The sequence below is a fragment of the Stenotrophomonas sp. KH_029 genome, assembly GCF_057839765.1.
In genome coordinates this window covers 3,542,739-3,656,158 of sequence record NZ_CM174498.1, presented here as the reverse complement: position 1 = coordinate 3,656,158, position 113,420 = coordinate 3,542,739, and the positions used below count along the sequence as shown (strand labels likewise).

The following is a 113,420-nucleotide window of genomic DNA, read 5'->3' as shown; positions in this document are numbered from 1 at the left end:
TGGTCCTCGTGCAGGCGTCCCTGCTGGGGGCCGACCAGCTGCTGCAGGGCCGCGCGGTGGCGGGGCTGTTCCTCCGCCGGGCCCAGTGCGGCGATCCAGTCCAGTTCGGCGCCGCTGGCGGTACCGATCAACGCGAACGCAGGCAGGGCGTGGGTGAGATCGTCCATGACTGCTCCGGGATACCACCGTGGGGGCTCCAGCCTCGGCCGGCTGCCGTCAGCCGCGCGTGAACATCGCCGGATGTGGCCGGCGCAGGCCTTGTGCCGGGTCCGCTGCAATGCCATATCGTGGGCAATGCCGCGGCCGCGGCCCGTTGTCTGGAGATGCCTGTGACCCCCATCAACCCCCTGCTGGATTTTTCCGGCCTGCCCCGTTTCGACGCGATCCAGCCCGAGCACATCGGCCCGGCGATCGACGCCCTGCTGGCCCAGGCCGAGGCTGCCGTGCGGGCCGCCGAGACGGTCAGCCCGGTCACCTGGGCCAGCTTCGTCGAACCGCTGGATGACGCCACCGAACGGCTGTGGCGCGCCTGGGGCCAGGTGGGCCACCTGCAGGCCGTGGTCAATACCCCGGCCCTGCGCGAGGCCTACAACGCCAACCTGCCCAAGGTGACCCGCTTCGGCAGTGCGCTGGGCCAGAACCTGGCACTGTTCCAGCAGTACCGCGCGCTGGCCGCCGCGCCCGAAGCGGCCCGCTACGACGCGCCCCGGCGCAAGGTGCTGGACAACGCCCTGCGCGATTTCCGGCTGGGCGGGGCCGAACTGGACGCGGCCGGCAAGGCCCGCTTCGGTGCGATCAAGGAAGCGCTGTCAGCGCTGTCGGCGCGGTTTTCGCAGAACGTGCTCGATGCCACCGACGCCTGGTCGTTGCAGGTTGACGATGCTGCCGAACTGGCCGGGCTGCCCGACGATGTGGTCGCCGCCGCACGCGCCGCCGCGGAAAAAGACGGCCTGCCGGGCTGGAAGCTGACCCTGCAGATGCCGTGCTACCTGCCGGTGCAGACCTACGCCGCGCACCGCCCGCTGCGCGAGGCGCTGTACCGCGCCAACGCGCTGCGCGCCTCGGAGTTCGGCGATGCCGCGCTGGACAACAGCGCCAACATCGACCGCGTGCTGGCGTTGCGTGCCGAGCTGGCCGCGCTGTTGGGTTTTGCCGACTACGCCGCCTATTCGATCGCCACCAAGATGGCCGAAGACGCCGCCCAGGTGCAGGGCTTCCTGCGCGATCTGGCCGCCCGCGCCAAGCCGTACGCGCAGCGCGACCGTGCCGAACTGGAGGCGTTCGCGCGTGACCAGCTGGGCCTGGACGCACTGGAAGCCTGGGACCTGGCCTATGCCAGCGAGAAGCTCAAGCAGGCGCGCTACAGCTATTCCGAGCAGGAGGTGAAGCAGTACTTCACCGAGCCGAAGGTGCTGGAAGGCCTGTTCGGCGTGATCGACGCGCTGTACGGGCTGCAGGTGCAGCCGGACGATGCGCCGGTCTGGCATCCGGACGTGCGCTTCTTCCGCCTGGTCGATGCGCAGGGCGCGCTGGTCGGCCAGTTCTACCTGGACCTGTACGCACGCGAAGGCAAGCGTGGCGGGGCGTGGATGGACGATTGCCGCAACCGCCGCGATACCGCCGCCGGCGTGCAGACGCCGCTGGTGTACCTGGTCTGCAACTTCGGCCAGGGCGCTGCCGGCAAGCCGGCCACCTTCAGCCACGATGAGGTCACCACGCTGTTCCATGAAATGGGCCACGGCCTGCACCAGCTGTTGACCGGCATCGGCGAGCTGGGCGTGGCCGGCATCAACGGGGTGGAGTGGGATGCGGTGGAGTTGCCGAGCCAGTTCATGGAGAACTTCTGCTGGGAATGGGAGCGTGTGCAGGCGATGACCGCGCACGTGGACAGCGGCGCGCCGCTGCCGCGCGCGTTGTTCGAGCGCATGCTGGCCGCGCGCAATTTCCAGAGCGGCATGTTCACCGTGCGCCAGCTGGAGTTCGCGTTGTTCGACATGCAGCTGCACAGCGGGTTCGACCCGCAGCAGGACAACGTGCTGGCCCTGCTTGAGCGCGTCCGCGACGAAGTGGCGGTCAATCGGCCGCCGGCCTGGAACCGGTTCCCGCACCAGTTCAGCCATATCTTCGCCGGCGGTTACGCGGCGGGCTACTACAGCTACAAGTGGGCCGAAGTGCTCAGCGCCGATGCCTATGCCGCCTTCGAGGAAGCGCCGGGGCAGGTGGCGCAGACCGGCCGGCGGTTCCGCGAGGAAGTGCTGTCGCGTGGTGGCAGCCGCAGTGCCGCAGAAAACTTCGCCGCCTTCCGTGGGCGTGCACCGAAGGTGGATGCGCTGCTGCGCCATAACGGCATGGCGTAATCCCGCCCGGGTGGTGCCGACGCGTACCGACCAACGGTCGGTACCTACCGTCGTTGGCATCCCCATGTGATTGACCGGTGCGCGAATCGACCAACGGTCGATTCCTACCGCGGTAGGTACCGACCGTTGGTCGGTACGCACACCTAATCGGCGTAGATCATCTTCCGGGTCATGCCGCCATCGGCGATGTGGTCCTGGCCGGTGATGAAGCCGGACAGGTCCGAGAGCAGGAATACCGCCAGCGCGCCGATGTCTTCCGGCTGCCCGACCCGGCCAACCGGATGCTGCGCATGGTCGCGGCGCGAGAGTTTCGGGGTGCGCCGTCGCGCCGGTGCCTGCCAGGCATCGGTGGCGATCCAGCCCGGGCTGATGCTGTTGACCCGCACCTGCGGCCCTTCGCTGAGCGCCAGGGCATGGGTGAAGGCCACCAGGCCGCCCTTGGCGGCGGCATAGGCCTCGCTGTCGGGCTCGGACTGCCAGGCGCGGGTGGAGGCGATATTGACGATCGCACCGGCCTGCTCACGCAGTGCCGGCAGCGCGTGCTTGCTGCACAGGAAGGCGCCGTGCAGGCTGGATAGCCGGCGCTGCCATTCGGCCAGCGTCATCTGCGACAACGGGGTGCCGTGGGCGCTGGCGAGGCCGGCGTTGTTGACCAGCCCGTGGAGGTGGCCGAAGCGTTTCAGCGTGGCCTTGAGCAACGCCTGCACGCTGCGCTCGCTGGCCACGTCGGTGCGCTGGAACGCGGCGCGCTCGGGCAGCGCCCATTCCTGCAGGCAGGCCTTGCCGGCCACGGCGTCCAGGTCGGCGATCATCACGCTGCCGCCGGCGCCCAGCACCGCCTGGGCGATGCCGCGGCCCACGCCCTGCGCGCCACCGGTGACGATCACCACCCGGTCACGCAGCGGCTGGCCGGCCCACTCGGCGATGGCCGGGGTCAGTGGCACCGCGGGGTGTCCTTGCGCCCCAGCAGCCGCGTCCAGCCTTCCACGCCCAGCTTGTCCAGGGTCTCGATGTTGCGCTCGACGATCACGTCCGGGTCCGGGAAGGCGGCCACCGCGCGTTCGACGCTGTCTTCGCGCAGCAGGTGCAGGGTCGGGTAGGGCGCGCGGTTGGTGTAGTTGCTGACATCGTCCGGCGCGGTCCCTTCGAACTGGTACTGCGGGTGGAAGCTGGCCACCTGCAGGATGCCCTGCAGGTCCAGTGCTTCGATCGCCGCATCGGCGTTGTCGAGGAAATCGTTGTAATCCAGGAAATCGGTCAGCACCTGCGGATGCACGATCAAGGTGGTGTCGATCTGCTCGGCCGGGGTATCGCGCAGCAGCACCAGCTCCTCGGCCAGCTCTTCGACCAGGGCCTCGGCGGTGGTGGCATCGCTGAGCACGAAACGCACCTGGTCCTTGACATAGACCGCCTTGGCGAACGGGCACAGGTTCAGCCCGATCACGATCTGCTCCAGCCACTTGCGGGTTTCGGCGATCGGGTCGCTGCCGTCCGGGGCGGCGTCATTGGACAGGGAGGCATCATTCATGGCGGGCGGCATCGCGGGCTGGGCAGGCGATTGTACGGCGCAGGCCGGTTGCAGCGCGTGGTGGCCCTGGCGAGGCCGGCCAGGGGCTGCCAGGGCTTGCCAGGGCGGCGCGCGGTGCCGGCCCCTGTCGCTGCCAGCCGTGCCGGTCAATCGCGGAAATTGTCGAACTGCAGTGGAACCTCGAACGTCTCCTTCCTCAGCAGGGCCATCGCATCCTGCAGGTCATCGCGCTTCTTGCCGGTCACCCGCAGCTTGTCGCCGTTGATCTGGCTGTCGACCTTGAGCTTGGCTTCCTTGATTTTCGCGGCGATCTTCTTGGCGACCTTCTGTTCGATGCCCTGCTTGACGGTGATCTTCTGCCGCGCGCCGGCCAGGTTGGTTTCGATGTCGCCAAATTCCAGGCACGCCGCGTCGATCTTCCGCGCGGTCAGGCGCTGGCGCAGGATGTCGGTCATCTGCTGCAGCTGGAAGTCGCTGGGGGCCGACTGGCTGATCACGCTGTCTTCCAGCACGAACTTGGCGTCCACGCCCTTGAAGTCGAAGCGGGTGGACAGCTCGCGGTTGGCCTGGTCGACCGCGTTGGTCAGTTCGTGGGTATCGACTTCGGAAACGACGTCAAAAGAGGGCATGGGCGGAACTCCAACGGGTGAATGCCGACATTCTAACCAACCCTGCATGGACGGCCGGGTCAGGACGGCGATAATGGGGCATGAATCTGCAACGCTCCCCCTCCCGCGCCGTGGCCTGGATGCTGATGGCCGTGGCCTGTTTCTCGCTGATGGACGCGGGCATGAAGCAGCTCTCGGCCAGCTATCCCACCCTGCAGGTGACCTTCCTGCGCGGCGCGGCGTCGCTGCCGTTCGTGCTGGTCTGGGTGCTGGCCACCGCCGGGCCGCGCTCGCTGGTGCCCAAGCGTTGGGGCCTGCACCTGCTGCGCGGCGTGCTTGGCATGGCGATGATCGGCTGCTTCGTCTACGCGCTGCGCAGCCTGCCGCTGTCCACCGCCTACACCATCTATTTCGTGGCCCCGCTGCTGATCGCGGCGCTGTCGGTGCCGTTGCTGGGCGAGCATGTCGGCCCGCGCCGCTGGATCGCCATCGGCATCGGCCTGGTCGGGGTGATGGTGGTACTGCGCCCGGGCGTGGGCGGCTTCATCTCGGTCCCGGGGCTGATGGTGCTGCTGGCGGCCACCGCCTACGCAGTGGCCGCGATCACGGTCAGCATGCTGACCCGCACCGACACCCCGCAATCGATGGTGGTCTGGTTCCTGGTGATCATGGTGATCATGGCGGTCGGCGCCGGCCTGTTGGCCATTCCCGACTGGCAGCCGCTGCAGCCGGGCCACGCGGCGCTGATCGCCGGCATGGGCCTGGCCGGGGCCGGCGGGCAGGTGGCCCTGACCCGCGCCTTCCAGCTCGGCGAGGCCTCGCTGATCGCGCCGCTGGAGTACACCGGGCTGGTCTGGGTGATTGGCTGGGATCTGTTGTTCTGGGGGGTATTGCCCGACCAGGTGACCTGGCTGGGGGCGGCGATCATCGTCGCTTCCGGTCTGTATCTGCTGCACCGCGAGCGGGTCCGCCAGGTCCAGCCGCCGGCGCCGCTGGACCATCCCTGAGCCCGGGCGGTCCGCCGGCCGGCCCGGATCACATGTTCTTAGAACCAAACGGAATATGATTCCACGCAGCCGCACGGGCCAGGGCCGTCCCGCGCTGGTAGGCTGCACGCCCCCTCCCGTCGATGCCCCGGTTGACCGCGAAGTGATCGAGTTCCAGCGCCTGCACAAATCCTATGCCGTCGGCGGCCGCGCGATCGCCGCGCTGCAGCCGTTGGACCTGACCATCGAGGCCGGCGAGGTATTCGGCATCATCGGCCATTCCGGCGCAGGCAAATCGACCCTGATCCGCCTGATCAACCGGCTCGAAGAGCCCACCGGCGGGCGCCTGCTGATCAACGGCGAGGACGTCACCGCGCTGGATGCGGCCGGCCTGCGGGTGCTGCGCCGGAAGATCGGCATGATCTTCCAGCACTTCAACCTGCTGTCCTCGCGCACGGTGGCGGCCAATGTCGCCTTCCCGCTGGAGCTGGCCGGCACGCCGCGCGCGCAGGTCGATGCGCGGGTGGACGAACTGCTGCATACGGTCGGGCTGGAGGCGCATGCGTCCAAGTACCCGGCGCAGTTGTCCGGTGGCCAGAAGCAGCGCGTCGGCATCGCCCGCGCCCTGGCCACGCGCCCGCAGATCCTGCTGTGCGACGAAGCCACCAGCGCGCTGGACCCGCAGACCACCGCCTCGGTGCTCCAGCTGCTGGGCAGGATCAACCGCGAGCTGGGCCTGACCGTGGTGTTGATCACTCACGAAATGGATGTGATCCGCCGGGTCTGCGATCGCGTGGCGGTGCTCGACGCCGGCCATCTGGTCGAGACCGGCCCGGTCACCGAAGTGTTCCTGCATCCGCGGCACCCGACCACGCGGCGCTTTGTCAGCGAGTCCGAACAGGTCGACGAGGGCGAGCTGCACAAGGACTTCGACGCGGTGGCCGGGCGCATCGTGCGCCTGACCTTCCTCGGCGCCGATACCTACGAACCGCTGCTGGGACGCATCGCGCGCGAAACCGGGGTGGACTACAACATCCTGTCCGGCCGCATCGACCGGATCAAGGACACCCCCTATGGCCAGCTGACCGTGTCGCTGGTCGGTGGCGACGTGCAGGCCGCGCAGGCCGGTTTCGTCGCCGCCGGCGTCCACCTCCAGGAGCTGCGCCGATGATGCTGGCCACCGCAGGCGGCTTCTTCCGCCATCTGGACGCAGGCAAATGGGCCGATATCGGCCAGGCCACCGTCGACACCCTGCTGATGCTCGGCGGCTCGCTGCCGTTGACCCTGGCCATCGGCCTGCCGCTGGGCGTGCTGCTGTTCCTGACCGGTTCGCCGCAGCTGCACCGCAAGCCGGTGCTGTATGGCGCACTGGCGCTGCTGGTCAACCTGTTGCGTTCGGTGCCCTTCATCATCCTGATGATCGTGCTGATCCCGCTCACGTTGTGGATGATGGGCACCTCGCTGGGCGTGCGCGGGGCGATCGTACCGCTGGTGATCGGCGCCGCACCGTTCTACGCCCGGCTGGTGGAAACTGCGTTGCGCGAAGTGGACCGCGGCGTGATCGAGGCGACCCAGGCGATGGGTGCCACCACCTGGCAGTTGGTCACCCGCGTGCTGTTGCCCGAGGCGCGCCCGGGCCTGATCGCCGGCGCCACGGTCACCGTGATCGCCCTGATCGGCTTCACCGCCATGGGCGGTGCGATCGGTTCGGGCGGGCTGGGCGACCTGGCCTTCCGCGACGGCTACCAGCGTTCGCATACCGACGTGGCGCTGGTCACCGTGGTGCTGCTGCTGGTGCTGGTGCAGCTGCTGCAGATGCTGGGCGACCGGCTGGTGGCGCACTACAGCCGCAAATGACCGTGCCACCGTACCGACCGCTGGTCGGTACGGTGGCACGGTAATCGCATGTGAAGCACGGCGTTGGTGGTCGGCCAGCTTCGACCGCTCCTATCGTGCGCGACGAATCGATTGAGGAGCCTGTCGGGCCGCGCTGCATTGCGTGACCGGCGTCTGTGCTATATTCCGTTTAGCGTAATACGCTGCACGGAATGATCCAGTCCTTCCGCTGCCGCCATACGTCCGCCGTGTTCGCCGGCCGCTGCCCCAGGCAGTTCCGCGGCATCCAACGGTTGGCAGAGCGAAAGCTGCAGCTGCTGGATGCCGCGCAGACTCTGGCATTCCTGCGCAGTCCGCCGGGCAACCGCCTTGAGGCGCTGAGCGGTGACCGGCGAGGGCAGTACAGCATCCGCATCAACGCCCAATGGCGGCTGTGTTTTGTCTGGACCGATGCAGGCCCGCGTGAGGTTGAGATCGTTGATTACCACTGAGGCATTCCCATGAGCCGCCCCACCAACAAACTCAGGGCCATTCATCCTGGCGAGATCCTGCGCGAGGAATTCCTGCTGCCGTTGGCGCTGAGCATCAACGCGCTGGCGCGGGCACTGGACGTGCCGGCCACACGGTTGCACGCGATCGTGCATGAAACCCGCGGCATCACCGCCGACACCGCCGCGCGCCTGGCACGCCATTTTGGCGGCGACCCGGCGTCGTGGCTGGCCCTGCAGGCGCAGTACGACCTCAAGACGCTGCCGACCCGGCAGGAAATAGAAAGCAACGTACGCCCGCGTCAGGCTGCCTGATCGCTGCGCGCCCGTCAGCGGCTGGCGAGCTGACGCCCGAGGCCGGCACTGCCCCCGCCCGGATCAGCGGACGTTCGGAACCTCGTAGCCCAGCCGGTCGACCTGCTCGGGGTGCTGCGGGACGCGCTTGAGCTTGTCGGTATTGACCCCGTAGTCGTCGCGCAGGCGGGTGGCCAGTTCCTTGTACAGGTCCTTGTCCATGTCCGGCTTGCGCGCGAAGATCCAGGCCATTTCGCGGCCCGGGTAGCCCAGCATCGCCCAGGAATAGTCCGGCGCCACTTCCAGTACGCGGGTGTGGGTCGGCACGATCTTGTAGAACCAGGTGCGCCAGTTGTGGTTGCCGCTGTCGGCATCGACCGAGGCGCGCACGGTGAGCTGCTGCAGCGGTTCGGAGAACCCGTTGCGGTAGCGGTAGTTGATGGACACCTTCTGGTCGCCGCGCAGGCTGAACTCGTTGACGCTGGCGACATGGCCGCGTTCGATTGGGTTGGGAACCCGGCCGATCACATACCAGGTGCCCATGAAGCGTTGCAGGTCGATCGGCGCGCCGCCCACCTGCGTGGCCACCGGCGCCGGTGTCGGCTTGGCCTCGTGGCGGAACGCACAGGCGGACAGCAGCGACAACGTCGACAGCAGCAGGACAGCGCGAAGCGGGCGGTTCACAGACATGCGGCGGAAGGCTCCAGTGGCTTGCAGGGGCATGGTGGGTGGGACGGCGGAGAACGTCAATGGCGGCGTGCAGATGGGCCGCCATGCGGCCTCCGGGGCGGCGGCCGGGACAGGTCGCAGCCTGTGAGATGCCGGGGCGGCAAGCTGGCCCATCACTTTCGCACGGAGTCGTGTCATGCCCTTGTCGTCTTCGCGTCATACCCGGTCTTCACAGCGCGCCGTCACCGCACCGGACCCGCGGGTGCTGCGCGCGGTCCGCCAGCTCGCCCTGGCCGGGCTGGCGCTGGTACTGGTGTGGCCGGCCGCGCGCGGCAGCAGCCAGTGGTTGGGGTGGGGGCCGTTGTGGCTGGTCGGCATGCCGTGGCTGGCGTGGTGGAGCCTGTACCGCTTCCGCCTGCCGCCGGGGTTGCTGCAGCGCGCGGCGCGATCGCGGCGCGGCCCGCAGGCACGGCGCCGCCGCCGCGCCCAGCCGCGCGCGTTGCGCCCTGACCTTCGACACGGGAGCGCGGGGCAGCCTGTGTGATAGCGTCCGGGGCTTATGATCGCCTGGAGCTGCAATGTCCTCTCTTGCTTCGGCCTGCCTGGTGGCAGGCCTGATTTCCGCCTCGGCAGCGGGTACCGCCATGGCCGCTGAAACGCCTGCCGATCCCTACGCCTGGCTGGAAGACGTCACCGGCGAGAAGTCGCTGGACTGGGTCAGGCAGCAGAATGCAAAGTCCGAAGGACGCCTGGCGCAGAGCCCGGCGTTCCAGAAGCTGGAAGCCAGCCTGCGCGAAGTGCTCGATTCGGACGCCAAGATTCCCGGCGTGCAGAAGATCGGCGACTACTACTACAACTTCTGGAAGGACAAGCAGCACGAGCGCGGCCTGTGGCGGCGCACCACGCTGGCCGAGTACCGCAAGGCGTCGCCGACCTGGGAAACCGTGCTGGACCTGGATGCCTTGAACAAGGCCGAAGGCGAGAACTGGGTATGGCATGGCGCCGACTGCCTGCGCCCGGACTATTCGCGCTGCCTGGTGGCGCTGTCGCGCGGTGGTGCCGATGCCGACGTCACCCGCGAATTCGACCTGGCCAGCAAGACCTGGATCAAGGACGGCTTCTTCCGCCCCGAGTCCAAGGGCGGGCTGAACTGGATCGATCGCGACACGGTGTTTGTCTACACCGATTTCGGCAACGGTTCGATGACCACCTCCGGCTACCCGCGGGTGGCCAAGCTGTGGCGGCGCGGTACGCCGATGGCCTCGGCCATCGTGGTCTACGAAGGCAAGCCCGATGACATGTACATCGCGGCGATGCACGACGACACCCCCGGCTACGAGCGCAACCTGGTCAGCCGCACCCTGGCGTTCTACAACAACGAGCTGTACCTGCGCGGCGACGACGGCAGCCTGACCAGGATCGATGCGCCGAACTCGGCCGAGAAGGGCCTGCACAAGCAGTGGCTGACCCTGGAGCTGCGCGATGCGTGGACCGTGGGCGGCAAGACCTACGCGGCCGGTTCGCTGCTGGTGACCACGCTGGACGATTACCTGGCCGGCAAGCGCGACTTCCAGGTGCTGTTCACGCCGACCGCGACCACCTCGCTGGCCGGCAGCACCTGGACCAAGAACCACCTGGTGCTCAACGTGCTCGATGACGTCAAGAGCCGGCTCAGCGTGCTGACCCCGGGCGAGGGCGGCTGGAAGAAAAGCGACTTCACCGGGGCGCCGTCGTTCGGTACCGTGGCGGTGGGCGCGGTCGATGCCGATGACAGCGATGCGCTGTGGATGACCGTCACCGACTACCTGACTCCGACCACGCTGGCGATCGCCGAGATCGGCAAGCAGCCCGAAGTGCTCAAGACCATGCCGGCGTTCTTCGATGCCAGCGGCAAGGTGATCGAGCAGCACTTCGCCACCAGCAAGGACGGTACCCGCGTGCCGTACTTCGTGGTGCGCGCCAAGGAGGTGAAGCTGGATGGCTCCAACCCGACCCTGCTGTACGGCTACGGTGGCTTCGAGATCTCACTGACCCCGTCGTACTCGGGCGGCATGGGCCGTGCGTGGCTGGAGCAGGGCGGCGTGTACGTGGTGGCCAACATCCGCGGCGGTGGCGAGTATGGCCCGCGCTGGCACCAGGCTGCGCTGAAGCAGAACCGGCACAAGGCGTATGAGGACATGGCCGCGGTCGCCCGCGACCTGGTCAGCCGCAAGATCACTTCGGCCAGGCACCTGGGCGTGCAGGGTGGCAGCAACGGCGGCCTGCTCACCGGCAACATGCTCACCCAATACCCGGAACTGTTCGGGGCGGTGGTGGTGCAGGTGCCGCTGCTGGACATGAAGCGGTACAGCCATCTGCTGGCCGGTGCGTCGTGGATGGCCGAATACGGCAACCCCGACACGGCGGACTGGGACTTCATCAAGACCTTCTCGCCGTACCACCTGTTCGATCCGGGCAAGACCTATCCGCCGGTGCTGTTCACCACGTCCACCCGCGATGACCGCGTGCATCCGGGCCACGCCCGCAAGATGGCGGCCAAGATGATCGCGGCCGGCAAGGACGTGACCTACTACGAAAACATTGAAGGCGGTCACGGTGGCGCGGCCAACAACGCGCAGGCCGCCCACATGCAGGCGCTGGCTTACAGCTTCCTGTGGGAGCAGTTGCGGTAAAGTCGGGCGGTGCCCGGCTGCGGGAACGGCCTGTCGGCCCGGTAGCAGCAGGAAACCCCGAAGCCCGCTTCGGGTCCGCCTCCGGGTGGTGGGGCATCTGGTTGGCCGCACCCCAGTTTGAACGCCGCGCAGCGATGCGCGGCGTTTTTTTTGGTTCTTCGCCGATGTGCGGGGCTACAGCCGGTCAAATGCCGTGGCATTGCGGGGGCATTCCACCGGTAGTGCCGGCCGCTGGCCGGATGGGGTTGCTGTTTCCGCTTCGCGGATAACTTCAAAAGCGTTTCGTGCCCCTGCGGGGCGCGAGTCACTTTCTTGCTCGTGCAAGAAAGTAACCAAAGAACACGCCCCCGTCCGCGATCCGTCGGGCTGCGCCCGCCGGTTCCCTGCGCTTCTCGCGTCATCGGGGGACGGCGCGGAACTCGCTGCGCTCAGACACCCGCGCCTCTTCGCCCCCGATGCCGCTGCGATGCTCGGCTCGCTCCAAGGGGGAGGTAGATCAAGATCACGGGCAACAGCAACAGCAACAGCAACAGCAACAGCAACAGCAATCCGACCGCGGTCTGACGTTGCTCCAGGTCCTGGCAACCCCAGCACAGGTAGGTCCGACCCATGGTCGGACACGCATCGTCTCGGCATCGCGCTGTCCGAGCGTGGCTCGGACCTACGCTTTTACATGCGTGCCAGCCATATGTGGAGGGTTGGCGTGGGTGGGTTGGCGGGACTGTCGAAAACATGGATGTTTTCGCCAAGCCCCCAAGGAGGGGTTTACGGCGTGTCCCGCCAACCCACCCGCGCCAGCCCAATCAGCACATACGTGGGTCACTGCCTTTGATATGAGGCTGCAGTTCGCAGCTGGCTTCCTGTAAATCGGCGAAGAAAGTCTTTTCCCGCCCCCAAGCAAGTCCGACCAATGGTCGGACGGTGCTGTCAGCGCACCCACGTCTCCAACCCGCGCCGGATCCGCGCCACGGCTTCTTCCAGCCGCGGCACCTCCTGGGTGTAGGCCAGCCGCACATGCGCGTTCGCACGGTGGTGCCCGAAGTCCAGGCCGGGAGTGAAGGCCACGTGCTGGGTTTCCAGGAAATGCGCGCAGAACGCCTGCGCATCATCGGTGAACGCGCTGACGTCGCAGTACAGGTAGAACGCGCCCTCCGGCTCCACCTCGATGCGGAAACCCAGCGCGCGCAGCGCCGGCAGCAGGTAGTCGCGGCGCTGCCGGAAGGCCGCGCGGCGCTGCTCGAAAATGGCGATCGTGTCCGGCTCGAAACAGGCCAGGGCGGCATGCTGGGCGATGCTCGACGCGCTGATGTACAGGTTCTGCGCCAGCTTTTCCAAGTCCGCTACCGCCTGCTTCGGCGCCACCAGCCAGCCCAGCCGCCAACCGGTCATGCCGTAGTACTTGGAGAAGCTGTTCAGCACGAACGCTTCGTCGTCCACCTGCAGCACGCTGGCCGCATCCATGCCGTAAGTCAGGCCGTGGTAGATTTCATCGACCACCAGGTGGCCGCCACGCGCCTTCAGCGCCTGCGACAGCGCCGCCAGCTGCGCGGCCGACAGCACCGTGCCGGTGGGGTTGGCCGGCGAGGCCACCAGTGCGCCGACGCTGGCCGCGTTCCAATGCTGCCCGACCAATTCGGGGGTGAGCTGGTAGGCGGTCTGCGGGCCTACCGGCACCAGCTGCGCGGCGCCCTCGACCAGGCGCAGGAAGTGCCGGTTGCAGGGGTAGCCCGGGTCGGCCAGCAGCCAGTGCTTGTCCGGGTCGACCAGCAGGCTGCTGGCCAGCAGCAGTGCGCCCGAGCCGCCGGGGGTGACCAGGATGCGCTCGGGGTCGACCTGTACCTGGTAGCGGTCCTGGTAGAACCCGGCGATCGCCTGGCGCAGGGCGGGCAGGCCGCGCGCGGCCGTGTAGCGGGTATGGCCGGCGGCCAGCGCGGCCTGGCCGGCCTGCACGATCGGCGCGGCGGTGGTGAAGTCCGGCTCGCCGATCTCCAGATGGATCACGTCGTGGCCGGCCTGCTCCAGCGCCTGCGCGCGGGCCAGCAGGGCCATCACGTGGAAGGGTTCGATGTCCTGGCTGCGGCGGCTGTAGCCGGCCGTGGGGGTAGGGATGCTCATGCCGGTGATTCTAGGCGGCATCGGCAAGGAGGACGCTTTTCATCGATTGTTCGCGCTCCGGGCGCGTGGCGAGGCGTTCATCATTGTTATCGTAGCGGCACGGTGCGGCGCTGCTTGCCGCGTCCCCGGCCCGTCCAGACCGGGCCGGATCCGCGCGCCATTGCATTCCCCCGCCCAGAGCCCTATTTCATGAAACCCGCCCTTTGCCTACTGGTTGCCAGCCTGATGATCTCCACCGCGCATGCCGCCCCCGTGCCGACCCCGCCCGACGCCGAGAAGCATCCGCACACGGTCAAGGCTCCGTTCGGGGCGACCCGCAACGATGATTACTACTGGATGCGCGATGACAAGCGCGAAGACAGCAGGGTGCTGGCCTACCTGAATGCGGAAAATGCCTATACCGACCAGTTGCTGGCCCCGCTCAAGCCGCTGGAAGACACCCTGTACAAGGAGATCGTCGCGCGGATCAAGCAGGACGATGCCAGCGTGCCGGCCCGCGATCGCGGCTACTGGTACTACACCCGCTTCGAGACCGGCAAGGACTACCCGATCCAGGCGCGCCGCAAGGGCAGCATGGAGGCACCCGAAGAGATCCTGCTGGACATCAACGTGATGGCCCAGGGCAAGAGCTACTTCGATGTCGGCGATGCCGACGTCAGCCAGGACAACCATTTGCTGGCCTGGGCCGAGGACGATGTCGGCCGCCGCCAGTACGTGATCCGCTTCAAGGACCTGCGCACCGGGCAGGTGCTGGAGGACCGCATCGAGAACGTTGCGGCCAACGTGGTCTGGGCCGATGACAACCGCACCCTGTTCTATGTCGAGAACGATCCGGAGACCCTGCTCACCGTGCGGGTCAAGAAGCATGTGCTGGGCACCCCGGCCAGCAGCGATGTGCTGGTCTACGAAGAGAAGGACGACAGCTTCTACATGGGCGTGGGCCGTACCCGCGACGATCGGTTCCTCACCATCGAACTGCACAGCACGGTCAGCTCGGAAACCCGCTATGCACCGGCCGCCGATCCGCAGGCATTCACCGTGCTGGCCCCGCGCGCGCGCGATGTGGAGTACGACGCCGATCACTTCGACGGCCGCTGGGTGATCCGCACCAACGATGCCGGCGCGAAGAACTTCAAGGTCGTCACCGCGCCCACCGACGCCACCTCGCGCAAGCAGTGGACCGACTGGGTGGCGCACGACGAGGCGGTGCTGGTCGAAGGCTTCGAACTGTTCGACGGTTTCACCGCCATCGCCGAACGCTCCAACGGCCTGGAGCGGATCCGCCTGCTGTACCCGGACGGCCGCCAGGACTACGTCAAGGCCGATGAGCCGGCCTATTCGATGGGCCTGGCCGCCAACCCCGAGCCGGACAGCCCGTGGCTGCGCTACGCCTACAACTCGATGACCACCCCGACCACCACCTACGAGCTGAACACCGTCACCGGCGAGCGCCGCCAGCTCAAGCAGCAGCCGGTGCTGGGCTACGACCGGTCGCAGTACACCACCGAGCGGGTCTGGGTGACCGCGCGCGACGGGGCCAAGGTGCCGGTCTCGCTGGTCTACCGCAACGGCTTCAAGAAGGACGGCAGCGCCGCGCTGTACCAGTACGCCTACGGCAGCTACGGCATGTCGATGGACCCCGGCTTCAACCAGACCGTGGTCAGCCTGCTCGACCGCGGCGTGGTCTACGCCATCGCGCATATCCGCGGCGGCGAGGAAATGGGCCGCGCCTGGTACGAGGACGGCAAGCTGCTGAACAAGCAGAACACCTTCAACGACTTCGTCGATGTCACCCGCGAACTGGTGCGCCTGGGGTATGCGTCCAAGGACCGCGTGGCCGCCTCCGGGGGCAGCGCCGGCGGCCTGCTGATGGGCGCGGTGGCCAACCAGGCCCCGCAGGATTACCGGGTGATGGTGGCGCAGGTGCCGTTCGTCGACGTGGTCACCACCATGCTCGATGCCAGCATCCCGCTGACCACCAACGAGTACGACGAGTGGGGCAACCCCGAACAGCGCCAGTACTACGACTACATGCTCAAGTATTCGCCATACGACAACGTGCGCCGGCAGGCCTACCCGGCGCTGTTCATCGGCACCGGCCTGTGGGATTCGCAGGTGCAGTACTGGGAACCGGCCAAGTGGGTGGCCAAGCTGCGCGATGACAACACCGGCACCCATCCGATCGTGTTCCGCACGAACATGGAAGCCGGCCACGGCGGCAAGTCCGGGCGCTTCCAGCGGTATCACGAGCTGGCCGAGGCCTATGCCTTCGTGCTCGACCAGCTGGGCGTGACGCCGGCGGCGCGCTGACCGTGCCTGCGCCGGGCATGGGGCCATCGCGGTCTCTGCCCGGCCTCGCTATGCTGCCTGCATGACCGTGCCCGAACGCCCCGCCCCTGCCGACCCCGCCGCGCCACGGCCGGCGGTGCGGTTGCGCTGGGCGTGGTGGCTGCTGGCCTATGCCAGCCTGGGCACCGGCATCGTCGGTATCTTCGTGCCGGGCCTGCCCACCACCGTGTTCATCCTGATTTCGGCCTGGGCCGCCTCGCGCGGTTCGGAGCGGCTGCACAACCAGCTGCTGCAGCACCCGCGTTTCGGCCCGGCCATCCGCAACTGGCAGGCCCATGGCGCGGTCAGCCGGTACGCCAAGTGGATGGCCACCCTGACCATGGCCGTCTGCGCCGGCATCATGCTGTGGTGCGTGCCGATCGCCTGGGTCAAATGGCTGTCGATCGGCTGCATGGCTGCAGTGGCCCTCTGGCTGTGGAGCCGCCCGCTGCCGCCGACCGGGCCGTAGTGCCGGCCGCTGGCCGGCAACCACGCACATCCTGAGGGCGTCCCGGGTTGCCGGCCAGCGGCCGGCACTACCGACCAGCCGCGCATGAACCCACCTTCGTGGGGAGCCGGCCAGCGGCCGGCACTACCGGGGAGGGCACAGTTATACTCGGGGCATGAGCATCCTCCATCGCAACCGAATTCTGATTCCGTTGGCAGCGGCCTCGCTGCTTCTCCTTGCCGCCTGCGGCAACAAGGGCCCGCTGGTGCTGCCGCAGAAGCCGGTGCCGGTCGAAGAGGTGGCCGAGCCGGCCGCCGATGCCGTTCCCGCCGATGCCGACGCCACCGAGGCGCCGCCAGTGGTGCCCGATCCGGCCCAGGCACCGCTGAAATCCGAAGACGGGAATGAATAAGGCCGCTTCCCCGGCGCTGCGTTTCAGCAAAATGCACGGCGCCGGCAACGACTTCGTGGTACTGGACCTGCGTGACGGTACGGCCCAGCCCACGCCGGCCCTGGCCGCGCGCCTGGCCGACCGCCATACCGGCGTTGGCTGCGACCAGATCCTCACCATCGAGCCGCCGCGTGCCGACGGTTCGGTGGCGTCCTACCGGATCTGGAACGCCGATGGCTCCCAGTCCGAACAATGTGGCAACGGTGCGCGTTGCGTGGCTGCCTGGCTGGTCCGCGATGGTGCGGCCAGCGGCGACCATTTCAGCATCGACAGCCCGCTGGCCACCCATGCCATCGAGCGCCTGGCCGACGATCAGTACGCCGTGGCGATGGGCGTGCCGCGCTTCGAGCCGCAGCATGTGCCGCTGCTCGGCTTTGCGCGGGCACGCGATGAATACCTGTTGCCGTTGCAGGGCGACACGGTGCGCTTTGGCGCGGTATCGATGGGCAACCCGCATGCGGTGATCGAAGTGGGCCTGATCGACGCCGCACCGGTCGAGCGCCTGGGTACCTTGTTGCAGCAGCACGCCACCTTCCCGCAGTCGGTCAATGTCGGCTTCGTGCAGGTCATCGACCCGCAGCATGCGCGCCTGCGCGTGTTCGAACGCGGCGTCGGCGAAACCCTGGCCTGCGGCAGCGGTGCCTGCGCCGCGGCGGTGGTGATGATGCAACGCGGCCGCCTGCGGCGCGACGCCACGCTGTCGCTGCCGGGCGGCGAACTGCGCCTGCGCTGGCCGGCCGACGATGCCCAGGTGGTGATGTCCGGGCCGGCTGCCTTCGTCTTTGAAGGGGAGTGGAATGCATGAACGAAACCGTCGAGAAAATCGGTGCGCATGAAGTCGCCGCCTGGCTGCGTCGGCACCCGGGGTTCCTCAAGCAGTTTCCGGACCTGGCGCTGACCCTGGTGGTGCCGCGCGATGACGGCCCGACCGCATCGCTGGCCAGCTACCAGCTGGAAGTGCTGCGCGACAAGAACCGCGAGCTGTCGCGGCGGCTGGCCGACCTGGCCGCCAATGCGCAGGTCAACGAACGCCTGGCGGTGCGCACCCACCAGCTGACCCTGGCGCTGATGAAGCAGGATTCGGCCGCCGACACCCTGCGGGCGATGGCCGCCTCGCTGGAAGAAGACTTCGCCGGCGACCTGGTGCGGCTGGTGGTGCTGCAACCGGTGGCCGGGCTGGAGCAGGCGCCCTGGCTGCAGCAGATCGATGCCGGCAGCCCGTTGCTGGCCGCGTTCGGCGACTGCCTGCAGGACGGCGAGCCGATCTGCGGCCGCCTGCAGGCGGAGAAAAACACGGTGCTGTATGGCGATCGCGTCGATGAGGTGCAGTCCAGTGCATTGCTGCCGCTGCCGGGCGTGGGCCTGATCGCGGTCGGCAGCCATGACGGCAACCGCTTCTACCCGGGCATGGGCACGCTGTTCCTGCGCATGATGGGCGAAGCCCTGGTCGTGGCGCTGAAGCGTTTCCCGCGGGCCTGAGCCGGCACGGCGATGAATGCGGTCCAGCAGTTCCTGGCCTACCTGCAGGTGGAGCGGCGGATGTCGGTGCACACCCTGGATGCGTACCGGCGCGATCTGGACGCGCTGGACGCCTGGTCGCAGGGGCAGGGCACGGACATCGTCGCGCTGGCCGGCGAGCAGCTGCGCCAGTTCATCGCCGCCGAACACCGCCGCGGGCTGTCGCCTACGTCGCTGCAACGGCGCCTGTCGGCCTGCCGCAGTTTCTATGCCTGGCTGCTCAAGCACCACCGCATCGAGGCCAGCCCGGCGGCCGGGCTGAAGGCGCCCAAGGCGCCGCGCAAGCTGCCGCAGGTGCTCGACGCCGATGAGGCGGTGCGCCTGGTCGAACTGCCCACCGATGTGCCGCTGGGCCTGCGCGACCGCGCGCTGCTGGAGCTGTTCTATTCCTCCGGGCTGCGCCTGAGTGAACTGTGCGCGCTGATCTGGCGCGATCTGGATTTCGCCACCGGCCTGGTCAACGTACTGGGCAAGGGCAACCGCCAGCGCCGCGTGCCGTTCGGCTCGCACGCGCGCACCGCGCTGCAGGGCTGGCGCAGCGAAAGCGGCGGCGGCGAGGCGCAGCCGGTGTTCCCGGGGCGCAAGGGCGGGCCGATCACCCAGCGCGCCATCCAGATCCGGATCCGCCAGCTGGCCCAGCGCCAGGGCCTGTTCAAGCACGTGCACCCGCACATGCTGCGGCACAGCTTTGCCAGCCATATCCTGGAATCGTCCGGCGACCTGCGCGGCGTGCAGGAGCTGCTCGGGCATGCCGATATCGCCACCACCCAGATCTACACCCACCTGGATTTCCAGCACCTGGCCAAGGTCTACGACGCCGCGCACCCGCGTGCCAAGCGGCGTACCGGCGGCAACGAAAGCTGAATCGATCCGCTGCGGCAACGGGCCGCAGGGGCCGGTGGCTTGAAGCCCCGGGCAACGACCCCACGTAAGTCTCTGTCACCCCGGAGGCTCCATGGACCCCAGTCAGAACCCCAACGTATTTCACGCCACCACCATTATTTCGGTGCGCCGCAACGGGCATGTCGCCGTCGCCGGCGATGGTCAGGTCACGCTCGGCCACACGGTGATGAAGGGCAACGCCCGCAAGGTGCGCCGGCTGGGTCGCGAGGGCCAGGTGCTGGCTGGTTTCGCCGGCGCCGCCGCCGATGCCTTCACCCTGTTCGAGCTGTTCGAGGCCAAGCTGGAAAAGCATGGCCAGCTGCAACGCGCGGCGGTGGAACTGGCCAAGGATTGGCGCACCGAGCGCCGCCTGGGCAAGCTCGAAGCGCTGCTTGCCGTGGCCGACAAGGACACTTCGCTGATCATCAGCGGCACCGGCGATGTGATCGAGCCCGAAGACGGCATCATCGCGATCGGCTCCGGCGGTTCTTACGCCTTGTCGGCCGCGCGTGCGCTGATGGCGCATACCGAACTGGACGCCCGTACGATCGCCACCGAATCGATCAACATCGCTGGCGACATCTGCATCTACACCAATCGCAACGTGGTGGTTGAGGAGCTGTAACGGGTACCGTCATCGCATTCGCGCTGCCGCCCCACGCTTTGCTGCGCAAACCGCGGGTCCCTTCTCACCAGCACCCACACCCCGCCGCTTCGCGGCCGCCCCCTGACTCAGGGGGCTTTGCACCCGATATATTCTGCACCCGATATATGGCGTAGTGCCGGCCGCTGGCCGGCAACTGCAACAAACCAAATTCACTCGTGAGCACACCCATGCCGCACAAGATTGAAGTTTCTTCCGCCACCATGACCCCGCGCGAAATCGTGCAGGAGCTGGACCGCCACATCGTCGGCCAGCACGACGCCAAGCGCGCGGTGGCCATCGCGCTGCGCAACCGCTGGCGGCGCATGCAGTTGCCGGTGGAGCTGCGCAATGAAGTGATGCCCAAGAACATCCTGATGATCGGCCCGACCGGCGTGGGCAAGACCGAGATCGCCCGCCGCCTGGCCACGCTGGCCAATGCGCCGTTCGTCAAGGTCGAAGCCACCCGTTTCACCGAGGTCGGCTATGTGGGCAAGGACGTGGAGCAGATCATCCGCGACCTGGCCGACACAGCGGTCAAGCTGTACCGCGAACAGGCCAAGGTACGGGTGCGCACCCAGGCCGAGGAGCGTGCCGAAGACCGCATCCTGGACGCGCTGTTGCCGCGCCGCAGCGTGGGCATCGGTTTCGATGCCGAGGCGGCGCGCAACGAGCCGTCGGCGCAGGACAATGAAACCCGGATCAAGTTCCGCCGCATGCTGCGCAACGGCGAGCTGGACGAGCGCGAGATCGAACTGGAAGTGTCGGCCAATGTCAGCATGGACATCATGACCCCGCCGGGCATGGAGGAAATGGGCCAGCAGCTGCGCCAGATGTTCTCCAGCATGGGCGGGGCCAAGGCGCAGAAGCGCACGCTGTCGATCAAGGCGGCGCGCCCGCTGCTGGTCGAGGAAGAAGCCGGCAAGCTGGTCAACGAGGACGATATCCGCAGCGCGGCGATCGAGGCCTGCGAGCAGCACGGCATCGTCTTCATCGATGAGATCGACAAGGTGGCCAAGCGCGGTGAAGCGGGTTCATCGGGCGGCGATGTGTCGCGCGAGGGCGTGCAGCGCGACCTGCTGCCGCTGGTGGAAGGCTCCAATGTGTCGACCAAGTACGGCACGATCAAGACCGACCATATCCTGTTCATCGCCTCCGGCGCGTTCCACCTGGCCAAGCCCAGCGACCTGATTCCCGAACTGCAGGGCCGTTTCCCGATCCGGGTGGAGCTGGGCGCGCTGAGCAAGAACGATTTCGTGCGCATCCTGACCGAGCCGAAGGCGGCACTGACCAAGCAGTACGAAGCGCTGCTGCAGACCGAGGGCGTGATGATGAAGTTCACCGACGATGCGGTGGATCGCCTCGCGGAGATTGCGTTCCAGGTCAACGAGCGCCAGGAGAACATCGGCGCGCGGCGCCTGCATACGGTGCTGGAGCGCCTGCTCGATACGCTCAGCTACGAAGCCCCGGACCGCGATGGCGAGACCATCAGCGTCGACCAGGCATACGTGGATGCGCACTTGGGCGAACTGGTGAAGGACCCGGACCTGAGCCGCTACATCCTGTAACGCATCACAACAGTCGGGTGGTAGGAAAGCGGCGGCGCGAAAGCGTCGCCGCTTTTTTTTTGCTGGCGCTTTGGACGCGGTGGTTCAAAGGCGTTACGTGTGACGTATGCGCCGGTTGGGTCGGGGGCGCGGGAACACGCGGGACACGCCGTGAATCCATCCCTGGAGGCTCGTGAGCGCCATTCATGGCGCCCAACGGTCCCGCGTGCTCCCACGCCCCCGACCTGGACACACTTCTGTCGCGCACAGAGAGAGCAACGGCCCAACGCGCCTTCAGGCCAAGGAGGTGCTGCAAATTCGTCGCCTTGAACAAGAGGGACGATTCCGCAGTAAGTACAGGGATGTCCAAGCAATTCGCGCGCGCGTTGGCTGTTGCGTATCCCATGGCCACCAGCCCACTGTCGAGGGTGGGGCGGTGTGGGTTCGCGGGACCGTTGGGCGCCATGGATGGCGCTCACGAGCCTACACGGACGTACTTGCGGCGTGTCCCGCGAACCCACACCGCCCCGCCCAGCCACGAGCAGGCGGAATCTGCCTTGGATCTGGCTTTGGCCTTACGCCTTAAGCCTCGTCCTCGGTAGGCAACGCGGTCGGCGGCGCTCCCGGGGTGAACACCCCCGGCTTCACGAACGCGCTGAGGATCGCGTCCAGCGTCTGCGCGCCGTCGCGTTTGATCTCGAACAACTCCGGCTCCAGCATCGCGCTGTACAGCACCCCGGTCAGGCTGGTGCTGACGATGCGCGCCACCGTGTCCACGTCCACCCCCTCGCGCAGCTGGCCCAGTTCGCGCGCGCGCTGGAAGGCGGCGGCGAAAATGCCCAGTTCCTCGCGCGAGGCTTCCAGCTGCAATTCCTGCATCGCCTGGCTTTCCACCGAGAGGTCGTTGCGCAGCATGATCTCCATCAGTTTGCGCAGGCGCTCGTCGTCGGCCAGCTCCTGGAAGGACACCAGCAACGCCGAGCGCAGGTCCAGCACCGGGGTGGAGCGCTTGGACGAAGTGGTGCGCCGTAGCCGTTCGATGAACGGCACGCGCTCGCGGTCGATCATCGCCGTCAGCACTTCGGTCTTGTTCTTGAAGTGCCAGTACACCGCGCCGCGGGTATAGCCGGCCCGGGCGCCGATCATCGCCAGGCTGGTGCCGGCCACCCCGAACTCATGGAAGCAGGCCTGGGCCGCGTCCAGGATGCCCGCACGGGTGGCCTGGGCTTCTTCTTTGGTCTTTCTGGCCATGCGCTGTGCAATTGCTGGATGAAACCGGCCTGAATTGTACCGCTTTACAAACAAACATGCATGTATGTATATTTCCGTCCCACTGATCCCCGGTGAGGGCCGCGCGTACCTGCGCTACGCCCATACCCCATGGATCTGCAGCTATTCAACGACCTGTTGGCCGTACTCCCGCGTTTCCGGCGGGTTCCGGTGGCGGGCGACCCTTTTCGTTTCCTCTGAGCCCCCACCATGTCCAGAACCCCGTACCGTCTCCTCGCGCTGTCCCTGGCGATCGCCCTGACCGTGTCCGCCTGTGGCGGTGCCGGGCCGGAAGGCCCGCAGGGCGGCCCCGGCCAGGTCACCGTGGCCACCCTGAAGGCCGAACAGGTCGGCCTGACCCGTGAACTGCCCGGCCGCACCAATGCCTTCCTGGTCGCCGAAGTACGCCCCCAGGTCAGCGGCATTGTCGCCAAGCGCCTGTTCACCGAGGGCGGCCTGGTCAACGCCGGCCAGCCGCTGTACCAGCTCGACGACGCCAGCTACCGCGCCCAGGCCAACAGCGCCCGCGCCCAGCTGGCCCGCGCCGAAGCCACCGCCAATGCCGCGCGCCTGAGCGCACGCCGCATCACCGAGCTGGCCAAGGTCGACGCGGTCAGCAAGCAGGACCTGGAAAACGCCGTGGCCGCGCAGAAGCAGGCCGACGCCGATGTCGGCGCGGCCAAGGCCGCGCTGGATGCGGCCAATGTCACCCTGGGTTATGCGCGCATCACCGCACCGATCAGCGGCCGCATCGGCAAGTCCTCGGTCACCCAGGGCGCGCTGGTCACCGCCGGCCAGGCCGACGCGCTGGCCACCGTGCAGCAGCTGGACCCGATCTACGTGGACCTGACCCAGTCGGCCAGCGAGCTGCTGCAGATGCGCCGCGAACTGGCCAGCGGCCGCCTGCAGGACAACCAGACCCTGCCGGTGACCATCCTGCTCGATGACGGCACCGAGTACAGCCACAAGGGCACCCTGGAGTTCTCCGAAGTCAGCGTGGACCCGGCCACCGGCAGCTATGCGCTGCGGGTCAAGGTCGACAACCCCGACCAGGTGTTGATGCCCGGCATGTACGTGCGCGCCCAGGTGGGCAGCGGCGTGCGCGAGAACGGCATCCTGGTGCCGATGCAGGGCATCGCGCGCGATCCCAAGGGCGACACCACCGCGATGGTGGTCGGCAAGGACGGCAAGGTCGAAGTGCGCCCGGTCAAGGTCAGCCGCGCGGTCGGCAACAAGTGGCTGGTCGAGGACGGCTTGAAGGCCGGCGACAAGGTCATTGTCGAAGGGCTGCAGAAGATCCAGCCGGGCATGCCCGTGCAGGCCACCGAGATGGGGGCCGCCCCGGCCAAGCCGGCCGCGGCAGCGCCGGCGGCTGCGGCCGACAAGCAGTAAGCGGAGAATCCAATGGCTCGTTATTTTATTGATCGCCCGATCTTTGCATGGGTGATCGCGATCATCATCATGCTCGCCGGCGCGCTGGCGGTGGTGAAGCTGCCGGTCTCGATGTACCCCGAAGTGGCACCGCCGGCGGTGGAGATCAGCGCCTCCTACCCGGGTGCATCGGCCAAGGTGGTCGAAGACTCGGTGACCCAGATCATCGAGCAGAACATGAAGGGCATCGATGGCCTGATCTACTTCTCCTCCAACAGCTCGGCCAACGGCCAGGCCACCATCACCCTCACCTTCGAGAGCGGGACCAACCCGGACATCGCCCAGGTGCAGGTGCAGAACAAGCTGCAGCTGGCCATGCCGCTGCTGCCGCAGGAAGTACAGCGGCAGGGCATCAACGTGGCCAAGTCCAGCAGCGGCTTCCTGCAGGTGATCGGCTTTGTGTCCAACGACGGCAGCATGGATGCCAACGACATCTCCGACTACGTCGGTTCCAATGTCGTCGATCCGCTCAGCCGCGTGCCGGGCGTGGGCAACATCCAGGTGTTCGGTGGCAAGTACGCCATGCGCATCTGGCTGGACCCCAACAAGCTGCACACCTACAAGCTGTCGGTGGCCGAAGTGACCGCGGCGATCACCGCGCAGAACGCGCAGGTCGCCATCGGCCAGCTCGGCGGCGCGCCGTCGATCAAGGGCCAGCAACTCAACGCCACCATCAACGCGCAGGACCGCCTGCAGACCCCCGAGCAGTTCCGCAACATCCTGGTCCGCGGCGGCGCCGACGGCAGCGAGCTGCGCCTGCGCGACGTGGCCCGGGTCGAACTGGGCGCGGAAAGCTACGACTTCGTCACCCGTTACAACGGCAAGCCGTCCACGGGTATCGCCATCACCCTGGCCACCGGCGCCAACGCGCTGGACACCGCCAATGGCGTGCGCGCCGCGCTGGAGGACATGAAGGCCAACTTCCCGGCCGGGCTGGAATCGGTGGTGCCCTATGACACCACCCCGTTCGTGCAGGTCTCGATCAAGGGCGTGATCAAGACCCTGATCGAAGCGATCGTGCTGGTGTTCGTGGTGATGTACCTGTTCCTGCAGAACTTCCGCGCCACCTTGATTCCCACCATCGCGGTGCCGGTGGTGCTGCTGGGTACCTTCGGCATCCTGGCCGCGCTGGGCTTCTCGATCAACATGCTGACCATGTTCGCCATGGTGCTGGCGATCGGCCTGCTGGTCGATGACGCCATCGTGGTGGTGGAAAACGTCGAGCGCATCATGTCCGAAGAGGGGCTGTCGCCGCTGGAGGCCACCCGCAAATCGATGGGCCAGATCACCGGCGCCCTGGTCGGCATCGGCCTGGTGCTGTCGGCGGTATTCGTGCCGATGGCGTTCATGAGCGGCTCCACCGGCGTCATCTACCGGCAGTTCTCGGCCACGATCGTGTCGGCGATGGCGCTATCAGTGCTGGTGGCCATCGTGCTGACCCCGGCGCTGTGCGCGACCATGCTCAAGCCGCTGAAGAAGGGCGAGCACCATGTGGCGCACCGGGGCTGGTCGGGCCGTTTCTTCAACGGCTTCAACCGCGGTTTCGACCGCTCCAGCGAAACCTACCAGCGCGGCGTCAAGGGCATCCTGGCCCGGCCGTGGCGCTTCATGGGCGTGTTTGCCGCGCTGACGGTGGTGATGGGCCTGCTGTTCATGCGCCTGCCCAGTTCGTTCCTGCCCAATGAAGACCAGGGCATCCTGATGGCGCTGGTGCAGACCCCGGTCGGCGCCACCCAGGAGCGCACCCTGGAAGCGATGTACCAGCTGGAAGAGCACTTCCTGAAGAACGAAACCGATGCGGTCGAATCGGTGTTCTCGGTGCAGGGCTTCAGCTTCGCCGGCATGGGCCAGAACGCCGGCATGTCCTTCATCAAGCTCAAGGACTGGAAGGAGCGCAGCGCCGACCAGGGCGTGGGCCCGATCACCGGGCGTGCGATGGGCGCGCTGGGCCAGATCAAGGACGCCTTCATCTTCGCCTTCCCGCCGCCGGCGATGCCCGAGCTGGGTATCGGGTCGGGCTATACCTTCTTCCTGAAGGACAACAGCGGCCAGGGCCACGACGCCCTGCTCAATGCACGCAACCAGCTGCTCGGCGGTGCCGGGCAGAGCAAGCTGCTGGCCAACGTGCGCCCCAACGGCCAGGAAGACACCCCGCAGCTGCGCATCGACGTGGACGTGGAGAAGGCCAACGCACTGGGCCTGTCGGTGGGCTCGATCAACCAGACCCTGGCCGCGGCGTGGGGCAGCAGCTACATCGATGACTTCATCGACCGTGGCCGGGTCAAGCGCGTCTATGTGCAGTCCGATGCGCAGTTCCGCATGAACCCGGACGATTTCGACCTGTGGTCGGTCAAGAACGGGCAGGGCGAGATGGTGCCGTTCAGTGCCTTCGCCTCCAAGCGCTGGGACTACGGTTCGCCGCGGCTGGAACGCTACAACGGCGTGTCGGCGATGGAAATCCAGGGCGAACCGGCCCCGGGCGTGGCCTCGGGCGACGCCATGGCCGAGATCGAACGCATCGCCAAGGACCTGCCGCCGGGCTTTGAGATCGAATGGACCGCGCTGTCCTACCAGGAGCGCCAGGCCGGCTCGCAGACGCCGCTGCTGTACACGCTGTCGTTGCTGATCGTGTTCCTGTGCCTTGCCGCCCTGTATGAAAGCTGGAGCGTGCCGACCTCGGTGCTGCTGGTGGCGCCGCTGGGCATCCTCGGCGCGGTGCTGGCCAACAGCATGCGCGGCATGGAGCGCGACATCTATTTCCAGGTGGCGATGCTGACCACGGTGGGCCTGACCAGCAAGAACGCGATCCTGATCGTGGAGTTCGCCAAGGAAAACCTGGAGAAGGGCGTCGGCGTGATCGAGGCGACCATGCATGCCGTGCGCGACCGTCTGCGCCCGATCATCATGACCTCGCTGGCCTTCGGCCTGGGCGTGCTGCCGCTGGCGATCGCCTCCGGCGCCGGCTCCGGCGCACAGCGTGCGATCGGCACCGGCGTGCTTGGCGGCATGGTGGTGGGCACGGTGCTGGGCCTGTTCTTCATCCCGTTGTTCTTCGTGGTGGTGCAGCGGGTATTCAACCGCGGCAAGACCTACCCGGCGGCAAGCCGCGGGCAGCACGGCGATACGCCGGAAGGTGGTACCCATGAATAAGGTTTCTTCCCTGCTTGCCGTGGCCGTGGCGCTGGCCTTGTCCGGCTGCGCCACGCTGGTGCCGGCCAGCACCGAGGTCGCCCCGGCGATCCCGGCGCAGTGGCCGGCCACGGCCGCCGACGGCAACGCCGCCAGCGTCGAGGTGGACGCGATCGGCTGGCGCGAATTCTTCGCCGACCCGCGCCTGCAGGCGGTGATCAGCCAGTCGCTGGACAACAACCGCGACCTGCGCGTGGCTGTGCTCAACGTGGAGAAGGCGCGCGCGCAGTACCGCATCCAGCGCGCCGACCGCGTGCCGGCACTGGGCGTGCAGGGGCAGATGACCCGCAGCGGCGGCGATGTGCCGGTGAGCGAGCAGTTCAGCGCCAACCTGGGCGTGGTCGAGTTCGAACTGGACCTGTTCGGGCGGGTGCGCAACCTCAGCCAGGCGGCGCTGCAACAGTACTTCGCCCAGGCCGCCAACCGCCGCAGCGCACAGCTGTCGCTGGTGGCCGAGGTGGCCAATGCCTGGTTGACCCTGGGTGCGGACAGCGAGCAGCTGCGCATCGCCCAGGACACCCTGGCCACCTACGAGGATTCGTTGCGGCTGACCGAGGCCCGCCACCAACTGGGCGGGGCATCGTCGCTGGAACTGAGCCAGACCCGCACCCTGGTGGAAACCGCGCGCACCGACGTGGCGCGCTTTGCCGGACAGGTCGCGCAGGACCGCAACGCGCTGGTGCTGCTGGCCGGCGGCCCGGTCGATGCGGCCTTGCTGCCGCAGGCCGAGGTGACCGAGGTGGCCGCGCTGCGGCCGCTGCCGGCCGGCGTGCCCGGCGATGTGCTGCTGCGCCGCCCGGATGTGATGGCCGCCGAGCATGTGCTGTTGTCGGCCAATGCCAACATCGGCGCGGCGCGCGCGGCGTTCTTCCCCTCGATCAGCCTGACCGGCAGCATTGGTTCGGCGTCCTCGGAGCTGTCGGGTCTGTTCGACGGCGGCACGCGTGCATGGAGTTTCATCCCCAAGCTGAACCTGCCGATCTTCCAGGGCGGCAAGCTGCGCGCCAACCTCGGCGTGGCCACCGCCGACCGCGACATCGCGCTGGCGCAGTACGAGCGGGCGATCCAGTCCGGCTTCCGCGAAGCGGCCGACGCGCTGGCGCTCAACGACAGTCTGGATGCGCAGCTGTCCTCGCAGCAGGCCCTGGTGGCGGCGGCCGAGCAGGCCCGGCAGCTCTCCCAGGCACGCTACGATGCCGGGCTGGACAGCTTCCTGACCCTGCTTGATGCACGCCGTACCGCCTACACCGCGCGCAAGTCGCTGGTCAGCACCCAGCTGGCGCAACAGTCCAACCAGGTGTCCCTGTACAAGGTGCTGGGCGGCGGCTGGCACGAACGGGGGTCGTAAGCCGGCCTCGGGCCGGGGCTAGCGGTCCTCGCCCCGCCCGTCGCCGTGGCAACGGCGTGCACGTTCCAGTGCATCGCCTGCCTCGCGGGCCATGCGCTCGTACTCGCGGCGGATTTCCTCCAGGCGTTCCTCGTCCAGTTCTTCCAGGTCCAGCAGTTCGTTGTTGGCCTGCGCGGTGACCCGGATCAACTCGTCGAGCTTGATCTGGATCGCGGCGGTATCGGCGTTCTGGCTGTGCTGGATCAGGAACACCATCAGGAAGGTGATGATGGTGGTGCCGGTGTTGATCACCAGCTGCCAGGTGTCGTTGAACTGGAAGATCGGGCCGCTGGCCGCCCACGCCACCACGATGCTGACGGCGGCAAGGAAGGTCCATGGCGTCCCGGTGGCATAGGACGCCTTCTTTGCGACCAGGTTGAACACACGGCGTAGTTTCATCGACGGGGCAGGGTAGCTGTGGTGCCCCATCATTGGATGCGCGCCGTGCAGGCCGCGTGCAGCGCAGGGTCAGGCGCGCGCGCCCAATCGCGGATGCGCGGCCGGGTCCTGGTGGCCGGCGAGGTAGACGTGCTGCCAGCACTGCTCGACGAATTGGCGGGCCTGCGCCTGGTTCAGGCGCGGCATGATCATCAGTGCGTAGTGGGTCTGGAACATTTCATCGCGCTGTTCGTCACTGGCCCGCGGGTGGGTGATCAGGCAATCGCAGGCGAACTTGATCCAGGGCACGTAGTGGTTGAACGCACCGGGCCCGAGCAGGCCGTCGGCATGGCGTTGGCGCCAATAGCCGAGTTCGGCGTCGACATCGATCACGGCGGGAATGGAAGGCGTGGCGGAAGACATGGTTGCGTCGATGTGCGGGGAAGGAATAGTAAGAGAGTGCGTAAAACGCGGTGCAGGCGATGTCATGGCGATGTCGACTCAGTGTGGCCGGCGTCACGGAACGGCCCCGGCAGCGGGCTGCCGAGCAGCTGCGCGCGCTCCACCAAGCCCAGGCGTTCGGCCAGGCCGGCCATCTGGTTGCAGATGTGCAGGCGGTGTCGCGGATGTGCGCCGGTCAGCCGGTCCTGGATTGCCTGGTAGGCGCTCCAGAACGGCGCGGTGTTGTGGTATCGGGCGTAATGCACCTGCAGTTGTTCCCGGGCCTGGATCAGGCCGGCATCGACAGCGGTGGTGCGGCGTATTCGGGCATGCATGGCGTCTCCTCGACGATGGTGCCCCCTGTGCCCTCACCATAGGCGGTCGCCGCCACCGGTTTGTTATCGCCGCGTGTTCGGTGCATGCGACCGATCCGCGCGGGACGGCGCGCGATGCGGCGCAGACGCTGCGGGCGCAGCGCGTTCATCGTTCCCGGCGCAACTGAAGCGTTCAGAACGCCGCGCCGGGGCGAGCGGCCCGGGCGCGTGCATCGGCATGCCGGACGTGCATCGCGCGCCGTGCCCAGAGTGGCTTACTCGCCGATGTCTTCGTTCCAGACCTCGGGATGGTCGGCGATGAAGCCGCCGAGCAGGTCGATGCAGGCCTGGCTCTGCAGGTCGATCACCTTGACGCCGTGCTCGCGCAACCAGTCGATGCCGCCCTGGAAGGTCACCGATTCGCCCACCACCACGGTGCCGATGTTGAACTGGCGCACCAGCCCGCTGCAGTACCAGCACGGGGCCAGGGTGGTGACCATGATGGTGTCCTGGTAGCGGCGCTGGCGCCCGGCCTTGCGGAAGGCGTCGGTCTCGCCGTGCACCGACGGGTCGCCTTCCTGCACGCGGCGGTTGTGGCCGCAGCCGAGCAGGCGGCCGTCGTTGTGGTACAGCGCCGCGCCGATCGGGATGCCGCCTTCGGCCAGGCCCTGGCGGGCTTCGGCGATGGCGGTTTCAAGCAGGGCGGTGTAGTCGGGGGTGGTGATCATGGGCATTCCGGGCTGTCTGGACCACCATGATAGTGGCCCCGGCAGGCCCCGGCCCGTCCCGCTGCGGCACCCCGTCGCAGCCCCGGCCTGCCGCAGCGGCGCCGATGCTGCGATAATCGGCCCATGAGCGAATCCCCCTACAAGAATGGCACCACCCATTTCGGCTTCCGCGATGTCGCCGCAAAGGACAAGCAGAAGCTGGTGGGCGAAGTGTTCACCTCGGTCGCGCGCAGCTACGACCTGATGAACGACCTGATGAGCCTGGGCATCCACCGGGCGTGGAAGCGCTACTACGTGGCCACCGCGCAGGTGAAGCCGGGCGACCGCGTGCTCGACCTGGCCGGCGGCACCGGCGATATCGCCGCGCTGATCAAGGAACGGGTGGGCGAGGAAGGCGAGGTGGTGCTGGGCGACATCAATGCCGGCATGCTCTCGGTCGGCCGCGACCGGCTGACCAACCGCGGCCTGGTTTCGGGCCTGGAGTATGTGCAGTGCAATGCCGAGGCGCTGCCGTTCCCGGACGCCAGCTTCGACCTGGTCACCATTGCCTTTGGCCTGCGCAACGTTACCGACAAGGATGCCGGGCTGCGCGAGATGTACCGCGTGCTCAAGGTGGGCGGCCAGGCGCGGGTGCTGGAATTCTCCGAGGTCACCGCCGACTGGTTCAAGCCGATCTACGACTTCCACTCGTTCAAGATCCTGCCCAAGCTGGGCCAGCTGTTCGCGCGCGACGGCGCCAGCTACCAGTACCTGGCCGAGAGCATCCGCAAGCATCCGCCGCAGGAACAGCTCAAGACCATGATGGGCGAGGCCGGGTTCGCGCGCTGCCATTACAAAAATCTTACTGGCGGAATCGTATCGATTCACTCGGGCTATAAAGTTTGAGACCCAGTTCCGGTTCCCGCTGAGCGCGCTCGGCGACACTGGCAGGCAGGCTGTCAACGAGGGCCTGCCATGCATCTGTACCGCGGCCTGCGCCGCGTGTTGCCCCGGTCGTTCAGCGCCCGGCTGATGGCGGTGGTGTTTGCCGGCGTGCACGTGCCGCTGCTGGTGCTGCTGCTGTGGATGGCCGGTGGCGGCCCGTCGCCCGATGGCGCGCGCTGGACGCTGGTGTGGGTGGTACTGGGCGCCACCGTGGTTGGCGCGGCGATCGTGATGGCCGCGCTGCACCGGTTGATGGCGCCGTTGCGGCAGGCGGCCGACGCCCTGGAGGCGTATTACGATGAACAGCGCCTGCCGCACCTGCCGGACCTGGGCCATGACCAGATCGGGCGGCTGCTGCACAGCATCAACCGCAGCCTGCACGGGGTCGATGCCGGCCTGCGCGACCTGCGCCGCAGCGTGCTGCTCGATCCGCTCACCCAGGCACTGAACCGGCGCGGCTGCGAACAGGCCCTGGCCGATTCGGCGCGCCAGGCGCAGGCGCAGCGGCAGCCGTTGAGCCTGTTCGTGGTCGACCTGGACAACCTCAAGCCGATCAACGACGCCCACGGCCACCTGGCCGGCGACCAGGTGCTGGTGCAGCTGGTGGAATCGGCGCGGCACTGGCTGCAACCGGGCGACTGGATCGGGCGCTGGGGCGGCGATGAATTCCTGCTGGTGGTCCAGGCCGGCCATGAGGTCGCCTGCGAACGGCTGCGGCGCTGGCTGGCCCGCCTGGACCAGGCCGGCGGCAACGGCGCGATGCCGCTCAAGGCCAGCGCCGGCGGCGCGGCCTACCGCCCCGGCGAAGACCTGCGCGGGCTGTACCAGCGCGCCGATGCGGCGATGTACCGGGCCAAATATGCCGGGGGCGCGCGGCTGCTTTGCGAAGACGACTGAATGCGCAGGCCGGGCGCGTTGCGCTGCCGGGTGGCGCGGACAGGGGGTAAACTGGTGGTTTACCCCTGATCGGTCCCGATATCCATGCGATCTTCGTTGCTGCGGTCTCCCCTGCTGATGCTCCCCCTGGCCGTTGCGCTCGCCGCCGGCTGCTCCAAAGAACCGTCGGCACCCACTGCCGCCCCCACCGCCACCGCGCCGGCGAGCACTGCCATGAAAGCCGACAACCGCAGCCATGACGAAAGCTCCTACGCCGAGCCGGACAAGGTGGTCATCAAGGACCTGGCGCTGGACCTGAAGCTGGACTTCGACGCCAGGCAGATCGGCGGCACCGCCACCTACACCCTGGAGTGGAAGGACAAGGCCGCCAAGCAGCTGGTGCTCGATACCCGCGAGCTGAGCGTGGAGAAGGTCGAGGCGATCGACGCCGACGGCAAGGCATCGCCGCTGCAGTTCGTGCTGGCCCCGGTCGACAAGGTGTTCGGCAGCAAGCTGAGCATCGAGACCCCGGTCCAGCCGGCCAAGATCGTGATCACGTATCACACCGCACCGACCGCCTCGGGCCTGCAGTGGCTGGAGCCGTCGATGACCGAAGGCAAGCAGTTGCCCTTCATGTTCAGCCAGTCCCAGGCCATCCACGCCCGTTCGTGGGTGCCGCTGCAGGACACCCCGAGCGTGCGCTTCACCTACAGCGCGCACGTGGTCTCGCGCCCGGACGTGATGGTGCTGATGAGCGCCGACAACGATCCCAAGGCCGCGCGTGACGGTGACTACACCTTCAAGATGCCGCAGCCGATCCCGTCCTACCTGCTGGCCATCGCCGCCGGCGACCTGGTGTTCGAGCCGATCTCCGGCCGCTCCGGCGTGTGGGCCGAACCGACCATGGTCGGCAAGGCTGCCAAGGAGTTCGAAGACACCGAAAAGATGATCGGTGCGGCCGAGAAGTTGTACGGCGAGTATCGCTGGGGCCGTTACGACATGCTGGTGCTGCCGCCGTCGTTCCCGTTCGGTGGCATGGAAAACCCGCGCCTGACCTTCGCCACCCCGACCGTGATCGTCGGCGACAAGTCGCTGGTCTCGCTGGTGGCCCATGAGCTGGCGCACAGCTGGTCGGGCAACCTGGTGACCAATGCCAGCTGGAAGGACATCTGGCTCAACGAAGGCTTCACCACCTACGTGCAGGGCCGCATCACCGAAGCGCTGTATGGCCAGGAAATGGCCGAAATGGAGCGCGAGATCGACCAGAACGACCTGCTGGCCGAACTCAAGGACAAGAGCCCGGCCGACCAGGCCCTGGCCCTGCCGCCGCTGTCCCAGCGCGACCCGGACGACGCGCTGAGCCAGGTGGCCTACGTCAAGGGCGCCTGGTTCCTGCAGTTCCTGGAACAGCGTTTTGGCCGTGAAACCTTCGATCCGTTCCTGCGTGGCTGGTTCGATGACCATGCCTTCCAGAGCGCCAACACCGACCAGTTCGTCGTGTACCTGAAGAAGAACCTGCTGCCCAAGAAGCCCGGTGCGGTCACCGACGCCGAACTGAAGGCATGGCTGGACGAGCCGGGCATCCCGGCGTTTGCGGCCAAGGCGCGTTCGCGCAACTTCTCCATCGTCGATACCGCGCGCATCGCCTGGGATGGCAGCGGCACGCTGCCGACCCAGCAGATCACCGGCGAGTGGGGCACCCAGGAATGGGTGCACTTCATCGACGGCCTGGGCAAGACCCTGCCGGTGGCCAAGCTGGCCGCGCTGGACAAGGCCTACCACTTCACCGGCAGCGCCAATGGCGAGATCGCCATGCGCTGGTACCCGCTGGCGATCCGCAGCGGCTATGCCGAAGCCAATGCGCCTGCCGCAGCCTTCATTGAACGCGTCGGCCGCCGCAAGTTGATCCTGCCGATCTACGCCGAACTGGTGAAGACTCCCGAGGGGCTGGCCTTCGCCAAGGCCGCTTTCGAAAAGGCCAAGCCGGGCTACCACCCGATCACCACCGCTTCGGTGCAGGACATGCTGGACAAGGCAAGCAAGTAGTGCCGGCCGCTGGCCGGCAACCGCGGCCAACCAGCACCGCGCGCTGCAATGCCTGAAAACGGCGGGGAAACCCGCCGTTTTTTTGTGCGCGTTCGCCGCAAGGCCTGGTAGGGTCGCATCCCGATCGACCGCCGGTGGCCTGCGCAATGTTCATTGATGGCATGACCCCGAAACGAAGGCGGCCCCGGCACGGGTCATGCGTTCGCCGCGCCGATGCGCGTCATCGGCGGTCGTTTGGGAACCGACCCTACCAATGGGGCGCAAGGTCCGTCCGCCGCAAGGCCCGGCCGTGCGCCACGCCTGTTCACGGTCATGCGTCCATCCACCACGGGTTGCTAAAGTACCCTAGTCACGCCGGCAGGCGTTTTCACCGATTGGGAGCACGCAATGAAACGACTGATCCTGGCCGCCGCCTGTGCCTTGGCGCTGGTGGCCTGCAGCAACCCCGAGGAAGAACGCAAGGCGCAGCAGGCTGCTGCCGCGGCCGCCAAGGCGCAGCTGGAGGCAAAGGCCGAAGGGGTGGCCAAGCAGTACGACATGGCCGTGGCCGCCCAGCAATGGGAGACCGCGCGCATCCATGGCGGCGCGTTGCTGGACCAGTACAAGGACACCGACGTGGCCGCGCGGATCGAACCGGGCTACGCCGAGGTCAAGGCCAAGGCCGATGCGGCACGCGAACTGCGCCGCCTGCAGGGGCTGTGGCAGTACAACCAGGTTGCGGTGGGCGGCAAAGGCAGCCAGGTCTCGGCGCAGATCTACAGCAAGGAACGGGTGGACGTGGATGGCAGCGGCGCCAAGCCGGTGCAGCTGGTGTTCCGCGACCATCCCGAGTGGAAGCGGCATGCTTACCTGGTACTGCAGGCCGGCGATTTCCGCTGCCCGCAGTGCAAGGTGCAGGTCAGCGTGGACGGCGGCAAGCCGATCGCCATGGCCGCCTGGCGGCCCGATACCGACGAGGCGATCGCCATGTTCATCACCGACCAGAAGGCGCTGTGGAAGCTGGCGCGCAAGGCCAAGGCGATCAGCATCGAGTTCCCGGTCAAGGCCGGCGGTACCCGTACGGCGGTGTTCGAGACCGGCGGGGTAGACAGCCAGCGCATGCCCACGTGGTGGCAATGACGATGGTCGGCGGCCCGCCGGCGGGCTTGCCGCTGTCGGCGATCCGCCACTGGGTGTTCGACATGGACGGCACCCTGACCGTGGCCATGCATGATTTCGCGCGGATCAAGCGCGAGCTGGCGATCCCGGAGCAGGAGGACATCCTCACCTACCTGGCCGGGTTGCCCGCCGCGGAGGCCGCCGCCAAGCACGCCTGGCTGCTGGCGCATGAGCGCGCGCTGGCCGCTGCCTCGCAGCCGGCGACGGGCGCGGTGGCGCTGGTGCGCGCGCTGCAGGGCACGGGCTGCCGGCTGGGCATCCTGACCCGCAACGTGCGCAGCCTGGCCCAGATCACCCTGCAGGCGATCGGGCTGGGCGGGGTATTTGCCGAAGACGACATCATCGGCCGCGACGAAGCCGACCCGAAGCCATCACCGGCCGGGCTGCAGTACTTCGGGCGGCGCTGGCAGGTGGCCCCGGCGCAGATGGTGATGGTGGGCGACTACCGCTTCGACCTGGAGTGCGGCCGCGCCGCAGGCACCCGCACGCTGCTGGTCAACGCCCCGGACAACCCCTGGCCGGGCCTGGCCTGCTGGCACCTGGCCGATTGCGCGGCGGTGCTGGCGCACTGGCGACGCTAGCCGGGCAGGCACTGCGGTCAGCGCCGGCGGAATCACTGTATTGTCCAGGATGGCGGTTTGAACGCGACCCGGACGCCCGGCGGGAGTCGAGGCGGCGGCGTGCGTTGAAGGGTGTTTGGCGGACGGTCCGCTGCGCTGGCGGTTGTGTCGGGTAACACGTTGTTCGGTGTGGCCCGCTGCCAGGGATCGGTGGTGGATGTCCGTTGTTCCCTTTCTGGATCCCTTTCATGCTCCGAACTGTGTGGGTGTCGCTGCACCGGCGTCTGTGTCCGATTGCCGCTTTCTTCCTGTTTGGCCTGGTGGCCCTGTCCCTGTCGCGGCTTGGGCTGGCGCTGTGGCATGCCGGACGGGTCACGGCGGCCGACGGCTGGGCCACGGTGTTCGCGCAGGGGCTGCGGGTGGATGTGGCGACCCTGTGCCTGCTGTACGGCATCCCTGCGGTGCTGGCGTTGCTGCTGCCGGTGGAGGGGCGGTTGGGCCGGGCCTGGCGGCAGCTGTTGCGGTGGTGGCTGATCTTGGCCAGCGTGCTGCTGGTGTTCATGGAGTTGGCCACGCCCAGCTTCATGGCCGAGTACGGGCTGCGCCCGAACCGCCTGTTCCTGGAATACCTGATCTACCCCGAAGAAGTGGGGATGACGTTGCTGCGCGGCCACCTGCTGGCGGTGGTGATCGAAGTGACGGCCGTGATCGTGCTGTTCTGGGTGCTGCTGCGCCGGTCGCGGCGCTGGGCCGGCGGCAGTCCGGCGGTGGCGGCCGAGGCTGGCTGGCTGTGGCGGCTGCCGTTGGCGTTTGCGGTGCTGTTGCTGGCGGCCTTGGGCGTACGTTCCAGCCTGGGCCATCGGCCCTTGAACCCGGCGCTGGTGGCGTTCTCGACCGACCCGACCATCAACGCGTTGCCGTTGAACTCGCTGTACACCGTCGGCTATGCCGCGCGGCAGCTGGCCACCCGCAGCGAAACCTCGCGCGTGTATGGCGACCTGCCGCTGGCCGAGGTGGTCGGCGTGCTGCGCGCCAGCAGCGGCCTGCCGGCATCGGCCTATGTGTCCGAGGCCTTGCCGAGCTTGGCGCTGCGCCCGCCGCTGCACCGCGGCAAGCCGCGCAACCTGGTGATCGTGCTGGAGGAAAGCCTTGGCGCGCAGTTCATCGGCAGTCTCGGCGGACGGCCGCTGTCGCCCAACTACGACCGCCTGAGCAGGCAGGGCTGGGCGTTCGAGCGGCTGTACGCGACCGGCACGCGTTCGGTGCGCGGGATCGAGGCGGTGCTGACCGGGTTCCCGCCGACCCCGGCCGAATCGGTGGTCAAGTTGCCCGCCACCCGCCAGCGTTTCTTCACCCTGGCCGACCTGCTCGGCCGGCATGGTTACGACACCGGCTTCTACTACGGCGGTGAGAGCCACTTCGACAACATGCGCGAGTTCTTTCTCGCCAATGGCTTCACCCGCATCGTCGACCGCAAGGACTACAAGAAGCCGGCGTTTGTCGGTTCCTGGGGGGCGTCGGATGAGGATCTGTTCGGCCGGGCCGACCAGCAGTTCCGGCAGTTGAAGGCGCAGGGCAAGCCGTTCTTCGGCCTGGTCTTCACCTCCAGCAACCATGATCCATTCGAGTTCCCCGACGGCCGCATCGATCTGTACGAGCAGCCCAAACAGACCCGCGACAACGCCGCCAAATACGCCGATTACGCACTGGGCGAGTTCTTCCGCAAGGCGATGGCCTCGCCTTACTGGGAGGACACCGTGTTCCTGGTGGTGGCCGACCACGATTCGCGGGTGTTCGGCAAGAACATGGTGCCCATCGGGAACTTCCATATCCCCGGCTTGATCCTTGGCGGCGGCATCCCGGTGCGCCGGGACGGCCGCATCGTCAGCCAGATCGACCTGCCACCGACGCTGTTGTCGCTGCTGGGCATCGCCGACGCCACGCCGATGCCCGGGCAGGACCTGACCGACCTGCGGCGGCTGCAGCCGGGGCGCGCGCTGATGCAGTACGACCGCAACCTGGCCTGGATGGAGGGCAACGACGTGGCCATCCTGCAGCCGGACAAGCCGGCCCAGGGCTACCGTTACGATCCGGCCACCGACCAGCTGCAGCCGCAGGCACTGCGGCCGGAACTGGCGCGGCGGGCCCATGCCCACGCCATGTGGGGCACCCTGGCCTACGAGAAGGAGTTGTACCGGTTGCCGACCAAGCCCAAGCCCTGAGCTGCGCGGGCAGCGCGACGCCGGTGATGCCGGAGGGCGTTGAAGGACCCGGCAGCCGGGCCCGGTAGGGTTGGATCCCGATCGACTGCCGATGGCGCCCATCGGCGCAACGAACGCCCGATCCCGGCCGCAGTCACGCACCGCAAGGCGCAACAGCGCTCCCGATCCAGGGGCATGCGCCCCAGGCCCGTCGCGCCGGGCCGGGAGTCGATCGGGATCCGACCCTGCCAGCCAGGGCGCGCGTCGGCAGGCGCGGGGCAGGGAGGAAGAGCGCGGGCAGTCCGGTTACGCGGGAAGCGCGTAGCCAAACTGCTGCTTGAACTGCTCGTTGAACTCGTCGAAGGTGAACCGCTGGTTCTGCGTGCCCGGGTGTTCCACCTTCAGCGCGCCCATCAGGTTGCCCATGCGGCCGATGGTCAGCCAGTCGTAGCCTTTCTCGATACCGTAGATCAGGCCGGCGCGGAAGGCGTCGCCGCAGCCGGTCGGGTCGACCACGCGGCGCTCGTGCGCCGGCGGGATGTCATAGGTCTTTTCCGGGGTGTGGATCACCGCGCCCTTGGGGCCGCGGGTGGTGATGTAGGCCCTGACCCGGCTCACGATCGCCTTTTCGTCCCAGCCGGTGCGCTCCTGCAGCAGGTTGGACTCGTAGTCGTTGACCACCACGTAGTCGGCCTGCTCGATGAAGGTGCGCAGTTCCGGGCCGTTGAACAGCGGCATGGCCTGGCCCGGGTCGAAGATGAACGGCACGCTGGCCGCGGCGAACTCCTCGGCGTTCTGGATCATGCCCTCGCGCCCGTCCGGCCCGACCAGGCCCAGGGTCACGCCCGGTACGTCCTTCACGTGGTTCTCGTAGGACCGCATCATCGCCCCGGGGTGGAAGGCGGTGATCTGGTTGTTGTCGTGGTCGGTGGTGATGAACGCCTGCGGGGTGAACAGTTCGTCGATCACCTTGATCCGGCTCAGGTCGATGCCCAGGCCCTGGAAATACTCGCGGTAGGGGCCGAAGTCCGAGCCCACCGTGCCCATCGGGATCGGCTCGCCGCCCAGCAGGTGCAGGTTGTAGGCGATGTTGCCGGCGCAACCGCCGAACTCGCGGCGCATGCGCGGCACCAGGAACGACACATTCAGGATGTGCACCTTGTCCGGCAGGATGTGATTCTTGAACTGGTCCGGGAACACCATGATGGTGTCGAAGGCAAGAGAACCACAGATCAAAGCGGACATCGATTAAGGCCTATGCGGAAAGGAGTTTGAGGCCCGTCGGGCGGGCAACGAAACGGCGCCCTGGGACGCCCTGCGGCGCAAAGGTTAACGGGTGAGGCGGCTTTGGGCCAGAACCCGGGCGCCCCGGATTGACCTGAATGGCCGTGAAGGCTTGCTTTGCAGCAGATTTGTCCTTGCTCGCGCACAGGGGGATTGCTAGGCTTATCGCCCTCGAATTCTGCCCATTTTTTCGCCATCCCGCGTTGGGCGCGACACCCCTCAGGATCAACTCCCAGATGTTCAAGAAGCTGCGTGGCATGTTCTCCAATGACCTGTCCATCGACCTGGGCACGGCCAATACCCTCATCTATGTGCGCGGCCAGGGGATCGTACTCAACGAGCCGTCGGTCGTGGCCGTGCGCCAGGACCGTGCCATTGGCGGCACCCGTTCGGTGGCCGCCGTGGGCGCGGAGGCCAAGCAGATGCTGGGCCGGACCCCGGGCCACATCACCACCATCCGCCCGATGAAGGACGGGGTCATCGCCGACTTCACCTACACCGAGGCGATGCTCAAGCACTTCATCAAGAAGGTGCACAAGTCGCGCTTCCTGCGGCCGAGCCCGCGCGTGCTGGTCTGCGTGCCGGCCGGTTCGACCCAGGTCGAGCGCCGCGCCATCAAGGAATCGGCCGAGGAGGCCGGTGCGCGCGATGTGTTCCTGATCGAAGAACCGATGGCCGCGGCGATCGGCGCCGGCATGCCGGTGACCGAGGCGCGCGGTTCGATGGTCATCGATATCGGCGGCGGCACCACCGAAGTGGCGGTGATCTCGCTGAACGGCATCGTCTATTCGGCCTCGGTCCGGATCGGCGGCGACCGCTTCGACGAGTCGATCACCAACTACGTGCGCCGCAACCACGGCATGCTGATCGGTGAAGCCACCGCCGAACGGATCAAGGTCGAGCTGGGCTGCGCCTATCCGCAGGCCGAAGTGATCGAAATGGAGATCTCCGGGCGCAACCTCGCCGAGGGCGTGCCGAAGATGATCAAGATCAACTCCAACGAGGTGCTCGAAGCCCTGCACGAGCCGCTGTCGGGCATCGTCAGCGCGGTCAAGCTGGCGCTGGAGCAGACCCCGCCGGAACTGTGTGCCGACGTCGCCGAGCGCGGCATCGTGCTCACCGGCGGTGGCGCCCTGCTGCGCGACCTGGACCGCCTGATCTCCGAGGAAACCGGCCTGCACGTGCAGGTGGCCGATGACCCGCTGACCTGCGTGGCCCGCGGTGGCGGTCGTGCGCTGGAGCTGGTGGACATGCACGGCAACGAGTTCTTTGCGCCGGAGTAAGCCGTACCGACGGTGTGCCGTGGACGCGCCCCTGCGGCGTGATGCCCCCCGCGTGCCAGGCACGCCGGGCATCGCAGCGCCGGGGCGTTGTCGCATCCTTTTTCCGTATTTTCCCAGTCGAAGCCAGCCGTGCCGCCTTACGCCGGTCCTCCCGTAGCCTCCCGCCAGGGCGATGCCGCCAGTCCATTGCGGCTGCTCGCCTACCTGGCCCTGGCCATCACCCTGATCGTGCTCGATGACCAGGCCGGCTGGCTGGCGCGCGTGCGCGCCCAGGCCAATGTGCTGGTGCAGCCGGTCTGGGCGCTGGCCGGCCTGCCCGGCAAGCTGGGGACCCAGGTCAAGGACAACGCCGCCAGCCACGGCCAGCTGGTCAGCGAGAACCGGCAGCTGCGCAACCAGTTGCTGATCGCCAACGCCCGCCTGACCCGGCTGCAGACCGCGGCGCTGGACAACGCCCAGCTGCGCGAGCTGCTCAACGTGGCCGAGCGCAGCGGCCTGGACGTGCAGCTGGCGCCGATCCTGGATATCGACCTGGACCCGGTCAGGCAGCGCCTGGTGCTGGCCGCCGGCAGCCGCGACGGCGTGCACCTGGGCCAGGCGGTGATCGATGCCGGCGGCCTGATGGGCCAGGTGATCGCCACCACCGGCAGCAGCGCCACCGTGCTGCTGCTGACCGACCCCGACCACGCGGTGCCGGTGACCGTGGCCCGCAACGGCGTGCGCCTGATCGTCTACGGCCGCGGCGACACCCTGGAACTGCGCGACATCCCGCTCAGCGCCGGGGTCGAGGTGGGCGATGAGATCGTCACCTCGGGCCTGGGTGGGCGGTTCCCGCCCGGCTTCCCGGTGGGCAGGATCACCGCGCTGCGCCCCGACGACACCCATGCCTTCCTGGTCGGCGAGCTGAAGCCGGCCGCGCAGCTCGATCGCGGCCGCGACGTCCTGCTGCTGCGCCCGGGTGCGGCGATCCGGATTCCACCGAACCTGCGCCTGTCCGGCGCAGCCGGCGGCCCGCCGGGCGCGCCGCTGCAGGATGTGCCAGCTGCGGCTGCGGCTGCCGGCACGCCGGCACCAGCGGGCGCTGCGGTAGTGCCGGCCGCTGGCCGGCAACCCCAGCCATCTCAGACGCCCACGTCCACGCCGGCCGCTGGCCGGCAACCCCAGCCCTCCCAGGGCCCGACCCCGACGCCCACGCCGGCCCCGGAAGCCGGCGCGGTACCGCCGGAGGAACAACGATGAGCCGCCTGCGCGACAAACCCTGGGTGCTGCCGGTCAGCGTGGTGCTGGCGCTGCTGCTGGGCCTGCTGCCGTTGCCGGCCCTGCTGCAGCCGCTGCGCCCGTACTGGCTGGCGCTGGTGCTGGCCTACTGGGTGATCGAGGCGCCGGATCGGGTCGGGCTGGGCATTGCCTTTGCCAGTGGCGTGGTCGCCGACCTGCTGTATGGCGGGGTGCTGGGCGAGCAGGCGCTGCGGCTGGTGATGCTGACCTTCATCCTGCAACGCTTCCGCGCGCGGATCCGCTTCTTCCCGATCTCCCAGCAGATGCTGGCCATCGGCGGGCTGTTGTTCAACGACCGCATCATCAGCGCGGTGGTGCACATCGTGGTGGGCGAACCGACCCTGCCGTGGACCTACTGGTGGGCCCCGCTGCTGGGCATGGGCCTGTGGCCGCTGCTGTTCGTGCTGCTCGATGCGGTGCGCTTCGGGCGCCGCGGGCGCTGACATGTACGTGCGCCGCCAGGCCAAGAACCCGCATGCCGAAGCCGAGCAGTTCCGGCGTCGTGCCGCACTGGGCTTTTTCGGCGTGCTGGTCTGCCTGATCGGGCTGGGCGGCTGGTACTTCAAGCTGCAGGTGCTGGACCACGACATCTACGCCACCCGCTCGGAGGCCAACCGGATCAAGCCACGCCCGGTGGTGCCCGGGCGCGGCATGATCTACGACCGCAACGGGCGGCTGCTGGCCGAGAACGTGCCGGCGTTCCGGCTGGATGTCACCCCGGACAAGGTCAAGGACATGGACGCCACGCTGGCCGGGCTGGCCGCGATCCTGGAGCTGTCCCCGGAAGACATCGAGGCCTTCAACAAGTCGCGCAAGGCGCGCCGCAACTTCCTGCCGGTGACCCTCAAGCTGCGCCTCAGCGACGAGGAAATGGCGCGCTTTGCAGTGGACCGCTGGCGTTACCCGGGGGTGGAGCTGGAGCCCTACCTGACCCGCCGTTACCCGTATGGCGACCTGTTCGCGCACATCATCGGCTACGTCGGCCGGGTCGACGACAAGGACCTGGAGGTGCTCGGCGAGGGCAATGCCGCGCTCACCCATATCGGCAAATCCGGGCTGGAACGCTATTACGAGCAGCAGCTGCGCGGCAAGGTCGGCTACGAGCAGGTCGAGACCAATGTGCAGGGCCGGGCGATCCGCACCATCGGCCGGGTCGCCGCGCAGTCCGGCAGCGACCTGCGGCTGTCGATCGATGCCGACCTGCAGCGCGCCATGGTGGCCGCCTTCGGCGAGTTCGAGGGCGCCGCGGTGGCGATCGACCCGCGCACCGGTGAAGTGCTGGCGATGGTCAGCCTGCCATCCTACGATCCCAACCTGTTCGTCAACGGCATCTCCCACGCCGACTTCAAGGCGCTCAACGACAACCCCTCGCGGCCGCAGTTCAACCGGCTGGTGCTGGGCGGGGTGGCGCCGGGCTCGACGATCAAGCCGCTGATCGGCCTGGCCGGGCTGGACAGCGGGGTGCGCAAACCGGAGGACAAGGTGCTGTCCACCGGCATGTTCTACCTGCCGGGAACCTCGCGCGGCTGGGGCGATGCCAACCGCGGCGGGCACGGCTGGACCGATCTGCGCAAGTCGATCACCCAGTCGGTGAACACCTATTACTACAAGCTGGCGCTGGACATGGGGATCGAGCGTTTCGACCACTACATGGGCTACTACGGCTTCGGCGAACCCACCGGCATCGACCTGACCGGCGAAATCGGCGGCATCCTGCCCTCGCCGCAGTACAAGTACAAGACCCGCAAGGAACGCTGGTACCCCGGCGACACGGTCAACGCCAGCATCGGCCAGGGCGACTGGAAGGTCACCCCGCTGCAGCTGGCGCACGGCGTGGCCGGGATCGGCAACGGCCAGTTGCGTACCCCGCACCTGGTGATGCAGCAGCGCGCCGGCTTCGATGCCGAGTGGGCCGCCACGCCGGCCGGTACGAGCAAGCCGGTCAGCCCCAGCCCGGGCAACCTGCAGGCGGTGCGCGAAGGCATGATGGGCACCATGCGCCCGGGCGGCAGCGGTGCGCGGGCCGCCGCCGGTGCGCCGTATACGATCGCCGGCAAGACCGGTACCGCGCAGGTGATCAGCCGCCGCGGTACCGCCGCGGTGAACCCCAAGAGCCTGCCGATGCACCTGCGCCACCGTTCGCTGTTTGTCGGCTTCGCGCCGGCCGAGAATCCGGTGATCGCGCTGGCGATCGCGGTCGAGGGCGGTGGCTATGGCGGCTCGGCGGCGGCGCCGATCGCGCGCAAGCTGTTCGATGCCTGGCTGCTGGGCAAGATGCCCGATGGCCTGGAGCCGCTGGACAGCGAGCGCGGCACCACCGCGATCGGGATCACCGGTTTCGACAGCGGCGATGGCAACGCGCGCGCCGCCGGCGATGCGGCCGCGGCGGTACTGGAATCGTTGCCGGTGCAGGTCGGCCTGCCGGTCGCGCCGGTACCGGCACCGGTGCCGGGCGCACCGCTGCCGCCGGCCGCGGCCCCGCCCACCGCCCCGGAGCGCAGCCGATGAAGGTGTTCCTGCGCTGGGCGACCGACATGGTGGTGCGTTTCAGCAGCAGCCTGGACTGGGTGCTGTGCGGGGCGCTGGGTACGTTGATGCTGATCGGGTTGGCGGTGCTCAAGAGCGCCGGTGGCGACGGGTTGGTGTACGCGCAGGGCGCGCGTTTGGTGGTCGGGCTGGCGGCGATGTGGGCCATTTCGCGGGTATCGATCCTGCGCATCCGCTCGGCCACGCCGCTGATCTACGCCATTTCGATGATTCCATTGCTGGCGGTGTTCGTGCTGGGCACCGGCAAATACGGGCGGCAATGGCTGGACCTGAAGCTGTTCTTCCTGCAGCCGGCCGAACTGCTCAAGGTCAGCCTGCCGATGATGGTGGCCTGGTACCTGCACAGGATGCCGTTGCCGCCGCGCTTTTCCACCGTGCTGGTCAGCGCGGTGATCATCGGGGTGCCGACCGGCCTGGTGATGCTGCAGCCGGACTTCGGGACCGGGGTGCTGATCGCCGCCAGCGGCGCGTTCGTGCTGTTGCTGGCGGGGCTGCCATGGTGGTGGGTCGGGGTGGCGGTCGGCGGCGTGGCCGCCGCCGCGCCGGTGGCCTGGTTCTGGTTGCTGCGCCCGTACCAGAAGGACCGGATCATGATGTTCATGGACCCGGAAAGCGATGCGCTGGGCGCGGGCTGGAACATCATCCAGTCCAAGATCGCGATCGGTTCGGGCGGTTTGGACGGCAAGGGCTGGGGGCAGGGCACGCAGTCGCACCTGAACTTCATTCCCGAGCAGACCACCGATTTTGCGTTCTCGGTGCTCAGCGAGGAGTTCGGCTGGATGGGGGTGGCCATTGTGCTGGCCCTGTACCTGGTGGTGATCGGGCGCTGCCTGTGGATCGCCTCGCAGTCGCGCGATTCCTATTCGCGGCTGTTGGCCGGCGCCACCGGGCTGGCGTTCTTCGTCTACGTGCTGGTCAACGGCGGGATGATCTCCGGGCTGCTGCCGGTGGTGGGGGTGCCGATGCCGTTGATCAGCTACGGCGGCACCTCGGCGGTGTCGTTGCTGGCCGGGTTCGGCCTGGTGATGGCCGCGCGCAGGCATCAGCCCGTGCATGGTGGGTACGGCTGACGGGGCATCCGGTCGTGCGTAGATCCGCGCCATGCGTGGATGCCCTTGTGTCGGCAATGGCCCAGGTCATCGCGATGGTCGCGTGTTACGGTCCTGCGCTCGCTATCCGCCCCACCGTGTCGCCCCTGTAGTGCGTCGCGAAAACCAGGAGTCGCCCGCATGGACGAATACCTGCAGCGCGCCCGCGCCGCGTTTCATTTCTTCCTGCATACGCTGGATCTGCCGCTGCTGGTGGCGCTGTGCCTGTTGATGCTGGCCAGCCTTGCGGTGCTGCACAGCGTGGACGGGCCGGTGCAGGCGCAGGCGGTGCGCTATGCGGTGGGGCTGGCGGCGATGTGGGGATTGTCGCGGTTGCCGGTGCTGCAGCTGCGCGCCTGGTCGCCGTGGATCTACGCGCTGTCGTTGCTGCCGCTGGTGGCGGTGTATGTGATCGGTACCGGCAAGTACGGCCAGCGGTGGTTGAACCTGGGCGTGTTCTACCTGCAGCCTTCCGAGCTGCTCAAGCTGAGCCTGCCGATGATGATGGCCTGGTACCTGCAGCGGCAGCGTCTGCCACCGTCGCCGCCGGTGGTGGGGGTGGCCCTGCTGCTGATCGGGCTGCCGGCCGGGTTGATCCTGATGCAGCCCAACCTGGGCACGGCCACGCTGGTGGCCGCCAGCGGCATGTTCGCGCTGCTGCTGGCCGGGCTGCACTGGGGCTGGGTGGCGCTGGCGCTGGGCGCGGTGTCGTTGGCCGCGCCGCTGGCCTGGTTCGGGCTGCTGCGGCAATACCAGAAGGACCGCGTGCTGACCTTCCTGTACCCGGAGAACGATCCGCTCGGGACCGGCTGGAACATCATCCAGTCGCGCATCGCGATCGGCTCCGGTGGCATGCAGGGCAAAGGCTGGGGGCAGGGAACCCAGGCCGCGCTGGATTTTCTGCCCGAGTACACCACCGATTTTGCCTTCTCGGTGCTGGCCGAAGAGTTCGGCTGGATCGGCGTGGTGGCGGTGCTGGCGCTGTTCCTGTTGGTGGTCGGGCGCTGCCTGTGGCTGGCCGCGCAGTCGCGCTGCGGCTATTCGCGGTTGCTGGTCGGCACCACCGGGCTGGTGTTCTTCGTCTATGTGCTGGTCAACGGCGGGATGATCTCCGGCCTGTTGCCGGTGGTGGGGGTGCCGATGCCGCTGATCAGCTATGGCGGCACCTCGGCGGTCTCGCTGCTGGCCGGGTTCGGGCTGGTGATGGCGGTGCGGGGGCGGCGACCGATCCATGGCGGATGATGTCGTTCGCGTCATCTCCTGTCGTGTTTGGTGCAGGTGTCGTCAACAAACTGACTGAAAAGTGAGAAGTGGCGCACAAATATGATGCGCACTGATCCGGATCAATGGACTTGTCGTAAACGGTCGGCACAATGGCGGCCCGCCAGCAGGTCCATCGAGCCAAGCGATGGACAGGGGAGCATGGCGGGGAGTAGTTGACCTGACAGGTACCACATGGCGAGACGTGCGCTGGGGAGTTGCGCGTCGCGCCGGTACCGACCTGGTCGGTTTGGCCGGTTGCGTCCATGGGGATGGGGGCGCAACCGGCGGAACCTCTCAAGCCGTAGGCTTGAGAGGTCCAGGCATTCCACCTAACCCCGCGCCTGTCGGCGCGCCCCCTTAACAGAAGGGGGCTCTCCACCAGAGGCATTGCCGGGGTCTGCCTAGTTGGCGTTTGCTTCTACAGCAGGCCTATCTGGTCTATTGAGGCGCCGATACCGTAGTCGGCTGAATGGGGCGTGTGACGGCGGGCAATCTAGACGCGGTCTTAACGATTGTCCCGGGGTACCGGCAATTCGTTGTGATTCATGGTGTTAGGGGTTTTAATTCATCCATGACCTGCTAACCTGCCGCGATGATCCGACGCTCCCTGGCCTGCATGCTTACGCTCGGTTTGGTCGCTTGTGCGACCCAGCCGCCATCCCCGTCACCGACGCCGCAGGCCTCGGGTGCACCCAACAAACCGGTCACTGGCCCCAAGGGCCCGGCCGAAGCCGCGCCGGAAGCGGCCGCCGCCAGTGCCGCGCCGGTCGATCTGACCCCGGTGCCGTTCGAGGTGGCGCGCGCCAACTTCGTGCGCGATACCGCGGCCCGCTACGGCATTCCCGCCGCGCAGATCCAGGCCACCCTGGACCAGGCGCAGATCCGCGACCCGATCATCGCCGCGATGTCGCGCCCTGCCGAGCGCGTCAAGCCGTGGAACGAATACCGGCCGATGTTCATCAGCCAGGCGCGGATCGACGGCGGCAGGAAATTCCTGGCCCAGCACCGCGAAGAGCTGATGCGCGTGCAGGCCCGCACCGGGGTGCCGGCCGAAGTGATCGTGGCCATCATCGGGGTGGAAACCAGCTACGGCGGCAATACCGGCAGCTACCGCGTGCTCGATGCGCTGTACACGCTGGCCTTCAAGTACCCGCGCAGCGGCGACCCGGCCAAGCTCGAACGCGAAGTGCGCCGCGAACTGTTCTTCCGCGATGAACTGGCGCGGCTGTTCGCACTGACCCGCGACGAGAAGCTGGACATCACCAGCATCAAGGGCAGCTACGCCGGGGCGATGGGCATGGGCCAGTTCATGCCGTCCAGCTACCTGGATTACGCGGTGGACGGCAACGGCGACGGCCGCCGCGACCTGTTCAACAGCTATGACGATGTGTTCTCCTCGATCGCCAACTACTTCGTCAAGAAGGGTGGTTGGGTGCGCGGTGGCCCGGTTGCCGTGCCGGCCACGCTGGCCGCCGGCCGCGAGGAGTTCAACCCGACCGAATGGGCGCCGACCTGGACCCTGTCCGACCTGGCCGCACGCGGCTACCAGCCGCGCAGCCCGGTGCCGGCCGGCCTCACCGCCACCCCGATCACGCTGGAGGCCAGCACCGGCAAGCAGTACTGGCTGGGCTTCCAGAACTACTACGCGATCACCCGTTACAACCTCTCGAAAATGTATGCGATGGCCGTGTTCCAGTTGTCCCAGGCCATTGCCGGCCAGGAGTTGCCACCGGCATGAACGCACCCGCACGCGGCAGATGGCTCATTCCCGGTTTGTTGATCCTGGCACTGGCAGCCTGCAGCAGTGCACCGAAAAAACCCGGCCAGGCCGGCACCGGCAGCAAGCCGGGCGGCACCGTGGTGCAGGGCAAGGGCGGGCGGCCGTCGCATTGCCCGGACGGTTCGCCGTACAAGGCTGCCGCCGAAGACCCCAGCACCCGCGGCGACTACCGCGCCGGCGGGCTGTACAAGCCGGGCGTCAACGACAGCACGCCCACCTATGTTCCCAACGTGGACTGCATCCCCGAGCCGGACGTGGTCGACCTGCCGCGCTCGGCGGTCGGCAACAAGTCGCCGTACGTGGTGCTGGGCAAGCAGTACCAGGTGATGGACAAGACCGGCGGCTATGCCGAGAAGGGCAAGGCGTCCTATTACGGGGCCAAGTTCCATGGCCGGCTGACCTCCAACCGCGAGGTGTACGACATGTATGCCTTCACTGCCGCGCACAAGACCCTGCCGTTGCCGAGTTTTGCGCGGGTGACCAACCTGGACAACGGTGAATCGGTGATCGTGCGGGTCAACGACCGCGGCCCGTTCCACGATGGCCGGGTGATCGATCTGAGCTATGCGGCTGCTGTGCGCCTGGGCATCACCCAGCGCGGCACCGGCAATGTGGAAGTGCGCGCGCTGCTGCCGGGCGAAGACAAGCCGTCGCGGCGCGAACGCCGCGCCGCAGCCGTGGCCAGCGCAGCGCGCCCGGCCAGCGACATGGACAAGCTGGTCGGCACCCTGCCGGCCACTCCTGCCGCCGGCCGGCCGGCGGCCACCCAGGCCGCACCGGTCGAGGAGGCCCCGGTTACCGTCAGCGCACTGCCGGCCGCCGCCCCGGCGGTGGCCAGCGTGCCGGCCCGCCCGGCCGCGCGCCCGGCGCCGACACCGGCCACCAGCCTGCCGCAGCAGGTCGGCAACGTGCTGTTGCAGGTGGCCAGCTTCGCCAGCCGCGACAACGCCACCCGCGCGATGGGCCAGCTGTCCTCGGCCGGCATCGTCGGGGCCAGCATCAGCGACATCGTCAGTGGCGGCCGTACCCTGTGGCGCCTGCGCGTGGCCGCCGCCGACCCTGCCAGCGCCTCGGAACTTGCCGGCCGCATTGCCGGTCTGGGCTTCGGGTCGCCGCAGATCGTCAGGGACTGAACGCCACCGGCCCATTGGCGGTGCGCCCGGCGTGCCGCCGTCGCATGGGCCTACAATGCCTCGTCCATCCTCTTTTCCCCTTGGCGCCCCTCCAGGAGCTTGCTGTCCGATGAAATTCCGCTTTGCCGCTGCTGCCATGGCCACGACCCTGTTCGTGGGCATGGTCTCCGCCCAGACCCCGCAACCGGCCCCGCAGCCGGTGCCTGCGCCTGCCGCCGCCCCGGCCACCGTGGCCACCCCGCCGGCACCGGCGCCCAGCGTTTCCAAGGCCTGGATCCTGATGGATTACGCCACCGGCCAGGTCCTGGCCGGCGAGAACGTGCACCAACAGCTGGCCCCGGCCAGCATCACCAAGGTGATGACCTCCTACGTGGTCGCCGCCGAGGTCAAGAACGGCAAGGTCCGTTCCGACGACCAGGTGATGATGAGCGAGCGCGCCTGGCGCGAAGGCGGCGCCGGTACCGACGGCAGCTACAGCGGCTTCCCGGTCAACCAGACCGCACGCCTGGAAGACATGGAAAAGGGCATGGCGGTCCAGTCCGGCAACGACGCGGCGATCGCGCTGGCCGAACACGTGGCCGGCAGCGAGGAAGCGTTTGCATCGCTGATGAACAGCTATGCGGCCAAGATCGGCATGAAGGACTCGCATTTCGTCAATGCGCACGGCCTGAGCGCGCCGGGCCACCACACCACCGCCTACGACCTGGCGCTGCTGGGCCGGGCGATGGTGCGTGACTATCCGGAAACCTACGCCTACAACAAGATCAAGGAATTCACCGTAGGCAACATCAAGCAGCCCAATCGCAACCAGCTGCTGTGGCGCGACCAGAGCGTGGACGGGATCAAGACCGGCCACACCTCCGAGGCTGGCTACTGCCTGATGAGTTCGGCCCAGCGTGGCGACCAGCGCCTGGTTGCCGTGGTGCTGGGCGGCAGCTCGGAAAAGCAGCGCGCCGATGACAGCATGGCGCTGCTCAACTGGGGCTTCCGCTTCTTCGAAACCCACCGCATGTACGAGCCGGGCAAGGCCGTGGCCGAGCACAAGGTGTGGAAGGGCAAGGCGGCCACCGTGCAGCTGGGCGTGGCCCAGCCGCTGCTGGTGAGCGTGCCGCGCGGCCGCTACAACGACCTCAAGCCGAGCATCGACGTGCCCAAGACCCTGGAGGCACCGTTCACCGCCGGCCAGCCGATCGGCACGCTGAAGGTGATGCTGGATGGCAAGGTGGTGGCCGAAGCGCCGCTGGTGGCCGTGGCCGCCGTTGAAGAAGCCGGTTTCTTCAAGCGCCTGTGGGACAGCTTCTGGATGTGGTGGGAATCGGAATAATCCTGGTTCGACCGCGATGAAGAAAGACCGGCGCATGCCGGTCTTTTTTTTGGTTTTTCGCCGATTTGCATGCGAGTCAGCTGCGGAGCATAGCCTCAGATCAAAGGCAACATAAGATCAAAGGCAGCATAGCCCCCACGTATGCGCTGATTGGGCTGGCGCGGGTGGGTTGGCGGGACACGCCGTGAACCCATCCGTGGGGGCTTGGCGAAAACATCCATGTTTTCGACAGTCCCGCCAACCCACCCACGCCAACCCTCCATACATGGCTGGCACGCATGGGAAAGCGTAGGTCCGAGCCACGCTCGGACAGCGTGATGCCGAGACGATGCGTGTCCGACCATGGGTCGGACCTACCTGTGATGGGGTTGCCAGGAACTGGAGCAACCTCAGACCGTGGTCGGACAGCTGTTGCTGTTGCCCGTGATTTTGATCTTGATCTACCTCCCCCTTGGAGCGAGCCGAGCATCGCAGCGGCAGCGGGGGCGAAGAGGCGCGGGCCAAGCATGAAGCGTACTGAGGGCTGCGCGGCAACACATGGGCGCGTGGCGACGCGTTGGAACAACGGACGCCCGCTGGTCTAGGGGCGCGAGCGTAGCGAGTTCCGCGCCGTCCCCCCGATGACGCGAGAAGCGCAGGGCACCGACGGGCAACGCCCGGCGGCGAACGGACGGGGGCGTGTTCTTTGGTTACTTTCTTGCACGAGCACCAGCGCCGCAGGAGCGGCGCGGAACAGCGCAGCTGGCCCGAAGGGTGGCGCACAGGGATGTGCGCCATCAGAAAGTGACTCGGGCCCCGCAGGGGCACGAAACGCTTTGGAGTTTGTCCGCGAAGCGGATACAGCAACGCTCATGCATCCGGACAACAGTCGGCACTACCGGTGGCATGGCCCCACAATGCCACCGCATTTGACGGGCTGTAGCCTCGCACATGGGCAAATAACCAAAAAAAGACCGGCCTGCGCCGGTCTTTTTTTTCGGTGTACCGACCAACGGTCGGTACCCACCGCTTTACCATCAGTCGGCCGCTTACAGCGACCGGCTTATGGTGAAGCTGCCGAACACCGGCGCTTCGCGCTGGCCGTCGAATTCGCGGGTGCTGTGGTAGCGGGCCATGGCGAATTTCCAGCGGCCACGCATCACCGCCACGCCGTAGCCGGCCTGGCCCACCACGTGGCGCTTGTCCACGCTGTGGCTGTTGCGGAAGGTATTGCCGTCCAGAGTGATATCGCGGATCACCCAGGACGCGTCGGTGGTGGCGAACAGGTGCCAGGACCAGCCGGCCGGCTTGCCGCCGCGGGTCGGGGCGGTGTTCTCGCCGGCCGGGCGCAGCGGGGTGCTGCCGAAATCGTCGGGCAGCTTCCAGCCAAAGCGCAGCTCGCCGCCGGCGTTGGCATGGGTGGCCAGGTTGCCGACCGCGCCGCCGTAGTGGCTGATCGCATCCCAGCCCCAGCCACCGGCATTGACGCTGGCGTCGGCCGGCCAGCGGCGCATGCGCTCGTGGGTCAGCATGAACACCGGCTCGTTGTGCAGCTGGTTGTCCCAGCCCTGGAACTTCTCATCGCCCAGCACGCTGTGCACCGCGTTCTGCACCTGTTTGCCCTGCGCCCACGGCCCCACCACGCCCACCGCCAGCTGGGTAGTCTGCAGGCGGTCGCCGCGGCGCGCGTTGTAGCCGAAGCTGGCGATCAGCACCCCGGCATACGGGCGGTCGTCCTCGATCAGGTCGCGGCGGGTGAAGTCGCTGGGGGTGAAGATGCCCTGGGCCAGGCTGAAGATCATGTTCTGCTGCTCGAACTGCCCCGGGTGCAGCTTCTCCAGGTGGCGGTTGACCCAGCGCGCCAGCCGCGGCAGGCAGGGGTCGTCGGTGTAGTCGACCAGGTTGGGCGAGACCAGGGTGATCTGGGCGCCGTTGGTATAGCCCTGGTCCTGGTCGGCGCCGCCGAACAGATCGTTGTCCACCCGGAAGTTCACCTGCGGCGGGTGCTCGCGCATCGCATCGGGACCGCACTGGGCGGCGGCGTGTACGGCCGGGGCGGCCAGTGCCAGGACGCCGGCGAGGGCGGCCGGCAACGCATAGGGCTTCAACTGCATGGGATTCCCGCTCAGGGTTTGTTCTGTTTTTATGCCAAAGCAGCGTAATCAGCGCGTGAGGCGGTGAACAGGCCTGCGCATGCATTGGAGCGTCTTGCTGGTGAAGCCGGCTTTTCACGTGGCGTTGGTGGCAGGTATGGGCACGATCACGCAAGGCTTGGGTTCGGCCGCAGGCGTCCCCATAATCGCGGTCATGGAGATCAAGTCTGACAACCCCGACCACGGCTTCCAGTTCCCCGGCCAGTTCGAACTCAGCGCCATGGGCGCGGCTGGCCAGGAGCTGGAACGCGAATTGCCGCGCCTGCTCGAGCTGGCCGGCCTGGAAGTGCTGACCGAGCGGATCAGCTGGAAACACTCGTCCAACGGCAAGTATGTGTCGGTGCGGCTGGTGTTCAAGGCCGACAACCGCGAGCAGTACGATGCGGCCCATGCGGTGCTGCGCGACCACCCGGAAGTGAAGTGGACGCTGTAGCGGCCGGTACCGCGCCGGCGCCGGGCCAGCGGGCGGCGCAGCCGGCGATCGTGCGCGATCTCGGCCGCCAGGCCTATGCCCCGGTCTGGCACGCCATGCAGCGTTTCACCGATGCGCGCAGCGATGCCAGCGCCGACGAGTTGTGGGTGGTCGAGCACGATCCGGTGTTCACCTTGGGCCAGGCCGGCAAGGACGAGCACGTGCTGGCGCCGGGGGACATCCCGGTGCTGCACGTGGATCGGGGTGGCCAGGTGACCTACCACGGCCCCGGCCAGCTGGTGGTCTACCCGCTGCTGCAGCTGCGCCGGCTGGGAATCGGGGTGCGCGATTACGTGTGCCGGATCGAGCAGGCCCTGATCGACACCCTGGATGAATGGAATATCGGCGCTGAACGGCGCGACGGCGCGCCGGGGGTGTACGTGGGCGGGGCCAAGATCGCCGCGCTGGGCATCCGGGTCCGCCGCGGCTGCACCTTCCATGGCCTGGCCTTCAATGTGGCCATGGACCTGGAGCCTTTCCAACGCATCAACCCCTGTGGCTATCAAGGGCTGCAGGTGACCTCGGTGCTAGACTTGGGGGGACCGTCCGGCATGGCGGCCGTCACGCCGGTGCTGCTGGGCCATCTGGCCCGCCAGTTCGGCCTGGAGCTCCAGCCGCACCCTGATTTGCCCGATCTGACAGACGCGGCCTAGCGCCGCCGACCAAGGCCATGACTGAAACCACCGCTCGCATCATTCCCCTGCAGGTCGTGCAGGGTGACACGCCGTCCGCCGCGCCGTTGCAGACGGGGGTCAAACAGGTGGGCGGTGACAAGATCGGCCGCTCGCCGGTGCAGTTCGCCGACGTGCCGGTGCTGCGCAAGCCGTCCTGGATCCGGGTCCGGATCCCGTCGGGCAACGCCGTGCAGCTGCTCAAGGCCAAGCTGCGCGAGAACCGTCTGGTGACGGTCTGCGAAGAAGCCAGTTGCCCGAACATCCATGAGTGCTTCAGCCACGGCACCGCCACCTTCATGATCCTCGGCGAGGTCTGCACGCGCCGTTGCTCGTTCTGCGATGTGGCCCACGGCCGGCCCAAGCCGCCCGACGCCGGCGAGCCGGCCAGCCTGGCGCAGACCGTGGCCGACATGGGCCTGAAGTACGTGGTGGTGACCAGCGTGGACCGCGACGACCTGCGCGACGGCGGTGCCCAGCACTTCGCCGACTGCATCGGGGCGATCCGCGCCAAGTCGCCCAATACCCGCATCGAAGTGCTGACCCCCGACTTCCGCGGCAAGGGCCGCATGGAGCGGGCGCTGGACATCCTGGCGACCAATCCGCCGGACGTGTTCAACCACAACATCGAGACCGTGCCGGACCTGTACCGCAATGTGCGCCCGGGCGCGGACTACCAGTGGTCGCTGACCCTGCTGAAGAACTTCAAAGCCCAGCACCCGGGCATCGCCACCAAGTCCGGCATCATGCTGGGCCTGGGCGAGGACCTGGAACAGGTGCAGGCGACCCTGCGCGACCTGCGCGCCCACGATGTGGACATGATCACCATCGGCCAGTACCTGCAGCCCACCGCGCACCACCACCCGGTGCTGCGCTACTGGACGCCGGAGGAATACAAGGCGCTGGAAGTCTATGGCTACGCGCTGGGCTTCAGCCATGTCGCCTCGGGCCCGATGGTGCGCTCGTCGTACCACGCCGATGTGCAGGCAAAAGGGGCGGGGGTAGCGGTCGCGTAAGCGCGAATCGCGCTTTCGCTTCCCATGGTTTGCTGCGCAAACCATGGGCCCCGCCTCACCATTCCCCCAGACCCCGCGCCGTGTCGGCGCGCCCCCTGACTCAGGGGGGCGCGTCATCGCATGCGCGCTGCCGCCCCACGCTTTGCTGCGCAAAACGCGGGCCCCGTCTTATCACTCCCCAGACCCCGCGCCGTGTCGGCGCGCCCCCTGACTCAGGGGGCTCCTCGTCCGGCGGCATCGCGGTAGGTACCCACCGTTGGTGGGTACGCGCTGCTCCGCCGTGTTTCCCGCCGACCAACGGTCGGTGGCCACCCCTGCGGTCGTGCCTGCGCCATTCACAATTTGCTACAGGCCCCGGTTTAGGCTGGAAATCCCTGTTGCGCGGGGATGGATGACAAACCCTGCAACTTTCGGCACTGTCGTGTGGTCTGATCCGCACGCAGTCTCCCCCCTGGCAAGGTGCCACGAGCAAGTCGATGAAATTCAAAGCCCCCGCATTCCTGATGGCCCTGGCCCTGACCGCGCCATTGGCCCTGGCCGCCTACGCCGACTCGCCGGCGCTGCCATCGGCGGCCACGGCCGACCAGGTGACCACTTCCAAGCTGGTCTACGGACTGCTCTCGGACAGCCGCTACGCCTACCGGCCGCGCGCGCTCGATGCGGCCACCTCCAAGGACGTGTTCAAGCGTTACCTGGAGACCCTGGACGGCAGCAAGCAGTTCTTCACCCAGGCCGACATCACCCGCTTTGCGCCGTTCGAGGCCAATATCGCCAACGCCATCCGCGGTGGTGAGCTGGAGCCGGCGTTCCAGGTGTTTGCGGTGTACAAGCAGCGGGTGGGCGAGCGCATCGGTTACGCGCGCAAACTGCTCAAGCAGGACTTCGATTTCAGCACCGACGACAAGTTCGAGTACGACCGCAAGGACGTGCCCTGGGCGGCCAGCAACGCCGAACTGGACGAGCTGTGGCGCAAGTCGGTCAAGAACGACTGGCTGCGGCTGAAGCTGGCCGGCAAGCAGCCGGCCGAGATCCGCAAGACGCTGGACAAGCGTTATGCCACGCTGGAAAAGTCGGTCAACGAGTTGAAGGGCGAGGACGCGTTCCAGTTCTTCCTCAATGCCTACACCAGCGCGGTCGATCCGCACACCGACTACTTCACCCCGCGTACCGCCGAGAACTTCAACCAGGCCATGTCGCTGTCGCTGGAAGGCATCGGCGCGCAGCTGCAGCGCCAGGACGACATGGTGGTGATCCGCGAGGTCATCGCCGGCGGCCCGGCCGCGGTCAATGGCACGCTCAAGCCGGGCGACCGCATCGTCGGCGTCGGCCAGGGCAAGTCCGGTCCGATCGAAGACGTGATCGGCTGGCGCATCGATGATGTGGTGGCCAAGATCCGCGGCAAGAAGGACACCCAGGTGCGGCTGGAATTCATTCCGGCCGAGGAAGGCGTGGACGGCAAGCACCATGCGCTGGTGTTGACCCGGCAGAAGGTGCGGCTGGCCGAACAGGCCGCCAAGGGCGAGACCCTGACCATCCCGGCCAAGGACGGCGAGCCGGCGCGCAAGGTCGGCGTGATCAAGCTGCCGACCTTCTACCAGGACTTCGAAGGCCGCCGCCGCAACGCCACCGACTACGCTTCGGCGACCCGTGACGTGGCCAAGCTGCTGGCCGGTTTCAAGGCCGACAAGCTCGATGGCGTGGTACTGGACCTGCGCAACAACGGCGGTGGTTCGCTGGATGAAGCGATCGAGCTGACCGGCCTGTTCATCGAGCAGGGCCCGGTGGTGCAGGTGCGCGAATCCGGTGGCCGGGTCACCGTCAACAGCGACCGCAGCGAAGCGGTGGCCTGGGACGGCCCGCTGGCGGTGCTGATCAACCGCGGCTCGGCCTCGGCCTCGGAGATCTTCGCCGGCGCCATCCAGGACTACGGCCGTGGCCTGGTGATCGGTGAAACCACCTTCGGCAAGGGCACCGTGCAGAACATCGTCGACCTGGACCGCTGGCCGAGCGGAGAGGCCCAGCGTTTCGGCCAGGTCAAGCTGACCATCGCGCAGTTCTTCCGGGTCAGCGGCAGCAGCACCCAGCACAAGGGCGTGGTGCCCGACCTGGCCTTCCCGGCCAGCGTGGACGCCAGCGAATACGGCGAAAGCACCTACGACAACGCCTTGCCGTGGACCCGCATCGCCGCCGTGCCGCACACCCAGTACGGCAACTTCGGCGCGCTGCTGCCCAAGCTGGAAACCCTGCATGCCAGCCGGATCGCCACCGACAAGGAGTTCCAGTGGTGGAACGAGGACGTCGAGCAGTTCCGCGCCGAAAAGGCCAAGAAGTACATCTCGCTCAACGAGGCCGAGCGCCGCGCCGAGCGTGAGAAGCAGGACCGGCAGCGCACCGACCGCCAGGCGATCCGCAAGCAGCTGGGCCTAGACCTGGACCCGCTGGCCGATGACAGCAACGATGACGGCCTGACCGGCAACGAGCGCGACATCGTCAAGGATGCCGCGCGCGAGAAGGCCGCCGAGAAGCGCCCCGATCCGCTGCTGCGCGAATCGGCCTCGATCCTGGCCGATGCGGTCAACCTGCTGGAGAACGACCGCCCGCTGTCGGCGCAGGTGCTGCCGCAGTCCACCGCGGTGGGTCGCTGGGCCGATTGAGTCACCGTGGCCGGCCACGGCCATCGGTCGTGGCGCGGCCCAGGTGAACCTAGAACAACGAAGGGCCGGCCAGTGCGCCGGCCCTTCGCCGTTTAAACCTGGCGCATACGCGGCCAGGGCTATGCTGGGCCGAGTCTGTTCTCGCAGGAGTGCCCATGCGGCTGTCCCATGCAATTCCGGCGGGCCTGTTGGCCCTGTCGCTGACCGCCTGCGGCGGCCGTGCCGCCGACAGCACCCTGATCCGTGAGTCGTTCGATTCCGGCGATACCTATTCGCGGGCCGTGCCCGGTGCGCCTGGCCTGGCCTGCGAGGCCGCGCGGCGGACCCTGCTCAGCCAGGGCTATGCGATCGCCCGCGCCGATGCCGATGCGGTGGAAGGCAACAAGAACTTCCAGCCGCGCCAGGACGAGCACGAGCAGCTGGTGCTGCGCATTTCCTGCGCGGCGCGCGGCGAGCAGGCGCTGGTATTCGTCAGCGCCGTGCAGGACCGCTACGCGTTGAAGAAGAGCCCGACCTCGGCCAGTGTCGGCGTCGGTGCGCTGGGCTCGGTGTCGCTGCCGTTCGGCAGCAACGACGATTCCCTGGTGAAGGTGGCCAGCAGCACGGTGCAGGACGCCGGTTTCTATCGCCGCTTCTTCGAGCGCCTGCAGCAGTACCTGCCGGCCGCCGCGGCCGCACCGGCGCCTGCCCAGCCGGTCGAGCCCGCTGAGCCGGCCGCAGTGCCGCCGCCGGCCGCTGCCGCGCCGGTGCCGGCCCCTGCGGTGGATACCCCCGCGCCGGCGCACTGAGCGGGCAGGCGGGGTGCAGCCACGTGGCGACACGGGACGGCGGCCTGCCCTGGCCGGACTGGGCGTGTTGCTGTGCGCCGCGCTGGCGGCCACGGCCGCCTCGGCGGCACCGGCCTGCGGTCCCCAGGCGTTGCTGGAAGCGCTCGGCTGGCGCATTGGGCAGACCACGGCGGCCAAGCCGGTGGTGCACGGCGGGCCGGTCTGCGAACGTGCCGACCTGGCCCAGGCACAGGCCGCCGGCGACCTGCGCGTGCAGCTGCCACGGCAGTGGGACGCCGCGCAGCGCGCCGCGTACCTGCCGCGGTTGTTCGACGACCCGGCCACGGTCTGCGCCTATGCCTTCAAACTCGGCCAGGCCACCCGCCGCGCCACCACCCGGCTGCAGGACAACCCGGGCTACCGCTTCTCGGCCGTGCAACTGGGCTGGATCGGTTTCGGCCTACGCGGTGCGTCGGCGCAGGGCTGGCAGCGGTTCCGCAGCTTCGGCCGTGGCTACCAGCCGGCGGCCGGCAACAGCGGTGCCCTGCAGAGTTTCTACAGCGGCCGGGTGCGTTCCGAATGCGGGGTGGGCCGGCAGGTAGCGCAGCTGGCCACCCAGCGCGAGCTGTACGGCGATGCCGCCTTCGATGCGGCGTTCACCCCGGGCGAGTTGTCGATCGGCACCTTCCTCACGCTGCACCAGACCGACAGTATCCTGCTGGGCCGCCACGCCGGCACCTTCCTGGCCGATGGCAAGGCCAGGCAGACCGCGCAGCGCGGCCGCCAGGCCTTCGTCGGCGCGCCGGGCTTCATCGAACACGTGTTCGACCGCAGCTACCTGGACGACATCAACAACCAGGCCGAGAACTTCGTGGTGGTCGATGTCAGCGATGCCGCTGCGCGCGCGCTGCGCCAACACCAGGGCTTTGCCCATTACGATGCACGCAACCGGCGCATCTGGGCGCTGGCCCGGCGCATGCCCGGCCCCGGCCCGCGCCGCTTCGAGCGGCTCCTGGTCGAGCGCGACCGGGCCCTGCGCGCGCAGGTGCCGGCCCAACAGCAACCGCTGCTGAAGGAACTGGACCAGTTGCTGGACGATCCGTTCTACCAGGGCTTCCTCATTTACGTGCATCCTCGCGGTATACGTCCGGTGGGCTATCACATCGCCCGCCTGCTCGACCGCAACCCGCGCACGCCGTATGCCTTCGAGCTGGGCCTGCACAACCTGCATACCACGCTGTACCGGCGCTGGATCGACGCACGCCTTGGCCAGTGCGACGCCCCACCGGCAGCGGTTCCGCAACACAACCCGTACGTTGGAAGGTGAAAGATGGACATTGCAATGATTGGACTGGGGCGCATGGGCGCCAACATGGCCGAGCGCCTGCATCGCGGTGGGCACACCGTGATCGGCGTGGACCCCGGGCAGGCGGCGCGCGACAGCGCGGCCAAGCGGGGTTTCCAGGTCAGCGCCTCGGTCGCCGAGGCATTGGCGACGCTGCCGGTGCCGCGCGTGGTGTGGCTGATGGTGCCGGCCGGCGAAGTGATCGACCAGACCCTGGCCGCGCTGGCCCCGCATCTGTCCGCGGGCGATGTGGTGATCGACGGCGGCAATTCGTACTACAAGGATTCGATGCGGCGTGCCATCCAGCTGCAGGCCGATGAGGTGAGCTATGTCGACTGCGGCACCAGCGGTGGGGTGTGGGGCCTGCAGGAAGGCTACAGCCTGATGATCGGTGGCGATGCCGGCGCGGTTGAACGCGTCGGGGCGATCTTCCGCACCCTGGCGCCGGGCGAAGACCGCGGCTGGGCGCATGTCGGCCCGAGCGGTGCCGGCCACTTCTGCAAGATGGTCCACAACGGCATCGAGTACGGGATGATGCAGGCCTACGCCGAAGGTTTTGCGCTGATGCAGCACAAGACGGCGTTCAACCTGGACCTGGCCCAGGTCGCCAAGGCCTGGCAGCACGGCAGCGTGGTGCGCTCGTGGCTGCTGGACCTGAGTGCCGATGCGCTGGGCCGCAACCCGCAGCTGGACGGCATCGCGCCCTACGTGGAGGACTCCGGCGAGGGGCGTTGGACCGTGGCCGAGGCGATCGATCTGGACGTGCCGGCGCCGGTGATCACCCTGTCGCTGCTGGAACGCCTGCGCTCGCGCGAAAAGAACTCTTTCAGCGACCGCCTGCTGGCGGCGATGCGCAACGAGTTCGGCGGGCACGCGATCAAGAGCGAATAAGGCTGCGACAAACGTTCGCCCCGCTGCCCGGCAAAGTCGCGCGGTAGATCCACGCCATGCGTGGATACCGCGCGCAGCGCGGCGCAAGCATCCGGCACCGCGCTACTGCGGTGCCGTGATCGCATCCGGCGCCGACACGCAACCGAAACCACCGTCAGGCGTGGCGCGTGGCCGAGCCGAGCGCATCCACGCATGGCGGGGATCCACGCGGGCGGCTCAGCGCAGGTCGATGCGCATGCCGCGCTGTGCGCTCTGCTGTCCGGCTTCGAGCAGGCGCATCAGCTGCACCGCCTGTTCGGCGCTGACCGTGGGCTGGCCCGTCCCCAGCATCGCGTCGCGGAACTGGGCATACAGTCGCCGGTAGTCGCCGGGCACGTTGTCCACGCTGCTGCGCTGGGGGCGGCCGTCGGCATCCAGCCAGACGTGCTGCCCGTGCAGCGGGTCCAGGCCCCAGCCCGGTGCGCCCGGGGCGACGCCGTCGCGCAATTGCTCTTCCTGCACGTCGCGGCCTTCCTTGAGGTAGCTGCCGGCGCTGCCATGCACGGCAAAGCGCGGTGCCGAGGCGGCCACCAGCGAGCCGGCATGCACGATGGCGCGGTGCCGTGGGTAGTGCAGCACCGCGTGGAAATAGTCATCGCTGTGTGCGTCGTCGCGCTGCGCGGCCAGGTCGGCGCTGATCGCCTCGGGCCAGCCGAACAGCTGCAGCATCTGGTCCAGCAGGTGCGGGCCCAGGTCCATCCACAACCCGGCGCCGGGCGCGGCGCTTTCCCGCCAGCGTGCGCGCACCTGCGGGCGGTAGCGGTCGAAGTGCGAATGGCATTCGGCGATGCGGCCCAGCCGGCCTTCGGCCAGCAGCTGGGACAGGCTCAGGAAGTCCGCATCGAAGCGCCGGTTCTGGAACACCGTGACGACCCGGTCGGCATCGCGCGCGGCCTGCACCACCGCGTCGGCCTGCGCCACGTCCAGGGTGAACGGCTTGTCCACCAGCACATGCTTGCCGGCCTGCAGCGCGGCCAGCGCCAGCGGCGCATGTTCGGCGTTGGGGGTGGCGATCACCACCGCGTCGATCGCCGGATCATCCAGCAGTGGTTGTGGTTGCGGGTGGATGTGCACGTCGGTGAAGCTGCGCAGCAGCCGGTCGCGCTGCGAGCTGACGATGCTGTGCAGGGCAAGCCCCGGTGTGTGCTGGATCAATGGCGCGTGGAAGACGCTGCCGGCCAGCCCGTAGCCGATCAAACCCACCTGGAGTGCGGCGGTCATGGTGTGCTCCCGTGAAGGCAGGCGTACAGGGTAACGGCTGCGGCCGGGACGCGGAACCTGAACGGTTGTGCATGAACCTGAGCGGTTCACGGCGGCGTTATGCCGTGCCGACGTGCCGCACACGGTGCGGCAGGGACACTGGCGCCACACACAGGAGACACCGATCATGACCAACACGACCCGTAATCTGCTTGCTGCTTCGCTTGCTTTGGGCCTGGTGCTTGGCACCGCTTCGGCCATGGCCAAGGATCCGCCCAAGACCACCGACCACGGTGCCATGACGCATGCCGATACGCATGAGTCGGCCGAGCCGGTGACCGACAGCTGGATCACCACCAAGGTCAAGACCGACCTGTTGACCAGCAAGAATGTGCCCGGCACCGAGGTCAAGGTGGAGACCGTCAACGGCGTGGTCACCCTCAGCGGCACCGTGGCCAGCCAGGCCGAGCATGACAAGGCCGTCCGCGTGACCCAGCAGATCAAGGGCGTCAAGCGTGTCGACGCCAGTGCGCTGAAGGTCAACGCCGCTGCTGCCAAGCGCTGATCCAGGCCTACGCCGGTTTGACACGAGGCGCGCCGCAAGGCGCGCCTTTTTGATGGGGTGGGGATGGTCGGTTGCGCGCGCGGGGTAGTGCCGGCCGCTGGCCGGCAACCTGCTGAATATCAAGCGCAGCGTCTCGATTTTCTGCGTGGGAGGAGGGCGGGCAGCCCAATGCGAGACACGCCGTGAACCCATCCGTGGGGGCTTGGCGAAAACTTGCTCGCATGCGCGTTCCTGCGCATCCGGCAAGACCGGGGTTGGGCGTCCTGCCCAACCCGTCCAGCGTATACGCCGGACCCATGTTTTCGACAGTCCCGCATTGGGCTGCCCGCCCTCCTCCGGAAAGGTTCGAGTGCGCGGAACGAAAAAAGCGTCCAACCAAGGGTCGGAACGACCGCGATGGGCTCGTACGCGGTAGGGCCGACCGTTAGGTCGGTTGCAGCGCAGTTGCGGTTGCTCTCGCTCTTGATCTTGATCTACCTCCCCCCTTGGAGCGAGCCGAGCATCGCAGCGGCACGCTTTGGACATGGACGTTGAACACTGCGAAGCGGAAAGCGTCCGGCCAACGGCAGGCCCCCCCAAAGCAACCGCAACCGCAGCGGCAGGAAGCCCTTTCCTAAATGGTTCAGATAATTCCACCCAGCCTATTCACAATGCGGTGGGGTATATTCATCGCTTCGCCCTCGCTGGGGTGCCGGGCTTGCCGGGCGGCCGCGGGCGGGCACCGCCGGCGACGGCACCGTGAGCTTGAACAAGAGGGACTATGGCGCTGGTTTTCAGTGATGAAATCTGGGATCGCTGGCGCTTGCCGGCATTGGCATTGGCCGCGGTGGCGATCATCGTGGTGCCGTGGCTGACCCTGCGCAAACTCTCCCAGGACAATGTCGAGGCCATGCGCTGGGTGACCCATACCCAGGATGTCGGCGTGGCGGTGTATCAATTGCAGGCCGACGTGCGCGACGTCGAATCGGCGGCGTTGACCATGTCCAAGGGCATCGATGCGCCCGGCCTGCGCGAGCGCCTGGCTCAGGCCAAGGACATTCCGCCGCGGCTGCAGCGCCTGGCCGAACTGACCCGTGACAATCCCGAGCAACTGGTGCGCATCGGCCGCATCCAGTCGATGCTGGAACGACGCATGGAACTGGCCAGGCAGTTGGCCCGTGCCGCCCCCGACAGCGACCAGCGCCAGCTGGTACAGGATCTGACCACCCGCTACCCGATCCGCAACCTGATCGAGGAGCTGCAGGCCAGCGAACAGACGCTGCTGGAACAACGTACCGGCCTGTTCGACCAGCAGCGCCGCCAGGGCGAGCTGGTGTCGTGGACCGCGCTGCTGGTGCAGCTGTCGCTGCTGGGCCTGGTGCTGTGGCTGCTGCACCGCCAGATCGGCCACCGCGCCGTCGCCGAGCGCGCCTCGCTGCGGTCGGCCGCACGCGCTGCCTCGGTGCTGCACACCGTGCGCGAACCGATCGTGCTGCTCGACCGCGACCTGCGCGTGCAGCTGCACAACCCGGCCTTCGCCGAGCTGTACGGGCTGGACGAGCAACAGAGCAGCGACGGCCGCACCCTGGACAGCATCGGCGATGGCGCCTGGGACGATGCGGTGGTGCGTCAGCGTCTGATCGATGTGCTGCTGCGCGGTCGCGAACTGTGGGATTACGAGCACGAACAACGCACCGCCGATGACCAGGTGCGCAGCATGCTGATCAACGCCCGACGCATGCCGCTGCCGGACCAGGACGATGAAGTAGTGCTGATGACCGTCAGCGATGTCACCGTGCAGCGGGCCGTGCAGCAGCGGGTGGAGGAGCTGAACCGGCAGTTGGAAGGCAAGGTCGAGCAGGTGTCGGAGGTCAACCGCGAACTGGAGGCATTCAGCTATTCGGTGTCGCACGATCTGCGCGCGCCGCTGCGCCATGTCGCCGGCTTCTCCGACAAGCTCACCCGCCACCTGGGCGAGCAGGCCGACGAAAAGTCGCTGCACTACCTGGGCGTGATTTCCAACTCGGCGCGGCGCATGGCCGCGCTGATCGACGACCTGCTGGTGTACTCGCGGCTGGGCCGCGCGGCGATGCGCATGCAGGCGGTGGACATGCAGTCGTTGGTGGCCGATACCCGCTCGATGCTCGATGCCAACCTGCAGAGCGAGAGCGAGGAAACCGGCGTTCAGCGCCAGGTCGAGTGGAAGATCGCACCGTTGCCGATCCTGGTCTGCGATGAAAACATGATGCGGCAGGTATGGCTGAATCTGCTCGGCAACGCGATCAAGTATTCTTCCAACCGCGATCCGGCCAGGATCGAGGTCGATTACCAGCTGCAACCCGATGGCAGCCACCTGTTCACCGTCCGCGACAATGGCGCGGGCTTCGACATGGCCTACGCCGGCAAGCTGTTCGGCGTGTTCCAGCGGCTGCACAAGGCCAGCGATTACCCGGGCACCGGGATCGGCCTGGCCAGCGTGCGCCGCGTGTTGACCCGGCACGGCGGCCGCATCTGGGCCGAATCGGTGGTCGACCAGGGCGCCACCTTCCATTTCCTGCTTCCTCCCGCGCTCGACGCAATCAACAAGGGCTCCGCCGCATGACCGCACTCCGTACCATCCTCCTCGCCGAGGACAGCCCCGCCGATGCCGAGATGGCGATGGACGCGCTCAAGGAAGCGCGCCTGGCCAACCCCATCGTGCACGTCGAGGACGGCGTGGAAGCGATGGACTACCTGCTGCGCCGCGGCGCCTATGCCAACCGCGAGGAAGGCCTGCCGGCGGTGCTGCTGCTGGACATCAAGATGCCGCGCATGGACGGCCTGGAAGTGCTCAAGGAGATCCGCAACACCGACGAGCTCAAGCGCCTGCCGGTGGTGATCCTGTCGTCCTCGCGCGAGGAAAGCGACCTGGCCCGCAGCTGGGACATGGGCGTGAATGCCTACGTGGTCAAGCCGGTGGACGTGGACCAGTTCTTCGGTGCGGTGCAGACCCTGGGCAAGTTCTGGGCGGTGATCAACCAGGCTCCGGAACTCGAGTAGGCCCATGCCGCTGACCGGCCCTTCCCTGGGTATGCTGCGCGTCCTGCTGGTGGAAGATTCCCCCGAGGACGCCGAACTGATGTGCGAGCAGATGCTCGATTCGGGACTTGAAGCCTGCTTCGAGCGGGTGGAGAGTGCCGATGAACTGCGCGATGCGCTGACGCGTTTTTCGCCGGACATCGTGCTCTCGGACCTGAGCATGCCGGGCTTTTCCGGCAACCAGGCGCTGGAGATCGTGCGCAGCTGGCACCCGGACGTGCCGTTCATCTTCGTGTCCGGCACCATGGGCGAGGAAAACGCGGTGGCCGCGCTGCACCAGGGCGCCAACGACTACATCATCAAGCACCAGCCGGCGCGCCTGCCCTCGGCGGTGGCGCGTGCGGTGCGCGAAGCGCGCAGTGCGATCGACCGCCAGCGCGTGGAAGCCGAACTGATGCGTGCCCAGCGGCTGGAAAGCCTGTCGCTGCTCGCCGCCGGCCTCAGCCACGACCTGCGCAACATCCTGCAGCCGCTGCTGATCATGCCGGACCTGCTCAAGGCCCGCACCGAAGACCCGCAGCTGCACCACCTGGCCGACGTGATCGCCGAGTGCGGCCGGCGTGGCCATGAAATGGCCGAGTCGATGCTGTCGTTCGTGCGCGGTTCGCGCAAGCCCAGCGAACACATCTGCATCGCCCACCTGTTCGAGGCGGTGGAGCTGCTGTTGCGCAGCAACCTGCCCGACAAGGTCAGCCTGCACCTGGACGTGGCCGATGAAAGCCTGGGCGTGGACGCCAATTACACCGAGCTGCAGCAGGTGTTGCTGAACCTGTCGTTGAACGCGATCCAGGCGATGCCCGCCGGTGGCCGGCTGACCCTGCGCGCGGCGGCCGACGTGGACGGGCAGGGCGAGGACTGGCTGCGCATCTCGGTCAGCGACGAAGGCATCGGCATGGATGCCGAAACGCTCTCGCACCTGTTCAATCCGTTCTTCACCACCAAGGCCAATGGCACCGGCCTGGGCCTGATTTCGTGCAAACGCATCGTCGAAGGCGTGCATGGCAGCATCCACGTCGACAGCACGCCGGGCGTGGGCACCCGTTTCGACCTGCTGTTGCCGATGCGGGAAGTGGCCGCCGACAGCGAAGCGGTCGACCAGCCGATCGCCGCCGGTACCGGCCAGTCGATCCTGGTGGTCGACGGCGAAGCCACGCGCCTGTCGCTGCTGGGCAACGCGCTGTCCAGCCAGGGCTACCACCTGCAGCTGGCCTCCGATGGCGCCGCGGCGCTGCGCTGGATGCAGCAGGAAGCGATGCCGGCCCTGGTGATCGCCGATGCCGGCTCCAAGCTGCTGTCGGCCAGCCACCTGCTTGGCGAAATGGCCTCGCTGGGCTACCGCGGCCCGGCCCTGGTGCTGGAAGAGGCCGACGTCACCGTGCCGCTGGCGGTGTTCCCGCCGGTCATCAACGTGCACGTGCTGCGCAAGCCGCTGGAAATGCAGCAGGTGTTCCGCTCGGTGGCCGAGGCGCTGGAGACGGCGTAATCGGGGTGGCGGCGTACCGGCCAACGGCCGGTACCTACCGGGCGTGGTGCGCGCCACCCGGTAGGCGGCCACCGTTGGTGGTCGCGCGCGGGGCCTGCAATCGTCCGGATGCGTACCCACCAGCGGTGGGTACCTACCGCTGGGTTTCCCAGGGGAAGGCCGGCAGGCTGGCCACGGCCTGTTCCAGCTTGTGCGACCAGCTGCCGTGGATCTGCGCGTACAGCGGCGAATCCCCGGCCAGCCGCATGCGCTGGCTGATGCGCAGGTCGCCGGTGCGGATCAGCACCAGGTCCAGCGGCAGGCCCACCGACAGGTTGGAGCGGATGGTCGAATCCAGCGACACGATCGCGGTGCGCGCGGCATCTTCCAGCCGGGTCTGCGGGCGCAGGATGCGGTCCAGGATCGGCTTGCCGTACTTGGACTCGCCGATCTGCAGGAACGGGGTTTCCGGCGAGGCGGCGATGGCGTTGCCGAGCGGGTAGATCATGTACAGCCCGGGATGTTCGCCGCCGATCTGGCCCCCCAGGATCAGGGTGGCCTGGGTGTTGACGCCGTCGTGGCCATGCTCGGGATGGCTGCACTGGACCTGGCTGTCCACCAGCACCCGGCCGACGTACTCGGCCACCTCGAACAGGTGGTGGTAGGCGAGCAGGTTGGCCGGCCGCTGCTCGTCCACGTCGCGGTGCAGGCGCGAGATCAGCAGCTGGGTGGTGGCCAGGTTGCCGGCGGCCATGATCACCAGCGCGGCCCGGCCGGGAAAGTCGAACTCGTGCAGCTTGCGGTGCACGCGCACGTCGTCCAGCGAGGCGTTGGTCCGGGTATCGGCGGCGAAGACCAGGCCCTGGTCCACCTGGATGCCGACGCAATAGGTCATGGCGGTGTCCTATGATGTTCACCCCGATTCTAGGCGGTGGCCATGTTGGCCCCGTGTGGATTCGCCCCACGCACGCCAAATACCATGACCACTGTGCTCCTGAGCCTGGGCAGCAACCTGCAGCCGCAACAGCACCTCCACGCCGCCGTGGAGGCCCTGCGCGCGCGTTTCGGCCCGATCCGGGTGTCGCCGGCCTACCGTACCGCGGCGGTCGGCTTTGCCGGCCCGGATTTCCTCAACAATGCCGTGGCGATCGACACCGACCTGCCGCTGGACAGCCTGGATGCCTGGCTGCACGCGCTGGAAGACGCCCACGGGCGCGACCGCAGCGGCCCGCGCTTCAGCGACCGTACCCTGGACATCGACGTGGTGTTCTATGGCGACCTGATCGTGGAAGGCCCCGGCCACCTGCGCATCCCGCGCCCGGAACTCAAGCACGCTTTCGTGCTCAAGCCTTTGGCCGACATCGCCGGGGATTTCATCGACCCGGTCAGCGGGCTGGATCTGGCCACCCTGTGGCGCGCCCATCGCCAGCATGGCGAGGCGTTCGACACGATGGAGCTGGGGTAGGTACCGACCGTTGGTCGGTACTCCGCGCGCGACCACCAACGGTGGCCGCCTACCGGGTAGGTACCGACCGTTGGTCGGTACGGCCGGTCAGGACAACGTGCGCCCGCCATCCACCCGCAGCGTATGCCCGGTGATGAACGGGGCGTCGGTGACCAGCCAGTACACCGCCTCGGCGATCTCCTCGACGGTACCGGTGCGCGCCAGCGGGGTGCGGGCCAGCACCGCCTGCCGGGCGAAGTCGTCCTTGCCCTGTTCCGGCCACAGGATCGCGCCGGGGGCGACCGCGTTGACCCGCACCTTGGGCGCCAGTTCCAGCGCCAGCGAGCGGGTCACCATTTCCAGCGCCGCCTTGGCCGCGCTGTAGACCGGATGGTCGCGCATCGGCTGGGTGCCGTGCAGGTCGGTCAGGTTGACGATGCAGCCCTGGTGGCGGCGCAGCTGCGGCGCGGCGGCCTGGGCCAGCAGCAGCGGCGCGCGGGCGTTGACCGCCAGCAGGTCGTCCCAGTGTTCGGCGGTGATCTGGCCGAGCAGGGTGGGGTAGAAATTGGACGCGTTGTTGACCAGCGCATCGAGCCGCCCGAACTGGGCCACGGTCTGCTCGACCAGGTCGGGCAGGGCCTGCGCGTCGCGCAGGTCGGCCTGCAGCGCCAGCACGCTGCCCGGGCGCAGCATGTCCAGGTCGAAGGCCATCTGCTGCAGCTCGGCGGTGGAGTTGTGCGCGTGCAGCACCACCGACCAGCCACAGGCGTGGAACTGGCGGGCGATGGCCGCGCCGATCCGGCGGGCGCTGCCGGTGATCAGCACGACGGGGGTGACCTCGGTCATCGGGGGGTGCTCCGTGCTCGGCTATGCTGTGCATTGTCACCGCAATCGCCCGCCCCATGCATTCCCCATTGCCTACCCCCGATACCGACGCGCTGGCCCACAGCGACCAGCTGGCTGCGGCGCTGCGCGCTGAAATCCTCGCCAACGGCGGCGCCATGCCGTTTGCGCGGTTCATGGAACTGAGCCTGTATACGCCCGGCCTGGGCTATTACAGCGCCGGTGCCAGCAAGTTCGGCGCATCGGGCGATTTCACCACCGCGCCGGAACTGGGCCCGCTGTTCGCCGCCACGCTGGCCAACGCGATCGCCCCGGTGATGCAGCAGCTGGGCCCGCAGGCCCGTTTCATGGAGCTGGGCGGCGGCAGCGGCGCCTTCGCCGAGGTACTGCTCAAGCGCATGCTGGAACTGGACGCGCTGCCGGACCGCTACGCGATCCTGGAGCCCAGCGCGGACCTGCGGCAACGTCAGCGCGAACGCCTGGAGAAGGCATTGATCCCGCCGCTGTTTGCGCTGGTGGAATGGCTGGACGGCCCGTTCGAGGACGACTGGGACGGCATGGTGTTCGCCAACGAGGTGATCGACGCGCTGCCCACGCCGCGCTTCCTGGCCCGCGATGGCATGGTCTACGAGGAAACCGTGGAACTGGATGCCGATGGCGCCTTCATGCGCGGTGCGCAGCCGGCCGACGCCATGCTCGGCGCGGCGGTGCGCCACCTGGAAAACTACCGCGGCAAGCCCTTCGCCGACGGCTACCGCTCCGAACTGCTGCCGCAGCTGCCGTACTGGATCCAGGCGGTGGCCGGCGGCCTGCAGCGTGGCGCGATGTTGTTCATCGACTACGGCTACCCGCGCAACGAGTTCTACCTGGACGAGCGCGACGACGGTACCGTGCGCGCGTTCTACCGCCACCAGGTCCACAACGACCTGTACCGCTGGCCCGGCCTGCAGGACCTGACCGCCTCGGTGGATTTCACCGCGCTGGCTGAGGCCGGCACCGGCGCCGGCTTCGAGCTCGCCGGCTACTGCACCCAGGCCAGCTTCCTGCTCGGCAACGGGCTGGATGCACTGCTGGAGCAGGCCGAGGCGCGCGTGGACGAGTTCGGCAAGGTGCGCCTGCGCGACCAGGTCAAGAAACTCACCCTGCCCACCGGCATGGGCGAACGCTTCCAGGTGATGGGTTTCCAGCGCGACGTGGACTTCGACGCGGCGTTCCTGCTCGGCGACCTGACCTGGAGGCTGTGAGGTGGGCGCGACGGGGATGTTGAAACCGCTGCGCTGGCCGCGGTTCTGGTTGGGCCTGTGGTGGGCCGGCATCGTGCTGGTCATCACCGTCTGCCTGATCCCGCCGCCGCCGCTGGACCTGCCGCCCAACAGCGACAAGATCGAGCATTTCCTCGCCTATTTCCTGCTGGCTGCCGCCGCGGTGCAGATCTACCGCAGCCGCGCGGCGCTGCTGTGGGCTGGCGTGGGCCTGGTCGGGCTGGGCGTGGGCATCGAGTTCGCGCAGGGCGCGCTGACCGCCCACCGCATGGCCGACCCGGCCGATGCGCTGGCCAACAGCATCGGCGTGGTCGCCGGCATGGCGGTGGTATTCACCCCGTTGCGCGACCTGCTGCTGCGCCTGCGTGGGTGAAACCGGTGACGACCAACGGTCGTCACCTACCGCACCGGGGGTAGGTACCCACCGTTGGTGGGTACGCCATAACGGGCAGGCACCCACCGTTGATGGGTACGTCAAAACAGGTAGGTACCCACCGTTGGTGGGTACCGGTACGGTCAACGCGGCAACAACGTCAGCTCGTCCAGCACCCACATGGTCGGCCGGGTATCGCCGGTGAAGCGCACGCACAGGTCCTGGCTGCCCTCCAGCGAGCGCGGCAGCGCCGCTTCCAGGGTGATGAAGCCATCGGTATCGGGCTTGGCCGGCAGCTTCACCGTGGCCAGCGGCTTGCCGTCGCACTGCCCGTTGAGGATGTCCATCTCGCCATGCGCGCTGCGCGCCGGGGCGAAGATCCGCTTGGGCTCGTCGTGGGCCAGCTGGAAGTAGTACGGAATCTGCCCGGCGCGCACGCGCACCCTGGCGATGCCGTCCATGTCCGCGCCCTTCCACAACCAGCACGGGTTGAAGATGTTGACGTTGAAGATCGCCCGCGCGCCGTCGGCCGGGCCATCGTCTTCCAGCCGCAGCAGCAGCTGCCCTTCGCCCGGGCACAGGCCCAGTTGCTCGTCGCGGCGGCTGAGCAGCGCGGCGGCATCGAGATCGAAGCGACTGGCCGCGCCGGCCAATGCCTTGCCGTCGAAGAAGGTGGCCGCCTGCAGCGCCACCGGCAGCGGCCGGGTCAGCGGCGCGGTGTAGCGCGGCGACTGCGCGGTGACCGCACTGCCGTCCACGCTGTAATGGATGTCGTAGCCCAGCGGGGTGCGCAACGCCAGCGTGGCGGTGCCGGCCTTGCGGTCGTCACTGCTGTCCAGTTCGACCTGGAACGGCGTCTGCGCGTAGGCGATGCCCATCGCCTGCCAACGTTGCAGCTGGGTCGGCAGGCGCGCCAGGAAGTCGGCATAGTCGCGGCGCCCACGCGGCGACCAGCCGGTTTCGGCCACCGCAGCCAGGCGCGGGAACAGATTGTGCTGCAGGCGCGCGTAGCTGCGCGTGTGCTCGGTGAACATGTTGGCCTGCAGGCCGAGGATGTGGTGCTGCTTGTCGGCGGCCAGGGCGCCGGGCACCGGCTCGAAACCGTATACGCGTTCCAGCGGGATGCTGGCCGGGCGGCCCGGCGGCTCGTTGCTGGAATTGGTCTGCAGGTAATCCATGTACATGTCGGTGACCGGCGACATCACCACGTCGTGGCCTTCGCTGGCCGCCTTCAGGCCGCCCTCGGTGCCGCGCCAGGACATCACCGTGGCTTCCGGCGGCAGGCCGCCTTCCAGGATTTCATCCCAGCCGATCAGGCGCCGGTCGTGCTGCTCCAGGAATTTCTCCAGGCGCTTGATGAGGTGGCTCTGCATTTCCATCTCATCGCCCGCGCCGACCTGGCGCATGCGCGCCTGCACCCGCGCCGAGGCCTCCCACTGGTCCTTGACCGCCTCGTCGCCGCCGACGTGCACGTACTTGGCCGGGAACAGGGTGATCACTTCTTCCAGCACGTTTTCCAGGAAGGTGAGCGTGCTTTCCTCGGTGTTGAACAGGTTCGGGAACACGCCCCATTCGCTCAGCGGTTTGAGCGGGGTGTCCAGCGTGCCCAGTTCGGGATAGGCGGCGATCGCGGCGGTGGCATGGCCGGGCACGTCGATTTCCGGGATGACCTGGATATGGCGCGCGGCCGCATAGGCGATCACCTCGCGGATCTGGTCCTGGGTATAGAAACCGCAGTACGGGCGTTCGGCGCCGGTGGCCGGGTCGCGGCCGCCATCGCCGGCCGGAATCCGGCAGCTGCCGACCGCGGTAAGCCGGGGATAGCGCTTGATTTCCATGCGCCAGCCCTGGTCATCGGTGAGATGCCAATGGAAGGTGTTGAGCTTCTGCTCGGCCATCGCGTCGAGCACATGCTTGATTTCGTCCAGGCTCTGGAAGTGGCGGGCCGAATCGAGCATCAGTCCGCGCCAGCTGAAACGCGGCGCGTCCTCGATGCGCAGCGCCGGCAGGGTGCCGCCATTGCCGGCGGTGAGCAGCTGGGACACGGTGGCCGCGCCGTAGAACAGGCCGGCCTCGGTGGCGGCCTGTACGGTGACGCCGTCGCCGTTGGAATGCAGTTGGTAGCCCTCGGCGCCGGTCTTGAGCGCGCCGTTGAGGACGAAGTTGATGCCATTCTTGCCACGCCCGCCGCGCACCTGCAGGATCGGGCCGCCGCTGGCATGCAGCAGGGCGCCGAACTGGCCGGCCACGCGCCGCGCGGCCTCGCCCCGGGCCCACACCGGGGTGCTGGCCGCCAGGGTGAACGCAGCGCCGTCCAGGCGTTCGACCTTGGCCGGCAGCGGGATCAACGGCAGCGCATCGGGCAGCGCGCGCGGGCCCTGCGGCGCCTGCGCACCGGTGGCGTGCGCGAGCGGGGACAGTGCCACCGCCAAGGCCAGCGACAGCAGCGACAGCGAGGTACGACGGGTGCGGGTGTGCATCGGGTCATTCCTTTGTAGCGAATCGGGTTCCACCTGTGAAACGGGCCCGGAAATCCGGGCCCGTCGTTCAGGCGTTCAGCAGGATGCGGCGTGGATCAGTACTTGAAGCGGAAGTTCAGATAGTACTGGCGGCCGTTCTCGTAGAACGCGCTGGGAATGGCCGCGCTCTGGTAGTACTTCAGGGTCGGGTTGTTGAGGTTGAGCGCATCGAAGCTGACGCTCATCCAGTCGGTGGCCTTGTAGCTCAACGACAGCGCCAGGGTACCGAAATCGTCCTGGTAGTACGGGCTGGCGCCCTTCAGGCCGATCAGGAACGCGGAGCGGTAGGTGTAGCTGACGCGCGCACCGAAGGTGTCGTTCTCGAAGTAGGCACCCACGTTGTAGGTGTTCTTGGAGGTACCCAGCAGGTTGTTGCTGCCGTCATCCCAGATGTGCGAGGTGCTGCCATCGGCGTAGGTGTAGTTGGCGCTGACCCCGAAGTTGTCGCCGATCGGCTGTTCGTAGGCCACTTCGACACCGCTGACCTTGCCGTCGGCGTTGACCGGAACGGCGACCTGGTAGGCCTCCAGCTGGTTGGTCAGTTCGCTGTACAGCATCTGGGTCTGCGTACCGAAGGCCACGTAGTCCTTCAGGTTCATCGAGTAGGCGCCGAACGACAGCAGGCCGCGCGGCATGAAGTACCACTCCAGGTTGGCGTCGAAGTTGGTTGACAGCACCGGCTTCAGGTTCGGGTTGCCACCACCGCCGGTCCTGCTCAGGTCCGAGCCCCACGAGGACGCGCCCAGTGCCGAGAAGTCCGGCAGGGTCTGGGTCTGCGAGGCGGCGAAGCGGAACACCAGGTCGTCGGCCAGGTCGAACTTCAGGTTGGCGCTGGGCAGGATGCGGTCGTGCTTGTTCTGGAACGCCAGCGACTTCCACATGCCGAACAGGCTGCTGACATCGGCGTTGGCCGCATCGCTGACTGCCTGGTAGGTGTCGATGTCCTGCTTGATGTTGACGTAGCGCAGGCCGACGTTGCCGCTCCAGCGGTCGCCGCTGAAGTTGGCCTGCACGTAGCCGGCGAAGTTCTTCTCGGCCACCTTCCACTCGCCGCCGTAGTTGTGGCGGCCGGTCGGGCCATCGTTGCCGCCCAGCCAGGTGGAGTTGTTGAGGATGGCGTTCTTCAGCGCACCGGGGGTGTAGTACCAGATGTTGCGCGGGAAGTTGCCGCCGACGCCGCCGGCGAAGCCGCCGGGGAAGGTGCCGGTGGCGCTGCCCTCCAGGGCCGACCAGATATCGCCCGGGGTGGCGCCTTCCGGCGACAGCGCCTCGCGCTTGTGGTCGGCGTAGCGCGCGCCGAAGTCGATCGAGTTCAGCGTGCCGGTATCGAAGTACTGGCTGAAGTCGGCGGTGAACCACTTCTCCTTGTCTTCAGCGGTGACTTCCTGGTTGCCCCAGGTACCGAAGCTGGTCACGCCATCGGGACCGACGTTGCCGCCCACGTTCCAGTCCACCGGCGAACCGGCGCCATGGGTGGTCCAGTTGGCGCCGCCGCCATCGCCAACGGTGACTTCGGCGATGAACTGGCGCGGGGTGCTGCCGGTGCCCTTGGTGCTGCCGGCCTGGAACTTGGCCGACAGGCTGTCGTTGATCTGCCAGTCCGCGTCCAGGGTGACGTAGCTGCTCTTGGCGGTGGCTTCGCGGTAGATCATGTCGTACACCGCGTACGGGGTACCGGCGACCCCGGCGAAGTTGGCATTGGCCAGCACGCCATCCTTGACCACGTAGCCGGGCAGCGGCGCCTGGCCCGGGCGGGTGATCACCCCGTTGCCATCCTTGTCGTCGTTGAGGATCTTGCCGCCCCACAGCATGAAGTTGCGGTTGTAGTTGTTGGCTTCCAGCTTGGAGGTGAAGCCTTCCAGGCCCAGGGTCAGGTTGTCGGCCGGCTTGAACTGCACCGACAGCAGGCCACCCTTGCGCTCACGGGTCTGTTCGAACAGGGTCGAGCCCAGCAGTGCCGGCGCATACACGCCGGCCAGGTCCGGATTGCTCTGCGCGACCGTGCCGGTGGGGTCGATCTTGAAGAAGCCCGACGGGATTTCCTGTGCTTCGCGGCGCAGCTCGCGCTTCTGGCTGAAGGCCTGCACCATCACGCCGAAGGTGCCTTCGTCGTTCTTGTAGTTGAACAGGCCCGACAGCTGCGGGTCATTGGACTTGGCCTGGTCCGAGCGCACCGCACCGATGGAGGCTTCGGCGGTGATCTGCTTGGAGAACTCCAGCGGCTTGCGGGTGATGATGTTGACCGTGCCGGTGGTGCCGCCGTCCTGCAGCTTGGCCTGCGAGGACTTGTTCACTTCCACCGCGCGGACCAGTTCGGACGGCAGCAGGGTGTAGCTGACGCTGCGGCCGACGTTGCTGCCCTGGCTGAGCACGAACCAGTCGGCCGAGCCGACCGTGTGGCCGTTGATCAGGGTCTGGGTCAGGCTCGGGCTGGTGCCGCGCAGGCTGACGCGGTCGGCTTCGTCGAAGCCGCCTTCGTCTGCACTGGAGGAGCTGATGTTCACGCCGGGCAGACGCTGCAGGGTATCGGCGACGTTGTGCGCTGGCAGCTTGCCGACGTCTTCGGCGGTGACCACTTCCACGCGCGCATTGGCGTCACGCTTGGTGTCCAGCGACTTCTCCATCGAACCGCGGATGCCGGTGACCTGGATGGTGTCCAGGTCGGTTGCGGCCGGCGTGGAGGCGGGGGCTTGCTGCGCGTTGGCGCTGAAGGCAAGGCAGCTGACGATCGCTGCGCAAAGCAGGGTCTTGCGGGTGTTCATGATGTCTCTCCTCATCACTCGATGGTCGCCGGCTGCGGCGTTCGTTTTTGCGGTTGCGTTGGCCTGCACGGAGCACATCCCGCGCGGTGTGGTGCCAGGTGTTGCGTACTGCGTTTTCGGTGCGGCCCGATCGATCAGGCGTCCAGACGGCCCAGGTACCAGCTGGCAGCGCCGATCACGCCCAGCTGCCCGTGCTCGACCACCTTCACGGGAATGCGTTCCAGCGCCTCGCGCATCGGCCCCTTGTTGAGGAAGCGTTCGACGAAAGTGCTGTTCAACAGGAAGTCGCGGATCTGCGGCAGGATCCCGCCGGCCAGGTAGACCCCGCCGGTGCTGCCGTATTGCAGCGCCATGTCGCCGATCGCACCGCCGAGCAGGCCGCAGAACACCTCCAGGCTCTGCCGCGCCAGTGCATCCTGGTCGGCCATGGCCGCAGCGGTGATCGCATCGGGGGTGGACAAGGTGGGCGCCTGGCCGTGCAGCGCGCACAGCGCGCGGTACAGGTTGATCAGGCCCGGGCCGGACAGGGCGTGCTCGACCGACACATGCGAGCGTTCGCCCAGCATCTGCCGCACGATCGCCATTTCCAGCTCGGTGGTGGTGGCCAGGGTCGGCTGGCCGGCCTCGGTGGCCAGTACCACCGCGCCGTGCGCGGTCGGAATCCATACCGCCGCGCCCAGCCCGGTGCCGGGGCCGACCACCAGGGTCGGGCCGCGCGGGGCGGTGGCCGGGCCGGTCAGCTGCAGCACGCCGCTGGCATCGACCTGGGCGGCGGCATAGGCCACCGCTTCGAAGTCGTTGACGATGTAGACCCGGGCCAGGCCCAGGTCGCGTTCGATCTGCCGCGCCGACAGCGGCCACGGCAGGTTGGCGGTGATCACCGTGCCGTCGGCGCGGGCGACCCCGGCGGTGGCCACCACGCAGTGCGCCGGGCGCGCGCCGCCGGCCAGGAACTCGGCCAGGATCGCGCTCAGGCCCGGGTAGTCGGCATTGCGGAACTTGCGGTACTCCAGCACCTGCACCGGATGGGACGGGTCCTGGCTGGCCTGGACCCGGGCCACCCGTACATGCGTGCCGCCCACGTCGGCGGCCAGGAACGGCGGCACCGTGGCGGGCAGGGCATGGGCCGGTACGGAGTGGGCAGCTGCGGTCACACGGACTCCCTTGGGGCGGTTGCGTGGCCAGGGGGGAACCCGGCGATTGAGGCGGAGTCTGTAATCGTTCTGACAACGATGTCAACGATAAACACAGACTTTCGATGTTGCGTCGCAGCGGACCGCTGGCGGAGAAAACGTTTTCATCCCGTCTTCGCCACGTTTCCGCAAACCCTTTGATGGCGGGGCATAAGCCGGGCCCATGCGGCGGCGCGGTTGATTTTGCGCAGATGCAGCACGCCATCTAACCGATAGCCAGCATTATCGAGTTGTTGACAAAGCCATGGGTGGCGAAGAATAAATGTGACAACGTTGTTCCCAGCCACTCTTTCGACGCCGCTGCATGCGCCGTCGATGCAGGAGCCCACCTGATGTCTGCCGTGCCTGCTGTCTCCGCGCGTTCGAGCGTGCTCACCTCGATCCTGATCATCGGCGTACTGTTCTTCCTGATCGGCTTCTTCACCTGGCTCAACGGCCCGTTGATCACCTTCGTCAAGCTCGCCTTCGAACTGGACGAGGTCGGCGCCTTCCTGGTGCTGATGGTGTTCTACCTGTCCTATTTCTTCCTGGCGCTGCCGGCCTCGTGGATCCTCAAGCGCACCGGCATGAAGAAGGGCCTGAGCCTGAGCCTGCTGGTGATGGCGGCCGGGGCGGTGGTGTTTGCGCACTTCGCCCAGCAACGCTGGTATCCCGGCGCCCTCAGCGGGCTGTTCGTGATCGGCAGTGGGCTGGCCCTGCTGCAGACCGCGGTGAACCCGTACATCAGCATCCTCGGCCCGATCGAAACGGCCGCGCGCCGCATCGCGGTGATGGGCATCTGCAACAAGATCGCCGGCATGCTCGCCCCGGTGCTGATCGGCACCCTGGTGCTGCACGGCATCGGCGATCTGACCGAGCAGGTCGCCGCGGCCGACCCGGTCACGCGCAATGTCCTGCTGGATACCTTCGCCAGCAAGATCCAGCTGCCCTACATGGTGATGGCCGGGGTGCTGGTGGTGCTGGCGGTGGGCGTGCTGTTCTCGCCGCTGCCCGAACTGAAGACCGCCGAAGCCAACGCCACCCCGGCCAGCGCGCCCGGCGTGGCCGAGCGCCACAGCATCTTCCAGTTCCCGCACCTGTGGCTGGGCGTGCTGTGCCTGTTCGTCTACGTCGGGGTGGAAGTAATGGCCGGCGATGCGATCGGCACCTACGGCCACAGCTTCAACCTGCCGCTGGACCAGACCAAGATGTTCACCTCGATCACCCTGGGCGGCATGCTGCTGGGCTACCTGGCCGGCCTGGCGATGATTCCGCACCTGGTCTCGCAGTCGCGCTACCTAAGCATCTCGGCAGTGCTGGGGGTGGTGTTCTGCACCGGTGCACTGCTCACCCACGGCTATGTCTCGGTGGGCTTCGTGGCCGCGCTGGGCTTTGCCAACGCGATGATGTGGCCGGCGATTTTCCCGCTGGCGATCCGCGGCCTGGGCCGGTTCACCGAAACCGGCTCGGCCCTGCTGGTGATGGCCATTGCCGGCGGGGCGATCATTCCCCAGCTGTTTGCCGTGCTCAAGCAGCACTTCGACTTCCAGTGGGTGTTCGCCGGGCTGATGATCCCCTGCTACCTGTACATCCTGTTCTATTCGGTGCGCGGCCATCGGATCGGCCTGCCCCGCGACGGGCGGTGATCGGCGATCATGGACGCTCCACGGAACCTGCAGGACAAAGCCATGCGCAGAGCGACCATCAAGGATGTCGCCGAACGGGCCAAGGTGTCATTGAAGACCGTCTCGCGCGTCATCAACAATGAGCCCTCGGTGATGCAGGCCACCCGCGCCCGGGTCCTGCGCGCGATCGCCGAACTGGACTACGAGCCCGATCCGGCCGCGCGCAACCTGCGTACCGGCACCACCCTGGTGGTCGGGCTGGTCTACGACAACCCCAACCCGTACCACATCATCGGCATGCAGAACGGCGTGCTCGCCGCGTGCCGGGAGACCGGGTTCGGGCTGCAGATCCATCCCTGCGATTCCAGTTCGCCGATGCTGGCCGAGGAACTGGCCGACTGGGTGCAGCGCTCGCGGCTGGCCGGGCTGGTACTGACCGCGCCGATGTCCGAGCGCGGCGACCTGGTGGCGGCGCTGACCGCGCGCGGGATCAAGCTGGCGCGCATCGTGGCGGGCACCGCCGACCCGGAGGACGGCGCCTGTGTATTCGTCGACGACCGCGAGGCCGCCTACGAAGTCACCGAGCACCTGATCCAGCTTGGCCACCAGCGCATCGGCTTCCTGTGGGGCAGCAGCTCGCACGGCTCCAGCGTGGAGCGCCATGCCGGTTACGAGGCGGCGCTGCGCGATTACGGCATGAGCGTGGACAAGCACCTGGTGGTGCAGGGCGACTACACCTTCGACGATGGTTTCCGCGGTGCGCGCCGCTTGCTGGCGCTGCGCGAACCGCCCACGGCGATCTTCGGTTCCAACGATGAAATCGCCGCCGGCGTGCTGGCCGCGGCCAAGTCGGCCGGCATGAACGTGCCCTACGACCTGTCCATCGCCGGGTTCGAGGACAGTCCGTTCTCGCGCCAGTCCTGGCCGCCGCTGACCACCGCCAAGCAGGCCACCGAGGACATCGCCCGGCATGCCGCACGCCTGCTGATCGCCCAGCTGCGCAGCGATGCCTACGACGAAGCGCCGCTGCAGCTGCGCAACCAGGGCTTCGTGCCGCAACTGGTGGTACGTGGCTCGACCGCCCCGATGCGCCCGCAGGGCGCCCGCCCGCCCACTTCTTCCGAAACCACCTGAGCCGCCATGTCCCTGCCTGCCCCCCACGACACCTTGATGTTCCGCGAAGCCGCGCAGTCGGCCGACGTGATCGCCGCGCAGTTCGCCCGCAACCAGGCGGTGGTGGAGACGCTGGCCGCCAGCCTGCGCGCGGCGCCGCCGCCGTTCGTGGTGACCTGCGCACGGGGCAGTTCGGACCATGCGGCGACCTACGCCAAGTACCTGCTGGAAACCCGGCTGGGCCTGGTCACCGCCTCGGCCTCGCCGTCGGTGGGTTCGGTCTACGCAGCGCCGTTGAAGCTGCGCGGGGCGCTGTACATCGTGATTTCGCAGTCGGGCAAGAGCCCGGACCTGCTGCGCAATGCCGAGGCGGCGCGTGCCGCCGGCGCGCGCGTGGTGGCGCTGGTCAACGTGGAAGACTCGCCGCTGGCGCAGCTGGCCGACACGGTGATTCCGCTGGGGGCCGGCGCCGAGCGCAGCGTGGCGGCCACCAAGAGCTACCTGGCCTCGCTGGCGGCGATCCTGCAGTTGGTGGCGTACTGGAGCCAGGATGCGGCCTTGATCGCGGCATTGCGCGCGTTGCCCGACGCCCTGCGCCAGGCCTGGGACAGCGACTGGTCGGCGCTCACCGACGGCCTGGTGCCGGCGCACAACCTGTTCGTGCTCGGCCGCGGCCTGGGCCTGGGCGCGGCGCAGGAAGCGGCACTGAAGTTCAAGGAAACCTGTGGCCTGCACGCCGAGGCGTACAGCTCGGCCGAAGTGAAGCATGGCCCGATGGCGCTGGTCGGCCCCGGCTTCCCGGTGCTGGGCTTTGCCCAGCCCGATGAAACCGGCGCCGGTACGCGCGCGGTGCTGGGGGAGTTCGCCGCGCGCAACGCGCAGGTTTGGCTGGCCGCGGTGGATGGCGACCTGGCACTGCCGCAGGCGCCGCACCCGGCCTGCGCACCGCTGCTGGCCGTGCAGGCCTTCTACCGTGCGATCAATGCGCTGGCACTGCGCCGCGGGCACAACCCCGACCTGCCGCCGCATCTGAACAAGGTGACGGAAACCGTCTGATGAAAACCGTCCTGCGCAACGCCCGCATCCTGGCCGGCGACGAATTCCGCGACGACCTGGCGGTGGTAATCGAACAGGGCCGGATCACCGCGCTGGTGTCCGATGCGGCCCCGCAGCTGGGCCAGGCCGACGAGCAGGTGGACCTGGGCGGGTTCTGGTTGCTGCCCGGTTTCATCGATGCCCAGGTCAACGGCGGCGGCGGGGTGCTGTTCAACAACAGCCCCGACGTGGACAGCCTGCGCCGGATGGCCGCCGCGCATCGTCGCTTCGGTACCACCGGCCTGCTGCCGACCCTGATCAGCGACGATGTCGCGGTGATGCGGCGGGCGATCGCTGCCACCGCCGCAGCGATCGAACAGGGCGTGCCGGGCGTGCTCGGCATCCACCTGGAAGGCCCGTACATCGCCCCGTCGCGCAAGGGCACCCACGACGCCAGCACTTTCCGCGTGCCCGATGCGGCGGAGATCGCATTGGCCGCTTCGCTGGACAATGGCGTGACCCTGCTCACTCTGGCCCCCGAGCGGGTGCCGCTGGACAGCATCCGCGCGCTGGTCGAGCGCGGGGTGATCGTCGCCGCCGGGCATACCGCGGCCAGCTACGAGGAAGCGCGCGCCGGGCTGGATGCCGGCATCCGCGGCTTCACCCACCTGTACAACGCGATGTCGCCGTTGACCGGGCGCGAGCCCGGTGCGGTCGGTGCGGCACTGGAAGACCGCGACAGCTGGGTGGGCATCATCGCCGACGGCGTGCACGTGCACCCGGCCAGCCTGCGCGTGGCGCTGGCGGCCAAGCCGCGCGGCAAGGTCATGCTGGTCACCGATGCGATGCCGCCGGTGGGGGCCGACAGCCCCAGCTATGAACTGTATGGCGAGGTGATCACCGCCGTGGACGGGGTGGTGCGCAATGCGGCCGGTTCGCTGGCCGGTTCGGCGCTGGACATGGCCACCGCGGTACGCAACAGCGTGCAACTGCTCGGCCTGCCCTTGGCCGAAGCAGCGCGCATGGCCTCGCGCTACCCGGCGCAGTTCCTCAACCTGGACGACCGCCTGGGCGAGATCGCGGTGGGCTACCAGGCCGACCTGGTCCTGCTCGACGACGCGCTGCAGGTACGCGCGACCTGGATCGCCGGCCAGCGCGAGGACGCATGAACGCGCCGGCCGCGGCGCGGATGGGCTCGATCGATGCCCTGCGCGGGTTGACCGTGGCGGCGATGCTGCTGGTCAACAATCCCGGCGACTGGGGCCACGTCTACGCGCCGCTGCTGCACGCGGACTGGCATGGCTTCACGCCCACCGATCTGATCTTCCCGTTGTTCCTGTTCATCGCCGGGGTCTCGATGGCCTTCAGCCTGGTTCCGCGCGCCAGCACGGCGACGGCGCGCCCGGCATTGCAGCGCGGCCTGCTGCAGCGCGCGCTGCGCATCCTGGTGGCCGGCGCGCTGCTGCACCTGCTGGCCTGGTGGCTGCTGGAACTGCCGGCCTACCGGCTGTGGGGGGTGCTGCAGCGGATCGCGCTGTGCGTGGCGGTGGTTGGCCTGTTGGCCATCCATACCCGCGCGCGCGCGCAGTGGCTGGTGCTGGCCGCGCTTTTGTTCGGTTATGCCGGGGTGCTGCTGGGCGCGGCCTCGCTGGCGCCCTGGCAGAACCCGGCCAGCCGCCTGGACACCGCGCTGTTCGCACCGCTGCTGTACCGGTACCAGCCGTTGACCGGACTGGGCCACGATCCCGAAGGCCTGCTCAGCAGCGCCGGGGCGATCGCCTCCACGCTGCTGGGCCTGCTTGCCGGCGGCGCGCTGCGCGCGCGCCGGCTCGGCGCGCTGGCCGCGCTGGCGGTGGCCTGCCTGCTGGCCGGCGCACTGGCCACCGCGTGGCTGCCGTTCAACAAACAGCTGTGGACGCCCAGCTTCGTGCTGTGGTCCGGTGGCCTGTCGGTGGCCGCGCTGCTGCTGGCGCATCTGCTGGTCGACCGCTGGGGCGCGCCTGCGCTCGGTCGCCGCTTCGGCGTCAATGCCATTGCCGCCTACCTGGGCTCGGGGGCGATGGCGCTGGTGCTGATCGCCAGTGGTGCCTGGACGTGGCTGTTCCAGATGGCGTCGGCGTTGCTGCCGGCCGCGCCGAAGCTGGCCTCGCTGCTGTGCGCACTGGGGTTCGTCGGAGTGTGGTGGGGCGTGGTGTGGGTGCTGGACCGGCGTCACATTCATTTGAAGATCTGAGCCGGCCTGCCGTGTTGCACACCGCAACGCGCTCGATGGACAGCACACTTTTGACCTGATCATCACCGCTGCCCGGCCAGAGTACGGCCCACGGTCTGCGTAGCCATGGCGGACTTCTGCCGTACCCCTCTCGTCGAACAGGACTGGTGTATGCGCCCCATGCTCGTATCGCCGGCACGCACGGTGCTGGCCGACCACGTTTCGCGCTGGATCCGCCGCGGTTGCGGCGGCGCGCTGGGCACGATGCTGCTGGCCGGGGCCGCGCCGGCCTGGGCCGGCTGCGACAACCCGGCGCCCGCCCAGGGCCAGACCGTGACCTGCTCCAGCGCCGCGCCCAATCCGGACCCGGTGCCGGTCACCACCGCCGCCGGCGCCTCCAATACCACCATCAACGTCCTGGCCGGCGCCCAGCTGGCCATCGCCAGCGGCAATGCGCTCACCGTACAGGCCGGCAGCGGCCATGTGATCAACAACGACGGCAGTATCATCGCCAGCGCCGGCCGCGCGCTGCAGCTCACCGGCGCCACCAGCGTGGTCAATCGCGGCGTGATCCGCGGCAGCACCGGCGGCATCGTCTTCGGCGCCGGCAACGATCGCCTGGACATGCTCGGCGGCAGCATCGGCGGCGGTGTACTGCAGGGCGAGGGCAACGACACACTGGTGATACGCGACGGGGTGATCGACAGCGTCGACCAGGGCGATGGCCAGGACAGCCTGGAGATCAGCGGTGGCAGCGTCACCGGCACGGTGCAACAGGGCAACGGCATCGATACCCTGCTGATGACCGGCGGCACCCTCGGCGCGCTGCTGCAGGGCGACGGCCTGGACCGCTTCCGCATGACCGGCGGGCAGATCGTCGGCGCGTTCGACGATGGCGACTACGGCGAAATGACCGGCGGCCGGATCGGCCGGGTCAACATGAAGCTGGAAGACAACACCTTCCTGATGTCCGGCGGCACCATCGACGGCAACCTGGTGACCGGCTTCGGCAACGACACCATCGTGCTCTCCGACGGCTACATCGGCGGCAACATCAGCGTCAGCGGCGGCAACGACAGCGTCACCATCACCGGCGGTACCGTGCGCGGCGAGATCCGCCTGAGCTTCGGCAACGACCGGATGGACTGGAGCGGCGGTGGCGTCGTGCATGGCCTGGTCGACTTCGGCGAGGGCGATGACAGCGCGCGCCTGAGCAATCTCAACGTCGCGCACCTGGGCGCCTTGCCCGGCTTCGACGGCGGACTGGGCAACGACCGGCTGGACTTCAGCAACGTCAAGACCAATGGCGTGTCGCGGTTTTCCAACTGGGAACAGGTCAACCTGGCCACCGATACCCAGCTCACCTTCGATGGCGGCCTGACCCTGGGCGACAGCGCCAGCGGCACCGGCGTGCTGAACATCGACGCCACCAGCGTGGTGTTCGGCGGCAATGCCAGCGGCCGCATCGCCCCGTTCGCGGCCACGCAGCTGGCCACGGTCAACAACGCCGGCCGCATCGACCTCAGCAACGGCGGCAACGTGGGCGACAGCTTCACCATCGTCGGCAACTACGTCGGCAACAACGCCGCGGTGTACCTGCAGACCGTGCTGGGCGATGACAGCTCGCTGTCGGACAAACTGGTGATCTCCAACGGCGTGGCCAGCGGCACCACCGGGGTGGGCATCCTCAATGTCGGTGGCGGCGGCGCGGCCACCGTGGCCGACGGCATCCTGGTGGTGCAGGCGATCAATGGCGCCAGCACCGCGCCGAATGCGTTTGCGTTGTACAACCCGCTGGCCGCCGGCGCCTTCGAGTATTTCCTGTTCAAGGGCGGGGTCAGTGCCGGTACCGGCGAGAACTGGTATCTGCGTTCGACCCTGGTCAACGGCGCCACGGCGGCGCCGGCCGCGCCGCCGTTGGGCGTGTCCACGGTGACCCCACCGCCGCCCCCGCCGGCCGCCACCGGCACGCCGCCGGCCGCGCTGCCACCGCCGCCGTCGGCGGATATCCCGGAGAATCCGGACCCGTTGGCCGCCGAGCCACCGCCACCGCCCGCGCCCCCGCCGCCGGCCGCCGTGGCGCCGCCGGCCCAGGACCTGCCGCCGGCGGTGCCGACCGCCGCGGCGGCCGTCCCCGGCGCGCTGGCGCGGCCGCCCAGCCCGGGTGCACGCGCGGCGGTGGGCGGCATCATTCCGCTGTACCGGCTGGAAACCGGCCTGTATTCGGTGGTGCCGCCGCTGCTGCGCGAAGCCAGCCTGGCCAGCCTGGGGACGTTCCACGAACGCCAGGGCGAGCAGCGGCTGCTGGCCGGGCAGGGCAGCGCCCGCGCGGCCTGGGCGCGGCTGGTCGGGCAGAGCCATGAGCAGCATTGGGAAGGCGATGCGCAGCCCGGTTTCGACGGCGACGTGCAGGGCATCCAGGCCGGCCTGGACCTGTATGCCACGGCCGATGACAACCACCGCGACCAGTTCGGCGTGTTCCTGGGCCGCACCCGCGCGCAGGGCAATGTCAGCGGGTTTGCGATCGGCTGGGAAAACGTCGCGGTCGGGCGCACGCGCCTGGACGACAAGCACGTGGGCCTGTACTGGACCCGCGTGGGCAGCCGCGGTGGCTACCTCGATGCGGTGGTGATGCGCAGCCGCTACGACGGCGACGCCCAATCGGCGCGTGGCCTGGGCATCGATGTGCACGGCGATGGCACCACCGCCTCGCTGGAAGTGGGCAAGCCGCTGCTGCGCCTTGGCCAGTCGGCCTGGTGGCTGGAACCGCAGTTGCAGGTGATCTGGCAACGTACCGAGATCGACGACGCTGCCGATCGCATCGCCCGGCTGCGTTTCGATGCCGACAGCGCCTGGACCGGCCGCGCCGGCCTGCGCCTGGCCGCCGACTACGATATCGCCGGCAACGGCTGGCAGCCGTATTTCAAGCTCAACTACTGGCAGACCCTGGACGGCGAGGACCGCATCGACTTCGACAGCAACCGCATCACCAACCAGCAGGGCACGCGCGCGCTGGAAGTGGGCGTCGGCGTGGTGGCGCGGTTCAATCCCAACGTCAGTGCCTTTGCGGTGGCCGACTACACCCGTGACCTGGAAAGCAGCGCGCAGAAGGAGCGCAAGGTGGTGGAGGGCAATATCGGGCTGCGTTTGGATTGGTAGCGGGTGCCGGCCACTGGCCGGCAACATCCACAGCGCAGTCAGACCCGCGAAGGCATGGCCATCAGGGCGCAGTCAGCGGGCGGCGTCACCGTCAGCGCGCCGCGCGTATGGCCTGGGTGCGCGCCCGCGCCAGCGCCTGGCCTACCGCCGGGCCCTTGAGGTGGGTCAGGTCCAGGTCGCGGGCCTGCACGGCCAGGGCGGCCTGGTGCAGGCGGTTCAAGGTGGCGCCTTGCGGGTAGTCGCTGTCGGTGTAGCCGAGCCGGCCGCGCTTGTCGGCTTCGCAGCACAGCGCGATCCGGGCGATGCGCTCGGGGCGGCGGAAACCGTCGCAGCGGCCCAGCAGTTCCAGCACGGTGGCATCGCGCAGTTCGTCGATACGGTGCACGTTGAGGTGGTCGCGGCAGACCGCTTCGGCCAGCTGGCGGTGGTCCAGCGGCACTTTCAGGCGCTCGCACAGGGCATGCAACGGTGCGATGCCGCGCTGCTCGTGCATGAGGTGGCGCGGCCATTCGGCCGGCGGGGTCAGGCCCTTGCCGAGGTCGTGGGTGAGCGCGGCGAAGCCGATCAGGTCATCGCCCGGCGCCAGCTGCGCGGCCATGTCGCTGACCATTTCCTGGTGCACGCCGGTATCCACTTCGGGGTGGAACTCGGCCCGTTGCGGTACGCCGTACAGCGCCTCCAGCTCGGGCAGCACCGCCGCGAGCGCGTGTGCCTCGTGCAGGGTGCGCAGGAAGGCCGACGGCTGCGCGCTGGCCAGTGCCCGGCGCAGTTCCTGCCAGACCCGTTCGGGGACCAGCGCATCCAGTTCGCCGCTGGCGGCGATCTGGCGCATCAGCGCCATCGTTTCCGGCGCCACGCTGAAACCCAGTGGCGCCAGGCGCGCCATGAAGCGGGCCGCGCGCAGCACCCGCAACGGGTCCTCGACGAAGGCCGGGCCGACATGGCGCAACACCCGCTGCTGGATATCGCGCACGCCGCCATACGGGTCCACCAGCGCCCCGCTGGCCTCATCGCAGGCGATCGCGTTGATGGTGAAGTCGCGGCGCTGCAGGTCTTCCTCCAGCGTCACCGACGGGTCGGCATCGACCACGAAGCCACGATAGCCGCGCCCGGACTTGCGCTCGGTGCGCGCCAGCGCATATTCCTCGCCGGTATCGGGGTGCAGGAATACCGGGAAATCGCGGCCCACCGCCTTGTAGCCCTGCGCTTCCATCTGCGCCTGGGTGGCACCCACCACCACCCAGTCGCGGTCGCCGGGGGGGCGTTGCAACAGGCGGTCACGCACGGCGCCGCCAACCAGATAGATCTTCATGCCGCGCATCATGCCGCAGTCAGGGCAGGCCCCGCCATTGCGGTACCAGCAGGCCGGCGATGAACCATACGGCGTAGACCAGCCACAGGCAGAGGAAATACAGCTTGATCTGGGCCGCATCCCAGCGCGTGCCCCAGCTGTCGATGAAGGGCAGCGACTTCCAGCCCTCCAGCCAGTCTGCGCCGCCCCAGCGCAGCACCCACAGCGCCAGCAGGCTCCAGCCGGCAAACAGGGCGCACCACGCCAGCAGGGTCATGGGCGCTTCAATCCCCGCCTTTGTCCGCGCTGGCCGTGCAGCTGAAGCTCTTGCGCTTGGCCTGCAGCCGCCCGTTCATGCGGTCGGTTACCGGCAAGGCGTCGCCGTTCAAGCGCCAGTCGTAGATCACGCTGAAGGCCAGGATCCGCGCCACGTACTCGCGGGTTTCCTTGTAGCTGATGGTCTCGATCCAGATGTCCGGGTCGAAGCCGGGGCGCTGCGACTGCCAGCGTGCGGTCGGGGTGGGCCCGGCGTTGTAGGCGGCGATGGTCACGTAGGGCAGGCCCTCGTACTTGTTCATCAGCTGGCGCAGGTAGGCGGTGCCGATGGCGATATTGGTGTCCGGGTCGTACAGGCTGGCCGCGCCGCCATAGTTGGTCAGACCGATCGACCTGGCCACGCCGGCGCCGGTGGCCGGCAGGACCTGCATCAGGCCCATCGCGTTGGCCGGCGAGCGCGCCTTGGGATTGAACGTGCTCTCGGCGCGGATCTCGGCGGCCACCCAGGCCGGGTCGATCGCGTTGCGGGCCGATTCGCGGCGGATCGCATCGTCGTGGTGCAGCGGGAAGCGCAGCGCGTACAGGCGCTGTTCGTCGGGGGTCTTGCCCAGCGAGAACACCGCGCGGTCGAACCAGCCGTTGTCGCGCGCCACTTCCACCGCGATGCGGCGCTGGGTGGTGTCGTAGCGGCTCAGGGCGTCATTCCACTCGGCCACGGCCCAGCCGGCGCGTTCGATCTTGAACAGTTCCATCGCGCGCACGATGGCCGGGTCGCGCGCCACCGCCGCCTGCGCCTGGGCGCTGTCGTTGGGTTCCCACGGGCACAGCGTGTAGGTGGACTGGCCGAGCTGGTCGGCGGCCAGGAAGCCATGGAAAGTGGCCGCGCGAGCCGCCTCGCGGTACAGCGGCTGGGCTTCGTTGCGCTTGCCGGTTTTCTCCAGCATGCGGGCCTCGAAGTAGCGCCAGCGCGAGTCGCTGCGCTGGGTCGGGCCCATCTTGCGGATCGCGGCCAGCGCCTGCGGCCAGTCGCCGCGCGACATCGCTTCGCGCGCGCGCCATTCGTGCAGGCGCTCGTCGTAGGCCGAATCGGGCACCGCGTTGAGACGGCGCGCCGATTCGGGGCCGTACGAGGCCACCGTCCACAGCGCCACCTGGTACAGCACCTGCGCCTGCTGGGCGGCGCTCAGCTGCAGCGCGTTGGCGTACTGCGGCAGCTGCTGCTCGGTGGCGGCCGGGTCGGCCTTGGCCAGCTTGGCCAGGCCGTCGGTGGCGATGCGCCGGCTGCGTTCATTGCGTGGCCAGTTCAAGGCGCTGGCATTGGGTTTGTCGACGAAGGCGGCGTAGGTGTTGGCCAGGGCCAGGTCGGCGGCGGGCAGGCCGCGCGCGGCGCTGCGCATCACCGCCGGCTGCTGTTCGTCGGCGGCCGCATCGATACGGGCCCAGCGCAGGTCGGCGCTCAGGCCGCCCTTGGCATCGAGCACGGCGAACACCGCATCGCACGCATCGGGCAGGGACTTGCCGGTGCTGCGCCAGATCGCCTGGGCCTCGCTGGTCCACTGCGCATCGGCCTTGCCGGTGGCCTGGCGTGCATTGAGCTGGGCGCAGCGCAGGCCGACGTTGTCGGTGGGCGCCCAGTTGGCAAGCAGGGTCGGCCAATCCTGGCGACGGGCCAGCGCCGGCAGCCAGGCGCTGCGGAAACTGGCGGCCACCGCCTGGCCGTTGTAGCGCTTCAGGAACGCCTGGGCCTGCGCGGTACCGACGGTGTCGATGTTGCGGCGCAGGTTGGCGTACTCCAGCCAGCCATACAGCGGGTGCCTGGCCAGCGCGGCGGCCTGGGCCGGGTCGAACTGGCCGCGCTCGGCGTTGTCGATGGCGGCCTTGAGCTGCGCGCGCTGCGCATCCAGGCTCTGCGCGCCGGCATCGGCACCGGCGCCGGTGCAGGCCAGCAGGACGGCGGAGCTGAGAAGAAGCAGGGAAAGTCGATTCATGGCGAAAGCATAACGGCGCGGCGTGAACGGCGGTGAGGGCAAGCCGACTCGATGATGAACGGATGCCCAGCGGGCACCCGGCAGCGGCCGGCGCCGGCGTAGTCTCGGCCATGGGGCAACCGGCCCCAGGGAAGGAGCAGACCATGGCATTCAGTGCAGCAGGGACCTCTGGACCACTGGCGCAGATCAACGTCACCCCGTTGGTCGATGTGATGCTGGTGTTGTTGATCATCTTCATCGTGACCGCCCCGATGGTGTCCATGCCCATCCCGGTCAACCTGCCGCAACGGACCACCACCGTGGTGCCGCCCATCGAACCACCGCCACCGATCGAACTGCGCGTGGATGCATCCAACCAGCTCAGCTGGAACGGACAGGCGATGCCGGTCGCTGCACTGCAGGCGCGCCTGCACGAACAGGCGCAGGCCCATGCCGGCAACTTGCCCGAGTTGCGCATCCGCACCGATCCGGGCTCGGAGTACGAAGTGACAGCCAGGATCCTGGCGGCGGCCAGCAATGCGCATATGGACCGCATCGCCTTCGTTCAATAGGTGCCGCCGATGCAAGAAGAGCGGTACTGCTTGCCAGTCCGCTCTTCTTGATTTTGCCTGACGAGATCCCCGGGACCATGGCAGCGAGGGCGAGGCTGTAGCGCCATTTACATCGAATTGTCGATCACAGGTGCTTGTTGCATGTGGGGACATGGGCTATCTGGCCATGCAGGTTACGGTCCGTCCATCCCATGAACAGGACATCCGGCTCTGGCCTGACGTCGCCCCGGTGATGGGAACGCCATATTGTCGGGCAGAGTTGATCCAGCGTTCCATATCATTTGGTCTACCGAAATAATAAGCTCCGGCATAGGTTGGCGCCGTAGCTGGGTCCGCAATGGACTCATCTGGCACCTTGTTTCCGGTGCTGTCCCGGCTTTCACCCTTGACGTAGCGGGCTTCCGCAACATTGTCGGCGGTAATTTTGTATATTGTTCTGGACCCATCCCGCCAGTTTATTATTATCGTGATGGTTCCACCGCCTTTCAGGCTGGACCAGTTGAGTGCCGCTTGTTGAATGGAAAGCGCCAGGTTGTTCCAGTTTGGGCTGCCGGTGTTGGCTCCTGACAGCTCTGTTGCAAGGTGCTGGCCAAGACGGGTGCGCAATGTTGCTGATTCGACTATGTCGAAGGTGTTCGAATTTTTGTATGCCTCCGGAAATCTGAGTCCGTTTGAGCTGCCAGGATTGTCCGGGTGAATGTTGACGACGGGCCCTCCGCCCGAGCGCGCCGCAGTTTTTTCGGTTTGCTGTGGTTGATTGATGGTTGCTTCAATGATTCGGTAGAACGCTTGCTGAATCTGTGTGGGAACGGGGGTCGGCACGGCCCTCCACTTTCTTAGTTCACGGTCGTACTCGACATCGAACGCACTAAGTTTGACGCTTTCAAAATCGACGATAACCGTCAAGCCGGCCCCTGACAGGATCGCGGCATCTTTGGGTGACGCGCAATGATTGCATTCGATCAGCCCGCCCGCTCGCGCGTCGTCAATGAGACCGGTCAGGCTTATGGCTGCGCCGATAGCTACAATCAATGCAATTTTTAGTTTGCATGGCATATTTATTCTCCTGTTATCCGTCATTGTCGGAAGTGTTTGTATGCGACGTTTTTCGGCGGAAATCCTTGACTCGTTGCTCAGATCCATAGACTTGACTGGAGTCCTAAAACATTTGAAACGTCTACAGGTCTGCATCAATCCGGATGCGCTCGATGTCTCTTCGCATGAGAAAAATGGATTGACGTTGGTCGAAGTGATGATGGATAGGCTTTCTAGACGCGCCTGCACGAACAGGCCCATGCCGGCAACCTGCCCGAGTTGCGCATCCGCACCGATCCGGGCTCGGAGTACGAAGTGACAGCCAGGATCCTGGCGGCGGCCAGCAATGCGCATATGGACCGCATCGCCTTCGTTCAATAGGCCACTTCACCGACGAGCGTGACGCAGAACGCCCCGGAATGCCGGGGCGTTCTGCATTGCGGCGCCTGGCTTTCGCCTATTCGGACTTGTCGTAGTCAGGTGAAAGCGCGGCAACGGTCACGTCTTCACTTTTACAGTTTGTTTACAAAGGAAACGCTGCCGCCGTGCAGGGGCTGCGGCAGCCCCAGCCCAACATTCCTTTGTGGAGAGAGCGAATGAACGACCTGCACCACCGCCCGCTGGCGGTTGCCGTATCGCTGTGCCTGTTGTTGGCTGTCCCGGCATTGGCCGGCGCCCAGGAAACACCCCGCACCACGACCGAGCTGGACCGGGTCGAGGTCACCGGTTCGCGGATCAAGCGGGCCGAGATGGAAGGCCAGGTGCCGATCCAGACCCTGAGCCGCACCGAGATCGAACGCACCGGCCTGAACTCGATCGGCGAGGTGCTGCAGCAATTGACCGGTTCCGGTTCGGCGTTGAACGCCAAGTTCAACTCCTCGGGCAACTTCGGCTTCCCGCCCGACGGCAGCGGCGTCGGCGCAGGCTCGGCCCAGGTCGACCTGCGCCACCTCGGTGCCAAGCGCGTGCTGGTGCTGGTCGATGGCATCCGCTGGGTCAACGAATCCTCGGCTTCCGGGGTGGGCGCGGCCACCGATCTGAACACCATTCCGCTGGCGATCGTCGAGCGCATCGAAGTGCTGGAAGACGGCGCGTCCTCGCTGTATGGCTCCGACGCGATCGCAGGGGTGGTCAACATCATCACCCGGCGCCAGTTCGATGGCGCGCAGGTGACCATGAACTACGGCCAGTACGGTACCGGCGACGGCGCACAGAAGGGCGTGGACCTGGCCTGGGGCACCAGCGGAGACCGCTACAGCCTGTTCCTCGGCGGCAGCTGGGTGAAGCAGGACCCGGTGTATGCCAACACCCGCGAGCAGTCGCGCTTCCCGATCCCGGGCACCGGGCTGGCGTTCGGCAGCGGTGGTATCCCGCAGGGCCGCTTCGCCTTCGTCGACCCCAACACCGGCGCCGAACAGGACATCGTGCCCAACAGCGGAGTGAACAATCCGCGCTATGACGGCAGTGCCGGCTGCGACCGCAGCGACGACTACCACTGCTTCACCTCGGCCGACCGCTTCAACTTCGCCGAGTACAACCTGCTGCTCACTCCTTCCGAACGCAAGGGCATCTTCGGCCAGTTCCGCTTCGACATCACCGACAACATCCAGTGGTACATCAAGGCGCTGGGCAACCGTCGCGAATCCACCAATCAGGCCGGCCCCGAACCGTTGTTCTTCGGCCCCGACGGCGCCACCGGCAACCCGCTGGCCGACAACATCGTGGTGTCCGCGCTGAACCCGTACAACCCGTTCGGCTTCGACCTGGTGTCCTCGGGCAACATGAGCCTGATCGGCCGGCGCCCGGTGGAGGGCGGCCCGCGCGTGTTCAAGCAGGAGGTCAATACCCAGTACTTCGCCACCGGCCTGGTCGGCCAGTTCGAGGCCGGCAGCCGCAGCTGGTTCTGGGACGTCAACGGCATGTACAGCAAGAACAAGGCCGAGCAGACCAACCACGGCAGCTACGACATCTACAAGATCAACATGGCGCTGGGTGACCCGGCCGTGTGCGCGGCCACGCCCGGCTGCGTGCCGCTCAACATCTTCGGCGGGGCCGGCTCGATCACCCCGGACATGCTGCGCTGGATCCAGCCGGTGGTGCGCGACCGCAGCCAGAACGAACTGAGCCTGTTCACCGCCAACCTGAGCAGCGAGCTGTTCACCCTGCCGGCCGGCCCGGTCGCCTTCGCCACCGGTGTCGAGCACCGCAAGTACGAAGGCCGCTACCAGCCCGATCCGCTCACCGTGATCGGCCACTACAACGGCGTGCCGTCGCTGCCCACCTCCGGTTCGTACGACGTCAACGAGGCCTACCTGGAGTTGAGCATCCCGATCTTCGCCAAGAGCGCGCTCGGCGAAAAGCTCGACCTGAGCCTGGCCGGGCGCTATTCGGACTACTCCACCTTTGGCGGCGAGTTCACCCCCAAGTACGGCCTGCGCTGGCAGGTCACCAACGACTTCGTGCTGCGCACCAGCTATGCCGAGGGCTTCCGTGCGCCGTCGATCGGTGAACTGTACGGGTCGGCCGCGCGCGCGGACCTGCAGTTGTTCGACCCCTGCTCGGTCGGCTTGGGCGGCACCCCACCGCGCGGCAATGCGGCCAACTGCGCGGCGCTGGGCGTACCGACCGGCTTCCAGCAGGCCAACTCGCAGATCTCGGTGACCACCGGCGGCAACAGCGAACTGGACCCGGAACGCTCGCGCAGCTTCAGCGCCGGCTTCGTCTGGAGCCCGTGGTTCGGCACCGACGCCAGTTGGTCCGATCGCTTCGATGTGGAGGTGACCTTCTACCGCCACGCCATCGACGGGGCGATCCAGGCGATCAACGCACAGACCCAGCTCGACCTGTGCGTGGACACCCTGGACCCGCTGTACTGCGCCGGCATCACCCGCGCCTCCACCGGTGCGGTCAGCAGCTTCAACAACCGGCTGACCAACCTGGGCTCGATCAAGACCGATGGCTGGGACGTGGACCTGTTCTGGACGCTGCCGCAGACCCGGGCCGGCCAGTTCAAGCTGGGTTGGCAGAACACCTTCGTCGGCCGCTACGAGGCCGTCGGCGCGGCCGGGCAGAAGCAGCCGCAGGAGCCCGGCGTGGAAGTGGCCGACAGCTCGATCCCGGAATGGACCAGCAACGCCACCCTGAGCTGGACCCTGGCCAACTGGAACGCATCGTGGACGGTGCGCCACATTTCCGAGCTGACCGAGGAGTGCGGCGATGCGGCGGCCTTCCCGGTCTGCAGCAACCAGGCCGAGGGCACCAATAAACTGGAGGCCACCACCTTCCACGACATGCAGGTGGGCTACAAGGTCGACTGGATGAAGGGCCTGCAACTCAGCGCCGGCTTGAACAACGTGTTCGACAAGGATCCGCCAATCTGCCTGTCGTGCTCGTTGAACGGCTACGACGCCTCGACCTACGACATCCCGCGCGGCCGCTACTGGTACCTGCGCGCGGACCTGCGGTTCTAACGGGGCGGTAAACCCGGCGTGACCCGAACGGGGCGCCCATCAGGCGCCCCGTTCGTTTCAGCCGGTCGTGGCTGTAACCAATGCTGGGCCGCCGGGGCAGCATTGCGGCATTATTGCGGGGCCGGCCAGCGGCCGGCGCTCCCCTTTCCTGTCGAACGATTGTCATGAACCTGCATACCTGGTGGATCTACGCCGTCACCGTGTTCATCCTGTGCGGCACGCCGGGCCCGAACATGCTGCATGTGATGACCCGCAGCGTGCAGGTCGGGTTCCGCCGCAGCGTGGCGGCCATGGCCGGCTGCCTGACCGCGCTGGTGCTGGCCCTGGCCATCTCCGCCGCCGGCCTGGGCGCGGTACTCAAGGCCTCGCCGCTGGTGTTCGATGTGCTGCGCTATGCCGGCGTGGCCTACCTGGTCTACCTGGGTATCAAGGCCTGGCGCGGCGGGGATGCGCCGCTGGATGTGGGCAACACCGGCAGCCTGGCCTCGCGCTCATGGCGGGTGCTGTTCCGCGATGGCTTCATCATCGGCATCAGCAACCCCAAATTGCTGCTGTTCGCCTCGGCCTTCCTGCCGCAGTTCGTCGACCTCGGCCAGCCGCAGGCGCCGCAGTTCGTGGTGCTGGTGGCCACCTTCGCGGTGATGGAAATGTTCTGGTACGCCATCTACGCCGCCGGCGGCCACAGCCTGGCCGGGTATCTGTCGCGCCCGGGGCTGCGCAAGGTGTTCGACCGCGTGGTCGGCACCATCTTCATCGGTTTCGGGCTGGCGCTGCTGCGCGCCCGGCCGTGAGCATCCGGCGCGGGGCAGGCAGCACCGGCGCGTAACGCCGGCGGGGCTAGAATCGGGCGCCTCCCACTGTGAACCCGGAGAATCGCCATGCTCGCCAAGAACACCCTCTGTCTCTGGTACGACGGCACCGCGCTGGAGGCGGCCACTTTCTACGCGGCCACCTTCCCGGACAGCGCGGTCACCGCCGTCCACCATGCCCCCGGCGATTTCCCCTCGGGCAAGCAGGGCGACGTACTGACCGTGGACTTCACCGTGGCCGGCATCGCCTGCATCGGCCTCAATGGCGGCCCGGCCTTCAAGCACAGCGAAGCATTCTCGTTCCAGGTCGCCACCGACGACCAGGCCGAGACCGACCGCCTGTGGAATGCCATCGTCGGCAATGGCGGCCAGGAAAGCGCCTGCGGCTGGTGCCGCGACAAGTGGGGCATTTCCTGGCAGATCACCCCGCGCATCCTCAGCCAGGCGGTGACCAGCAAGGACCCGGCGGTGGCCAAACGCGCGTTCGAGGCGATGATGACCATGCGCAAGATCGACGTGGCCGCCATCGAGGCGGCGATAAAGGGCTGATGCAGCCGCAGGGCCGCGCCACCGGCGGCGGGCGCCGGCCTGGCGCGTGTTTCAACGCGCCGGTGGCGTAGGCGCGCGGCGCCACGCGCGCAGCAGCGGCAGGGGATCGCGCGCGCCGTCGGCGCCGTAGATGCCCCAGTGCAGGTGTGGCGGGGTACCTTTGGCGTTGCCGCTGTCGCCCACCTGGCCCAGCACGGTGCCGGCGCTGACCACGTCGCCGCGGGCCAGGCCCTCGCGCCATCCCTCCAGGTGCGCGTAGTAATACCGCTCGCGGGCCGGCCCCAGCACCCAGACCTGGCGCCCGCCCAGGCCGCCGTCGCGGATATCCATTACGACCCCGGCGCTGGCGCTGCGCACCGGGGTGCCGCGTCTGGCGAAGATGTCCAGGCCGGCGTGGTGGCGGTCGCGCCCGCGCGGCGCGCCGAACGTGTCGGCAATGGCGCTGGCGCGCACGCCGTCCACCGGCACCGGCAACGCGCTGGCCGGCGGCATCTGCGACAGCGCCCACAGTGCACGCGCCGGGCCGGTGTGTGCGATGGAATCGGCGTGGACGAAGGCGGGCGGGGCATGGCACTCCAGTGGGCCCGATGGCAGGCCGATCTTATGCCGCGGCACCGGTACGCACCAATCACCGCTGCCGCACAGCAAGAACGGCCAAATGCACCGGCGCGGCCTGCGCTACCCTGCGCAGCTGTCGACCCGAACCGATTCCATCGCATGAGCGCGGCACGCAGGGCCCTGTGGTACATCGAAAGCCACCATGCCGAAAACCTGACGCTGGCCGATATCGCGCACGCCGTGCAGCTGTCGCCGTTCCACCTCTCGCGGCTGTTCCAGGCCGGTACCGGTAGCTCGGTGGTGCGCTATCTGCGCGGGCGCCGGCTGAGCGAGGCGGCGCGCCGCCTGGCTGCCGGTGCCGGCGACATTCTCGAGGTGGCGCTGGGTGCCGGCTATGCCTCCCATGCCAGCTTCACCCGCGCCTTCGCCGACCAGTTCGGGCGCACGCCGGAGCAGGTGCGCGAGCAGGGCGTGCACGGGCTGGCCCTGGTGGAACCGCTGCGGCTGCACGACGTTGCCGCACCTTGCGCGGTGGAGACGCGCCCGCGGCCGGGACGCGCGCTGCGTATCGCGGGTATCGGCGCGCGGCATACCCCGGCCACCGTTGCCGGCATTCCCGCGCAATGGCAGCAGCTGGCGCTGGCCCGGCCCGCCTGCGGCGGCATCCGCTATGGGGTGTGCTGCCATGGCGATGACAGCGGCGGCTTCGACTACATCGCAGGCATCGAGGTACGCGCGGCCGCGCCGCTGCCGGCCGGCTGGCAGGCCGTGGATATCCCCGCGCGGCCCTACCTGGTGGCCTGGCACGACGGCCACATCGCCACGATCCGTTCCACCTGGTACTGGTTGTTGAACGTCTACCTGCCGGGCGCCGGACTGAGCCTGGCAGATGCTCCGGACATGGAACGCTACGACGCCCGCTTTGACGATACGACCGGCCTGGGCGGCGTGGAAATCTGGTTGCCGCTGGCCGCGGCCCCACACTGCAAGGAAACCGCATGACCACCCCGCTTGTTCGTTGCTGGACCCTGGCCCTGTTGCTGTTGACGGCCCCGGCGCTGGCCGGCCCACCGGTGCCGGTTGGCGAGCGCCACGGCAGCGCACGCCTGCCCAGCGCCGCAGTGCGCGATGCGCAGCAGCGCGACAGCGTGCGCTACACCGTCTGGTACCCGGCCCAGCCCGGCGCCGACGAGCAGCCGGTGGTGATCGGGCCGCCGCAGGCGCCGTTGTTCACCGTTGGCTCGGCTGCGCCACAGGCTGCCGTGGCCAGCGGCCAGCGGCCGGCTGCCGGTGCTGCTGCTTTCGCATGGCAATGGCGGCAGCGCGCGGATGATGGGCTGGTTCGGCATCGGCATGGCCCGCGCCGGTTACCTGGTGATCGCGGTCGACCACCCCGGCAACAACGGCGTGGACCAGCCCACCACCGCCGGCAGTGTGCTGATGTGGGAGCGCGCCGGCGATCTGGCCGCGGCATGGACGGCGGTGCAGGCCGACCCGCAGCTGTCGGCCCACCTCGATACCCGCCGCGTGGGCATTGCCGGGTTCTCGGCCGGTGGCTTCACCGCACTGCTGGCCGCTGGCGCGCGCGCGGACATGCCGCGGCTGCTGGCCTTCTGCGCGGCCCATCCCGACGATGGCGTGTGCCAGCCGCAGGCCGAAACGCCCGCGCTGACCCTGGCGCAGCGGCAGGCCGCCGCCGGTACCCCGGCGCTGGCCCCGTTCGTCGCCCGGGCCGGCGGCGACCACGCCATCGCCGGGGTGCGCGCGGTGTTCGTGATGGCACCGGCGATGCTGCAGGCCTTCCCGCCGGCCACCCTGCAGGCGCTACGGCAGCCGGTGTCGATCCTGGTCGGCGATGCCGACCGTGTGGCCCCACCGGCCACCAACGCCATGCCGGCGGCAGCGTCGATCCCCAACGCGCAGCTGCGCATCCTGCCGGCGGTGGGCCACTACGATTTCCTGGCCGACTGCACCGCCGTGGGGCTGCAGCGCGTCGGCGCACTGTGCCAGGTAGCCACGCCGCGGGCGGCCACGCATCAGGTCGCGATCGCGCAGGCCACGCAGTTCTTTGCCGAGGCGATGCCGGAGCCGGGGAGTAGGTAGACCGTCGCCGAGGCGATGAAGACGATCCAGGATCGATGCGTCGGCGGGCGGAAGCGCATGGCCCACCATGCAATCGCTGTTTCGGGACGGATTATGCTGTGCCGATGACCACCTCACGCCCCTCCATGCTGTTTCCCGTCCTCGCCGTGCTCGGCTCGGTCACCGCTCTGTCGGTGGGCACCTCCTTTGCCAAGCAGCTGTTCCCGCTGATCGGCGCGCAGGGCACCAGTGCATTGCGCGTGGGCTTCTCGGCGCTGGTGCTGCTGATGGTGTTCCGGCCATGGCGCAGGGCCACCTCGCGCGCCGACGCCGGGGCGATCATCCGCTACGGGGCCACGTTGGGGGTGATGAACCTGCTGTTCTACATGGCGCTGCGCACGATTCCGTTCGGGATCGCGGTGGCGATCGAGTTCTGCGGGCCGCTGGCGGTGGCGATGTGGTCCTCGCGCCGGCCGATCGACTGGTTGTGGGTCGGCTGTGCGCTGGCCGGGCTGTTGCTGCTGCTGCCGCTGGGCCATGCCGAGGCGCTGGACCCGGGCGGGGTGCTGTTCGCGCTGGGCGCGGCGGTGTGCTGGGCGCTGTACATCATCTTCGGCAAGCGCGCCGGCCACCTGCCGGCCGGGCATACGGTGTCGCTGGGGTTGTGCGTGGCGGCGCTGGTGGTGGTGCCGGTGGGCGTGGCGCATGCCGGCATGGCCTTGCTGGAGCCGAAGATCCTGCTGTTCGGGCTGGGCGTAGCGATTGTCTCCAGCGCGATCCCGATGTCGCTGGAGATGGCCGCGTTGAAGCGGCTGCCCAAGGAGACCTTCGGCATCCTGATCAGCATGGAACCGGCGGTGGCCGCATTGCTGGCGATGGGCCTGCTGGCCGAACACCTCACGCCGCTGCAGTGGGCGGCGATCGGTTGCACGGTGCTGGCTTCGGTGGGCAGCACGGTAACCGCACGGCGGGCCCGGTCGGTGGCGCCCTCCTCGGCGGCGGTACCGCCACCGACGTAGAGCCCCGCTCTACGTGCGCAGCGCGTGGCTGGGGACGTCGATCGCCATGGCCAGGGCCAGGTGGTCGGAGAACGCGGCCGGTACCGCTTCGGCGCTGCGTTGCTGCAGGCCGCTGCTGAGCAGGATGTGGTCGATGGCCCGGTCCGGGCGCCAGCTGGGGAAGGTCGGCACCGCGCAGCCGGGCGGCTGCAGGGTGGTCTTCTGGTACAGCACCTGCATTTCCGGGCGCTCGGCCAGGCAGTTGAAATCGCCCATCAGCACCGCATTGGGGTGGTCGGACAGCAGCTCGGCGATGAAGGCCAGCTGCGACATCCGCGAGTTGGTGCCCAGCGACAGGTGCGCCACCGCCACCGCCAGCCCCTGGCTGCCATCGCCGAACTTGGCCAGCAGCACCCCGCGCCCGCCGATGCGGCCGGGCAGGGCGTGGTCCTGCACTTCCACCGGCTCCAGCCGGCTGAGCAGGCCATTGGCACTGGAGGCCACCCCGCCCATACGACGGTTGGGCTGGTGGCTCCAGTAATTGAACCCGGCCCGCTCGGCCAGGTAGTGGGTCTGGTTGGTGAAGCCCGAGCGCAGGCTGCCGGGGTCGGCTTCCTGCAGGCCCACGATGTCGTGCCCGCGCGCCAGCTGGGCAATCGCATCCAGGCTGGTGCGCTTGCGCCCGGCCGGCAGCGCATGCGACCAGCTGCGGGTCACATAATCGCTGTAGCGGCGGGTGCTGCTGCCGGCCTGGATATTGGCCGTCAGCAGGCGCAGGGTCCGCGTGGTGGGGGAAGTCACAACGGTAGCCAGGTCCAACCCGATCAGCTGCCCTTGGCGGCGCGTTCGCGGGCGATCAGGTGATCGGCGATGCGCAGCATGTCCGGGAAGCTCTTGCCCTTGACCAGGTACTTGCCGTTGACGATGACCGATGGGGTGCCGGTGATCTTGCTGCGCTGGGCGAACTGCTTGGCGGCATTGGTCTTGGCGTTGACCGCGAAGCTGCCCATGGTGCTGGCGAACTGCTTGGCATCGGCGCCGTGCTTGGCGTAGAAGCCGGCGATGTCGTCGACCGAATCGGCGCCGCGCTCGCCCTTCAGGGTCTGCTCGGCGTGGATGGCGGCATACATGGCTTCGTGGGTCTTGTCCTGCAGGCCCATGCTCTGCGCGGCGTAGAAGGCGCGGGCATAGTTGTCCCAGGTGCCGCCGAACATGGCCGGAACGTAGACGAAGTTGACGTCGCTGGGCAGGCCAGCCTTCCACGGCCCGATCAGCGGCTGGAACGCGGCGCAGGCCGGGCACACATAGCCGAAGATTTCGGCCACTTCGATCTTGCCGGTGGCCGGCTGGAACGGCTGGCCGTTTTCGATCAGCTCATAGTCGCTGCCTTCCACCGGCTCCGGGCCGGTCGGGCGCGAGGCGGCCGGGGGCGTGGCGGTGGCCGCAGCGGTTTCGGCCGCGGCGGTTTCACCGCTGGCGGCGGTGGCCGCCGGCTCGGTGGCCGGGGCGCTGCTGGTGGCCGCCGGTTCGGTCGGGGCGGTGGTGTTGGCGGTACCGTCCTGGGCCTTGCAGGCGGCCAGGATCGGCAGCAGGGCCATGAGCACAATGGCGAAACGGGTCTTCATCGAAGCATCTCCAGCGGATGAGCATGTTGGGGCCGGCGCTGTGGGCAGCGGCCAAGGGGGAATCATGGCACGCGCGAACGGGCGCCCGGCGTGCACGGTAAGTGACGGTTCAGCGAGCCTGCACGGGCAGCGCCGCTCAGCGGGCGCGTTCGCCGCGCGCGCGGGCGATCAGGGCGTCGGCGTTGCGCAGCATGGCCTCGAACGAGTCGCCCTTGACCAGGTAACGGCCATTGACCACCAGCGCCGGCGTGCCCGGCACCTGGGTGCGCTGGGCGAAGCTGCGCGCGGCCTTGATCTTTTCGTCCACCGCGGGGTCCTTGAGCGCGGCCAGGTAACGCGCCGGCTCCACGCCGTAGGCCTTGTAGAAGGTGGCCAGCTCGTCGGGCGACACGTTCTGCATCGGCAGCGAGCGCTGTTGGTGCAGGGCATCGAACATCGCGCGGTGGCTGCGCTTGGCCACGCCAAGCTGGTCGGCGGCGTAATAGGCGCGTGCGAACGCATCCCAGACCCCGCCGAACGCGGCCGGGACCGGGGTGAAGCGCACATCCTTGGGCAGCTTGGCGGCCCAGGCTTCCAGCTGCGGCTCGAAACGCGCGCAGTGCGGGCAGGTGTAGCCGAACATCTCCACCACTTCGACCTTGCCGGCCAGCGGGGCGTACGGGCCGGGCTGTTCGATCAGCTCGTAGTCCTTGCCTTCGACCAGTGCCGGCGGTGCGGCGGCCAGGGCGGACAGCGGGCTCAGGGCCAGCAGCAACAGCATCAAGCGGGGCATCAACGTCATCTACATCCATCTCCATCGGAAAAAACGACGCCGGCCCATCGCCGGCGTGGCAGTGAACATAACCCGCCGCAGCGGCCGGGCGGCCACCGCGCCGCCAAACGGTGCCTACGGTGCCTTGGGCGGTGCGGCGGCGGCCAGGTCGTCGGCGCGGTTGTGCAGGCCTTGCAGGTAGCTGCCCAGGGCCTGGATTTCCTGTTCGGTCAGCTGCTTGGCGATGCTGGCCATGATCTGGAAGTGGGCCTTGTCGGTTTCCTGGGTGGTACCGGCCTGGTACTCCTGCAGCCGGCGCGCCACATAGGCGGCATGCTGGCCGCCCACATGCGGGTAGGCCGGGCCCGGGTTGCCGGCACCGGTGGGGCCATGGCAGGCCATGCAGGCCGGAATGCCGCGTTCGGCATCGCCGCCGCGGTAGAGCTGCTGGCCGATCTCGTAGAACTTCCTGCCGGCGTAGGGGCCTTCGCCGACCAGGCCGTCGTCGGCCAGCCCGGCGCCGGCCTTCTGGGTGGCGAAGTAGGCGCCGATGTCGCGCATGTCCTGCGGGCTGAGGTCCTGCACGAACGGCACCATCGCCGCAGCGGCCCCGGAGCTGCGCTGGCCGTTGGCGATCAGCGCCATCTGCTGGGCCACATAGCGTTCGCTCTGCCCGGCGATGCTGGGATACATCTCCACGGTGGAGTTGCCGTCGGCCGAATGGCAGGCCGCACAGGCCGCGGCCTTGGTCTGGCCGGCCTTGGCGTCGCCCCAGGTGGTCTTGCTGAAATCGACCTCCAACGAGGCGGTCTTGATCGGCCCGTTGTCCGGCAGTGGGGTGATCGAGGTCTGGGCGACGGCAACGGCGGCCAGCAACGAGACAGCAACAGCGGAAACGGCAAGAACGCGAGCATGGCGCATGCGGAAGCTCCGTGTGGACCGGCCTGGCGGGTGCAGGGTGCACACGCGGGGATCGACCGATTATCCATGCGCTTTCACGCTACGGTCAACGCAGGGTGCAGCATAAAGCGCGCCGGGGCAGCGCGGAGCGGGCCCGGACATGCGATCCTATGGGCATGTCATTGCTCCTCGAACGTGCCCACTACCTGCTTTCGGCCCACAACACCCGGCAATTGCCCGAGGATGTCGGGGCCGAAGTCGCCTTTGCCGGGCGCTCCAACGCCGGCAAATCCAGCGCCCTCAACGCCCTGACCCGCCAGAACAGCCTGGCCCGGGTCTCCAAGACCCCCGGCCGCACCCAGCAGCTGGTGTTCTTCGAGGTCACCCCGGACGCCAAACTGGTCGATCTGCCCGGTTACGGCTACGCCAAGGTGCCGCTGGACCTGCAGGCCCACTGGCAGGCCTTCATCGACCAGTACTTCCGTACCCGGCAGGCGCTGCGCGGCCTGGTGGTGGTGATGGACATCCGTCACCCGCTGAAGGACTACGACCGCCAGATGCTGGCCTATGCGGTGCAGCGCGGCCTGCCCGCGCATGCGCTGCTGACCAAAGCCGACAAGCTCGGCCGCGGCCAGCAGGGCATCGCCCTGCAGAAGGTGCGCAAGGAACTGCAGTCCTCCTTCGGCGATACGGTCAGCGTGCAGACCTACTCCGGCCCCGCCCGCCAGGGCGTGGACGAGGCGCGCGAGATCATCGGCGGCTGGCTGGGCCTGAACAAGCCGGCGGCGGAAACCGCGTAATCGGCAATGCCGGCCGCGCCCCGCAGCGGTAGGCACCGACCGTTGGTCGGTGCGCCCCCTCACCCGGTGTGCCGGTTCACCGCAACGGCGCAAACTCCCCCGGCACCCACGCAAACGCCTGGCCCTCGCGGCGCACATGGCCCAGGCCCGGGAACGGCAGGTGCGCCCCGGCCACCCACCCTCCCTGATCCGCCGCCTGAGCCATCATCGCCCGGCGGCTGGCGATCGCCGCCGTGCGGTCGCTGTCCGCCTCGAACGCGGCATCGGGCCGGGCGAACTGCACGGCATGGAAGTGCACGATGTCGCCCCACACCAGCAGCGACTGGCCGTTGCCGCCATCCAGTTTCCACGATACGTGGCCGGGCGTGTGCCCGTGGCTGTCCAGCGCGGTCACCCCGTCGGGCAGGGCCTGCCCGGGCGTGAACCGGCGCAGCTTGCCGGCGCTTGCATACGGAGCCACCGCCTTGCGCGCCAGCGCGAAGGCAAAGCGCACGCCCTGCGGGGCGCCGGCTTCGCTGGCCGGGTCCAGCCAATAGCCGGCATCGGCGGCCGACAACCACACCGTCGCCTTCGGGAAGGCCATCTGGCCCTGCGCATCGAGCAGGCCGCACAGGTGGTCCGGATGGGCGTGGGTGAGCAGCACGTCATCCACCTCGGTCGGATCAAACCCGGCCGCGCGCAGGTTGCCCAGCACCTGGCCCAGGCCGGGGCCGAAGCACTGCGCGGTGCCGGTGTCGACCAGGGTCAGGTGCCCGCCACGCTGCACCAGGTAGGCATTGACCGCGGTCTGCAGGCCCTTGCCGTCTTCGGGGACATAGCGGTGGTCGAGCAGGCGGGTGACCGCGCCCGGGTCGATCCCGACCAGTTCCTGCCGGCCCAGCGCCACCGTGCCGTCGAACAGCGCGGTGACCTGCAGCGTGCCGATCTGCTGGTGGTAGACGCCGGGCACCTGTGCGGTCGGGCGGTGTGCGGTGCCGGCCCAGGCCGAACCGGCGCAGGCGGTCAGCAGCAGGGCGCTGGCCAGGTGGCGGACAGAGGGGAGGGACATACGATCTTCCATGCAGGCGGCCGGTGCCGCGGTAACCCCATGCTGCGCGCCGGCGCGCGCGTGGTTCGCTCACAATGCGCCGCGATCCGCTCGCCGCCTCAGCCGTTGCCGATCGCCCCCGGCTCCAGCCCATAGCGGGCGGCGAAGCGTTTGCTGAAGCTGCCCAGCGAGCGGTAGCCCACCCGTGCGGCCACCGTTTTGAGCGGCAGCCGGGTGGTGTAGAGCAGGGTCATCGCATGCGCCAGCCGCGCATCGGCGATCAGCTCGCGCATGCTGGCCTGTTCGCCGGCCAGCCGTCGGCGCAGGGTCGCCCCGCTCAGCCCAAGCTGCTGCTCGAAGTCGCGCGACTGCCAGTCGCGTTCGGGCTGGGCGGCGATCAGGTCGCGGATGCGTTCGCCCAGGCTGGGCTCGGGCGGTACCAGCAGGCTGCCGTGGCCGCGCCGGCAGAACGCCAGCACCAGCGCGGCCAGGGCAAGGCGCGCTTCGCTGTAGCGGCCCTGTTCCAGCGCCTGGCGCCACTGCCGCAGGCTGTGGCCATGCTCGGCCAACGGCAGCCGTGCCAGCGCATCGCCTGCCTCGGGCAGCGGCTCGTTCCACAGCACGCGCGCGGCCGCCAGGACTTCGGCACACAACGGCACGATCGCGCTCAGGTAGACCCCGCTGGCCGGATCGGGAATGTTGACCACATCGATGCGGCAGCGCCGGGTGATCAGGAACAGATCGCCCGGCACCAGCTGCAGCGATTGCTGCCCGCAGGCGACCTGCTTGCAGCCCTGCAGCAGGATCGCAAGCTGCGGCTGTGGAATCTCCACCGAGCTGGCGCCATGTTCGCGGCGCGCGGTGATGCAGGCATAGCCGTCGGCACGCTGGCAGTCGGCCAGGCTGGCCATTTCGGCCAGCAAGGGATCGGTGGGCATCACGGCGCTGTATCGAACAACTGGCCGATCAGCGCCGCCGCGCCCATCGCCAGCGCCCCCCAGAACACCACCCGCAGCGCACCGCGCAGCGGCGGCGCGCCGCCGGCACGGGCGGCCATTGCGCCGGTCAGGCCCAGTCCGGCCAGGGTGGCAGCAGTGGTGAACTGGGCCACCTGTGCATGGGGGGCCAACAGCGCGGTCAACACCGGCAACACGGCGCCGCAGGTGAATGCCGCGGCCGAGGTGATGGCCGCCTGCAACGGGCGCGCGCGCAGTGCCTCGGTGATGCCAAGCTCGTCGCGCGCGTGCGCACCCAGCGCATCGTGCGCGGTCAGTTGCACCGCCACTTCATGGGCCAGGGCCGGATCCAGGCCGCGCTGGCGATAGATCGCGGCCAGCTCCTGCAGCTCGCTGTGCGGGTCTTCGTGCAGCTCGCGTTTCTCCACCGCCAGGTCGGCCCGTTCGGTATCGGCCTGCGACTGTACCGACACATACTCGCCGGCGGCCATCGACATCGCCCCGGCCACGGTGCCGGCAATGCCGGTAGCCAGTACGGTCGAGGCCGAGGCGCCGCTGGCGGCGATGCCTACCACCAGCCCGGCCACCGACACGATGCCGTCATTGGCGCCCAGCACGGCCGCGCGCAGCCAGCCGGCGCGGTCGGAGCGATGCACTTCGGGGTGTCTGGAATGGCGCATGCGCTCAGTCTAGGCGGTCGCCCCGGGCAACGGTGAACCGCTGCGGGCTTGGGCAGGGTGCCGGTGTCGCGCACGGCCCTGGGTGGGGCAGGGCCGCCAATGCGCAACTGCGTCCGGTGGGATGCTGAAATCCGTCACGGTGACGCGACGGCCGCAGGCGCCACGATATAGTGCGCCCTTGCGATGCGAGGCGATCAGCCCCACATCCCCGTCCAGACCAGAATCCTGCGAGCCTCCCCTTGTCGAGCCCCAGCCACGTCGCCGAGACGCCGATCACCGACCGAAACGAACTGGTCGCCACGTTGGCCTCCGGGGAAAAGCCCAAGGCGCAGTGGCGCATCGGCACCGAGCACGAGAAGTTCGGCTTCCGCCTGGACGACCTGCGCCCGCCCACCTTCGATGGCGAGCGCGGCATCGAGGCCCTGCTCACCGGCCTGACCCGCTTCGGCTGGGCGCCGGTGATCGAGGGCGGCCACACCATCGCGCTGCTGCGCGACAACGCTTCGGTCACCCTGGAACCGGCCGGCCAGCTGGAACTGTCCGGCGCGGCGGTGGAAACCATCCACCACACTTGCGTGGAAACCGGCACCCACCTCAACGAAGTGGCGCAGGTGGCCGGCGAACTGCAGCTGGGCTTCCTCGGCATGGGCTTCCAGCCCAAGTGGACGCGCGATGAGATGCCGTGGATGCCCAAGGGCCGCTACCGGATCATGCGCGACTACATGCCCAAGGTCGGCTCGCTCGGCCTGGACATGATGACCCGCACCTGCACGGTGCAGGTCAACCTGGATTACGCCACCGAAGCGGACATGGTTAAGAAGTTCCGCGTATCGCTGGCGCTGCAGCCGATCGCCACCGCGCTGTTCGCCGATTCGCCGTTCACCGAAGGCAAGCCCAACGGTTTCCAGAGCTATCGCTCGCACATCTGGACCGATACCGACAACGACCGCACCGGCATGCTCGACTTCGTGTTCGAAGACGGCTTCGGCTACGAGCGTTACGTGGACTACCTGCTCGACGTGCCGATGTATTTCTCCTACCGCGACGGCAAGTACCACGATGCCAGCGGGCAGAGCTTCCGCGATTTCATGCAGGGCAGGCTGCCGGCGCTGCCGGGCCAGCTGCCCACGCTGCGCGACTGGTCGGACCACATGACCACCGCGTTCCCGGAAGTGCGGTTGAAGAAGTACCTGGAAATGCGCGGTGCCGACGCCGGCCCGTGGAGCCGCCTGTGCGCGCTGCCGGCGTTCTGGGTGGGCCTGCTGTATGACGATGCCGCGCTGGATGCGGCCTGGGACCTGGTCCGCGATTTCAGCCTGGCCGAGCGCCACGCCTTGCGCGACGGCGTGCCGCGCCACGCATTGAAGCTGCCGTTCCGCAACGGCACCGTGCGCGACCTGGCCCGTGCGGCGCTGGAGATTGCCGTGGCCGGCCTCAAGCGCCGCGCCGCGCTCAATGCCGACGGCCAGGACGAAAGCCATTTCCTGGATGTGCTGCAGGAAATCGTCGATTCGGGCCTGACCCCGGCCGACCGCAAGCTGGCGCTGTTCAACGGCGAATGGAACCAGAACATCGACCCGCTGTTCAAGCAGTTCGCGTATTGAGTGCCGGTGACGACCAACGGTCGTCACCTACCATTGCCATCCCCGCCGGTAGGTACCGACCGTTAGTCGGTACGCATCCCTCAATGCGCCGCGCTCTTGGAAAACAGATTGATCACCGCCACCCCGGCCACGATCAGGCCCATGCCGATCAACGCCGGCGCATCCAGCTTCTGCTTGAACACTACCCAGCCGATCACCGAGATCAGCACGATGCCCACCCCGGACCAGATCGCATAGGCCACGCCGGTGGGAATGGATTTGAGGGTGAGTGCCAGCAGGTAGAACGCGGCGGCATAGCCGATCACCGTGCCGATCGACGGCCACAGCCGGGTGAATCCTTCCGACGCCTTGAGCAGGCTGGTAGCGATCACTTCGAACACGATCGCAAGGCCCAGCAACAGATACATGTTCATCGTGCGCGCACCGTTTGGACGATGCGCGCATTGTACGTTCGCCGCTGCCATGTGCCGGGCGCTGCAGCAGCGCCCGGCAGCGTCGGGGTTCAGGCCGCCTGTGCACCAAGCGTGGCCATGTCGATCACGAAGCGGTAGCGCACATCATTTTTTGCCATGCGTTCCCAGGCTTCGTTGACGGTCTTGATGTCGATCACTTCCACGTCGCTGACGATGTTGTGCTCGGCGCAGAAATCCATCATTTCCTGGGTTTCGGCCATGCCGCCGATCGCCGAACCGGTCAGGTGCTTGCGGCCGAAGATCACGCTGGCGCCGGTCAGCGGCGGGTCCAGTTCGGTCAGCACGCCGACCAGGCACATGGTCGCTTCGCGCTTGAGCAGGCCCATGTACGGGTTGGTGTCGTGGCCGACCGGAATGGTGTTGAGCAGGAAGTCGAAGCTGCCGGCATGGGCCTGCATCTGCGCCGGGTCGCGCGACACCAGCACCTCGTCGGCGCCCAGGCGCTTGGCATCGGCGCCCTTTTCCGGGGTGGTGGTGATCATCACCACGGTGGCGCCCATCGCCTTGGCGAACTTCACGCCCATGTGGCCCAGCCCGCCCAGGCCGATCACGCCGACCTTCTGGCCGGGGCCCACCTTCCAGTGGCGCAGCGGCGAATAGGTGGTGATGCCCGCGCACAGCAGCGGTGCGGCGGCCTTCAGGTCCAGCGTGTCGGCCACCTTCACCACGAACCGCTGCTCGGTGACGATGTGGTCGGAGTAACCGCCGAAGGTGGGCTTGCCGCTCTCACGTTCGGTGCTGTTGTAGGTGAAGGTGGCGCCATTGGCGCAGTACTGCTCCAGGTCGTGTTCGCAGGCATCGCAATGCCGGCACGAATCGACCATGCAGCCCACGCCGGCGTGGTCGCCCACCTTGAAGCGGGTGACGTTGGCGCCCACCTCGGTGACCCGGCCGATGATCTCGTGGCCGGGCACCATCGGGAACTTGGCGTTGCCCCAGTCGTCGCGGGCCTGGTGCAGGTCCGAGTGGCAGATGCCGCTGTACAGGATCTGGATGCGGACATCGTCCGGGCCGACCGCGCGGCGCTCGAAGGAGAACGGAACCAGCGGCGCGGTCTGGTCGTGGACGGCATAACCGTGGGCGAGGGACATGGGGAATCCTTGGCAGGTTTGTAGAAAGGCGCTTTACAATACGCTCGGTTGCCGTGCACAGACAGTCAGGATATCGGCATGATTCATCAAGGCAGACTGCACAATCATGGTCACTGACAACCTCACCCACCTGGCCGCCTTCGCCGCCGTGGCCCGCCACCGCAGCTTCCGCCGCGCCGGCGCCGAGCTGGCCCTGTCCACCTCGGCGGTGAGCTATGCCATCCGCGCGCTGGAAGAACGCCTGGGCGTGGGCCTGTTCCACCGCACCACCCGCAGCGTGGCGCTGACCGAAGCCGGCCAACGCCTGCTCGAACGCCTGCAGCCGGCACTGCACCAGGTGCATGATGCGCTGGAGGAAATGAACCACTTCCGCGCCGCGCCGGCCGGCCTGCTGCGCATCAACGCCACCCGCGCCGCGGTGCCCACCCAGCTCGGCCCGCGGCTGGCGCGCTTCCTGCACGCCCATCCGGACGTGCGCCTGGAGCTGGCCCAGGACGATGGCCTGGTCGACATCGTCGCGCGCGGTTTCGATGCCGGCGTGCGCCTGCATGAGTTCGTGCCCGAAGACATGGTGGCCGTGCCGCTGGGTCCGTCGCTGCGTGGGCTGATCGTGGCCACCCCGGCCTACCTGGCCGCCCGCGGCATCCCGCAACATCCGCAGGACCTGGTCGCGCACGAATGCGTGCGCTTCCGCTTCGCCAGCGGCCACCTGTACAAGTGGCAGTTCGAACGCGACGGCAAGGCGCTGGACATCGACGTGCCCGGCCGGCTCACCCTGGACGAACAATCCACCATCCTGCAGGCCGTGCTCGATGACCTTGGCCTGGCCTATGTACTGGAAGATGCCGCCCGCCCGCACCTGGACAGCGGCCGGCTGCAGGCCGTGCTGGAAGACTGGAGCCCGCCGTTCGCCGGCTTCGTGCTGTATTACCCGCGCCAGCGGCAAATGTCCTCGGCGCTGCGCGCCTTCGTGGACATGCTGCGCGATACCGCCTGATGCCCTGGCCATGCCCGGCAGCCGGTAGTGCCGGCCGCCGGCCGGCAACCCGGCCCGATCGGAGGCGCGCAACCATGGCGTGCGCATTGAGACCGGCCCGCGCCGCATGCTAGCGTCGCACCGGGCGCCGTGCCCGTGGACAAGGATTGTCGATGCATCGCACGCTGGTCTTGCTGTTGATCCTGGGGGTATTGGGCGGGGTACTGCAGGTAAGGAAACGTTACTTCAGCGCCCCACCGCCGCTGGCCGAGCAGGCAGCGCCTGCCGTTTTCCAGGGCGCCCCGGCGCTTGCCGCGCTGCCGGCCGACGGCCAGCTGGTCGAGGTCTACGGCCGCGATGCCTGCGGCTTTACCCGCCGCATGCTGGCTGATCTGCAGGCCGCCAACGTGCCGGTGCGTTACCACGACATCGATAACCCATCGGTGGAAGCGGCCTTCCATGAACGCTTCGAACATGCCGGTCTGATGCACGATGGCAGCTATGCGCTGCCGGTGGTGGCGGTGGCCGGGCAATCGCTGGCACGGCCTTCGCCGGGCGCGGTGATTTACCGCTACAGCAGCCGCTGAGCAGACGCGCTTGCGTCCAGCAAGCCCGGCGCCAACAGCCCTAGCGCCGCGTCCAGGTGTGCATCGATGTCCGTCGCGGCAAGCCCCAGCGCGTGCTGTCGCAGCGGTTCGGCCACCGCCATCGCCAGGATCAGCACCGCCATCGTGTGCGCATCGCCGGCACGGATGAATCCCTGCCGCTGCTGCCGCGCCAGCCATTGGCCCAACAGCGCGCGGCCGCGCTCGATACCGTTGTCCTGATAGTTGCGCAGCAGGTCGGGCTTGCCCGGGAAATCACCGGTGAGCAGGCGGAACAACCGCACGGCCGGGTCGGATAGCACCTGCGTGCAGATCGATTTCAGGATGTCGCGCAGCAGCGGCAGCACCTCGGCCGCGCGCGCCGCATCGCGCTGCAGCTGCGGCGCGAAGTTGTCGCCCCACGCCCGCACGGCCAGCCCGACCAGCGCATCGCGGTTGTCGGCGTGGCGGTACACGGTTTTCTTGGCGACGCCGGCCCGCGCGGCGACGGCCTCCATCGTGGTCGCCTCATAGCCCTGCTCGAGCAGTAGTTGCATCGTGTGCTGCAGCAGCGCGTGGCGGACCTCGGCTTCGGGCCGGGCCGGGCGGCCGCGCGGGCGTTTTTCGGGGGTGGAGGAACTGGGCATGGTGCAATGGTAGCGCAAATCTTTATTTGCGAAACGCGGTGCGTTTCTATATTGTCCGGATTCCTTACCCACCGGAGCTTTTCGATGACAGCCGCTTCCCGTGCCTTGCCCTGGCTGGACCACCATGCACTGCTGGACCCCGCACCGATGCCGTTGGAGGCGGGCATCCAGCGCCGCGACGACGGCAGCCTGCTGGTGGCCATGCGTACCGACCTGCACGGTTGCAAGGGCCGCATGCTGGAGTGGTGGTTCACTTTCTTCGAAACCACCCAGCACATCCGCTGGTGGCATCCGGTCGACCACGTCGCGCACCACGGCTGGGACAGCCACTGGCGCAAGGGCGAAGGCTTCCACGGCGCCAGCATCCGTGCGGTGGAATCGCTGGCCGATATCCCGCCCGTGGCCGCGCAGTTGAAGTTTCACGACCCGCAGGAACTGTTCGACGGCGAGCGGCTGGCGCGAGCGCAGGAACGCGGCGATGTCTCGGCAATCATCGCCGCGCGCATCGGCTTCGGCGACCACGTGCATCTCGACGCGGCCGGCGATCCCATCGATGGCGAGATGTTGCACGTCACCCGCGACACCCCGTTCGGCTGCACCCTGCGCAGCCGCTTCGTGCTCGGCCGCGGCAGCGCCGATCCGCTGCACGATGCCAGC

100 protein-coding genes (2 of these 100 cut by a window edge) are annotated in these 113,420 nt (G+C 68.1%); 66 read left to right on the top strand and 34 right to left on the bottom strand.

What is annotated here, in order from left to right; translation table 11 throughout:
* On the bottom strand, positions 1–167 hold the start of the coding sequence (locus tag AC3ITM_RS16340) for a hypothetical protein (protein ID WP_489266523.1). 229 nt of this gene lie to the left of the window's left edge; only the first 167 of its 396 coding nucleotides appear in the window; the start codon lies at positions 165–167; its stop codon lies off the left edge, out of view.
* A gap of 156 nt (positions 168–323) precedes the next feature.
* Between AC3ITM_RS16340 and AC3ITM_RS16335 the strand changes: the two genes are divergently transcribed.
* Positions 324–2,357, top strand: coding sequence for a M3 family metallopeptidase (locus tag AC3ITM_RS16335; RefSeq protein WP_489266521.1), 2,034 nt, complete (start codon positions 324–326; stop codon positions 2,355–2,357).
* Positions 2,358–2,500: 143 nt separating this feature from the next.
* Here AC3ITM_RS16335 and AC3ITM_RS16330 read toward each other — a convergent pair whose 3' ends face one another.
* The 3 genes from AC3ITM_RS16330 to AC3ITM_RS16320 form a co-directional block, all read right to left on the bottom strand.
* The gene (locus AC3ITM_RS16330) at positions 2,501–3,301 is read right to left on the bottom strand and encodes an SDR family oxidoreductase (protein WP_489266519.1); all 801 of its coding nucleotides are present in this window, start codon (positions 3,299–3,301) and stop codon (positions 2,501–2,503) included.
* The gene (locus tag AC3ITM_RS16325; RefSeq protein WP_489266517.1) at positions 3,292–3,885 is read right to left on the bottom strand and encodes a DUF1415 domain-containing protein; all 594 of its coding nucleotides are present in this window, start codon (positions 3,883–3,885) and stop codon (positions 3,292–3,294) included. Before AC3ITM_RS16325 ends, AC3ITM_RS16330 begins: the two co-directional genes overlap by 10 nt.
* Positions 3,886–4,031: 146 nt before the next feature.
* Complete coding sequence (locus AC3ITM_RS16320) at positions 4,032–4,514, bottom strand: YajQ family cyclic di-GMP-binding protein (RefSeq protein WP_489266515.1); 483 nt, start codon at positions 4,512–4,514, stop codon at positions 4,032–4,034.
* Between the two features lie 80 nt (positions 4,515–4,594).
* Here AC3ITM_RS16320 and AC3ITM_RS16315 point away from each other — a divergent pair, with 80 nt between their 5' ends.
* The 5 genes from AC3ITM_RS16315 (at position 4,595) to AC3ITM_RS16295 (ending at position 8,118) form a co-directional block, all read left to right on the top strand.
* Positions 4,595–5,500 carry a DMT family transporter gene (locus AC3ITM_RS16315; RefSeq protein ID WP_489266514.1) on the top strand — a complete coding sequence of 302 codons (906 nt, stop codon included), beginning with the start codon at positions 4,595–4,597 and terminating at the stop codon, positions 5,498–5,500.
* 142 nt (positions 5,501–5,642) lie between these two features.
* The gene (locus AC3ITM_RS16310) at positions 5,643–6,650 is read left to right on the top strand and encodes a methionine ABC transporter ATP-binding protein (protein ID WP_489270125.1); all 1,008 of its coding nucleotides are present in this window, start codon (positions 5,643–5,645) and stop codon (positions 6,648–6,650) included.
* On the top strand, positions 6,647–7,336 hold the full coding sequence (locus AC3ITM_RS16305; protein ID WP_489266512.1) for a methionine ABC transporter permease: 690 nt from the start codon (positions 6,647–6,649) through the stop codon (positions 7,334–7,336). The genes AC3ITM_RS16310 and AC3ITM_RS16305 overlap by 4 nt, the downstream gene beginning before the upstream one ends.
* A gap of 191 nt (positions 7,337–7,527) precedes the next feature.
* Positions 7,528–7,806 carry a type II toxin-antitoxin system RelE/ParE family toxin gene (locus tag AC3ITM_RS16300; protein ID WP_489266510.1) on the top strand — a complete coding sequence of 93 codons (279 nt, stop codon included), beginning with the start codon at positions 7,528–7,530 and terminating at the stop codon, positions 7,804–7,806.
* 9 nt (positions 7,807–7,815) lie between these two features.
* Complete coding sequence (locus tag AC3ITM_RS16295; protein WP_228885326.1) at positions 7,816–8,118, top strand: HigA family addiction module antitoxin; 303 nt, start codon at positions 7,816–7,818, stop codon at positions 8,116–8,118.
* Between the two features lie 63 nt (positions 8,119–8,181).
* On the opposite strand, the gene AC3ITM_RS16290 is transcribed toward AC3ITM_RS16295, so the two are convergent.
* A complete protein-coding gene (locus AC3ITM_RS16290; protein ID WP_489266508.1) occupies positions 8,182–8,787 on the bottom strand; it encodes a lipocalin family protein in 606 nt (201 codons plus the stop codon).
* Positions 8,788–8,962: 175 nt separating this feature from the next.
* Between AC3ITM_RS16290 and AC3ITM_RS16285 the strand changes: the two genes are divergently transcribed.
* Together AC3ITM_RS16285 and AC3ITM_RS16280 are read left to right on the top strand one after the other, a co-directional pair.
* A complete protein-coding gene (locus AC3ITM_RS16285) occupies positions 8,963–9,310 on the top strand; it encodes a hypothetical protein (protein ID WP_489266506.1) in 348 nt (115 codons plus the stop codon).
* 34 nt (positions 9,311–9,344) lie between these two features.
* Positions 9,345–11,438, top strand: coding sequence for a prolyl oligopeptidase family serine peptidase (locus AC3ITM_RS16280; RefSeq protein WP_489266505.1), 2,094 nt, complete (start codon positions 9,345–9,347; stop codon positions 11,436–11,438).
* A 927-nt stretch (positions 11,439–12,365) separates the two neighbouring features.
* On the opposite strand, the gene AC3ITM_RS16275 is transcribed toward AC3ITM_RS16280, so the two are convergent.
* Complete coding sequence (locus AC3ITM_RS16275) at positions 12,366–13,553, bottom strand: pyridoxal phosphate-dependent aminotransferase (RefSeq protein WP_228885330.1); 1,188 nt, start codon at positions 13,551–13,553, stop codon at positions 12,366–12,368.
* A 189-nt stretch (positions 13,554–13,742) separates the two neighbouring features.
* Between AC3ITM_RS16275 and AC3ITM_RS16270 the strand changes: the two genes are divergently transcribed.
* The 8 genes from AC3ITM_RS16270 (at position 13,743) to hslU (ending at position 21,391) form a co-directional block, all read left to right on the top strand.
* Positions 13,743–15,863, top strand: a complete 2,121-nt coding sequence (locus tag AC3ITM_RS16270; RefSeq protein ID WP_489266504.1) for a S9 family peptidase — start codon at positions 13,743–13,745, stop codon at positions 15,861–15,863.
* Positions 15,864–15,924: 61 nt separating this feature from the next.
* On the top strand, positions 15,925–16,350 hold the full coding sequence (locus tag AC3ITM_RS16265) for a YbaN family protein (protein WP_489266503.1): 426 nt from the start codon (positions 15,925–15,927) through the stop codon (positions 16,348–16,350).
* Between the two features lie 154 nt (positions 16,351–16,504).
* Entirely contained in the window at positions 16,505–16,741 is a 237-nt protein-coding gene (gene lptM, locus AC3ITM_RS16260; RefSeq protein ID WP_489266501.1) for an LPS translocon maturation chaperone LptM, read from the top strand.
* Positions 16,734–17,585, top strand: coding sequence for a diaminopimelate epimerase (gene dapF, locus AC3ITM_RS16255; RefSeq protein ID WP_489266500.1), 852 nt, complete (start codon positions 16,734–16,736; stop codon positions 17,583–17,585). Before lptM ends, dapF begins: the two co-directional genes overlap by 8 nt.
* Positions 17,582–18,259 carry a DUF484 family protein gene (locus AC3ITM_RS16250; protein WP_489266499.1) on the top strand — a complete coding sequence of 226 codons (678 nt, stop codon included), beginning with the start codon at positions 17,582–17,584 and terminating at the stop codon, positions 18,257–18,259. Before dapF ends, AC3ITM_RS16250 begins: the two co-directional genes overlap by 4 nt.
* A 12-nt stretch (positions 18,260–18,271) precedes the next feature.
* The gene (gene xerC / locus AC3ITM_RS16245) at positions 18,272–19,162 is read left to right on the top strand and encodes a tyrosine recombinase XerC (protein ID WP_489266497.1); all 891 of its coding nucleotides are present in this window, start codon (positions 18,272–18,274) and stop codon (positions 19,160–19,162) included.
* A 91-nt stretch (positions 19,163–19,253) separates the two neighbouring features.
* Positions 19,254–19,805: an ATP-dependent protease subunit HslV gene (gene hslV, locus AC3ITM_RS16240; RefSeq protein WP_019183676.1), complete on the top strand. Its 552-nt coding sequence runs from the start codon at positions 19,254–19,256 to the stop codon at positions 19,803–19,805.
* 209 nt (positions 19,806–20,014) lie between these two features.
* On the top strand, positions 20,015–21,391 hold the full coding sequence (gene hslU, locus AC3ITM_RS16235) for an ATP-dependent protease ATPase subunit HslU (RefSeq protein WP_489266495.1): 1,377 nt from the start codon (positions 20,015–20,017) through the stop codon (positions 21,389–21,391).
* A gap of 561 nt (positions 21,392–21,952) precedes the next feature.
* Here the strand turns inward: hslU and AC3ITM_RS16230 are convergent.
* On the bottom strand, positions 21,953–22,621 hold the full coding sequence (locus AC3ITM_RS16230; protein ID WP_489266493.1) for a TetR family transcriptional regulator: 669 nt from the start codon (positions 22,619–22,621) through the stop codon (positions 21,953–21,955).
* 228 nt (positions 22,622–22,849) lie between these two features.
* On the opposite strand from AC3ITM_RS16230, the gene smeD reads away from it, so the two are divergent.
* Genes smeD through AC3ITM_RS16215 form a run of 3 tightly spaced genes read left to right on the top strand, consistent with a single transcriptional unit; the run spans position 22,850 to position 28,607 of the window.
* Positions 22,850–24,031: a multidrug efflux RND transporter periplasmic adaptor subunit SmeD gene (gene smeD, locus AC3ITM_RS16225; RefSeq protein ID WP_489266491.1), complete on the top strand. Its 1,182-nt coding sequence runs from the start codon at positions 22,850–22,852 to the stop codon at positions 24,029–24,031.
* Between the two features lie 12 nt (positions 24,032–24,043).
* Positions 24,044–27,220 (top strand): multidrug efflux RND transporter permease subunit SmeE, encoded by a 3,177-nt coding sequence (smeE, locus tag AC3ITM_RS16220; protein ID WP_489266489.1) that lies wholly within the window; start codon positions 24,044–24,046, stop codon positions 27,218–27,220.
* Positions 27,213–28,607, top strand: coding sequence for an efflux transporter outer membrane subunit (locus AC3ITM_RS16215; protein WP_489266487.1), 1,395 nt, complete (start codon positions 27,213–27,215; stop codon positions 28,605–28,607). Before smeE ends, AC3ITM_RS16215 begins: the two co-directional genes overlap by 8 nt.
* 18 nt (positions 28,608–28,625) lie before the next feature.
* On the opposite strand, the gene AC3ITM_RS16210 is transcribed toward AC3ITM_RS16215, so the two are convergent.
* The 4 genes from AC3ITM_RS16210 to AC3ITM_RS16195 all read right to left on the bottom strand — a co-directional run bounded on the left by AC3ITM_RS16210 (position 28,626) and on the right by AC3ITM_RS16195 (position 30,507).
* Entirely contained in the window at positions 28,626–29,045 is a 420-nt protein-coding gene (locus AC3ITM_RS16210; RefSeq protein WP_489266485.1) for a low affinity iron permease family protein, read from the bottom strand.
* Between the two features lie 69 nt (positions 29,046–29,114).
* Positions 29,115–29,447, bottom strand: coding sequence for a hypothetical protein (locus tag AC3ITM_RS16205; RefSeq protein WP_489266483.1), 333 nt, complete (start codon positions 29,445–29,447; stop codon positions 29,115–29,117).
* A 62-nt stretch (positions 29,448–29,509) separates the two neighbouring features.
* Entirely contained in the window at positions 29,510–29,800 is a 291-nt protein-coding gene (locus tag AC3ITM_RS16200) for a hypothetical protein (protein ID WP_489266481.1), read from the bottom strand.
* A 254-nt stretch (positions 29,801–30,054) separates the two neighbouring features.
* A complete protein-coding gene (locus AC3ITM_RS16195) occupies positions 30,055–30,507 on the bottom strand; it encodes a nucleoside deaminase (protein ID WP_228885346.1) in 453 nt (150 codons plus the stop codon).
* 123 nt (positions 30,508–30,630) lie between these two features.
* On the opposite strand from AC3ITM_RS16195, the gene ubiE reads away from it, so the two are divergent.
* From ubiE to AC3ITM_RS16165, 6 genes are all read left to right on the top strand, one after another.
* Positions 30,631–31,392 (top strand): bifunctional demethylmenaquinone methyltransferase/2-methoxy-6-polyprenyl-1,4-benzoquinol methylase UbiE, encoded by a 762-nt coding sequence (ubiE, locus tag AC3ITM_RS16190; protein WP_489266479.1) that lies wholly within the window; start codon positions 30,631–30,633, stop codon positions 31,390–31,392.
* Between the two features lie 69 nt (positions 31,393–31,461).
* Complete coding sequence (locus AC3ITM_RS16185) at positions 31,462–32,328, top strand: GGDEF domain-containing protein (RefSeq protein WP_228885348.1); 867 nt, start codon at positions 31,462–31,464, stop codon at positions 32,326–32,328.
* Between the two features lie 99 nt (positions 32,329–32,427).
* Positions 32,428–34,353, top strand: coding sequence for a M1 family metallopeptidase (locus AC3ITM_RS16180; protein WP_489270124.1), 1,926 nt, complete (start codon positions 32,428–32,430; stop codon positions 34,351–34,353).
* Positions 34,354–34,740: 387 nt separating this feature from the next.
* Positions 34,741–35,472: a hypothetical protein gene (locus AC3ITM_RS16175; protein ID WP_489266477.1), complete on the top strand. Its 732-nt coding sequence runs from the start codon at positions 34,741–34,743 to the stop codon at positions 35,470–35,472.
* 2 nt (positions 35,473–35,474) lie between these two features.
* Positions 35,475–36,092, top strand: coding sequence for an HAD family hydrolase (locus AC3ITM_RS16170; protein ID WP_489270123.1), 618 nt, complete (start codon positions 35,475–35,477; stop codon positions 36,090–36,092).
* A 227-nt stretch (positions 36,093–36,319) separates the two neighbouring features.
* On the top strand, positions 36,320–38,293 hold the full coding sequence (locus tag AC3ITM_RS16165) for an LTA synthase family protein (protein ID WP_489266476.1): 1,974 nt from the start codon (positions 36,320–36,322) through the stop codon (positions 38,291–38,293).
* A 285-nt stretch (positions 38,294–38,578) separates the two neighbouring features.
* On the opposite strand, the gene AC3ITM_RS16160 is transcribed toward AC3ITM_RS16165, so the two are convergent.
* Complete coding sequence (locus tag AC3ITM_RS16160) at positions 38,579–39,517, bottom strand: carbohydrate kinase family protein (RefSeq protein ID WP_489266474.1); 939 nt, start codon at positions 39,515–39,517, stop codon at positions 38,579–38,581.
* A 275-nt stretch (positions 39,518–39,792) separates the two neighbouring features.
* Here AC3ITM_RS16160 and AC3ITM_RS16155 point away from each other — a divergent pair, with 275 nt between their 5' ends.
* The 9 genes from AC3ITM_RS16155 (at position 39,793) to AC3ITM_RS16115 (ending at position 51,252) form a co-directional block, all read left to right on the top strand.
* Positions 39,793–40,839: a rod shape-determining protein gene (locus AC3ITM_RS16155; RefSeq protein ID WP_038686189.1), complete on the top strand. Its 1,047-nt coding sequence runs from the start codon at positions 39,793–39,795 to the stop codon at positions 40,837–40,839.
* 129 nt (positions 40,840–40,968) lie between these two features.
* The gene (gene mreC, locus AC3ITM_RS16150; RefSeq protein ID WP_489266471.1) at positions 40,969–42,078 is read left to right on the top strand and encodes a rod shape-determining protein MreC; all 1,110 of its coding nucleotides are present in this window, start codon (positions 40,969–40,971) and stop codon (positions 42,076–42,078) included.
* A complete protein-coding gene (gene mreD, locus AC3ITM_RS16145) occupies positions 42,075–42,560 on the top strand; it encodes a rod shape-determining protein MreD (protein WP_489266469.1) in 486 nt (161 codons plus the stop codon). Before mreC ends, mreD begins: the two co-directional genes overlap by 4 nt.
* A 1-nt stretch (position 42,561) precedes the next feature.
* Positions 42,562–44,625 carry a penicillin-binding protein 2 gene (gene mrdA / locus AC3ITM_RS16140; protein ID WP_489266467.1) on the top strand — a complete coding sequence of 688 codons (2,064 nt, stop codon included), beginning with the start codon at positions 42,562–42,564 and terminating at the stop codon, positions 44,623–44,625.
* Positions 44,622–45,734, top strand: coding sequence for a rod shape-determining protein RodA (rodA, locus tag AC3ITM_RS16135; protein ID WP_489266465.1), 1,113 nt, complete (start codon positions 44,622–44,624; stop codon positions 45,732–45,734). The genes mrdA and rodA (AC3ITM_RS16135) overlap by 4 nt, the downstream gene beginning before the upstream one ends.
* Before the next feature lie 159 nt (positions 45,735–45,893).
* On the top strand, positions 45,894–46,994 hold the full coding sequence (gene rodA / locus AC3ITM_RS16130; protein WP_489266463.1) for a rod shape-determining protein RodA: 1,101 nt from the start codon (positions 45,894–45,896) through the stop codon (positions 46,992–46,994).
* Positions 46,995–47,607: 613 nt separating this feature from the next.
* Entirely contained in the window at positions 47,608–48,753 is a 1,146-nt protein-coding gene (mltB, locus tag AC3ITM_RS16125; RefSeq protein WP_489266461.1) for a lytic murein transglycosylase B, read from the top strand.
* Positions 48,750–49,928, top strand: coding sequence for a septal ring lytic transglycosylase RlpA family protein (locus tag AC3ITM_RS16120; protein ID WP_489266459.1), 1,179 nt, complete (start codon positions 48,750–48,752; stop codon positions 49,926–49,928). The genes mltB and AC3ITM_RS16120 overlap by 4 nt, the downstream gene beginning before the upstream one ends.
* Before the next feature lie 109 nt (positions 49,929–50,037).
* Positions 50,038–51,252, top strand: a complete 1,215-nt coding sequence (locus AC3ITM_RS16115) for a D-alanyl-D-alanine carboxypeptidase family protein (protein WP_489266458.1) — start codon at positions 50,038–50,040, stop codon at positions 51,250–51,252.
* 1,028 nt (positions 51,253–52,280) lie between these two features.
* Here AC3ITM_RS16115 and AC3ITM_RS16110 read toward each other — a convergent pair.
* The gene (locus tag AC3ITM_RS16110; protein WP_489266456.1) at positions 52,281–53,345 is read right to left on the bottom strand and encodes a lipid A deacylase LpxR family protein; all 1,065 of its coding nucleotides are present in this window, start codon (positions 53,343–53,345) and stop codon (positions 52,281–52,283) included.
* Positions 53,346–53,538: 193 nt separating this feature from the next.
* Here AC3ITM_RS16110 and AC3ITM_RS16105 point away from each other — a divergent pair, with 193 nt between their 5' ends.
* The 7 genes from AC3ITM_RS16105 to gnd all read left to right on the top strand — a co-directional run bounded on the left by AC3ITM_RS16105 (position 53,539) and on the right by gnd (position 61,200).
* Positions 53,539–53,817 (top strand): DUF493 family protein, encoded by a 279-nt coding sequence (locus AC3ITM_RS16105; RefSeq protein WP_228885361.1) that lies wholly within the window; start codon positions 53,539–53,541, stop codon positions 53,815–53,817.
* Positions 53,805–54,509 carry a lipoyl(octanoyl) transferase LipB gene (lipB, locus tag AC3ITM_RS16100; RefSeq protein WP_489266454.1) on the top strand — a complete coding sequence of 235 codons (705 nt, stop codon included), beginning with the start codon at positions 53,805–53,807 and terminating at the stop codon, positions 54,507–54,509. Before AC3ITM_RS16105 ends, lipB begins: the two co-directional genes overlap by 13 nt.
* 17 nt (positions 54,510–54,526) lie before the next feature.
* Positions 54,527–55,543: a lipoyl synthase gene (gene lipA / locus AC3ITM_RS16095; RefSeq protein WP_489266452.1), complete on the top strand. Its 1,017-nt coding sequence runs from the start codon at positions 54,527–54,529 to the stop codon at positions 55,541–55,543.
* 476 nt (positions 55,544–56,019) lie between these two features.
* Positions 56,020–58,197: a carboxy terminal-processing peptidase gene (locus AC3ITM_RS16090; protein ID WP_489266451.1), complete on the top strand. Its 2,178-nt coding sequence runs from the start codon at positions 56,020–56,022 to the stop codon at positions 58,195–58,197.
* 155 nt (positions 58,198–58,352) lie between these two features.
* Complete coding sequence (locus AC3ITM_RS16085; protein WP_489266449.1) at positions 58,353–58,985, top strand: DUF2242 domain-containing protein; 633 nt, start codon at positions 58,353–58,355, stop codon at positions 58,983–58,985.
* Positions 58,986–58,998: 13 nt separating this feature from the next.
* Complete coding sequence (locus AC3ITM_RS16080; RefSeq protein ID WP_489266448.1) at positions 58,999–60,291, top strand: hypothetical protein; 1,293 nt, start codon at positions 58,999–59,001, stop codon at positions 60,289–60,291.
* A 3-nt stretch (positions 60,292–60,294) separates the two neighbouring features.
* A complete protein-coding gene (gene gnd, locus AC3ITM_RS16075) occupies positions 60,295–61,200 on the top strand; it encodes a phosphogluconate dehydrogenase (NAD(+)-dependent, decarboxylating) (protein WP_489266447.1) in 906 nt (301 codons plus the stop codon).
* Between the two features lie 216 nt (positions 61,201–61,416).
* On the opposite strand, the gene AC3ITM_RS16070 is transcribed toward gnd, so the two are convergent.
* Entirely contained in the window at positions 61,417–62,460 is a 1,044-nt protein-coding gene (locus AC3ITM_RS16070) for an oxidoreductase (RefSeq protein ID WP_489266445.1), read from the bottom strand.
* Between the two features lie 166 nt (positions 62,461–62,626).
* Here AC3ITM_RS16070 and AC3ITM_RS16065 point away from each other — a divergent pair, with 166 nt between their 5' ends.
* The 4 genes from AC3ITM_RS16065 (at position 62,627) to AC3ITM_RS16050 (ending at position 67,544) form a co-directional block, all read left to right on the top strand.
* The gene (locus AC3ITM_RS16065; RefSeq protein WP_489266443.1) at positions 62,627–63,004 is read left to right on the top strand and encodes a BON domain-containing protein; all 378 of its coding nucleotides are present in this window, start codon (positions 62,627–62,629) and stop codon (positions 63,002–63,004) included.
* Positions 63,005–63,764: 760 nt separating this feature from the next.
* Positions 63,765–65,585 carry a sensor histidine kinase gene (locus AC3ITM_RS16060; protein ID WP_489266441.1) on the top strand — a complete coding sequence of 607 codons (1,821 nt, stop codon included), beginning with the start codon at positions 63,765–63,767 and terminating at the stop codon, positions 65,583–65,585.
* Positions 65,582–66,022 carry a response regulator gene (locus AC3ITM_RS16055; RefSeq protein ID WP_228885371.1) on the top strand — a complete coding sequence of 147 codons (441 nt, stop codon included), beginning with the start codon at positions 65,582–65,584 and terminating at the stop codon, positions 66,020–66,022. The genes AC3ITM_RS16060 and AC3ITM_RS16055 overlap by 4 nt, the downstream gene beginning before the upstream one ends.
* Positions 66,023–66,026: 4 nt before the next feature.
* Positions 66,027–67,544: an ATP-binding response regulator gene (locus tag AC3ITM_RS16050; protein WP_228885372.1), complete on the top strand. Its 1,518-nt coding sequence runs from the start codon at positions 66,027–66,029 to the stop codon at positions 67,542–67,544.
* Positions 67,545–67,677: 133 nt separating this feature from the next.
* Here AC3ITM_RS16050 and AC3ITM_RS16045 read toward each other — a convergent pair whose 3' ends face one another.
* Positions 67,678–68,418 carry a proteasome-type protease gene (locus AC3ITM_RS16045; RefSeq protein ID WP_489266438.1) on the bottom strand — a complete coding sequence of 247 codons (741 nt, stop codon included), beginning with the start codon at positions 68,416–68,418 and terminating at the stop codon, positions 67,678–67,680.
* Between the two features lie 84 nt (positions 68,419–68,502).
* Here AC3ITM_RS16045 and folK point away from each other — a divergent pair, with 84 nt between their 5' ends.
* On the top strand, positions 68,503–68,988 hold the full coding sequence (gene folK / locus AC3ITM_RS16040; RefSeq protein WP_489266436.1) for a 2-amino-4-hydroxy-6-hydroxymethyldihydropteridine diphosphokinase: 486 nt from the start codon (positions 68,503–68,505) through the stop codon (positions 68,986–68,988).
* Positions 68,989–69,075: 87 nt separating this feature from the next.
* Here folK and AC3ITM_RS16035 read toward each other — a convergent pair whose 3' ends face one another.
* The gene (locus AC3ITM_RS16035; protein ID WP_489266434.1) at positions 69,076–69,813 is read right to left on the bottom strand and encodes a pteridine reductase; all 738 of its coding nucleotides are present in this window, start codon (positions 69,811–69,813) and stop codon (positions 69,076–69,078) included.
* Between the two features lie 56 nt (positions 69,814–69,869).
* Between AC3ITM_RS16035 and AC3ITM_RS16030 the strand changes: the two genes are divergently transcribed.
* On the top strand, positions 69,870–71,054 hold the full coding sequence (locus AC3ITM_RS16030; RefSeq protein ID WP_489266432.1) for a class I SAM-dependent methyltransferase: 1,185 nt from the start codon (positions 69,870–69,872) through the stop codon (positions 71,052–71,054).
* A gap of 16 nt (positions 71,055–71,070) precedes the next feature.
* The gene (locus tag AC3ITM_RS16025; protein ID WP_489266430.1) at positions 71,071–71,445 is read left to right on the top strand and encodes a VanZ family protein; all 375 of its coding nucleotides are present in this window, start codon (positions 71,071–71,073) and stop codon (positions 71,443–71,445) included.
* Between the two features lie 143 nt (positions 71,446–71,588).
* Here the strand turns inward: AC3ITM_RS16025 and AC3ITM_RS16020 are convergent, their stop codons facing one another.
* From AC3ITM_RS16020 to AC3ITM_RS16010, 3 genes are all read right to left on the bottom strand, one after another.
* Positions 71,589–73,925 carry a beta-N-acetylhexosaminidase gene (locus AC3ITM_RS16020; RefSeq protein WP_489266428.1) on the bottom strand — a complete coding sequence of 779 codons (2,337 nt, stop codon included), beginning with the start codon at positions 73,923–73,925 and terminating at the stop codon, positions 71,589–71,591.
* Positions 73,926–74,020: 95 nt separating this feature from the next.
* The gene (locus AC3ITM_RS16015; RefSeq protein WP_489266426.1) at positions 74,021–76,726 is read right to left on the bottom strand and encodes a TonB-dependent receptor; all 2,706 of its coding nucleotides are present in this window, start codon (positions 76,724–76,726) and stop codon (positions 74,021–74,023) included.
* A 134-nt stretch (positions 76,727–76,860) separates the two neighbouring features.
* On the bottom strand, positions 76,861–77,880 hold the full coding sequence (locus AC3ITM_RS16010) for a glucokinase family protein (RefSeq protein ID WP_489266424.1): 1,020 nt from the start codon (positions 77,878–77,880) through the stop codon (positions 76,861–76,863).
* Between the two features lie 371 nt (positions 77,881–78,251).
* On the opposite strand from AC3ITM_RS16010, the gene AC3ITM_RS16005 reads away from it, so the two are divergent.
* From AC3ITM_RS16005 to AC3ITM_RS15980, 6 genes are all read left to right on the top strand, one after another.
* Positions 78,252–79,544 carry a sugar MFS transporter gene (locus AC3ITM_RS16005; protein WP_489266422.1) on the top strand — a complete coding sequence of 431 codons (1,293 nt, stop codon included), beginning with the start codon at positions 78,252–78,254 and terminating at the stop codon, positions 79,542–79,544.
* A 42-nt stretch (positions 79,545–79,586) separates the two neighbouring features.
* On the top strand, positions 79,587–80,657 hold the full coding sequence (locus AC3ITM_RS16000) for a LacI family DNA-binding transcriptional regulator (protein ID WP_489266421.1): 1,071 nt from the start codon (positions 79,587–79,589) through the stop codon (positions 80,655–80,657).
* A gap of 6 nt (positions 80,658–80,663) precedes the next feature.
* Positions 80,664–81,692, top strand: a complete 1,029-nt coding sequence (locus AC3ITM_RS15995) for an SIS domain-containing protein (RefSeq protein WP_489266419.1) — start codon at positions 80,664–80,666, stop codon at positions 81,690–81,692.
* A complete protein-coding gene (gene nagA / locus AC3ITM_RS15990; protein WP_489266417.1) occupies positions 81,692–82,840 on the top strand; it encodes an N-acetylglucosamine-6-phosphate deacetylase in 1,149 nt (382 codons plus the stop codon). The genes AC3ITM_RS15995 and nagA overlap by 1 nt, the downstream gene beginning before the upstream one ends.
* Positions 82,837–83,904: an acyltransferase family protein gene (locus tag AC3ITM_RS15985; RefSeq protein WP_489266415.1), complete on the top strand. Its 1,068-nt coding sequence runs from the start codon at positions 82,837–82,839 to the stop codon at positions 83,902–83,904. The genes nagA and AC3ITM_RS15985 overlap by 4 nt, the downstream gene beginning before the upstream one ends.
* Before the next feature lie 150 nt (positions 83,905–84,054).
* On the top strand, positions 84,055–87,042 hold the full coding sequence (locus tag AC3ITM_RS15980; RefSeq protein ID WP_489266413.1) for an autotransporter family protein: 2,988 nt from the start codon (positions 84,055–84,057) through the stop codon (positions 87,040–87,042).
* Positions 87,043–87,133: 91 nt separating this feature from the next.
* Here the strand turns inward: AC3ITM_RS15980 and AC3ITM_RS15975 are convergent, their stop codons facing one another.
* The 3 genes from AC3ITM_RS15975 to AC3ITM_RS15965 are packed head-to-tail and all read right to left on the bottom strand — an operon-like array spanning position 87,134 to position 90,597.
* A complete protein-coding gene (locus AC3ITM_RS15975; RefSeq protein WP_489266412.1) occupies positions 87,134–88,354 on the bottom strand; it encodes a multifunctional CCA addition/repair protein in 1,221 nt (406 codons plus the stop codon).
* A 19-nt stretch (positions 88,355–88,373) separates the two neighbouring features.
* Positions 88,374–88,610: a hypothetical protein gene (locus tag AC3ITM_RS15970; protein ID WP_489266410.1), complete on the bottom strand. Its 237-nt coding sequence runs from the start codon at positions 88,608–88,610 to the stop codon at positions 88,374–88,376.
* A 7-nt stretch (positions 88,611–88,617) separates the two neighbouring features.
* A complete protein-coding gene (locus AC3ITM_RS15965; RefSeq protein WP_489266409.1) occupies positions 88,618–90,597 on the bottom strand; it encodes a transglycosylase SLT domain-containing protein in 1,980 nt (659 codons plus the stop codon).
* Between the two features lie 143 nt (positions 90,598–90,740).
* On the opposite strand from AC3ITM_RS15965, the gene AC3ITM_RS15960 reads away from it, so the two are divergent.
* Complete coding sequence (locus AC3ITM_RS15960; RefSeq protein ID WP_489266407.1) at positions 90,741–91,148, top strand: ExbD/TolR family protein; 408 nt, start codon at positions 90,741–90,743, stop codon at positions 91,146–91,148.
* 156 nt (positions 91,149–91,304) lie between these two features.
* On the opposite strand, the gene AC3ITM_RS15955 is transcribed toward AC3ITM_RS15960, so the two are convergent.
* On the bottom strand, positions 91,305–92,561 hold the full coding sequence (locus tag AC3ITM_RS15955) for a hypothetical protein (RefSeq protein WP_489266405.1): 1,257 nt from the start codon (positions 92,559–92,561) through the stop codon (positions 91,305–91,307).
* A 218-nt stretch (positions 92,562–92,779) separates the two neighbouring features.
* Here AC3ITM_RS15955 and AC3ITM_RS15950 point away from each other — a divergent pair, with 218 nt between their 5' ends.
* The 3 genes from AC3ITM_RS15950 to AC3ITM_RS15940 all read left to right on the top strand — a co-directional run bounded on the left by AC3ITM_RS15950 (position 92,780) and on the right by AC3ITM_RS15940 (position 97,011).
* A complete protein-coding gene (locus AC3ITM_RS15950; protein WP_489266403.1) occupies positions 92,780–95,653 on the top strand; it encodes a TonB-dependent receptor in 2,874 nt (957 codons plus the stop codon).
* A gap of 164 nt (positions 95,654–95,817) precedes the next feature.
* Positions 95,818–96,444, top strand: coding sequence for a LysE family translocator (locus AC3ITM_RS15945; RefSeq protein ID WP_489266401.1), 627 nt, complete (start codon positions 95,818–95,820; stop codon positions 96,442–96,444).
* A gap of 87 nt (positions 96,445–96,531) precedes the next feature.
* Positions 96,532–97,011: a VOC family protein gene (locus AC3ITM_RS15940; protein WP_489266399.1), complete on the top strand. Its 480-nt coding sequence runs from the start codon at positions 96,532–96,534 to the stop codon at positions 97,009–97,011.
* 51 nt (positions 97,012–97,062) lie between these two features.
* On the opposite strand, the gene AC3ITM_RS15935 is transcribed toward AC3ITM_RS15940, so the two are convergent.
* Positions 97,063–97,605 carry a M23 family metallopeptidase gene (locus AC3ITM_RS15935; protein ID WP_489270122.1) on the bottom strand — a complete coding sequence of 181 codons (543 nt, stop codon included), beginning with the start codon at positions 97,603–97,605 and terminating at the stop codon, positions 97,063–97,065.
* Between the two features lie 123 nt (positions 97,606–97,728).
* Here AC3ITM_RS15935 and AC3ITM_RS15930 point away from each other — a divergent pair, with 123 nt between their 5' ends.
* From AC3ITM_RS15930 to AC3ITM_RS15920, 3 genes are all read left to right on the top strand, one after another.
* A complete protein-coding gene (locus tag AC3ITM_RS15930) occupies positions 97,729–98,571 on the top strand; it encodes an AraC family transcriptional regulator (RefSeq protein ID WP_489266397.1) in 843 nt (280 codons plus the stop codon).
* 288 nt (positions 98,572–98,859) lie between these two features.
* Positions 98,860–99,672, top strand: coding sequence for an alpha/beta hydrolase family protein (locus AC3ITM_RS15925; protein WP_489266395.1), 813 nt, complete (start codon positions 98,860–98,862; stop codon positions 99,670–99,672).
* Between the two features lie 104 nt (positions 99,673–99,776).
* Positions 99,777–100,670 carry an EamA family transporter gene (locus AC3ITM_RS15920; protein WP_489266393.1) on the top strand — a complete coding sequence of 298 codons (894 nt, stop codon included), beginning with the start codon at positions 99,777–99,779 and terminating at the stop codon, positions 100,668–100,670.
* Between the two features lie 9 nt (positions 100,671–100,679).
* Here the strand turns inward: AC3ITM_RS15920 and AC3ITM_RS15915 are convergent, their stop codons facing one another.
* From AC3ITM_RS15915 to AC3ITM_RS15900, 4 genes are all read right to left on the bottom strand, one after another.
* Complete coding sequence (locus AC3ITM_RS15915) at positions 100,680–101,420, bottom strand: endonuclease/exonuclease/phosphatase family protein (RefSeq protein ID WP_228885456.1); 741 nt, start codon at positions 101,418–101,420, stop codon at positions 100,680–100,682.
* A 53-nt stretch (positions 101,421–101,473) separates the two neighbouring features.
* On the bottom strand, positions 101,474–102,274 hold the full coding sequence (locus AC3ITM_RS15910) for a thiol:disulfide interchange protein DsbA/DsbL (protein ID WP_489266391.1): 801 nt from the start codon (positions 102,272–102,274) through the stop codon (positions 101,474–101,476).
* A 136-nt stretch (positions 102,275–102,410) separates the two neighbouring features.
* Positions 102,411–103,055, bottom strand: coding sequence for a thiol:disulfide interchange protein DsbA/DsbL (locus tag AC3ITM_RS15905; RefSeq protein WP_489266390.1), 645 nt, complete (start codon positions 103,053–103,055; stop codon positions 102,411–102,413).
* A gap of 105 nt (positions 103,056–103,160) precedes the next feature.
* Positions 103,161–103,946 (bottom strand): c-type cytochrome, encoded by a 786-nt coding sequence (locus AC3ITM_RS15900; RefSeq protein WP_489266389.1) that lies wholly within the window; start codon positions 103,944–103,946, stop codon positions 103,161–103,163.
* A gap of 155 nt (positions 103,947–104,101) precedes the next feature.
* Between AC3ITM_RS15900 and yihA the strand changes: the two genes are divergently transcribed.
* Positions 104,102–104,725, top strand: coding sequence for a ribosome biogenesis GTP-binding protein YihA/YsxC (yihA, locus tag AC3ITM_RS15895; RefSeq protein ID WP_489266387.1), 624 nt, complete (start codon positions 104,102–104,104; stop codon positions 104,723–104,725).
* Positions 104,726–104,801: 76 nt separating this feature from the next.
* Here the strand turns inward: yihA and AC3ITM_RS15890 are convergent, their stop codons facing one another.
* The 3 genes from AC3ITM_RS15890 to AC3ITM_RS15880 form a co-directional block, all read right to left on the bottom strand.
* Complete coding sequence (locus tag AC3ITM_RS15890) at positions 104,802–105,773, bottom strand: MBL fold metallo-hydrolase (protein ID WP_489266385.1); 972 nt, start codon at positions 105,771–105,773, stop codon at positions 104,802–104,804.
* 98 nt (positions 105,774–105,871) lie between these two features.
* The gene (locus tag AC3ITM_RS15885) at positions 105,872–106,690 is read right to left on the bottom strand and encodes a helix-turn-helix domain-containing protein (RefSeq protein WP_489266383.1); all 819 of its coding nucleotides are present in this window, start codon (positions 106,688–106,690) and stop codon (positions 105,872–105,874) included.
* Complete coding sequence (locus tag AC3ITM_RS15880) at positions 106,690–107,388, bottom strand: VIT1/CCC1 transporter family protein (protein WP_489266381.1); 699 nt, start codon at positions 107,386–107,388, stop codon at positions 106,690–106,692. The genes AC3ITM_RS15885 and AC3ITM_RS15880 overlap by 1 nt, the downstream gene beginning before the upstream one ends.
* 239 nt (positions 107,389–107,627) lie before the next feature.
* Between AC3ITM_RS15880 and AC3ITM_RS15875 the strand changes: the two genes are divergently transcribed.
* Entirely contained in the window at positions 107,628–108,992 is a 1,365-nt protein-coding gene (locus AC3ITM_RS15875; protein ID WP_489266379.1) for a glutamate--cysteine ligase, read from the top strand.
* An 80-nt stretch (positions 108,993–109,072) separates the two neighbouring features.
* Here the strand turns inward: AC3ITM_RS15875 and AC3ITM_RS15870 are convergent, their stop codons facing one another.
* Both AC3ITM_RS15870 and AC3ITM_RS15865 read right to left on the bottom strand, forming a co-directional pair.
* Entirely contained in the window at positions 109,073–109,405 is a 333-nt protein-coding gene (locus tag AC3ITM_RS15870; RefSeq protein ID WP_489266377.1) for an EmrE family multidrug efflux SMR transporter, read from the bottom strand.
* Between the two features lie 89 nt (positions 109,406–109,494).
* The gene (locus AC3ITM_RS15865) at positions 109,495–110,556 is read right to left on the bottom strand and encodes an NAD(P)-dependent alcohol dehydrogenase (RefSeq protein WP_489266375.1); all 1,062 of its coding nucleotides are present in this window, start codon (positions 110,554–110,556) and stop codon (positions 109,495–109,497) included.
* A gap of 106 nt (positions 110,557–110,662) precedes the next feature.
* Here AC3ITM_RS15865 and AC3ITM_RS15860 point away from each other — a divergent pair, with 106 nt between their 5' ends.
* The gene (locus AC3ITM_RS15860) at positions 110,663–111,553 is read left to right on the top strand and encodes a LysR family transcriptional regulator (protein ID WP_489266373.1); all 891 of its coding nucleotides are present in this window, start codon (positions 110,663–110,665) and stop codon (positions 111,551–111,553) included.
* Positions 111,554–111,705: 152 nt separating this feature from the next.
* Complete coding sequence (locus AC3ITM_RS15855) at positions 111,706–112,119, top strand: glutaredoxin family protein (RefSeq protein WP_489266371.1); 414 nt, start codon at positions 111,706–111,708, stop codon at positions 112,117–112,119.
* On the opposite strand, the gene AC3ITM_RS15850 is transcribed toward AC3ITM_RS15855, so the two are convergent.
* Positions 112,104–112,763 carry a TetR/AcrR family transcriptional regulator gene (locus tag AC3ITM_RS15850; protein WP_489266370.1) on the bottom strand — a complete coding sequence of 220 codons (660 nt, stop codon included), beginning with the start codon at positions 112,761–112,763 and terminating at the stop codon, positions 112,104–112,106. The two genes, AC3ITM_RS15855 and AC3ITM_RS15850, sit on opposite strands and share 16 nt — an antisense overlap.
* Before the next feature lie 84 nt (positions 112,764–112,847).
* On the opposite strand from AC3ITM_RS15850, the gene AC3ITM_RS15845 reads away from it, so the two are divergent.
* A protein-coding gene (locus AC3ITM_RS15845) for a DAPG hydrolase family protein (RefSeq protein ID WP_489266368.1) crosses the window boundary here: on the top strand, positions 112,848–113,420 show its 5' portion. The gene runs 123 nt beyond the window's last position; only the first 573 of its 696 coding nucleotides appear in the window; it begins with the start codon at positions 112,848–112,850; its stop codon lies beyond the right edge, outside the window.

Coding starts and splice junctions, on each gene's coding strand:
- AC3ITM_RS16170 (WP_489270123.1), top strand. CDS start 35,475: ATGGTCGGCGGCCCGCCGGCGGGCTTGCCGCTGTCGGCGATCCGCCAC.
- AC3ITM_RS16025 (WP_489266430.1), top strand. CDS start 71,071: ATGTTGAAACCGCTGCGCTGGCCGCGGTTCTGGTTGGGCCTGTGGTGG.
- lptM (WP_489266501.1), top strand. CDS start 16,505: ATGAGCATCCTCCATCGCAACCGAATTCTGATTCCGTTGGCAGCGGCC.
- AC3ITM_RS15920 (WP_489266393.1), top strand. CDS start 99,777: ATGACCACCTCACGCCCCTCCATGCTGTTTCCCGTCCTCGCCGTGCTC.
- AC3ITM_RS15885 (WP_489266383.1), bottom strand. CDS start 106,690: ATGCCCACCGATCCCTTGCTGGCCGAAATGGCCAGCCTGGCCGACTGC.
- AC3ITM_RS16165 (WP_489266476.1), top strand. CDS start 36,320: ATGCTCCGAACTGTGTGGGTGTCGCTGCACCGGCGTCTGTGTCCGATT.
- AC3ITM_RS16085 (WP_489266449.1), top strand. CDS start 58,353: ATGCGGCTGTCCCATGCAATTCCGGCGGGCCTGTTGGCCCTGTCGCTG.
- AC3ITM_RS16290 (WP_489266508.1), bottom strand. CDS start 8,787: ATGTCTGTGAACCGCCCGCTTCGCGCTGTCCTGCTGCTGTCGACGTTG.
- AC3ITM_RS16120 (WP_489266459.1), top strand. CDS start 48,750: ATGAACGCACCCGCACGCGGCAGATGGCTCATTCCCGGTTTGTTGATC.
- xerC (WP_489266497.1), top strand. CDS start 18,272: ATGAATGCGGTCCAGCAGTTCCTGGCCTACCTGCAGGTGGAGCGGCGG.
- AC3ITM_RS15995 (WP_489266419.1), top strand. CDS start 80,664: ATGTCCCTGCCTGCCCCCCACGACACCTTGATGTTCCGCGAAGCCGCG.
- AC3ITM_RS16265 (WP_489266503.1), top strand. CDS start 15,925: ATGACCGTGCCCGAACGCCCCGCCCCTGCCGACCCCGCCGCGCCACGG.
- AC3ITM_RS15855 (WP_489266371.1), top strand. CDS start 111,706: ATGCATCGCACGCTGGTCTTGCTGTTGATCCTGGGGGTATTGGGCGGG.
- AC3ITM_RS15975 (WP_489266412.1), bottom strand. CDS start 88,354: ATGAAGATCTATCTGGTTGGCGGCGCCGTGCGTGACCGCCTGTTGCAA.
- AC3ITM_RS16060 (WP_489266441.1), top strand. CDS start 63,765: ATGGCGCTGGTTTTCAGTGATGAAATCTGGGATCGCTGGCGCTTGCCG.
- gnd (WP_489266447.1), top strand. CDS start 60,295: ATGGACATTGCAATGATTGGACTGGGGCGCATGGGCGCCAACATGGCC.
- AC3ITM_RS15890 (WP_489266385.1), bottom strand. CDS start 105,773: ATGTCCCTCCCCTCTGTCCGCCACCTGGCCAGCGCCCTGCTGCTGACC.
- AC3ITM_RS16070 (WP_489266445.1), bottom strand. CDS start 62,460: ATGACCGCCGCACTCCAGGTGGGTTTGATCGGCTACGGGCTGGCCGGC.
- AC3ITM_RS16160 (WP_489266474.1), bottom strand. CDS start 39,517: ATGTCCGCTTTGATCTGTGGTTCTCTTGCCTTCGACACCATCATGGTG.
- AC3ITM_RS15960 (WP_489266407.1), top strand. CDS start 90,741: ATGGCATTCAGTGCAGCAGGGACCTCTGGACCACTGGCGCAGATCAAC.
- AC3ITM_RS16000 (WP_489266421.1), top strand. CDS start 79,587: ATGCGCAGAGCGACCATCAAGGATGTCGCCGAACGGGCCAAGGTGTCA.
- AC3ITM_RS15980 (WP_489266413.1), top strand. CDS start 84,055: ATGCGCCCCATGCTCGTATCGCCGGCACGCACGGTGCTGGCCGACCAC.
- AC3ITM_RS16250 (WP_489266499.1), top strand. CDS start 17,582: ATGAACGAAACCGTCGAGAAAATCGGTGCGCATGAAGTCGCCGCCTGG.
- AC3ITM_RS16155 (WP_038686189.1), top strand. CDS start 39,793: ATGTTCAAGAAGCTGCGTGGCATGTTCTCCAATGACCTGTCCATCGAC.
- ubiE (WP_489266479.1), top strand. CDS start 30,631: ATGAGCGAATCCCCCTACAAGAATGGCACCACCCATTTCGGCTTCCGC.
- AC3ITM_RS16305 (WP_489266512.1), top strand. CDS start 6,647: ATGATGCTGGCCACCGCAGGCGGCTTCTTCCGCCATCTGGACGCAGGC.
- AC3ITM_RS15965 (WP_489266409.1), bottom strand. CDS start 90,597: ATGAATCGACTTTCCCTGCTTCTTCTCAGCTCCGCCGTCCTGCTGGCC.
- AC3ITM_RS16215 (WP_489266487.1), top strand. CDS start 27,213: ATGAATAAGGTTTCTTCCCTGCTTGCCGTGGCCGTGGCGCTGGCCTTG.
- hslU (WP_489266495.1), top strand. CDS start 20,015: ATGCCGCACAAGATTGAAGTTTCTTCCGCCACCATGACCCCGCGCGAA.
- AC3ITM_RS16030 (WP_489266432.1), top strand. CDS start 69,870: ATGCATTCCCCATTGCCTACCCCCGATACCGACGCGCTGGCCCACAGC.
- AC3ITM_RS15850 (WP_489266370.1), bottom strand. CDS start 112,763: ATGCCCAGTTCCTCCACCCCCGAAAAACGCCCGCGCGGCCGCCCGGCC.
- AC3ITM_RS16325 (WP_489266517.1), bottom strand. CDS start 3,885: ATGAATGATGCCTCCCTGTCCAATGACGCCGCCCCGGACGGCAGCGAC.
- AC3ITM_RS16035 (WP_489266434.1), bottom strand. CDS start 69,813: ATGACCGAGGTCACCCCCGTCGTGCTGATCACCGGCAGCGCCCGCCGG.
- AC3ITM_RS16270 (WP_489266504.1), top strand. CDS start 13,743: ATGAAACCCGCCCTTTGCCTACTGGTTGCCAGCCTGATGATCTCCACC.
- rodA (WP_489266463.1), top strand. CDS start 45,894: ATGGACGAATACCTGCAGCGCGCCCGCGCCGCGTTTCATTTCTTCCTG.
- hslV (WP_019183676.1), top strand. CDS start 19,254: ATGGACCCCAGTCAGAACCCCAACGTATTTCACGCCACCACCATTATT.
- AC3ITM_RS15870 (WP_489266377.1), bottom strand. CDS start 109,405: ATGAACATGTATCTGTTGCTGGGCCTTGCGATCGTGTTCGAAGTGATC.
- smeE (WP_489266489.1), top strand. CDS start 24,044: ATGGCTCGTTATTTTATTGATCGCCCGATCTTTGCATGGGTGATCGCG.
- AC3ITM_RS15860 (WP_489266373.1), top strand. CDS start 110,663: ATGGTCACTGACAACCTCACCCACCTGGCCGCCTTCGCCGCCGTGGCC.
- mrdA (WP_489266467.1), top strand. CDS start 42,562: ATGTACGTGCGCCGCCAGGCCAAGAACCCGCATGCCGAAGCCGAGCAG.
- folK (WP_489266436.1), top strand. CDS start 68,503: ATGACCACTGTGCTCCTGAGCCTGGGCAGCAACCTGCAGCCGCAACAG.
- AC3ITM_RS16005 (WP_489266422.1), top strand. CDS start 78,252: ATGTCTGCCGTGCCTGCTGTCTCCGCGCGTTCGAGCGTGCTCACCTCG.
- AC3ITM_RS16210 (WP_489266485.1), bottom strand. CDS start 29,045: ATGAAACTACGCCGTGTGTTCAACCTGGTCGCAAAGAAGGCGTCCTAT.
- AC3ITM_RS15880 (WP_489266381.1), bottom strand. CDS start 107,388: ATGCGCCATTCCAGACACCCCGAAGTGCATCGCTCCGACCGCGCCGGC.
- AC3ITM_RS16320 (WP_489266515.1), bottom strand. CDS start 4,514: ATGCCCTCTTTTGACGTCGTTTCCGAAGTCGATACCCACGAACTGACC.
- AC3ITM_RS15865 (WP_489266375.1), bottom strand. CDS start 110,556: ATGTCCCTCGCCCACGGTTATGCCGTCCACGACCAGACCGCGCCGCTG.
- AC3ITM_RS16055 (WP_228885371.1), top strand. CDS start 65,582: ATGACCGCACTCCGTACCATCCTCCTCGCCGAGGACAGCCCCGCCGAT.
- AC3ITM_RS16015 (WP_489266426.1), bottom strand. CDS start 76,726: ATGAACACCCGCAAGACCCTGCTTTGCGCAGCGATCGTCAGCTGCCTT.
- AC3ITM_RS15985 (WP_489266415.1), top strand. CDS start 82,837: ATGAACGCGCCGGCCGCGGCGCGGATGGGCTCGATCGATGCCCTGCGC.
- AC3ITM_RS16275 (WP_228885330.1), bottom strand. CDS start 13,553: ATGAGCATCCCTACCCCCACGGCCGGCTACAGCCGCCGCAGCCAGGAC.
- AC3ITM_RS16315 (WP_489266514.1), top strand. CDS start 4,595: ATGAATCTGCAACGCTCCCCCTCCCGCGCCGTGGCCTGGATGCTGATG.
- AC3ITM_RS16090 (WP_489266451.1), top strand. CDS start 56,020: ATGAAATTCAAAGCCCCCGCATTCCTGATGGCCCTGGCCCTGACCGCG.
- AC3ITM_RS16230 (WP_489266493.1), bottom strand. CDS start 22,621: ATGGCCAGAAAGACCAAAGAAGAAGCCCAGGCCACCCGTGCGGGCATC.
- AC3ITM_RS16065 (WP_489266443.1), top strand. CDS start 62,627: ATGACCAACACGACCCGTAATCTGCTTGCTGCTTCGCTTGCTTTGGGC.
- AC3ITM_RS15905 (WP_489266390.1), bottom strand. CDS start 103,055: ATGACGTTGATGCCCCGCTTGATGCTGTTGCTGCTGGCCCTGAGCCCG.
- lipA (WP_489266452.1), top strand. CDS start 54,527: ATGACTGAAACCACCGCTCGCATCATTCCCCTGCAGGTCGTGCAGGGT.
- AC3ITM_RS16115 (WP_489266458.1), top strand. CDS start 50,038: ATGAAATTCCGCTTTGCCGCTGCTGCCATGGCCACGACCCTGTTCGTG.
- AC3ITM_RS15940 (WP_489266399.1), top strand. CDS start 96,532: ATGCTCGCCAAGAACACCCTCTGTCTCTGGTACGACGGCACCGCGCTG.
- yihA (WP_489266387.1), top strand. CDS start 104,102: ATGTCATTGCTCCTCGAACGTGCCCACTACCTGCTTTCGGCCCACAAC.
- AC3ITM_RS16300 (WP_489266510.1), top strand. CDS start 7,528: ATGATCCAGTCCTTCCGCTGCCGCCATACGTCCGCCGTGTTCGCCGGC.
- AC3ITM_RS16295 (WP_228885326.1), top strand. CDS start 7,816: ATGAGCCGCCCCACCAACAAACTCAGGGCCATTCATCCTGGCGAGATC.
- AC3ITM_RS16105 (WP_228885361.1), top strand. CDS start 53,539: ATGGAGATCAAGTCTGACAACCCCGACCACGGCTTCCAGTTCCCCGGC.
- AC3ITM_RS16280 (WP_489266505.1), top strand. CDS start 9,345: ATGTCCTCTCTTGCTTCGGCCTGCCTGGTGGCAGGCCTGATTTCCGCC.
- AC3ITM_RS15910 (WP_489266391.1), bottom strand. CDS start 102,274: ATGAAGACCCGTTTCGCCATTGTGCTCATGGCCCTGCTGCCGATCCTG.
- rodA (WP_489266465.1), top strand. CDS start 44,622: ATGAAGGTGTTCCTGCGCTGGGCGACCGACATGGTGGTGCGTTTCAGC.
- AC3ITM_RS16045 (WP_489266438.1), bottom strand. CDS start 68,418: ATGACCTATTGCGTCGGCATCCAGGTGGACCAGGGCCTGGTCTTCGCC.
- dapF (WP_489266500.1), top strand. CDS start 16,734: ATGAATAAGGCCGCTTCCCCGGCGCTGCGTTTCAGCAAAATGCACGGC.
- AC3ITM_RS16195 (WP_228885346.1), bottom strand. CDS start 30,507: ATGATCACCACCCCCGACTACACCGCCCTGCTTGAAACCGCCATCGCC.
- AC3ITM_RS15930 (WP_489266397.1), top strand. CDS start 97,729: ATGAGCGCGGCACGCAGGGCCCTGTGGTACATCGAAAGCCACCATGCC.
- AC3ITM_RS16050 (WP_228885372.1), top strand. CDS start 66,027: ATGCCGCTGACCGGCCCTTCCCTGGGTATGCTGCGCGTCCTGCTGGTG.
- AC3ITM_RS16335 (WP_489266521.1), top strand. CDS start 324: ATGCCTGTGACCCCCATCAACCCCCTGCTGGATTTTTCCGGCCTGCCC.
- mreD (WP_489266469.1), top strand. CDS start 42,075: ATGAGCCGCCTGCGCGACAAACCCTGGGTGCTGCCGGTCAGCGTGGTG.
- AC3ITM_RS16175 (WP_489266477.1), top strand. CDS start 34,741: ATGAAACGACTGATCCTGGCCGCCGCCTGTGCCTTGGCGCTGGTGGCC.
- AC3ITM_RS16285 (WP_489266506.1), top strand. CDS start 8,963: ATGCCCTTGTCGTCTTCGCGTCATACCCGGTCTTCACAGCGCGCCGTC.
- AC3ITM_RS15950 (WP_489266403.1), top strand. CDS start 92,780: ATGAACGACCTGCACCACCGCCCGCTGGCGGTTGCCGTATCGCTGTGC.
- AC3ITM_RS15945 (WP_489266401.1), top strand. CDS start 95,818: ATGAACCTGCATACCTGGTGGATCTACGCCGTCACCGTGTTCATCCTG.
- AC3ITM_RS16110 (WP_489266456.1), bottom strand. CDS start 53,345: ATGCAGTTGAAGCCCTATGCGTTGCCGGCCGCCCTCGCCGGCGTCCTG.
- AC3ITM_RS16200 (WP_489266481.1), bottom strand. CDS start 29,800: ATGCATGCCCGAATACGCCGCACCACCGCTGTCGATGCCGGCCTGATC.
- AC3ITM_RS16205 (WP_489266483.1), bottom strand. CDS start 29,447: ATGTCTTCCGCCACGCCTTCCATTCCCGCCGTGATCGATGTCGACGCC.
- AC3ITM_RS16020 (WP_489266428.1), bottom strand. CDS start 73,925: ATGCACACCCGCACCCGTCGTACCTCGCTGTCGCTGCTGTCGCTGGCC.
- AC3ITM_RS16185 (WP_228885348.1), top strand. CDS start 31,462: ATGCATCTGTACCGCGGCCTGCGCCGCGTGTTGCCCCGGTCGTTCAGC.
- AC3ITM_RS15900 (WP_489266389.1), bottom strand. CDS start 103,946: ATGCGCCATGCTCGCGTTCTTGCCGTTTCCGCTGTTGCTGTCTCGTTG.
- nagA (WP_489266417.1), top strand. CDS start 81,692: ATGAAAACCGTCCTGCGCAACGCCCGCATCCTGGCCGGCGACGAATTC.
- AC3ITM_RS15970 (WP_489266410.1), bottom strand. CDS start 88,610: ATGACCCTGCTGGCGTGGTGCGCCCTGTTTGCCGGCTGGAGCCTGCTG.
- smeD (WP_489266491.1), top strand. CDS start 22,850: ATGTCCAGAACCCCGTACCGTCTCCTCGCGCTGTCCCTGGCGATCGCC.
- mltB (WP_489266461.1), top strand. CDS start 47,608: ATGATCCGACGCTCCCTGGCCTGCATGCTTACGCTCGGTTTGGTCGCT.